106 protein-coding genes and 1 tRNA gene (2 of these 107 cut by a window edge) are annotated in these 115343 nt (G+C 73.4%); 53 read left to right on the top strand and 54 right to left on the bottom strand.

What is annotated here, in order from left to right; translation table 11 throughout:
- Positions 1-2492 carry the 3' portion of a 2-oxoacid:acceptor oxidoreductase family protein gene (locus QMF98_RS00995; protein ID WP_337974247.1) on the top strand. Its footprint begins 2557 nt before the window's first position, so only the last 2492 of its 5049 coding nucleotides appear in the window; its start codon lies off the left edge, out of view; the stop codon is at positions 2490-2492.
- Entirely contained in the window at positions 2489-5341 is a 2853-nt protein-coding gene (locus tag QMF98_RS01000) for a sulfide/dihydroorotate dehydrogenase-like FAD/NAD-binding protein (protein ID WP_337974248.1), read from the top strand. The genes QMF98_RS00995 and QMF98_RS01000 overlap by 4 nt, the downstream gene beginning before the upstream one ends.
- A 290-nt stretch (positions 5342-5631) precedes the next feature.
- On the opposite strand, the gene QMF98_RS01005 is transcribed toward QMF98_RS01000, so the two are convergent.
- Positions 5632-6366, bottom strand: coding sequence for a hypothetical protein (locus QMF98_RS01005; protein ID WP_337974249.1), 735 nt, complete (start codon positions 6364-6366; stop codon positions 5632-5634).
- A gap of 445 nt (positions 6367-6811) precedes the next feature.
- On the opposite strand from QMF98_RS01005, the gene QMF98_RS01010 reads away from it, so the two are divergent.
- Positions 6812-7444, top strand: coding sequence for a hypothetical protein (locus QMF98_RS01010; protein WP_337974250.1), 633 nt, complete (start codon positions 6812-6814; stop codon positions 7442-7444).
- Between the two features lie 81 nt (positions 7445-7525).
- Here the strand turns inward: QMF98_RS01010 and QMF98_RS01015 are convergent, their stop codons facing one another.
- Complete coding sequence (locus tag QMF98_RS01015; protein WP_263732032.1) at positions 7526-7906, bottom strand: NifB/NifX family molybdenum-iron cluster-binding protein; 381 nt, start codon at positions 7904-7906, stop codon at positions 7526-7528.
- A gap of 77 nt (positions 7907-7983) precedes the next feature.
- Here QMF98_RS01015 and QMF98_RS01020 point away from each other — a divergent pair, with 77 nt between their 5' ends.
- Positions 7984-8466, top strand: a complete 483-nt coding sequence (locus QMF98_RS01020) for an NUDIX hydrolase (protein WP_337974251.1) — start codon at positions 7984-7986, stop codon at positions 8464-8466.
- A 4-nt stretch (positions 8467-8470) separates the two neighbouring features.
- Here the strand turns inward: QMF98_RS01020 and QMF98_RS01025 are convergent, their stop codons facing one another.
- Positions 8471-8860, bottom strand: coding sequence for a DUF6191 domain-containing protein (locus QMF98_RS01025; RefSeq protein WP_337974252.1), 390 nt, complete (start codon positions 8858-8860; stop codon positions 8471-8473).
- 37 nt (positions 8861-8897) lie between these two features.
- Positions 8898-10139: an MFS transporter gene (locus QMF98_RS01030; RefSeq protein WP_337974253.1), complete on the bottom strand. Its 1242-nt coding sequence runs from the start codon at positions 10137-10139 to the stop codon at positions 8898-8900.
- Between the two features lie 69 nt (positions 10140-10208).
- Between QMF98_RS01030 and QMF98_RS01035 the strand changes: the two genes are divergently transcribed.
- Entirely contained in the window at positions 10209-10829 is a 621-nt protein-coding gene (locus tag QMF98_RS01035; RefSeq protein WP_337974254.1) for a TetR/AcrR family transcriptional regulator, read from the top strand.
- A gap of 99 nt (positions 10830-10928) precedes the next feature.
- Positions 10929-11372, top strand: coding sequence for a helix-turn-helix domain-containing protein (locus QMF98_RS01040; protein ID WP_337974255.1), 444 nt, complete (start codon positions 10929-10931; stop codon positions 11370-11372).
- Positions 11373-11433: 61 nt separating this feature from the next.
- On the opposite strand, the gene QMF98_RS01045 is transcribed toward QMF98_RS01040, so the two are convergent.
- Positions 11434-12039 carry a ClpP family protease gene (locus QMF98_RS01045; RefSeq protein ID WP_337974256.1) on the bottom strand — a complete coding sequence of 202 codons (606 nt, stop codon included), beginning with the start codon at positions 12037-12039 and terminating at the stop codon, positions 11434-11436.
- The gene (locus QMF98_RS01050) at positions 12036-12650 is read right to left on the bottom strand and encodes a ClpP family protease (RefSeq protein ID WP_337974257.1); all 615 of its coding nucleotides are present in this window, start codon (positions 12648-12650) and stop codon (positions 12036-12038) included. Before QMF98_RS01050 ends, QMF98_RS01045 begins: the two co-directional genes overlap by 4 nt.
- A 203-nt stretch (positions 12651-12853) precedes the next feature.
- Here QMF98_RS01050 and QMF98_RS01055 point away from each other — a divergent pair, with 203 nt between their 5' ends.
- From QMF98_RS01055 to QMF98_RS01065, 3 genes are read left to right on the top strand one after another with little or no spacing between them, the layout of a single operon-like run.
- A complete protein-coding gene (locus QMF98_RS01055; RefSeq protein WP_337974258.1) occupies positions 12854-13792 on the top strand; it encodes an LLM class flavin-dependent oxidoreductase in 939 nt (312 codons plus the stop codon).
- On the top strand, positions 13793-16270 hold the full coding sequence (locus tag QMF98_RS01060) for a lysylphosphatidylglycerol synthase transmembrane domain-containing protein (RefSeq protein ID WP_337974259.1): 2478 nt from the start codon (positions 13793-13795) through the stop codon (positions 16268-16270).
- A 59-nt stretch (positions 16271-16329) separates the two neighbouring features.
- The gene (locus QMF98_RS01065) at positions 16330-16965 is read left to right on the top strand and encodes an HAD-IA family hydrolase (protein ID WP_337974260.1); all 636 of its coding nucleotides are present in this window, start codon (positions 16330-16332) and stop codon (positions 16963-16965) included.
- 70 nt (positions 16966-17035) lie between these two features.
- Here QMF98_RS01065 and QMF98_RS01070 read toward each other — a convergent pair whose 3' ends face one another.
- Together QMF98_RS01070 and QMF98_RS01075 are read right to left on the bottom strand one after the other, a co-directional pair.
- Positions 17036-17752, bottom strand: a complete 717-nt coding sequence (locus QMF98_RS01070; protein WP_337974261.1) for an ABC transporter ATP-binding protein — start codon at positions 17750-17752, stop codon at positions 17036-17038.
- Positions 17749-18906, bottom strand: a complete 1158-nt coding sequence (locus QMF98_RS01075) for an ABC transporter permease (RefSeq protein ID WP_337974262.1) — start codon at positions 18904-18906, stop codon at positions 17749-17751. Before QMF98_RS01075 ends, QMF98_RS01070 begins: the two co-directional genes overlap by 4 nt.
- Before the next feature lie 113 nt (positions 18907-19019).
- Between QMF98_RS01075 and QMF98_RS16975 the strand changes: the two genes are divergently transcribed.
- The 12 genes from QMF98_RS16975 to nrdF all read left to right on the top strand — a co-directional run bounded on the left by QMF98_RS16975 (position 19020) and on the right by nrdF (position 32734).
- The gene (locus QMF98_RS16975; RefSeq protein ID WP_348773388.1) at positions 19020-20267 is read left to right on the top strand and encodes an AAA family ATPase; all 1248 of its coding nucleotides are present in this window, start codon (positions 19020-19022) and stop codon (positions 20265-20267) included.
- Between the two features lie 40 nt (positions 20268-20307).
- Positions 20308-21327 (top strand): zinc-dependent alcohol dehydrogenase family protein, encoded by a 1020-nt coding sequence (locus QMF98_RS01090; RefSeq protein ID WP_337974263.1) that lies wholly within the window; start codon positions 20308-20310, stop codon positions 21325-21327.
- Positions 21328-21371: 44 nt separating this feature from the next.
- Complete coding sequence (locus QMF98_RS01095) at positions 21372-21770, top strand: (R)-mandelonitrile lyase (RefSeq protein WP_337974264.1); 399 nt, start codon at positions 21372-21374, stop codon at positions 21768-21770.
- 185 nt (positions 21771-21955) lie between these two features.
- Positions 21956-23833 (top strand): molecular chaperone DnaK, encoded by a 1878-nt coding sequence (dnaK, locus tag QMF98_RS01100; RefSeq protein WP_337974265.1) that lies wholly within the window; start codon positions 21956-21958, stop codon positions 23831-23833.
- Positions 23833-24480: a nucleotide exchange factor GrpE gene (locus QMF98_RS01105; RefSeq protein WP_337974266.1), complete on the top strand. Its 648-nt coding sequence runs from the start codon at positions 23833-23835 to the stop codon at positions 24478-24480. The genes dnaK and QMF98_RS01105 overlap by 1 nt, the downstream gene beginning before the upstream one ends.
- Before the next feature lie 58 nt (positions 24481-24538).
- Positions 24539-25522, top strand: a complete 984-nt coding sequence (locus tag QMF98_RS01110) for a DnaJ C-terminal domain-containing protein (RefSeq protein WP_337974267.1) — start codon at positions 24539-24541, stop codon at positions 25520-25522.
- Positions 25523-25560: 38 nt separating this feature from the next.
- Positions 25561-25995, top strand: coding sequence for a heat shock protein transcriptional repressor HspR (locus QMF98_RS01115; RefSeq protein WP_337974268.1), 435 nt, complete (start codon positions 25561-25563; stop codon positions 25993-25995).
- 401 nt (positions 25996-26396) lie between these two features.
- Positions 26397-28298, top strand: a complete 1902-nt coding sequence (locus QMF98_RS01120; protein WP_337974269.1) for an AAA family ATPase — start codon at positions 26397-26399, stop codon at positions 28296-28298.
- Between the two features lie 443 nt (positions 28299-28741).
- Positions 28742-28987, top strand: coding sequence for a glutaredoxin-like protein NrdH (gene nrdH / locus QMF98_RS01125; protein WP_291760899.1), 246 nt, complete (start codon positions 28742-28744; stop codon positions 28985-28987).
- Positions 28988-29185: 198 nt separating this feature from the next.
- A complete protein-coding gene (gene nrdI, locus QMF98_RS01130; RefSeq protein WP_263732056.1) occupies positions 29186-29602 on the top strand; it encodes a class Ib ribonucleoside-diphosphate reductase assembly flavoprotein NrdI in 417 nt (138 codons plus the stop codon).
- On the top strand, positions 29572-31719 hold the full coding sequence (nrdE, locus tag QMF98_RS01135) for a class 1b ribonucleoside-diphosphate reductase subunit alpha (RefSeq protein WP_337974270.1): 2148 nt from the start codon (positions 29572-29574) through the stop codon (positions 31717-31719). Before nrdI ends, nrdE begins: the two co-directional genes overlap by 31 nt.
- 37 nt (positions 31720-31756) lie before the next feature.
- Positions 31757-32734 (top strand): class 1b ribonucleoside-diphosphate reductase subunit beta, encoded by a 978-nt coding sequence (nrdF, locus tag QMF98_RS01140; protein ID WP_291760907.1) that lies wholly within the window; start codon positions 31757-31759, stop codon positions 32732-32734.
- A 78-nt stretch (positions 32735-32812) separates the two neighbouring features.
- Here nrdF and QMF98_RS01145 read toward each other — a convergent pair whose 3' ends face one another.
- The 3 genes from QMF98_RS01145 to QMF98_RS01155 form a co-directional block, all read right to left on the bottom strand.
- Positions 32813-33976, bottom strand: a complete 1164-nt coding sequence (locus QMF98_RS01145; protein WP_348773389.1) for a methyl-accepting chemotaxis protein — start codon at positions 33974-33976, stop codon at positions 32813-32815.
- Between the two features lie 139 nt (positions 33977-34115).
- A complete protein-coding gene (locus tag QMF98_RS01150) occupies positions 34116-34946 on the bottom strand; it encodes a phosphotransferase (protein WP_337974271.1) in 831 nt (276 codons plus the stop codon).
- A 137-nt stretch (positions 34947-35083) separates the two neighbouring features.
- Complete coding sequence (locus QMF98_RS01155) at positions 35084-35902, bottom strand: hypothetical protein (RefSeq protein ID WP_337974272.1); 819 nt, start codon at positions 35900-35902, stop codon at positions 35084-35086.
- A gap of 123 nt (positions 35903-36025) precedes the next feature.
- On the opposite strand from QMF98_RS01155, the gene QMF98_RS01160 reads away from it, so the two are divergent.
- Positions 36026-38362, top strand: coding sequence for a sigma-70 family RNA polymerase sigma factor (locus QMF98_RS01160; protein ID WP_337974273.1), 2337 nt, complete (start codon positions 36026-36028; stop codon positions 38360-38362).
- A 57-nt stretch (positions 38363-38419) separates the two neighbouring features.
- Here the strand turns inward: QMF98_RS01160 and QMF98_RS01165 are convergent, their stop codons facing one another.
- Both QMF98_RS01165 and upp read right to left on the bottom strand, forming a co-directional pair.
- The gene (locus QMF98_RS01165) at positions 38420-38683 is read right to left on the bottom strand and encodes a hypothetical protein (RefSeq protein ID WP_263732285.1); all 264 of its coding nucleotides are present in this window, start codon (positions 38681-38683) and stop codon (positions 38420-38422) included.
- 295 nt (positions 38684-38978) lie between these two features.
- Complete coding sequence (gene upp / locus QMF98_RS01170) at positions 38979-39614, bottom strand: uracil phosphoribosyltransferase (RefSeq protein ID WP_263732284.1); 636 nt, start codon at positions 39612-39614, stop codon at positions 38979-38981.
- 31 nt (positions 39615-39645) lie between these two features.
- On the opposite strand from upp, the gene QMF98_RS01175 reads away from it, so the two are divergent.
- Positions 39646-40146, top strand: a complete 501-nt coding sequence (locus QMF98_RS01175; protein ID WP_490715632.1) for a nucleoside deaminase — start codon at positions 39646-39648, stop codon at positions 40144-40146.
- Positions 40147-40153: 7 nt separating this feature from the next.
- Here the strand turns inward: QMF98_RS01175 and QMF98_RS01180 are convergent, their stop codons facing one another.
- Entirely contained in the window at positions 40154-41008 is an 855-nt protein-coding gene (locus tag QMF98_RS01180) for a Sir2 family NAD-dependent protein deacetylase (protein ID WP_337974274.1), read from the bottom strand.
- A 100-nt stretch (positions 41009-41108) separates the two neighbouring features.
- On the opposite strand from QMF98_RS01180, the gene QMF98_RS01185 reads away from it, so the two are divergent.
- The 4 genes from QMF98_RS01185 (at position 41109) to QMF98_RS01200 (ending at position 43025) form a co-directional block, all read left to right on the top strand.
- A tRNA-Ser gene (locus tag QMF98_RS01185) sits at positions 41109-41198 on the top strand.
- Positions 41199-41607: 409 nt separating this feature from the next.
- Positions 41608-41973: a hypothetical protein gene (locus QMF98_RS01190; protein WP_337974275.1), complete on the top strand. Its 366-nt coding sequence runs from the start codon at positions 41608-41610 to the stop codon at positions 41971-41973.
- A gap of 148 nt (positions 41974-42121) precedes the next feature.
- Positions 42122-42571: a MarR family winged helix-turn-helix transcriptional regulator gene (locus QMF98_RS01195; RefSeq protein ID WP_337974276.1), complete on the top strand. Its 450-nt coding sequence runs from the start codon at positions 42122-42124 to the stop codon at positions 42569-42571.
- Positions 42572-42602: 31 nt separating this feature from the next.
- Positions 42603-43025, top strand: a complete 423-nt coding sequence (locus tag QMF98_RS01200; protein WP_337974277.1) for an organic hydroperoxide resistance protein — start codon at positions 42603-42605, stop codon at positions 43023-43025.
- Between the two features lie 46 nt (positions 43026-43071).
- Here QMF98_RS01200 and QMF98_RS01205 read toward each other — a convergent pair whose 3' ends face one another.
- From QMF98_RS01205 to QMF98_RS01220, 4 genes are read right to left on the bottom strand one after another with little or no spacing between them, the layout of a single operon-like run.
- Positions 43072-44094 carry a sensor histidine kinase gene (locus QMF98_RS01205; protein WP_337974278.1) on the bottom strand — a complete coding sequence of 341 codons (1023 nt, stop codon included), beginning with the start codon at positions 44092-44094 and terminating at the stop codon, positions 43072-43074.
- The gene (locus QMF98_RS01210; RefSeq protein WP_337974279.1) at positions 44091-44756 is read right to left on the bottom strand and encodes a response regulator transcription factor; all 666 of its coding nucleotides are present in this window, start codon (positions 44754-44756) and stop codon (positions 44091-44093) included. Before QMF98_RS01210 ends, QMF98_RS01205 begins: the two co-directional genes overlap by 4 nt.
- A gap of 3 nt (positions 44757-44759) precedes the next feature.
- Positions 44760-45449, bottom strand: coding sequence for a DedA family protein (locus tag QMF98_RS01215; protein ID WP_348773390.1), 690 nt, complete (start codon positions 45447-45449; stop codon positions 44760-44762).
- On the bottom strand, positions 45446-46150 hold the full coding sequence (locus QMF98_RS01220; protein WP_337974280.1) for a phosphatase PAP2 family protein: 705 nt from the start codon (positions 46148-46150) through the stop codon (positions 45446-45448). The genes QMF98_RS01215 and QMF98_RS01220 overlap by 4 nt, the downstream gene beginning before the upstream one ends.
- A gap of 138 nt (positions 46151-46288) precedes the next feature.
- Here QMF98_RS01220 and QMF98_RS01225 point away from each other — a divergent pair, with 138 nt between their 5' ends.
- Positions 46289-47482 (top strand): alkaline phosphatase family protein, encoded by a 1194-nt coding sequence (locus QMF98_RS01225; RefSeq protein WP_337974281.1) that lies wholly within the window; start codon positions 46289-46291, stop codon positions 47480-47482.
- A 24-nt stretch (positions 47483-47506) separates the two neighbouring features.
- Here the strand turns inward: QMF98_RS01225 and QMF98_RS01230 are convergent, their stop codons facing one another.
- The 5 genes from QMF98_RS01230 to QMF98_RS01250 form a co-directional block, all read right to left on the bottom strand.
- Positions 47507-47794 (bottom strand): HigA family addiction module antitoxin, encoded by a 288-nt coding sequence (locus QMF98_RS01230; RefSeq protein ID WP_337974282.1) that lies wholly within the window; start codon positions 47792-47794, stop codon positions 47507-47509.
- A 16-nt stretch (positions 47795-47810) separates the two neighbouring features.
- A complete protein-coding gene (locus QMF98_RS01235; RefSeq protein WP_337974283.1) occupies positions 47811-48089 on the bottom strand; it encodes a type II toxin-antitoxin system RelE/ParE family toxin in 279 nt (92 codons plus the stop codon).
- 317 nt (positions 48090-48406) lie between these two features.
- Positions 48407-49420, bottom strand: a complete 1014-nt coding sequence (locus QMF98_RS01240; RefSeq protein ID WP_337974284.1) for a zinc-dependent alcohol dehydrogenase family protein — start codon at positions 49418-49420, stop codon at positions 48407-48409.
- 37 nt (positions 49421-49457) lie between these two features.
- The gene (locus QMF98_RS01245; RefSeq protein ID WP_337974285.1) at positions 49458-50894 is read right to left on the bottom strand and encodes an MATE family efflux transporter; all 1437 of its coding nucleotides are present in this window, start codon (positions 50892-50894) and stop codon (positions 49458-49460) included.
- A gap of 179 nt (positions 50895-51073) precedes the next feature.
- Positions 51074-51520, bottom strand: coding sequence for a MarR family winged helix-turn-helix transcriptional regulator (locus QMF98_RS01250; protein ID WP_337974286.1), 447 nt, complete (start codon positions 51518-51520; stop codon positions 51074-51076).
- Here QMF98_RS01250 and QMF98_RS01255 point away from each other — a divergent pair.
- Positions 51519-52370 (top strand): potassium channel family protein, encoded by an 852-nt coding sequence (locus tag QMF98_RS01255; RefSeq protein WP_337974287.1) that lies wholly within the window; start codon positions 51519-51521, stop codon positions 52368-52370. The two genes, QMF98_RS01250 and QMF98_RS01255, sit on opposite strands and share 2 nt — an antisense overlap.
- A gap of 9 nt (positions 52371-52379) precedes the next feature.
- On the opposite strand, the gene QMF98_RS01260 is transcribed toward QMF98_RS01255, so the two are convergent.
- Both QMF98_RS01260 and QMF98_RS01265 read right to left on the bottom strand, forming a co-directional pair.
- A complete protein-coding gene (locus QMF98_RS01260) occupies positions 52380-53684 on the bottom strand; it encodes a DUF2254 domain-containing protein (RefSeq protein WP_337974288.1) in 1305 nt (434 codons plus the stop codon).
- Positions 53685-53752: 68 nt separating this feature from the next.
- Positions 53753-56452, bottom strand: a complete 2700-nt coding sequence (locus tag QMF98_RS01265) for a helix-turn-helix transcriptional regulator (protein ID WP_337974289.1) — start codon at positions 56450-56452, stop codon at positions 53753-53755.
- A 286-nt stretch (positions 56453-56738) separates the two neighbouring features.
- On the opposite strand from QMF98_RS01265, the gene QMF98_RS01270 reads away from it, so the two are divergent.
- The 12 genes from QMF98_RS01270 to QMF98_RS01325 all read left to right on the top strand — a co-directional run bounded on the left by QMF98_RS01270 (position 56739) and on the right by QMF98_RS01325 (position 69212).
- On the top strand, positions 56739-58307 hold the full coding sequence (locus tag QMF98_RS01270) for a phage tail sheath family protein (protein WP_263732264.1): 1569 nt from the start codon (positions 56739-56741) through the stop codon (positions 58305-58307).
- Positions 58308-58369: 62 nt separating this feature from the next.
- The gene (locus QMF98_RS01275; RefSeq protein WP_337974290.1) at positions 58370-58849 is read left to right on the top strand and encodes a phage tail protein; all 480 of its coding nucleotides are present in this window, start codon (positions 58370-58372) and stop codon (positions 58847-58849) included.
- Between the two features lie 2 nt (positions 58850-58851).
- A complete protein-coding gene (locus QMF98_RS01280; RefSeq protein WP_337974291.1) occupies positions 58852-59388 on the top strand; it encodes a hypothetical protein in 537 nt (178 codons plus the stop codon).
- 3 nt (positions 59389-59391) lie between these two features.
- Positions 59392-59571, top strand: coding sequence for a DUF6760 family protein (locus QMF98_RS01285; RefSeq protein WP_263732262.1), 180 nt, complete (start codon positions 59392-59394; stop codon positions 59569-59571).
- Positions 59558-60031, top strand: coding sequence for a phage tail protein (locus tag QMF98_RS01290; protein ID WP_263732261.1), 474 nt, complete (start codon positions 59558-59560; stop codon positions 60029-60031). Before QMF98_RS01285 ends, QMF98_RS01290 begins: the two co-directional genes overlap by 14 nt.
- Positions 60028-63273: a hypothetical protein gene (locus QMF98_RS01295; protein WP_337974292.1), complete on the top strand. Its 3246-nt coding sequence runs from the start codon at positions 60028-60030 to the stop codon at positions 63271-63273. The genes QMF98_RS01290 and QMF98_RS01295 overlap by 4 nt, the downstream gene beginning before the upstream one ends.
- Positions 63273-63929, top strand: a complete 657-nt coding sequence (locus QMF98_RS01300; RefSeq protein ID WP_337974293.1) for a CIS tube protein — start codon at positions 63273-63275, stop codon at positions 63927-63929. The genes QMF98_RS01295 and QMF98_RS01300 overlap by 1 nt, the downstream gene beginning before the upstream one ends.
- A 2-nt stretch (positions 63930-63931) precedes the next feature.
- Positions 63932-65716, top strand: coding sequence for a phage baseplate assembly protein V (locus tag QMF98_RS01305; protein WP_337974294.1), 1785 nt, complete (start codon positions 63932-63934; stop codon positions 65714-65716).
- On the top strand, positions 65716-66153 hold the full coding sequence (locus tag QMF98_RS01310) for a GPW/gp25 family protein (protein WP_263731318.1): 438 nt from the start codon (positions 65716-65718) through the stop codon (positions 66151-66153). Before QMF98_RS01305 ends, QMF98_RS01310 begins: the two co-directional genes overlap by 1 nt.
- Complete coding sequence (locus QMF98_RS01315; RefSeq protein ID WP_337974295.1) at positions 66153-68102, top strand: putative baseplate assembly protein; 1950 nt, start codon at positions 66153-66155, stop codon at positions 68100-68102. Before QMF98_RS01310 ends, QMF98_RS01315 begins: the two co-directional genes overlap by 1 nt.
- Positions 68099-68641 (top strand): phage tail protein, encoded by a 543-nt coding sequence (locus tag QMF98_RS01320; RefSeq protein ID WP_337974296.1) that lies wholly within the window; start codon positions 68099-68101, stop codon positions 68639-68641. The genes QMF98_RS01315 and QMF98_RS01320 overlap by 4 nt, the downstream gene beginning before the upstream one ends.
- Positions 68634-69212, top strand: coding sequence for a hypothetical protein (locus QMF98_RS01325; protein WP_337974297.1), 579 nt, complete (start codon positions 68634-68636; stop codon positions 69210-69212). Before QMF98_RS01320 ends, QMF98_RS01325 begins: the two co-directional genes overlap by 8 nt.
- Before the next feature lie 47 nt (positions 69213-69259).
- Here QMF98_RS01325 and QMF98_RS01330 read toward each other — a convergent pair whose 3' ends face one another.
- From QMF98_RS01330 to QMF98_RS01355, 7 genes are all read right to left on the bottom strand, one after another.
- The gene (locus tag QMF98_RS01330) at positions 69260-69406 is read right to left on the bottom strand and encodes a hypothetical protein (RefSeq protein ID WP_337974298.1); all 147 of its coding nucleotides are present in this window, start codon (positions 69404-69406) and stop codon (positions 69260-69262) included.
- A gap of 419 nt (positions 69407-69825) precedes the next feature.
- The gene (locus tag QMF98_RS16995) at positions 69826-70368 is read right to left on the bottom strand and encodes a MauE/DoxX family redox-associated membrane protein (RefSeq protein WP_490715633.1); all 543 of its coding nucleotides are present in this window, start codon (positions 70366-70368) and stop codon (positions 69826-69828) included.
- Entirely contained in the window at positions 70365-70724 is a 360-nt protein-coding gene (locus QMF98_RS01335) for a hypothetical protein (RefSeq protein ID WP_337974299.1), read from the bottom strand. The genes QMF98_RS16995 and QMF98_RS01335 overlap by 4 nt, the downstream gene beginning before the upstream one ends.
- Before the next feature lie 784 nt (positions 70725-71508).
- Positions 71509-77637, bottom strand: coding sequence for a beta strand repeat-containing protein (locus QMF98_RS01340; RefSeq protein WP_337974300.1), 6129 nt, complete (start codon positions 77635-77637; stop codon positions 71509-71511).
- 15 nt (positions 77638-77652) lie between these two features.
- Positions 77653-80244, bottom strand: a complete 2592-nt coding sequence (locus tag QMF98_RS01345) for a carboxypeptidase-like regulatory domain-containing protein (RefSeq protein WP_337974301.1) — start codon at positions 80242-80244, stop codon at positions 77653-77655.
- A gap of 1 nt (position 80245) precedes the next feature.
- Complete coding sequence (locus tag QMF98_RS01350) at positions 80246-82480, bottom strand: carboxypeptidase regulatory-like domain-containing protein (protein WP_337974302.1); 2235 nt, start codon at positions 82478-82480, stop codon at positions 80246-80248.
- Between the two features lie 7 nt (positions 82481-82487).
- The gene (locus tag QMF98_RS01355) at positions 82488-83114 is read right to left on the bottom strand and encodes a Pvc16 family protein (protein WP_337974303.1); all 627 of its coding nucleotides are present in this window, start codon (positions 83112-83114) and stop codon (positions 82488-82490) included.
- A gap of 298 nt (positions 83115-83412) precedes the next feature.
- On the opposite strand from QMF98_RS01355, the gene QMF98_RS01360 reads away from it, so the two are divergent.
- From QMF98_RS01360 to QMF98_RS01370, 3 genes are all read left to right on the top strand, one after another.
- Positions 83413-85347, top strand: a complete 1935-nt coding sequence (locus tag QMF98_RS01360; protein ID WP_337974304.1) for an ATP-binding protein — start codon at positions 83413-83415, stop codon at positions 85345-85347.
- A gap of 91 nt (positions 85348-85438) precedes the next feature.
- A complete protein-coding gene (locus QMF98_RS01365; RefSeq protein WP_337974305.1) occupies positions 85439-87412 on the top strand; it encodes an eCIS core domain-containing protein in 1974 nt (657 codons plus the stop codon).
- A 42-nt stretch (positions 87413-87454) separates the two neighbouring features.
- A complete protein-coding gene (locus tag QMF98_RS01370) occupies positions 87455-87808 on the top strand; it encodes a hypothetical protein (RefSeq protein WP_337974306.1) in 354 nt (117 codons plus the stop codon).
- A gap of 9 nt (positions 87809-87817) precedes the next feature.
- Here the strand turns inward: QMF98_RS01370 and QMF98_RS01375 are convergent, their stop codons facing one another.
- Genes QMF98_RS01375 through QMF98_RS01400 form a run of 6 tightly spaced genes read right to left on the bottom strand, consistent with a single transcriptional unit; the run spans position 87818 to position 93115 of the window.
- On the bottom strand, positions 87818-88207 hold the full coding sequence (locus tag QMF98_RS01375; RefSeq protein WP_291761034.1) for a DUF4280 domain-containing protein: 390 nt from the start codon (positions 88205-88207) through the stop codon (positions 87818-87820).
- 35 nt (positions 88208-88242) lie between these two features.
- Positions 88243-88758 (bottom strand): septum formation family protein, encoded by a 516-nt coding sequence (locus QMF98_RS01380; protein WP_337974307.1) that lies wholly within the window; start codon positions 88756-88758, stop codon positions 88243-88245.
- A 46-nt stretch (positions 88759-88804) separates the two neighbouring features.
- A complete protein-coding gene (locus QMF98_RS01385; RefSeq protein ID WP_337974308.1) occupies positions 88805-91423 on the bottom strand; it encodes a cation-translocating P-type ATPase in 2619 nt (872 codons plus the stop codon).
- Between the two features lie 11 nt (positions 91424-91434).
- Entirely contained in the window at positions 91435-91890 is a 456-nt protein-coding gene (locus QMF98_RS01390) for a GatB/YqeY domain-containing protein (protein WP_337974309.1), read from the bottom strand.
- A complete protein-coding gene (locus tag QMF98_RS01395; RefSeq protein WP_337974310.1) occupies positions 91887-92465 on the bottom strand; it encodes a GNAT family N-acetyltransferase in 579 nt (192 codons plus the stop codon). The genes QMF98_RS01390 and QMF98_RS01395 overlap by 4 nt, the downstream gene beginning before the upstream one ends.
- Entirely contained in the window at positions 92462-93115 is a 654-nt protein-coding gene (locus QMF98_RS01400) for a DedA family protein (RefSeq protein WP_337974311.1), read from the bottom strand. The genes QMF98_RS01395 and QMF98_RS01400 overlap by 4 nt, the downstream gene beginning before the upstream one ends.
- 199 nt (positions 93116-93314) lie before the next feature.
- On the opposite strand from QMF98_RS01400, the gene QMF98_RS01405 reads away from it, so the two are divergent.
- Both QMF98_RS01405 and QMF98_RS01410 read left to right on the top strand, forming a co-directional pair.
- Positions 93315-94292: an aldo/keto reductase gene (locus tag QMF98_RS01405; protein ID WP_337974312.1), complete on the top strand. Its 978-nt coding sequence runs from the start codon at positions 93315-93317 to the stop codon at positions 94290-94292.
- A 75-nt stretch (positions 94293-94367) separates the two neighbouring features.
- Positions 94368-95012 (top strand): NAD(P)-dependent oxidoreductase, encoded by a 645-nt coding sequence (locus QMF98_RS01410; protein ID WP_337974313.1) that lies wholly within the window; start codon positions 94368-94370, stop codon positions 95010-95012.
- 92 nt (positions 95013-95104) lie between these two features.
- Here the strand turns inward: QMF98_RS01410 and QMF98_RS01415 are convergent, their stop codons facing one another.
- Together QMF98_RS01415 and QMF98_RS01420 are read right to left on the bottom strand one after the other, a co-directional pair.
- Positions 95105-96514 (bottom strand): hypothetical protein, encoded by a 1410-nt coding sequence (locus QMF98_RS01415; RefSeq protein WP_337974314.1) that lies wholly within the window; start codon positions 96512-96514, stop codon positions 95105-95107.
- Positions 96515-96749: 235 nt separating this feature from the next.
- Positions 96750-96959, bottom strand: coding sequence for a hypothetical protein (locus QMF98_RS01420; protein WP_337974315.1), 210 nt, complete (start codon positions 96957-96959; stop codon positions 96750-96752).
- Positions 96960-97144: 185 nt separating this feature from the next.
- Here QMF98_RS01420 and QMF98_RS01425 point away from each other — a divergent pair, with 185 nt between their 5' ends.
- The gene (locus tag QMF98_RS01425; protein ID WP_337974316.1) at positions 97145-98530 is read left to right on the top strand and encodes a uracil-xanthine permease family protein; all 1386 of its coding nucleotides are present in this window, start codon (positions 97145-97147) and stop codon (positions 98528-98530) included.
- Positions 98531-98694: 164 nt separating this feature from the next.
- On the opposite strand, the gene QMF98_RS01430 is transcribed toward QMF98_RS01425, so the two are convergent.
- The 6 genes from QMF98_RS01430 to QMF98_RS01455 all read right to left on the bottom strand — a co-directional run bounded on the left by QMF98_RS01430 (position 98695) and on the right by QMF98_RS01455 (position 101673).
- Positions 98695-99342: a LytR C-terminal domain-containing protein gene (locus tag QMF98_RS01430; protein WP_337974317.1), complete on the bottom strand. Its 648-nt coding sequence runs from the start codon at positions 99340-99342 to the stop codon at positions 98695-98697.
- Positions 99339-99635, bottom strand: a complete 297-nt coding sequence (locus tag QMF98_RS01435; protein ID WP_337974318.1) for a type II toxin-antitoxin system VapB family antitoxin — start codon at positions 99633-99635, stop codon at positions 99339-99341. The genes QMF98_RS01430 and QMF98_RS01435 overlap by 4 nt, the downstream gene beginning before the upstream one ends.
- Positions 99636-99713: 78 nt before the next feature.
- Positions 99714-99965, bottom strand: coding sequence for a DUF2630 family protein (locus QMF98_RS01440; protein ID WP_337974319.1), 252 nt, complete (start codon positions 99963-99965; stop codon positions 99714-99716).
- A gap of 168 nt (positions 99966-100133) precedes the next feature.
- Positions 100134-100337, bottom strand: coding sequence for a cold-shock protein (locus QMF98_RS01445; protein WP_337974320.1), 204 nt, complete (start codon positions 100335-100337; stop codon positions 100134-100136).
- Between the two features lie 168 nt (positions 100338-100505).
- The gene (locus QMF98_RS01450) at positions 100506-101192 is read right to left on the bottom strand and encodes an SRPBCC family protein (RefSeq protein ID WP_337974321.1); all 687 of its coding nucleotides are present in this window, start codon (positions 101190-101192) and stop codon (positions 100506-100508) included.
- A gap of 55 nt (positions 101193-101247) precedes the next feature.
- Positions 101248-101673: a VOC family protein gene (locus QMF98_RS01455; protein ID WP_337974322.1), complete on the bottom strand. Its 426-nt coding sequence runs from the start codon at positions 101671-101673 to the stop codon at positions 101248-101250.
- Between the two features lie 126 nt (positions 101674-101799).
- Between QMF98_RS01455 and QMF98_RS01460 the strand changes: the two genes are divergently transcribed.
- The 4 genes from QMF98_RS01460 to QMF98_RS01475 all read left to right on the top strand — a co-directional run bounded on the left by QMF98_RS01460 (position 101800) and on the right by QMF98_RS01475 (position 106560).
- On the top strand, positions 101800-102687 hold the full coding sequence (locus QMF98_RS01460; RefSeq protein ID WP_337974323.1) for an ABC transporter ATP-binding protein: 888 nt from the start codon (positions 101800-101802) through the stop codon (positions 102685-102687).
- Entirely contained in the window at positions 102674-104437 is a 1764-nt protein-coding gene (locus QMF98_RS01465) for an efflux permease Rv1217c-related protein (protein ID WP_337974324.1), read from the top strand. The genes QMF98_RS01460 and QMF98_RS01465 overlap by 14 nt, the downstream gene beginning before the upstream one ends.
- Positions 104438-104536: 99 nt before the next feature.
- Positions 104537-106042 carry an MBL fold metallo-hydrolase RNA specificity domain-containing protein gene (locus tag QMF98_RS01470; protein WP_337974325.1) on the top strand — a complete coding sequence of 502 codons (1506 nt, stop codon included), beginning with the start codon at positions 104537-104539 and terminating at the stop codon, positions 106040-106042.
- 77 nt (positions 106043-106119) lie between these two features.
- Positions 106120-106560: a hypothetical protein gene (locus tag QMF98_RS01475; RefSeq protein ID WP_337974326.1), complete on the top strand. Its 441-nt coding sequence runs from the start codon at positions 106120-106122 to the stop codon at positions 106558-106560.
- Between the two features lie 103 nt (positions 106561-106663).
- Here the strand turns inward: QMF98_RS01475 and arcC are convergent, their stop codons facing one another.
- From arcC to QMF98_RS01505, 6 genes are all read right to left on the bottom strand, one after another.
- The gene (arcC, locus tag QMF98_RS01480) at positions 106664-107602 is read right to left on the bottom strand and encodes a carbamate kinase (RefSeq protein WP_337974327.1); all 939 of its coding nucleotides are present in this window, start codon (positions 107600-107602) and stop codon (positions 106664-106666) included.
- An 8-nt stretch (positions 107603-107610) separates the two neighbouring features.
- Entirely contained in the window at positions 107611-108621 is a 1011-nt protein-coding gene (gene ptcA / locus QMF98_RS01485) for a putrescine carbamoyltransferase (protein WP_337974328.1), read from the bottom strand.
- A gap of 195 nt (positions 108622-108816) precedes the next feature.
- Positions 108817-109914: an agmatine deiminase gene (aguA, locus tag QMF98_RS01490; RefSeq protein ID WP_337974329.1), complete on the bottom strand. Its 1098-nt coding sequence runs from the start codon at positions 109912-109914 to the stop codon at positions 108817-108819.
- A gap of 51 nt (positions 109915-109965) precedes the next feature.
- Positions 109966-111447, bottom strand: coding sequence for an APC family permease (locus QMF98_RS01495; RefSeq protein WP_337974330.1), 1482 nt, complete (start codon positions 111445-111447; stop codon positions 109966-109968).
- A gap of 180 nt (positions 111448-111627) precedes the next feature.
- A complete protein-coding gene (locus QMF98_RS01500) occupies positions 111628-112257 on the bottom strand; it encodes a TetR/AcrR family transcriptional regulator (RefSeq protein WP_337974331.1) in 630 nt (209 codons plus the stop codon).
- Between the two features lie 400 nt (positions 112258-112657).
- Positions 112658-113119 carry a MarR family winged helix-turn-helix transcriptional regulator gene (locus tag QMF98_RS01505; RefSeq protein WP_337974332.1) on the bottom strand — a complete coding sequence of 154 codons (462 nt, stop codon included), beginning with the start codon at positions 113117-113119 and terminating at the stop codon, positions 112658-112660.
- Positions 113120-113219: 100 nt separating this feature from the next.
- On the opposite strand from QMF98_RS01505, the gene QMF98_RS01510 reads away from it, so the two are divergent.
- A complete protein-coding gene (locus QMF98_RS01510) occupies positions 113220-114257 on the top strand; it encodes an SDR family oxidoreductase (protein WP_337974333.1) in 1038 nt (345 codons plus the stop codon).
- On the opposite strand, the gene QMF98_RS01515 is transcribed toward QMF98_RS01510, so the two are convergent.
- Both QMF98_RS01515 and QMF98_RS01520 read right to left on the bottom strand, forming a co-directional pair.
- Positions 114174-114650, bottom strand: a complete 477-nt coding sequence (locus QMF98_RS01515; RefSeq protein ID WP_337974334.1) for a YbaK/EbsC family protein — start codon at positions 114648-114650, stop codon at positions 114174-114176. The two genes, QMF98_RS01510 and QMF98_RS01515, sit on opposite strands and share 84 nt — an antisense overlap.
- A gap of 25 nt (positions 114651-114675) precedes the next feature.
- Positions 114676-115137, bottom strand: a complete 462-nt coding sequence (locus QMF98_RS01520; RefSeq protein WP_337974335.1) for a ScoMcrA-related endonuclease — start codon at positions 115135-115137, stop codon at positions 114676-114678.
- Between the two features lie 148 nt (positions 115138-115285).
- Here QMF98_RS01520 and QMF98_RS01525 point away from each other — a divergent pair, with 148 nt between their 5' ends.
- Positions 115286-115343 carry the start of an LLM class flavin-dependent oxidoreductase gene (locus QMF98_RS01525; RefSeq protein WP_337974336.1) on the top strand. 902 nt of this gene lie beyond the right edge of the window, so 58 of the gene's 960 nt are visible here — the first part of the coding sequence; the start codon lies at positions 115286-115288; the stop codon falls past the right edge of the window.

Below are 115343 nucleotides of genomic sequence, written 5' to 3' on the forward strand. Positions count from 1 at the left end.
TGGAGTGCTCGCTGGTCTGCCCCGACGCGGCCATCCCGACGCAGGTGCACGAGATCCACGACCTGCTGACCACGGCGATCGGCCAGATCGACGCCCCGGAGCCGCAGCGGGAGGCGCTGCGGGCCCAGGTGTACCCGTGGGCCGAGGCGATCCGGCGCAGCTACCGCGACGACTCGTCCGACCGGTCGTTCGCCGACGTCGCGGCGGCTGCGGCGAGCACGCTCGACCCGAACCAGCGCGCGGTGATCCGCAACCTCGACGCGGTGGTCGCGCAGCTGGCGACGTTCCCGGTGGCCCGCACGCGGCCGTTCTTCGACGCGATGGAGAAGGAACAGCCGGGCACCGGCGGCCTGTTCTCCGCCGTCGTCGACCCGTGGAAGTGCACGGGCTGCCTGCAGTGCGTCGACGTGTGCGGCCCCGGCGCGCTGACGTCCGTGGACCAGGACGCCGACGTGCTGGAGACGCTCCAGCAGCGGTTCGAGACGATGACGCGGCTGCCGAACACGCCGTCGCGCTTCACCGCCGGCGCCACATCTCCGGACGGCGACACCAAGCGGCTGATGCTCGACCACACCGCCTACTACTCGACCACCGGCGGTCACGGCGCGTGCCGCGGCTGCGGCGAGGTGACCGCGATCCGCCTGGTCACGGCCCTGAGCCACGCGGTGGGCGAGGACAAGCGGCGCTCGCACCTGCGCGAGCTGGACGAGGTGCTCGACGGCCTGCACTCCACCCTGGAGGCGCTGGACGCTCGCGCAGACGACGAGACGGACGAGGGGGCCGGCTCCGTTCTCAACCCCGCCACCCGCGCGCGGATCGACCGGATCACCGGTGCGATCGAGCAGCTGGAGCACCGCCAGTACCTGTACGAGGGCGGCCCGACCGGCAACGGCCCGGCGCCGGTCGTCATCGCCAACTCCACCGGCTGCTCCAGCGTGTACGCGTCCACCATGCCGTTCACGCCGTACCTCGACCCGTGGGTCAACAGCCTGTTCCAGGACGCCCAGCCGCTGGCCGTCGGCCTGTTCGAGGGCATCGTCGCGCAGGTGATCCCGCAGGTGCGGGCGCTGCGCGTCGCCAAGCTCGAGCTGGCGGGCGAGTACGACCCGGCGGTGCACGACGCGGCGCTGCGGACGTTCGGCTGGCGGGACTTCACCGACCAGGAGCTGGCGTTGCTGCCGACGTTCCTCACCATCGGCGGTGACGGCGCGAGCTACGACATCGGGTTCGGTGCGATGTCCCGCGTGCTGGCGGGCGGGACGCCGATCAAGGCCCTGGTGCTGGACACCGGCGCGTACTCCAACACCGGCGGGCAGGCGTCCACCGCCAGCTTCACCGGTCAGGACTCCGACCTGGCGCGGTACGGCAAGGCCCACCGCGGCAAGCGGGAGCACCGCAAGGAGCTGGGGCTGCTGGCGTCGTTCCACCCGAACGTCTTCGCCTGCACCACGTCGTCCGCGCTGCACGGGCACTTCCTGTCCACGGCGGCGGAGATGCTCGCCTACAGCGACGGCGCCGCCGTCATGGAGGTGTACGCCCCCTGCGGCACCGAGAACGGGATCGCGGAGAACCTCTCCAACGCCCGTTCGCGGCTCGCGGTGGAGTCCCGGATGAGCCCGCTGTTCGTGCACGACCCGCGGCGCGGGGACACCCTGCCGGAGCGGTTCAGCCTGGACGGCAACCCGGACGTCGATGGGCTGTGGACCAGCTCCACGGTCGAGTACGTCGACGAGAACGGTGCGCTGCAGCTGCTGAGCACCCCGCTGACCCCGGCCGAGTTCGCGCTCGGCGAGGTGCGGTTCTCCAAGCAGTTCCACCGGTTGCGTCCCGACGAGGAGGCGGCCGCGACGCCGATCGCCGAGTACGTCGAGCTGGCCCCGGAGGCCCGAGCCGGTCGCGTGCCGTTCGTGCAGGCGACCGACGCGGACCGGCACCTGATCAAGGTGGCGTGCTCCGCGGCGATCGTCGACCTGGTCGAGGACCGCAAGCACTACTGGCAGACGCTGCAGTTCCTGTCCGGACGGACCGGCGCGACGTTGTCGGCGGCGCACCGGGCCGAGATCGCCGAGCTGACCGCCCAGTACGAGCAGGCGGTGACCGCCCGGGAGTCGACGCTGGACGAGATCGCGGCGGCGATGGCCGAGCTGGCGGCGTCCAGCGCGGCACCGGCCGGCATGGGCCAGACGATCCAGCTGCGGCCCACCGGGTTCGCGGGTGCTGCTCCGGCGGCGGCTGCGGCGGGGACGGCGACGGCGGTCGCCGACCGGCCGATCTGGCTGGACCCGGCGGACGAGCACCTGTGCAACGACTGCGGCACCTGCTACCAGGAGCTCCCGCAGATCTTCGAGAAGGCGACGATCGTGGTCGACGGCGCCGCCCAGACGGTCGGTCGCATGAAGGCCGGCGCGCTGGACGGTCTGGAGATCACGCCGGAGCTGGCCAAGCGGATCGCCCGGGTCAAGGCCACGTGCGACGCGGAGATCATCCGATGAGCACGCCAACCGTTCCTCGTACCGAGGGGGCCGCCGGCTCGCCTGACGGCCGGGAGGACGTGCTGCGCTGGGCGGGCGCCCGCACGGCGCTCGAGCAGACGCAGGACGAGGTGTCGGCGCTCGGCGCCAGCCCGGCGGTCTCGTCGTTCCGCAACCAGCTCAGCCTGCTGGAGAAGCGCCTGGTCGCCGACCCACGCTCGTTCCGCGACATGTTCGTCGCGGACGGCATGGCGGCCGTCGCCTGGGAGTTCCAGCAGCCGGAGCTGTCCGCCGGGTTCGTCAACCGGCTGTGGGACATGCTGCTGCGCGGCGACGAGGTCAGCACCGTGCTGATGCGGTTCCTGTGGGACCTGCCGGTCGGCAAGAAGCGGGCGTTCATCCGCGGCATCGACAAGCACCTGTCCGACCGCTACCCGATGTTCGACGGCCTCTCGGTGGACTGGCCGGCGGGCAACACGATCCCGCCGTACGTCCGCTCGGCGGAGGACCGTGCGGTCGACTTCGGCCTGGTGAACAAGGGGTACCTCGGCTACATGGACCTGGGCTACACCGCCCGGGACGTGGACCTGTTCGTCTGGCTGGAGGCGCTGCGCGACAAGCAGTGCGCCGAGTCGCCGTGCGAGCTGGGCGTGCTGGTCGAGGGCCACAAGGAGCCGCAGGGCGGCTGCCCGGTGAAGATCCACATCCCGCAGATGATGGAGCTGATCGGCACCGGCCGGTTCCGCGAGGCGCTCGAGATGCTCGAGTCGTGCAACCCGCTGCCGGACGTCACCGGCCGGGTGTGCCCGCAGGAGCTGCAGTGCCAGGGCGTCTGCCTGCACAAGACGGCCATGTCGATCGGCCAGCTCGAGTGGTTCCTGCCCGAGCGCGAGAAGCTGGTGGACCCGGGGGCCGCGGCCCGGCGGTTCGCCGGGGTGCGCGACCCGTGGGTGGCGCAGGCCAAGCCTCCGGTGGCGATCGTGGGCTCTGGTCCGTCGGGGCTGATCAACGCCTACCTGCTGGCCGCCGAGGGCTTCCCGGTGACCGTGTTCGAGGCGTTCCACCAGCTCGGCGGCGTCCTGCGGTACGGCATCCCCGAGTTCCGGCTGCCCAACGAGCTGATCGACGACGTGGTCGCCAAGATCAAGCTCCTCGGCGGACGGTTCGTCACCAACTTCGTCGTCGGCAAGACGGCCACCCTGCAGGACCTGCGCGACGCGGGGTTCTGGAAGGTGTTCGTCGGCACCGGTGCCGGCCTGCCGCGGTTCATGAACGTGCCCGGCGAGCACCTGCTCGACGTGATGAGCGCCAACGAGTTCCTCACCCGCGTCAACCTGATGCAGGCGCTGCGCGAGGAGTACGAGACGCCCCTGCCGGCCACCGCCGGCAAGCAGGTGCTGGTGGTCGGGGGCGGCAACACCGCGATGGACGCGGCCCGCACCGCCCGCCGGCTCGGCGGCAACGTGACGATCGTCTACCGCCGCACCCAGGCGGAGATGCCGGCGCGCGTCGAGGAGCTGGAGCACGCGCTCGAGGAGGGCATCGGCTTGTCGGTGCTCGTCTCGCCGACGGAGTTCCTGGGCGACCCGCAGACGGGGTTCGTCAAGGGGGCCGTCCTGGAGGAGATGGAGCTCGGTGAGCCGGACGCCTCCGGACGTCGTCGTCCGATCGCCACCGGCCGCACCCGCACCGTGCCGGCCGACCTGGTGATCATGGCGCTCGGCAACGCCGCGAACCCCCTGATCAAGGACTCGGAACCGCGGCTGCAGGTGTCCAAGTGGGGCACCATCGACCTCGGCCACGAGGGGTCGCAGGAGACGACGCTGTCCGGCATCTACACCGGTGGCGACGCGGCTCGCGGCGGGTCGACGGCCATCCGGGCCGCCGGTGACGGCCAGGCCGCCGCGCGGGAGATCCTCGGCTCGATCGACGTGCCGGACGAGCAGGTGGCCGCGATGGTCGCCACCGCCCGCCGGTACACCGAGGAGGCCGCGTCCCGCCCGGTGATCCTGGCCAAGCGCACGCTCAGCCCCGGCATCGAGGAGCTGACCGTGCACGCCCCGGTGATCGCCCGTGCGGCGCAGGCCGGCCAGTTCGTCCGCGTGCTCCCCACGTCGGACGGCGAGCTGGTCCCGCTGACGCTGGCCGACTGGGACGCCACCGCCGGGACCGTGTGCCTGGTGGTGCAGCAGGTGGGTGTCAGCAGCGCCCTGCTCAACGCGATGGCCCCGGGCGACGCGCTCGCGGGCATCGCCGGCCCGCTGGGCCGCCCCAGCGAGCTGCACCGGTACGACGAGGGTTCGACGGTCGTCTTCACCGCCGGCGGCCTGGGCCTGCCGCCGGTGTACCCGATCGCCCGCGAGCACCTGCGTCTCGGCAACCACGTGACGCTGATAGCCGGGTTCCGCACCAAGGACCTGATGTTCTGGACGGCCGACGACGAGCGGGTCGGACGGCTGCAGGCCGAGTTCGGCGACCTGCTCGACGTGGTCTACGCGACCAACGACGGCTCGTACGGCGTGCACGGGTTCGTCACCACGCCGCTCGAGGAGATGCTGAAGGCGGGACGGTCCATCGCCGAGGTGGTCACCATCGGCCCGCCGCCGATGATGCGCGCGGTGTCCGACCTGACGGCCCCGTACGGCGTCCCGTGCGTGGCCAGCCTCAACTCGATCATGGTGGACGCGACCGGCATGTGCGGCGCCTGCATGGTGCCCGTGACGCTGGACGGCAAGCTGGTGCGCAAGCACGCGTGCATCGACGGGCCGGAGATCGACGCCCACACCATCGACTGGGACAAGTTCCTGCCGCGGTTCGGCCTCTTCCGCGCGCAGGAGCAGGCCAGCAGGGTTCGGCACGGGATGGGCTGAGCCCGGGTGGGGCGGGTCGACGTGACCCGCTCGAAGGACTGAAGGACCGACGGCGCCCCTGCGAACACCAGCGGGGGCGCCGTCCCACGTCCGCCGGCACGTCCTTCACCCACCCCTCCACCCACGCCTCCACCCACGCCTCCACCCACCCGGCCACCCGGCTGGCGTCCCGGCCCCGCACGCGGCCGCGAGACGAGCACTTTGCACCCGAGGGAGCACTTCTACGTGCTCATGTCGGGGTTGTTGTGCTCATCTCATGGGACCCGGAGCGACCACGGCCGCACCTGCAGTCAGCGGGCGCGCAGGTGGGGCCGGCGGACCAGTGGGACGTCCGCGGGGAGCAGCCGGCGCACGCGCGTGAGGAGCAACTGCGGAGTGCGGAGGTCTTCTTTGGTGACGCGGAGCACCCGCCAGCCGGCTTCGACGATCGCGTCGTGCCTCCTCTTCTCCAGGACCAGCGCCTCGGTGTCCGTGTACTTCGGTCGACCGTCGTACTCGAGCAGCACCCGCCAGAGCTCCCAGCCAAGGTCGGCCCAGAACGTGCCGAGCCGGGTGTCGACCGGCACCTGGGACGCCGGTTCGGGCAGCCCACCCGCCAGCACGAGGAACCGCAGCGCCGACTCCTGGACCGACTCGGCTCCCGGGTCGGCGAGGGCGATCACCTGCCGGGCACGGGCCATCCCTCGACCCCGCGGATCCTGCTCGGTGAGCACCCGAAGCTCGTCGCGATCGACGCCGCGGCGCAGCGCCCCGTCCACCGTGACGAGACCGGCGAGCGGTGCCATCGAGCGGGCGCAGTCGAGCGCTGTCCGGACGACGGTGGTGACCGGCAGACCGGCCAGCTCCGTGGTCGCCGTCCCGTCCAGGACCCCGAGGTGCCGATGGACGGTCGGGTCACGCCGGCTTCCCGGCCTGGCGCGCTGGTAGACGTGGACCTGCGAGGGGACCGACCAGAGAGGTAGGCCCCACAGCAGCGCCGCCGACGCGTGTCCGAAGACGTGGGGCGCGCGGAGCTGGTGATGCACACCGAGGACCTGAGCGAGAGCGACCGCGTGGAGATCGCCCGCGGTCCGGGCCCTCACGTAGGTACCTCGGCGCACACGACGCCACTCGTCGGCACGGAGACGGGCTTCGACGTCCTGCTGAAGGTGGTCCCGTGCGAGGTGCACGCAGGGCGGCGACGGCGGAGAGGTGGAGGCGGAGCCGGCTCGCGTTGGCATGCCCGACGGTCTCCCCGGTGCGGATGCCTCGGGTCACCACACGGCGAAGCAGTGACGCCTGCGCGCGGAGCGCGGGCTGTGGGGACGCGGTGCCGAGCGCCCGATGGTCGCAGTTTGCTGGGGTGTGCGAGGCCGTGGGTCAGACGTGAGCACATCGCACCCAGGTGGGCACTTGCATGTGCTCACCTCGGCGCGGATGTGCTCGTCTGGTGCGGACGCGGAGCGTGCACGTGGCCGATAGCGTGCGCGCATGGTGCTGTGGCAGGTGATCGGGTGGGTCGGGTCCGGGCTGGTCGTCCTGTCGTTGATGCAGGCGCGGGTGCTGCGGTTCCGGTGGATGAACCTGGCCGGGGCCGTGGTGGCGACCGTGTACAACGCCGTGTTCGCCATCTGGCCGTTCGCCGCGATGAACGGGGCGATCGCCGTGATCGACGTGTACTGGCTGTGGCGGCTGCTGCGGGAGCGGCACGACTCGGCGGTGTACGAGGTGGTGGAGGTGGCGCCGGACGACGCCTACCTGCAGCACGTGCTCGGCGTGCACGCCGCGGACATCGCGCAGTTCCGGGCGCCGGCGCCGGGGACACCCGTGGCGGAGCGGGGTGCCGACGGGCGCGTCGCGTTCCTCGTCGTGCGCGGCGACGAGACCGTGGGCGTGGTGCTGGTGCGGCGTCTCGACGAGGGCGTCGGGTACGTGGAGCTCGACTGGGTGACACCGCGGTTCCGCGACTTCACGCCGGGGGAGTTCGTGTACCGACGCAGCGGCGTGTTCGCCGAGCACGGGTTCCGCCGGCTCGTGGCACCGGCCGGCGAGTCGGACTACCTGACCCGCGTCGGCTTCCGCCGCGAGGCGGACGGCTGGGTGCGCGAGGTGGCGGCCGCCTGACGCGTGCGCGGCTGCCCTGTGGGCGAGCCGCCGGCATCAGGGCGCGCCGGCCCTGGGGCCGGCGTCAGGGGCGGGCCGGCCTCACGGGTTGGCCGCGTCGATCGCCGCGAGGCGCGGGTCGCCGATCACGCCCATCACCACCCGGATGCCGAGCTTGCCGAGCGTGTTCTGCATCGGCGGCCCCATGTGGCCGGTCACCACCACCTGCACGCCGTTGTCCCGCAGGAACCGCACCACACGGGCGTGGTGCGCACCCTCGCCGCCCTCGTCGTGCGCGACGTCCCACCGCACGTCGTGGACCTCCCAGCTGCGGATCGTCGCACCGTCGATGGTCGCCACCGCGACCTGCGGGGCGCGGCCCCAGCCGCCACCCACCTGGTCGCCGTGCAGCGCGACGGCGACGACGACGGGTCCGCCGAAGGTGGTGGTGGTCTCCTGCTCGATGTTGGGCGTCTCGCTCATGGCGCCATCCTGCCGCGGGCCCTCCCGCCCCGCCGCCCACCCGCCGTCCTGTCGGTGCCGCGTCGTACGGTCGACGCGTGCCACAGCTCAGCGCGGGACTGCTGCTCTACCGCCGCGCGGCCCCCGACGCCGCGCCGGAGGTGTTCGCCGGGCACATGGGCGGCCCGTTCTGGGCCCGCAAGCCGACGCACTCGTGGTCGATCCCCAAGGGGCTGATCGAACCCGGGGAGGAGCCGCTGGACACCGCCCGCCGCGAGTTCGCCGAGGAGGTCGGCGTGCCGGCGCCGGAGGTCGGGTACGCGGAGCTGGGGGAGTACCGGTACTCGTCAGGCAAGCGGCTGCTGGTGTTCACGGCCGAGGCGGACGCGCCGACGGGTCAGGTCGGGGCGGCCACCGTGGAGCTCGAGTGGCCGCCGCGGTCGGGACGGATCCAGTCGTTCCCGGAGATCGACCGGCTGGCGTGGATGCCGGTGAACCAGGCGCGGGAGCTGCTGGTGGCGGCGCAGGGGGCCATGCTGGACGACCTGCTTGCGCTGGTGGGGGCGGGCGGCGACGGCTGAGGGGCTACCGGGGGCCGTCGTCGCACGATGACGGCTCGCGTGGGGTGTCGTCGTCCAGGGGCGGCGTGGCCGGTGGGGTGGTCGCCATGGGTCGGCTCGCCGGGTCCGCTGGCAGGACGACCACGCCGGAGTCCAGGTCAGGCGGCCCCTCGACCGGTGCCTGACGGATGTCCAGCGCCTGTCGGTCCTGCTCGTCGGTCACGTGGTGGCGGGACGGCTGGAACACCTCGACCAGGTCGCCCAGCAGCCCGCTGGCGACGCCCGACCCTTCGCGCGGCGCCGGGCGGGGACGCGGCCGACGACGGTCGAACCAGCCGGCCGCCACGGCACGGTCGACGGCGATCAGCAGCACGACGAGGACCACGCCAACGGCGATCCAGGCCCCGGTGCTCATGTGTCCAGGCTCGCACGGCCGGGCTCGTGCACCGACCTCAGGCGTCCACGAGCTCCGCGTCGCGGCGTCTCGACGGGCTGCTCACGTGCGCACGAGCCAGCACCAGCGCCGCCGCGAGCATCATGGCGAGCCCCACGACGTACGGCGCCGAGTGGCTGACCGACGTGTAGAGGGCGCCGGCCAGCAGCGGCGCGACCACGCCGATGCCGGCGGTGGTCGACTGGATCGCGCCGGCCAGCCACCCCTGCTCGTCGGGACCGACGGTGTTCGACGCGACCCCGTCCATCGTCGCCTGCGCCGCACCCTGGCCGGCCGCGAGCAGCAGCGTGCCCAGGATGAACAGCCACGGCTGGGCCAGCACGGACGCGACCACCGCCAGGCCGGCCATGCCGACGGCCTGCGTGACCACGCCGCCCAGCAGCACGCCACGCTCGCCGAACCGCGGCAGCAGCAACCCCAGCAGCCCGCCCTGGATCACGATGTCCACGACCCCGACGACGGCGACGAGCAGGCCGATCCTGGTGGCCGTCCACGCGATCGAGTCGAGCGCCAGCACGCTGACGTTGTTGACGAAGAAGCTGAAGGGCACCGTCACCAGCACGATGCCGACCAGCAGGCCGCGCAGCTCCGGCCGGGTGAACGCGCCGGTCAGCACCCGGAGCGGGTGCAGGTCGCCCAGCCGGACCGCCCGGGTGCGCCGCTCGGCGGGGAGGCTCTCCGGCAGCAGGACCAGGCTGATCACCCCGATGGCGGCCGCGATCCCGGCGGTGACGAGCACGGGGAAGTCCACGTTCACCGCGGCCAGCAGCCCGCCGACCGCGGGTCCCACCATGGTGCCGATCCCGGACAGCGCACCGAGCAGCCCGAACCGGCGGGCCCGCTGCTCGGGCGGCGTGATGTCCGCGAGGTAGGCGAACAAGGCCGGGAGGTCCCCGGCGGTCGCACCCTGCACGATGCGACCGAGCACGAGCACCCACAGCGCCCCGCCGATGCCGAAGAGCAGGTAGCCCACCCCGGCACCGAAGGCCGCCACGACGATGATCGGCCGGCGGCCGACGCGGTCGGACAGCGCGCCGAGCAGCGGGGCGACGAGGAACGTGCACAGGCCGTTGACCGCCTCGAGGATGCCGACCCACAGCGCCAGCTGGCCGTGCGAGACGTAGCGGAGGACGACGAACGGCAGGACGGGCAGGACCACGGTCATGCCGGCGGTGGTCAGCATCGTCAGGAGGACGAGCATGACCCACGCGCGTCGACCCGGCTCCTTGGCTGATGTCATGCCGAAACTGTAGCGATACCAATAATGGTGTCAACACACTTCTGTCACCACAGCGCTACGGTGTGCGCCATGACGGAGCCGAGCACCACCGGCCGGCGGGAACGGAAGAAGGCCGCGACCCGCAAGGCGATCTCGGACGCGGCGACGCGGCTGTTCTTCGAGCGCGGCTTCGACGCCGTCACCATCCGTGAGATCGCGGACGAGGCGGACGTCTCACCGACCACCGTGCTGGCCCACTTCCCGCAGAAGGAGGCGCTGGTCTTCGACGAGGACGACCAGCAGCGTGCCGAGCTGGTCGCCGTGGTCACCGACCGGCCCGCCGGGGTGTCCCTGACGCAGGCGTTCCACGACCACCTGCGTGACGACCTCATCGCCAACCTCGTCGGCCACGCGGAGTTCGACCGCCGCGTGCGCCAGTTCTGGGAGCTGATCGAGTCGACCCCCGCGCTCGCCGAGTACGGGCAGCGCATGTGGCTGCGGCACGAGGACGCCATCGCCGCCGCCATCGCGCAGCAGCTCGGCCAGGAGGAGCCGGAGGACCAGGTGCGGGTGTTCGCGCGGTTCGTGCTCCAGCTCGCGACGCTCGCCGGCACCAGCAGCGACCGCCTCCGCATGCTCGACGCGGGGTTCGAGCTCCTCGAGCACGGGTGGTCCGGGTACGAGGCGGAGCACCCCCGCGTCGCCGGCTGAGCGGCGATCCGGCGTCGGCGTCGGCAGTGGACCGCCGGGAGCGATCTGCTGTCGGCGGAACGACGGGACGCGCGGCACCGCCGCGGTTAGCGTCGCGACATGGCGACGAGGTCCGGCGGTGCTCAGGAGCGGGACGGGGCCGACGACGTGGTGCGGATCGGCACCCGACGGCCGCCGTGGCGGCTCGCCGTCGGCAGCGTGCTGCGGGACTGGCGCACCGACCAGGGGCTGCGGCTGTCCGACGTGGCCGAGCGGGCCCGCGTGTCCGTGCAGTACCTGTCGGAGGTCGAGCGGGGCCGCAAGGAGCCGTCGTCGGAGGTGCTCGGTGCCGTGACGCAGGCTCTGGGCGGCTCGTTGACCGACCTCGCGCTGGGGGTGGCGCGTCACCTCGCTGCCGCCGACGGCCGCCGCCGGACGGTCGCCGCCGGCCCTGCTCGGATCGCGCAGGTCCGCGAGCTCCGGGCCGTCACCACGTCGACGACGGTGTCCCGCGTCGACGCACGGGACACCGTCGAACGAGACGTCCTGCTCCTCGCGGCCTGACGGGTCGCCCGGCCGGCCGGGCGATGCGGTCCGGCCAGGGTGTCCGTCGTCGTCCGTCGTCCTACCCCGCCCGTCGCAGGGCGACGTCCCGCCCGACGATCACCCGGTCCGCCAGCCCGTACGCGACCGCCTGCTCGGCGGTGAGCACCAGCTCGCGGTCGGTGTCGCGGCGCAGCGTGGCGACGTCCTTGCCGGTGTGCGCGGACAGCACCTCCTCCAGCTCGGCTCGCACGCGCACGATCTCGTCGGCCGCCAGGATCAGGTCCGGCACGTCGCCGCGGGCCTGCGTGCCCGGCTGGTGCAGCACCATCCGCGCGTGCCGCAGGATCGCCCGGCTGCCGGCCGCACCCCCCGCGACCAGGACCGCCGCATCGGCCGACGCCTGGCCGACGCACGTGGTGAACACGGGCGAGCGGACGTACTGCATGGCGTCGTAGATGGCGAGCATCGCCGACGGGGAGCCGCCGGGGGAGTTCACGTACAGATCGATCGGCATGTCCGGCTGGGCCGACTCCAGGTGCAGCAGCTGGGCGACGACCACGTTGGCCACGTCGTCGTCGATCGCGGAGCCGAGGTAGACGATCCGGTCCGCCAGCAGGCGGCTGTAGACGTCCAGCGCGCGCTCGCCGCCGCCGGCCAGGCGCTCCACCACGTAGGGGACGATCATCGCCGCACCCCGAATCCCACCGGCCCGGTCACGCCGGGCAGCAGCTGGTCGAGGCGCTCCACCACGCCGTCGACGAACCCGTACTCACGGGCCTCCTCGGCGGTGAACCAGCGGTCTCGCCGCGAGTCCTCCCGGATGCGGTCCAGGGGTTGGCCGGTGTCGGCGGCGACCAGTCCCAGCACGGTGTCGCGCATGTGCCGCAGGTCGTCGGCCTGCACCTCGATGTCCACCGCCGTGCCGCCGATGCCGGCCGAGCCCTGGTGCAGCAGGATCCGGCTGTGCCGCAGGGCGGACCGCTTGCCCTTGGTGCCCGACGACAGCAGGAACTGGCCGGCGCTGGCCGCCCAGCCGACGCCCACCGTCGCGACGTCGTTGGGGATCAGGTCCATCACGTCGCGGATCGCCAGCATCGCCGGCACCGAGCCGCCGGGGGAGCTGATCAGCAGGGTGATGTCCTTGTCGGGGTCGTCGGCCGCCAGCAGCAGCAGCGACGAGCAGAGTCGGTTGCCCAAGGTCTCGTCGAGCGCCGAGCCGAGCAGCAGGATCCGCCGGTGCAGCAGGCGGGTGGTCAGCTCGTCGTCGACGCCCGGTCGGTAGGTCGTCTCGTCCATGTGCCCACCGTGCGCCCCGCCGCTGACCGGGGGAGCCCGGTGCTGCCGGGGGCAGATCTGCCCTCGGCAGACCGAACCGTGCACGCCTGTCGGACGCCGTCCGTAGGCTCGGGGCGCCGGCCGGCGCTAGCGCCCGCAGGCCTGCTGGCCGCGCAGGCGGACCCGCACGACCGATCGCGTACACCGCTCGACGAGGAGCCCCGATGACCCGCCCCCTGCCCACCGGCGTCATGCTGCGCCGCGACCTGCGCGCCGCGGACGTCGTCCCGTTCGCGCGCCGCGCGGACGAGCTCGGGTTCGACGAGCTGTGGGTGGTCGAGGACCTCGGGTTCCGCGGCGGTGTCGCGCAGGCCGGTGCGGTGCTCGCCGCCACGGAACGGATCCACGTGGGTGTCGGCATCCTCCCGGCGGGTGCGCGCAACGCCGCCTTCGCCGCGATGGAGGCGGCGACGCTCGCCCAGCTGTTCCCGGGGCGCGTCTCCATCGGCATCGGGCACGGCATGCCGGCCTGGATGCGTGCGGTCGGCGCCTGGCCGTCGTCCCCGCTGACCCTGCTCGCCGAGCACGTCGGCGCCGTGCGCGCGCTGCTGCGCGGCGAGCAGGTGACCTCGGCCCCCGACGCGCGGTCGGTGCACCTGAGCGACATCGCGCTGGAGCCGGTCGCGGTCCCCGCCGTCGTCCCCGACGTGCTGCTCGGCGTGCGCGGCCCGCGCTCGCTGGCGGTGTCGGGCCGGGTGGCCGACGGGACGATCCTGGCCGAGCCGTCCACCCCCGAGTACGTCCGCACGGCCCTCGCCCAGATCGCCGCCCCGGGCCGGCACCGCCTGGTCACGTACAACGTCGCAGCCGTCGACGACGACGCCGACGGGGCGATCGCTGCGGTCCGCCCGGCGCTGCAGTGGGTCGGCGAGCCGGACGCCGCCCCCCACCTGGAGCCGTTGCCGTTCCGCGACGAGCTCGCCGCCCTGCGCACGTCCTGCGCCGACCGCACGCCTCGCGGCGCTCGCGGACGCCGGCGCAACCAGCGCCGTGCTGGTCCCGGTCGGCGACGACCCGCTGCAGGTCCTGACCTCACTGGCTCGCGTGCTGTGATGATGCGGGGGCCGTCGGCAGGCGGCGGGGGGACGACGCCGGGAGGGTGAGTGAGCGGCCGCGCGCAGCCGGAGCGTGAGTACCGCGACGTCACCGTCCGTGCGGCGCCGACCGACGTCCGGATGACCCTCAGCTTCGCGCTGGTGATCGTGGGGGCCGTGGTGGGTGCCCGGTTCGCCGACCGCACGGCCACGGCGGCGGCGACCGACCTGCGCGATGCGCTGGCCGGCGTGCCGTCGTCCCTGGTCACGGTGCTGCAGACGCTCGCACTCGGCGCTTACGGCGTGCTGGCCCTGGCCGGTCCCGTGTGGGCCCTGGTCAGCAGGCGGTTCGGGCTGCTGGTGCGCGTGCTGGTCGGCGGTGGGCTCGGCGTGGTGGCGTTCGCCGCCCTGGGGCGTGTGCCCGTGGTGGTCTCGTGGACCCAGCACCTGACGGCCGGCGTGGGCGGTGGCGTGCGGTCGTGGGACATCGTCGTGCTCGCCGCGGTGGTCACCGTGGCGCAGTCGGCGGTGGCGCCGCGGTGGGTGCGGGTGCTCCGCGTGCTGCTGGTGCTGCTCGCCCTGCTGCGGGCCGTCGGCACCGTCGACGTGGTCGATGTGCTGCTGGCGATCGGCGCGGGCGGCGGCATGGGCGCCCTGGTGCTGGTGGGGCTGGGGCGGTCGGCGCACCGGCTGACCGGCGAGGGGGTGCGGCTGGCGCTCGGGTCCGCGGGACTCCCCGTGCGCGACGTCCGGTCGGTCGCGGCCGCGGCGGGGCGGTACGCCGCCACGGCCGCGGCACCGGTCGCCGTCCGGCACCGACGCGGCAGCGACGCGGACACCGGGCCCGTCCCCGTGGTGGTCGCGGGCCGGACGGACGTCGTCGTCGCCGTCCCGGGGGCCGCCGCGGCAGTGGACGTCCCCGTGGACGTGCGGGTGGTGGACGAGCAGCTGTGGCGGCTGGACGCCGTGCGGCGGGGCCTGCGGCGGCTGCGGCTGCGGGGCGTCGGCGACGACTCGCCGTTCGGCTCGCCGGTGCGGGTGGTGGCCAACGAGGCGACCTCGGCCCTGGTCGCCGGCAGCCACGGCGTGCGGGTTCCGACGGTGCTGGCGCTCGCGGTGGGCCGCGAGGGCGAGGGGCTGCTGGCGACGGAGCACCTGGTGGGCACCCGGTTCGACGAGCTTCCAGCCGAGCGGCTGACCGACGACCTGCTCGATGCCGCGTGGCGACAGCTCGCCGCCCTGCAGGACTGCGCCGTCGCCGTCCGGGAGCTGACGCTCGACCACTTCCTGCTGACGGAGGACGGGGACGTGGCCGTCGTCGACCTCGGCCCCTCCGAGCCGGCGGCCACCCCCGGCGTCCTGGCAGGCGACGTCGCGGAGCTGCTGCTGACCACGTCGGTGGTGGTGGGCGCCGAGCGAGCCGTCGCCGCGGCGCACCGGGTGCTCGGCGCCGAACGTCTGGTGCCGGCGCTCGGCCGGATGGTGCCCGACGCCTGGTCGGCACCGGCCCGCGCGGCGCTCAAGGGCCACCCGGACGCGCGGTCGTCCCTGGTCAGCGCCCTGAGCGACGACCTGGGTGTGGAGCGGCCGGCGTTCGAGAACGTGCAACGGTTCCGGCCCCGGACGCTGCTGCTCGGCGCCACCCTGGCCGTGGCGGTGTACGCGCTGGCGCCGCAGCTGGCGGACCTTCCGCAGCTGGTGGAGACGGTGCGCACCGCCGACTGGCGCTGGCTGCCGGCCGTGCTGGCCGCCTCGGCGCTCACCTACCTCGGCGCCGCGCTCGGCCTCGCGGGTAGCACGCCGGGCCGGGTGCCGCTCGGCGAGTCCGTCGGCGTCGCACTGTCCGCGTCGTTCGTCGCGACGTTCGCCCCGCCCGGTATCGGCCAGGTGGGCCTCAACATCCGCTACCTGCAGAAGCGCGGCTTCCCGACGCCGGTCGCCGCCTCCGCCAGCGCCGCCAAGGAGGCCGCGGTGCTGGTCGCGCACCTGCTGCTGCTGGTGACCGCGGCGGTGTGGGCCGGTTCGGCGCGCGCACTGACCGGCGAGCTGTCCCGGCTGCCGTCCCCGCTGGTGATCGCCGCGGCCGTCGGCGGCACGCTTGCCGTGCTGGGCATCGCGGCCGCCGTGCCCAACGTCCGTCGGCTGCTGCGCGAGCGGGTGGCGCCGGCCGTCCGCGCGTCCGCCGACGCGATGCGGCCCCTGCTGACCGACCCCGGGAAGCTCGCCGCCCTCGTGGCCGGCGTCGCGTTGCTGCCCGCCGGCTTCGCGGTCTGCCTGTACCTGTCGGTGCGCGCGTTCGGGGTGCACACGCCGTTCGTCGCCGTGGCGCTGGTGTCGCTGACGGCCGGGGCGGTGGCCACCGCGGCGCCGACGCCCGGTGGTGTCGGCGCGGTCGAGGCAGTGCTGCTCGCGGCCCTGACCGGGGTGGGTGTTCCGTCCGGTTCGGCCCTGGCCGCCGTGGTGCTCTACCGGGTCGCCACGTTCTGGCTGCCGATCCTGCCGGGCTTCGCGGCGTTCCGGATCTTCACCGCCCGCGGTGTGCTGTGACCCGGCACCCGACTGCCCGGACCGCACCGAACCGGACCGCACCGAAGGAGCGCCCGCCCATGACCACAGTCCTGACCTGCACTGCCGTGCTGTTCGACTGCGACGGGGTGCTGGTCGACTCGGACCCGGTGGTGGTCCGCTCGTGGACGCGCTGGGCGCAGCGGCTGGGCCTGGACCCCGACGTGGTGCTCGCGACGGTGCACGGGAGGCGCGCAGCCGACACGGTGGCCGAGTTCGTCGAGCCGGCCGGCCGCGAGGCCGCGCTGGGCCTGATCGACGCCCTCGAGCTGGAGGACGCGGACGACGTCACGGTGATCCCCGGTGCCGCGGCGCTGCTGGCGTCGATCCCGGCCGACCGGTGGGCCACCGTCACCTCCGGCTCGCCCGTGCTGGCCCGCGCGCGCCTGGTCGCCGCGGGGCTTCCCGTCCCGGAGGTGCTGGTGACCAGCGCCGACGTCACCCACGGCAAGCCGCATCCCGAGGGCTACCTCGCGGCGGCGGCCCACCTCGGAGTGCCGGCGGCCGACTGCATCGTCCTCGAGGACTCACCGGCGGGGATCCGCGCCGCCAGGGCGGCGCGGGTGCGGCACGTGGTCCGGGTCGGCGACCGCGAGCTCGATGACCTGCGGGCCGACGCCGAGGTCGCCGACCTGCGCGGCATTCGCTGGACGGGCGACGGCCTCGAGGTGCGCTGACCCGCTCGCACCTGGCACGCGGCGTGCGCGGGCGCGCCAGGCTGCGCGAGCGCACCACGCCGCCCGGGTGTCACGCCGGCAGCAGCCGCCCGTCCTCCATGCTCAGCACCCGGTGGCAGTGGTGCAGCACGTCGTGGTCGTGGGTGACCATCACGGTCGCCACCGACGCGCCCTCGGTCCGCTCGCGCAGCAGCGCCACCACGTCCTGGCTCCGGGCCCGGTCCAGGGCTGAGGTCGGCTCGTCGACCAGCAGCAACGACGGGTGCGTGGCCAGCGCCCGGGCGATGCCGACGCGCTGACGCTCGCCGCCGGACAGCTCGTGCGGGCGGCGGTCCGCCTTGTGCGCCATGCCCACCTCGTCCAGGGCGGCGGTGACGTCGAAGGGGCCGTCTCCGCCGCGCAGCCGGTGCACCAGCCGCAGCTGGTCGGAGACCGTGAGCGCCGGCACCAGGTTGCCGGACTGGAACACGAACCCGATCTCCTCCAGGCGGAAGCGCGCTCGGCGTCGGGAGCTCAGCGAGGCGAGGTCGTGCCCGTGCACGGTCGCTGTGCCGGACGTCGGGCTGGTCAGCGCCCCGGCGACGGCCAGCAGGCTCGACTTGCCCGCGCCGGACGGGCCGACGACGGCGACCAGCTCGCCCGGCCGCACGACGAGGTCGACGGAGTCCAGCGCGCGCACGGTCCGGTCACCGTCGCCGAGCTCGAGGCTGACGCCGGACATGACCAGGCCGGTGCGGGACGCGTCGGTGGCGTCCGCCGGCGGGGTGGGGAGGGTGGACGTGGTCATCGCTGGCCTCCGAGCGCGGTGAGGGGGTCGATCCGGGCGATGCGGAGCACGGCCAGGCCCGCGCCGACCAGGCCCAGCGTGATCATCAGGGCGGCCGCGCCGGCGACGGGTGCCGCCTCGAGGGCGAAGGGCACGCCGTCCGGGATCAGGGCGCCGAGGCCCAGTCCCAGCCCGGCGCCGACGGCGGTGAACGTCACCAGCAGCACGGCGGCCTGGGTCAGCCCGTCCCGCAGCAGGAACCCGGTGGGGGCGCCGACGGCGCGCAGCACCGCCAGCTCGTGCTGCCGCTGCACCGTCCACACGGTGAAGAACGCCCCGATCACCAGGGCGGCGATCACGTAGAGGAAAGCGGTGATCATGCTGATCGTCGTCGTCTCCGCCGTGTAGCCGGGGGAGCTGGCGAAGGTGGCCTGCAGCGAGCGGGTGGTGGTGTCGGCCGCCTGGTCACCGGCTGCGACGTCGATGCCCGACGCGGCCAGCGTCGACCCGGCGTCGCTGCGCAGTGCGACGACGCTCGCGGTGTCCAGGGCGTCCGCGGCGATCGCGGCGGCCGTCGGGGCGCCGGGTGCGGACCGTCCCGAGGCGATGTACTGCCACGTGCGCAAGGGCAGATAACCGACGTCGACGTGACCGAAGGTGTCCTGCTGCGCGGTGAACCCGACCACTCGCAGCGTGGTGCCGACCCGGTCCAGGGTGAGCAGGTCGCCGACGCGGACGCCGGTCTTGCGGGCGGTGGCCGAGAGGACCACGTCACCCGGGTCGGTCAGCGCGGGGCGGCCGTCCACCTTCGGGGCCAGGAACGAGTCCGGCGCGACGCCGAACAGCGTCAGGTCCACCGGCGTGGCGTCGGCCTTGCGCGTGTTGACGATGGACACGCCCAGCAGCTGCGCATCGGCGACGTGCGGGCGGCCCGCCCACGCCGCACGCTGCTTCTCGTCGACCACCGACTGCGAGAACGCGTTGTCGGTCTTGGTGCCGGCCGAGAACGCCATCGCGGTCACCGGCAGGTTCTTCAGGCCGGACACGCCGTCGTTCACCAGGCCGCTGGACAGGCCGGACAGCATCACGGTGAGCAGCGCGAGGAGGCCGATCACCAGGCCGACCAGGAGGAAGCGGCTGCGTTGGAAGGCCAGTGCGCGCAGAGCGAGGAACATCAGGCTCCTTGACGACGGGATCTTGCCGACGACGTGTCGGCAACATGCCAACAGTACGTCGACAAGTTGGGGAGCATCAAACCCAGGATGGATCCACGACGTCAGGAGATGACATGACGCGCGCCGCAGTGCCGACGCCGGGCGGGCGTGCGCGCGTGGTGCTGACGTGCGGGCCGGCCGGCTCCGGCAAGACCACGCACGCCCGCAGGCTCGAGGAGTCGGGTTACGTGCGGCTCTCGTTCGACGAGGAGGCCTGGCGGCTGGGCCACCGGGATCACCCGTTGTCCGCGGCGGCCGCCGCCCAGGTCCACGCGGTGATCCAGGAGCGGCTGGTCCGCCTGGTCGGGCAGGGTCGAGACGTCGTCGTCGACACGTCGTTCTGGTCCCGCGCGTCCCGCGACGCCTACCGCGCGCTGGTCGCGCCCCTCGCCGTCACGCCCGTGACCCACTACCTGGCCACGCCGGAGACGGAGGTCCTGGCCCGGCTCACCGACCGCGCGGGCGCCGGTCCGCACGACGTCACGGTGCCGCCCGACCTGGCCCGCGCCTACCTCGACGGCTTCGAGGTGCCGACGGCGGCTGAGGGTCCGCTCGTCGTGGTCCGGCCGACTGACGGCGCGGCCGCATCCTCCGCTGCGGCGGCGCCGCGATCGGCCGACAATGGCCGGCGGCGCTCACCACGGAGCGCCGTGAAGGGGAGAACGATGTCCACGACCATCAGCAAGCACGGCCACGCCTGCATCCGCCTCGAGAAGGACGGGCACGTGCTGGTCCTCGACCCGGGCGCGTTCAGCGACCCCGCCGCGCTCGAGGGCGCCGGCGCGGTGCTGGTCACCCACGAGCACGTCGACCACGTGGTGCCGGACAGGCTGGCGGCGGCGCTCGCGGCCGCACCCGACCTGCAGGTGTGGGCCCCCGGCGTGGTGGTGGACCAGCTGGTCGCCGCCGGCGCACCGGCCGACCGCCTGCACGCCGTCACCGAGGGTGACACGTTCACCGCGGCGGGGTTCGCGGTCGAGGCCGTGGGCAACCGGCACGCGGTGATCCACCCGTCCATCCCCGTGGTCGCCAACGCGGCCTACCTGGTGGACGGCGTCGTGCTGCACCCAGGCGACTCGTTCACCCCGCCGCCCGCCGGGGTGCACGTCGAGGTGCTGCTGCTGCCGGTCAGCGCGCCCTGGATGAAGCTCAGCGAGGCCGCCGACTACCTGCAGTCCGTCGCGCCGCGCATCGCCGTGCCGATCCACGACGCGATCCTCAGCGACGCCGGCCTGGGACTCGTCGACCGCGTGATCCCGCAGGTCACCGCGGGTGTAGCGGAGTACCGCCGCCTCGGTGCCGGCGACACGCTCACGGTCTGACACCGCACCGAAGAGCACCCGAGAGAGAGGTTCCAGCAGCATGCGCGCTGTCGTCATGTACGCCCCCGGCGACGTCCGGGTCGACCAGACCGAGCGGCCGACGATCGTCGAGTCGACCGACGCGATCATCAAGCTCGCCGCCACCTGCATCTGCGGGTCGGACCTGTGGCCGTACCGCGGCATCGACAAGGTCGACCACCAGGCGATGGGTCACGAGTACGTCGGCACGGTGGAGGAGGTCGGGTCCGCCGTCACGAACGTCAAGGTCGGGGACTTCGTCGTCGGCTCGTTCTTCTCCTCGGACAACACGTGCGAGATCTGCCGGTCCGGCTACCAGACGCACTGCGTGCACCGCGGCCCCGGTGCCGTGCCGGGCGCGCAGGCCGACTACGCGCGGATCCCGAACGCGGACGGCACCCTGGTGGCCACCCCCGGCCAGCCGACGCCCGACCTGATCCCCTCCCTGCTCGCAGCGTCGGACGTGCTGGGCACCGGCTGGTTCGCCGCCGTCGCGGCCGAGGTCGGTCCGGGGAAGACCGTGGCGGTGGTCGGTGACGGGGCCGTCGGCCTGCTGGGCGTGCTGGCCGCCAAGCAGCTGGGCGCCGACCGGATCATCGCGATGTCCCAGCACGCCGACCGGCAGGAGCTGGCCCGGCGGTTCGGCGCCACCGACATCGTCGAGGAGCGCGGTGACGCCGGGGTGGCGCGCATCAAGGAGCTCACCGGTGGCCTCGGGGCGCACAGCACCATCGAGGCGGTCGGCACCCAGGAGTCGATGATGCAGGCGATCCGGTCCACCCGGGCCGGTGGGCACGTCGGCTACGTCGGCGTCTCGCACGACGTCTCGCTGCCCGGCCAGCAGCTGTTCATGTCCGGCGTGCACCTGCACGGCGGCCCGGCGCCCGTGCGCCGGTTCCTGCCCGAGCTCATCCGGCTCATCTGGGACCGCACCATCGACCCGGGGGCGGTGTTCGACGTGACCCTGCCGATCGAGCAGGCGGCCGAGGGCTACCGGGCGATGGACGAGCGGCGCGCCATCAAGGTGCTGCTCACGGTCTGAGCCGCCGACGACGGCCGCACCCACCAACCGAAAGGACGGGCAGCATGAGGTTCACCCGCAGCGGCGGCTCGACGGGCGCCGGTCCCGCGGACTGGTTCACCGGCACCGTCTTCATGGAGGCCATCCGCAACCCCGACGAGCAGTCGGCCGTCGGCGCGACGCACGTCCGGTTCGCGCCGGGGGCCCGGACCGCCTGGCACCGCCACCCCAAGGGTCAGACGCTCTACGTCACCGACGGGATCGGCTGGGTCGGCACCCGGGACGGCCAGGTCCAGGAGATCCGCCCGGGCGACGTCGTGTACATCGAGCCGGGCGAGGAGCACTGGCACGGGGCGACGGCCGAGCGGTTCATGGCGCACGTCGCCGTGCAGGAGGCGGACGACGACGGCCAGGTGGTCACGTGGCTCGAGCACGTGAGCGACGAGGAGTACCGCCGGGCGTGACCGGAGCCGCCGGGATCCGGGAACACCGAACGCCTCCCGAGAGTTGAGCCCATCAGACTCAAGTTGACCCGACCGGGCTTGCACGACGAGGACGGCCGCCGCAGACTTGAGCCGGTTCGACTCAAGACTTCGGCTCCATCACGGCATCCCGGCAGCATCCGGCAAGGCAAGGAAGGCACACAGACATGGCACGAGCAGTCGGCATCGACCTCGGCACCACCAACTCGGTGGTCGCGACGCTGGAAGGCGGCGAGCCCACGGTCATCGCCAACGCGGAGGGGTCGCGCACGACGCCGTCCGTCGTGGCGTTCTCCAAGACCGGTGAGGTCCTGGTGGGCGAGATCGCCAAGCGCCAGGCCGTCACCAACGTCGACCGCACCATCACCTCCGTCAAGCGCCACATGGGCACCGACTGGAGCGTGGCGATCGACGACAAGAAGTACACGCCGCAGGAGATCAGCGCCCGGATCCTGGGCAAGCTCAAGCGCGACGCCGAGGCCTACCTCGGCGAGACCATCACGGACGCGGTCATCACCGTCCCGGCATACTTCAACGACGCCCAGCGGCAGGCCACCAAGGACGCCGGCACCATCGCCGGCCTCAACGTGCTGCGCATCATCAACGAGCCCACCGCCGCCGCCCTGGCCTACGGCCTGGAGCGCGGCAAGGAGGACGAGCTGATCCTCGTCTTCGACCTGGGCGGTGGCACGTTCGACGTGTCCCTGCTGGAGGTCGGCAAGGACGACGACGGCTTCTCCACGATCGAGGTCCGCGCCACCTCCGGCGACAACCACCTGGGCGGTGACGACTGGGACAACCGGATCGTCGAGCACCTGGTCACCGAGGTGAAGAACACCACCGGTGTGGACCTCGGCAAGGACAAGATCGCGCTGCAGCGCCTCCGCGAGGCGTCCGAGCAGGCCAAGAAGGAGCTGTCGTCCGCGACCAGCACCAACATCTCGCTGCAGTACCTCTCGATGAGCGAGAACGGTCCGGTGCACCTGGACACCAAGCTCACCCGCGCGCAGTTCCAGCAGATGACGCAGGACCTGCTGGACCGCACCAAGAAGCCGTTCAACGACGTCATCCGCGACGCCGGCATCAAGGTCGGCGACATCGACCACGTGGTGCTCGTCGGCGGCTCCACCCGCATGCCCGCGGTCACCGAGGTGGTCACGCAGCTCACCGGCGGCAAGGAGCCCAACAAGGGCGTCAACCCGGACGAGGTCGTGGCCGTCGGCGCCGCGCTGCAGGCCGGTGTCATCAAGGGCGACCGTAAGGACGTCCTGCTCATCGACGTCACCCCGCTGAGCCTCGGCATCGAGACCAAGGGCGGCGTGATGACCAAGCTGATCGAGCGCAACACGGCCATCCCCACCAAGCGGTCCGAGATCTTCTCGACGGCGGAGGACAACCAGCCGTCGGTGCTGATCCAGGTGTTCCAGGGCGAGCGCGAGTTCGCCCGGGACAACAAGCCGCTCGGCACCTTCGAGCTGACCGGCATCGCGCCGGCCCCGCGCGGCATCCCGCAGATCGAGGTGACCTTCGACATCGACGCGAACGGCATCGTGCACGTGTCCGCCAAGGACCGCGGCACGGGCAAGGAGCAGTCGATGACGATCACCGGCGGCTCGGCCCTCCCCAAGGAGGACATCGACCGCATGGTCAAGGACGCCGAGGCGCACGCCGCGGAGGACAAGCGCCGCCGCGAGGAGGCCGAGACCCGCAACTCCGCCGAGCAGCTCGCCTACTCCACGGAGAAGCTGCTCAAGGACAACGCGGACAAGCTGTCCGACGACGTCAAGACGCAGGTGGAGACGGCCGTGGCCGACGTGCGCAAGGCGCTCGACGGCACCGACCTCGACGCGGTGAAGACCGCGCACTCCGCCCTGCTGGCCGCCGGCCAGAAGATCGGTGAGGCGGTGTACGCCAACCAGGGCGCCGCCGAGCAGGCTGCGGCCTCCGGTGCTGCCGGCGCCGGGGCGGGCTCGGCCGGCACGTCGTCCTCCGACGAGGACGTGGTGGACGCCGAGATCGTCGACGACGAGGACAGCACCAAGTGATGGCTGCCCACGACAGCACGGGCGAGGGCGCCCCTCGGTTCACCGACAAGCGTCGGATCGACCCCGAGACGTTCGAGGTGCGTCAGCCCGGCGCCTCGTCGGGCTCTGCCGGCCAGGGCCCGACGCCCGACGAGGCCGTGCTCGGTGCCGCCGAGCAGGCCGTCGCGGACGCGAGCCACCAGCTGGCCGCCGAGACCCTGGAGGAGGCGGAGCGACTGGCCGCCGAGCGGTTCGAGGAGCTGCAGCGCGCGCAGGCGGACTACTACAACCTCGACCAGCGCTACTCCGCCTACGTCAAGCGGTCCAAGGCCGAGGTCCTGGCCGCGCACGGGCAGGGCGTCGCGGCGCTCGCCGAGGCGCTGATCCCGGTGCTGGACGACGTGGAGCTGGCGCGCCAGCACGGCGACCTCACCGGCCCGTTCGCCTCGATCGCCGAGAAGCTGGAGTCGACCCTGCAGCGGTTCGGCATCGAGCGGTACGGCGAGGCCGGCGAGACGTTCGACCCGAACGTCCACGAGGCGCTGATGCATGCGCACTCGGCGGAGGTGTCCGCCCCGACCGTGCAGATGGTGCTCCAGCCGGGCTACCGCACGGCCGACCGGGTGCTGCGCGCGGCGCGCGTGGCCGTGGTGGAGCCGGAGGCCTGACAATCCTGCTGCGCACCGGCATGCACGCAGGCGCGACGACGACGAGGAGGGAGGCACCGTGACCGGCCAGGACTGGCTCGAGAAGGACTTCTACGCCGTGCTCGGTGTCCCCAAGGACGCCGACGCCGCGACCATCAAGAAGGCCTACCGCAAGCTTGCGCGGCAGCTGCACCCGGACCACAACCCGGGGGACGCCACCGCCGAGGCCAAGTTCAAGGACATCGGCGAGGCGTACGCCGTCCTCTCGGACACCGAGCAGCGTCAGCAGTACGACCAGCTGCGCGCGATGGCCGGCGGTGCCCGGTTCACCGCGCCCGGCGGTGCCCGTGGCGGCGCCGCCGGGTTCGAGGACCTGTTCGGCGGCATGTTCGGCGCCGGCGGCCAGGGCGGCACCCGCGTCCGCTACTCCACCGGTGGTGGCGGCGGCTTCGAGGACATCCTCGGTGGGCTCTTCGGCGGTGGCGGTGGTGGGTTCACCCAGCAGCGCGGGCCGCAGCCGGGCATCGACCTGACGGCCACCACCACGCTGCCGTTCCGTACGGCAGCCGAGGGCTCGACGGTGTCGCTGTCCGTCGAGGGCCGCACGGTCACAGCCCGCATCCCGGCAGGGGTGCGCGACGGCCAGAAGATCCGGCTGCGCGGCAAGGGCCGACCGGGTGAGCGCGGCGCCGAGCCGGGCGACCTGGTCATCACCGTCTCGGTGACGCCGCACCCGGTGTTCTCCGCGGAGGGCGACAACCTTCGCGTGACCGTGCCGGTCTCGTTCGACGAGGCGGCGCTGGGCGCGACGGTCGAGGTGCCGACGCTCGACGGCTCCACCGTCCGGGTCAAGGTGCCGGCCGGCACCCCGTCGGGCCGCACCCTGCGCGTCAAGGGCAAGGGCATCCACACCGCCAAGGCCACGGGCGACCTGCTGGTCACCGTTCAGGTCGCGGTGCCGCAGCGACTCTCGGGTGCTGCCAAGGAGGCCGTCGAGGCATTCGCCAAGGCGACGGCGGACCAGGACGTGCGGGCCGACCTGATGGCTCAGGCGCGAACGTAGGCCCGGACGCGGGGAGCGGACGTGAGGAGGTGAGGGGTGTGGACGACGACGCCAAGGTGTTCGTGATCTCCGTCGCGGCGCGATTGGCCGGCATGCACCCCCAGACCCTGCGCCAGTACGACCGCCTGGGCCTGGTCCAGCCGGGCCGCACCACCGGCCGCGGCCGCCGCTACTCCCGCCGGGACATCACGATGCTGCGCGAGGTGCAGCGGCTCTCGCACGACGAGGGCGTCAACCTGGCCGGCATCAAGCGCATCCTCGAGCTCGAGGAGGAGCTGGAGGCCTCGCGCCGGCAGGTCGAGTTCCTCCGCACCCTGCTGAACCCGGGCCGCCGTATCTTCACCGCCGACCCGACGGGCAACGTGGTCGCCGACCGCCGCCCGCCGTTCACCACCGAGACCGAGCCCCGCCGCACCCCCCGCTGGGTCCCGCGCCAGCTCCTCGCCGGCCCGAGCTCCTCTCGCCGCAGCTAGTTCCGAGCACCGCCGCCGGCAGCAGCAACTGCGGCTGCCCCCAGGCGCGCTGCGGCTGCCCTCGCGCGCCCTGCGGCTGGCCCACGTGCCCTGCTGGCTGCACCACGCCCGTCGTCCGTCCGCCCACTGCGCCCGCCGTCCAGCCGCTCAGGGCGTCAGCCCGCCGACCACTGGCCGGACCGATCGTGCTGGCTGCGTGACGCGCTCGCACCGCCCGGAGCGCGTTGTCCGACCTGCTCTTCTGCTCGCGTACGCCCGGTGCACGTACACCGGGCGTACAGCGGGAAACATGTAGGCCAATGTCCGAGTTGTCGGAATCCCGAGCCCGTTCGACCATGGTGGTTCGCCACCCCGTCGTCGTCGCACGCCCATCGAGGTGCGGCTCGAGGAAAGGGCCCACCGTGTCCGAGATCGCGCCCCAGACCGTGCTCGAGACCGCCTCCGAGGCCGTGCCCGCACCGGTACCCCGTCGGCCCGCGCTGCACGACGTCGCGCTCGACAGGGAGCGGATGCGGCGCCGGCGGCTGCTGCGGCTGACCGTCGCGCTGGCCGCCGTGGAGCTGTGGGTGGTGCTCCGGTCGCTGGCCGGCGCCCCGGTGCTGCCGCCGATGCCGCACCTCGACCCGCTGGTGATGGTGCCGGTGCTGTTCTTCGTCGTGCTGATCCTCATGGTGGTCGGCACGCAGGTGGGCGCCAGCCGGTCGCCGCACGTCGTCTACCGGCCGGAGCAGGTGGACGTGACGCTGGACGACGTGATCGGCATCGACCCGATCATCGAGGACGTGCGCCGGTCCATCGACCTGTTCTGGACGCACCGGCGGTTCGCCGACCAGATGGGCGGCACGCCGCGGCGCGGCCTGCTGTTCGAGGGCCCTCCGGGAACGGGCAAGACGATGACGGCCAAGGCGATGGCCGCCGAGGCAGGGGTGCCGTTCCTGTTCGTCTCGGCGACCAGCTTCCAGTCGATGTACTACGGCGCCACGGCGCGCAAGATCCGCTCGTACTTCCGGGCGCTGCGCAAGGCGGCCCGCACCGAGGGCGGTGCGATCGGGTTCATCGAGGAGATCGACGCGATCGCGATGCGCCGGGGTGGCCTGTTCGGGTCGGTGGCGACGGAGCAGTCCGGCACGCTGCCCGGCACGCTGCCAGGAGCAGGCGGCACCGTCCGCCACGCGATCATCAGCGAGGGCACCGGCGGCGTGGTCAACGAGCTGCTGGTGCAGATGCAGTCGTTCGACGAGCCGGTGGGCGGCGAGCGCCTGATGGGCCGGCTGCTCGACGCGGTGAACCTGCTGCTGCCGTCGGACCGGCGGCTGCGCCGTCGTCGGCCTCGTCGGGCGCCCATCCTGCTGATCGCCGCCACCAACCGCGCCGACTCGCTCGACCCGGCCCTGCTGCGCCCCGGTCGCTTCGACCGCCGGCTGACCTTCCCGACGCCCGACGCGCACGGCCGCCGGGCCCTCGTCGACCACTTCCTCGCCCGTCGGGCTCACGAGCCCGAGCTGGACGACCCGACGCTGCGGGACCGCGTCGCGGCCGCCACCAACGGGTGGACGCCGGTGATGGTGGAGCACCTGCTGGACGAGGCCCTGGTCAACGCCCTGCGCCGGGGTGCCGAGACGATGAGCTTCGCCGACGTGGAGCACGCCCGCATCACCGAGCTGGTGGGCATCGGCCACCCCGTGACGTACACGCCGGCCGAGCAGCAGCTGATCGCCACCCACGAGGCGGGGCACGCCGTCACCGCCTGGCTGGTGGCGCCCCGTCGCAACCTCGAGGTGCTGACCATCGTCAAGCGCGGCGCCGCGCTCGGCATGCTCGCGCACGACGACTGCGAGGAGGTCTACACGCAGTCGCACGACGACCTGTCCGCCCTGGTGCAGATCGCGATGGGCGGCTGGGTGGCGGAGGAGCTCTTCTTCGGCGGCACCACGACGGGGCCGGCCTCCGACCTGGCGGCCGCGACGCGCACCGCCGCCCAGATGGTCGGCGCCGCCGGCATGACGGGGTCGCTGGTGTCGCTGGCCGCCACCGGCAAGGACGTCGTCGAGGCGGTGCTGGCCGACTCGCGGGCCCGGGACCGGCTGGAGCAGGTGCTCGACGAAGCCCGCAGCACGGTCCGCCGCCTGCTGGCCGGCAACCGCGACCTGGTCGAGGCGCTGCGCGACGCGCTGCTGGAGCGGCACGAGCTGATCGGCGACCAGATCACGGACGTGCTCGAGGCGGCCCGCGCCGCCCGCGAGGGCCAGTCACCGGCCCCGCACGCCCAGCCGGCCGCTGCGGGGCACCTGCGCATCGCCTGACCCGCGGGACCGGCGGGTGAATCCGGCACCGTCCCGCGGGCGGCCCGGGGATGGTGCGCGCCGGTGTCGGTGTTGAGCCCTGTGGACGGAGTGTGGGCGGCTGCGCGGCCCCGCGGGGACTGCTGTGGACGGCGTGTGGACGACGCGCCGAGACCCTGGGGACGGCGCCTCGAGCGGGTCCCCCGTTCGCCGCGAACGCCCTGGCCAGCGGCCCGTGTCGGTGGTCGTCCGTAGGATTGCCTCACCATGCACAGGGTGAAAAACGACACGGCTGTAACACAAGCCCTTGTGGCTGGTGGCAAGCCGGACCACTAGGTGTAGTGTCGGCATCCGACGCACGGCGTACCGCTCCAGCGGGTCGCCCGCCGACGTCGGGGCGCTCGGCAGCACGTGCCGGGAGCGACGAGACGAAGCAGAGCAGCAGGATCACTGGGGAGCCACGGATGACGATCACGGTCTACAGCAAGCCGTCGTGCGTGCAGTGCAGCGCCACCTACCGCGCCCTGGACAAGCTCGGCTACGACTACACGGTGGTCGACATCAGCGAGGACGCGGACGCCCGCGACTACGTGATGTCCCTCGGTCACCTGCAGGCCCCGGTCGTCATGGCCGGCGGCGAGCACTGGTCGGGCTACCGCCCGGACCGCATCAAGGCGCTCGCAGAGCGCATGGCGACTGCCGTCGCCTGACGAGGCTCGGCGAGCGCCGGCCCCGAGCCGGAGCGCTCGTCCGACGGACGCCCCGGGCCGGCGCTGGACCACACCGTGCCGGCCCGGAGGGCACCGTCCCCGCTGATCCGGGGACGCGCTGATCACAACTGGACCGCCGGGCATCCGTGTCCCCGGCGGCGGCGCGACCGCAGGTCGGAACCGGGGAGGGGGTGCGCCATGGGCTCGTTGGTGTACTTCTCGTCGGTCTCCGAGAACACCCGTCGGTTCGTCGACAAGGTGGGCCTCGCGGCGGAGCGCATCCCGTTGCGGCCCACCGACGGGTTCCTGCACGTGCAGGAGCCCTATGTGCTCGTCGTCCCCACCTACGGGGGCGGCAACGAGGGCGGGGCGGTGCCCCGCCAGGTGGTCAAGTTCCTCAACGACGAGGGCAACCGTGCGCTGATCCGCGGCGTGATCGCGGCCGGCAACACGAACTTCGGCTCGGCCTACTGCAAGGCGGGGAAGGTCGTCGCCGCCAAGTGCGACGTCCCCTACCTGTACGGGTTCGAGCTCATGGGAACAGCAGAGGACGTGACTCGCGTCCGCGAAGGATTGGGGCGGTTTTGGCAGCGACGGCGACAGATTCCCGCGTGAGCGCGACGGGGCTGGACTACCACGCCCTGAACGCGATGCTCAACCTGTACGACGCGGACGGGAAGATCCAGTTCGACAAGGACCGTGAGGCGGCTCGGGAGTACTTCCTGCAGCACGTCAACCAGAACACGGTGTTCTTCCACGACCTGGACGAGAAGCTCGACTACCTCGTCGAGAACAAGTACTACGACCCGGCGGTGCTGGCGAAGTACGACCGCGCCTTCCTCAAGACGTTGTTCGAGTACGCCTACTCCAAGAAGTTCCGGTTCTCCACGTTCCTCGGCGCGTTCAAGTACTACACGTCGTACACGCTGAAGACGTTCGACGGGAAGCGCTACCTCGAGCGGTTCGAGGACCGCGTCTGCATGGTCGCCCTCGCCCTGGCCGACGGTGACACCGACTTCGCGGTGTCCCTGGTCGACGAGATGGTGTCGGGCCGGTTCCAGCCGGCGACGCCGACGTTCCTCAACCTCGGCAAGGCGCAGCGCGGCGAGCCCGTCAGCTGCTTCCTGCTGCGCATCGAGGACAACATGGAGTCCATCGCGCGCGGCATCAACTCCGCGCTGCAGCTGTCCAAGCGGGGCGGCGGCGTGGCGCTGCTGCTGAGCAACATCCGCGAGCACGGCGCGCCGATCAAGCACATCGAGAACCAGAGCTCCGGCGTCATCCCCGTGATGAAGCTGCTCGAGGACTCGTTCAGCTACGCCAACCAGCTCGGCGCCCGCCAGGGCGCCGGTGCGGTGTACCTGCACGCGCACCACCCGGACATCTACCGGTTCCTGGACACCAAGCGGGAGAACGCGGACGAGAAGGTCCGCATCAAGACCCTCTCCCTGGGTGTGGTCATCCCGGACATCACGTTCGAGCTGGCCCGCAAGAACGAGCCGATGTACCTGTTCTCCCCGTACGACGTGGAGCGCGTGTACGGCGTGCCGTTCGCGGACATCAATGTGACCGAGAAGTACCACGAGATGGTCGACGACGCGCGGATCCGCAAGTCCAAGATCAGCGCCCGTGAGTTCTTCCAGCGCCTCGCGGAGATCCAGTTCGAGTCGGGCTACCCGTACATCGTGTTCGAGGACACGGTGAACAAGGCGAACCCGATCAAGGGCAAGATCACCATGTCCAACCTCTGCTCGGAGATCCTGCAGGTCTCCACGCCCTCGGAGTACAACGAGGACCTCTCGTACAAGACGGTGGGCAAGGACATCTCCTGCAACCTGGGCTCGCTGAACATCGCGCTGACCATGGACTCGCCGGACCTCGGCAAGACCGTGGAGACGGCGATCCGGGCGCTGACCGCGGTGTCGGACCAGACCGACATCGAGTCCGTCCCGTCCGTGAAGAAGGGCAACGCCGGCGGCCACGCCATCGGCCTCGGGCAGATGAACCTGCACGGGTACCTGGCGCGCGAGCGGATCTTCTACGGGTCCCCAGAGGGTCTCGACTTCACCAACATCTACTTCTACACGGTCGCCTACCACGCGATCCGCGCGTCCAACCAGCTCGCGATCGAGCGGGGGAGCGCGTTCGAGGGGTTCGCCGACTCGAAGTACGCGTCCGGTGAGTACTTCACCAAGTACGTCGAGAAGGAGTGGGCGCCGCGGACCGAGCGGGTCGCCGCGCTGTTCGCCGACGCCGGCATCCACATCCCGACGCAGGACGACTGGCGGGCACTGGCCGCGTCGGTCGCCGAGCACGGGCTGTACAACCAGAACCTGCAGGCGGTGCCGCCGACCGGCTCGATCAGCTACATCAACCACTCGACCAGCTCGATCCACCCGATCGCCAGCAAGATCGAGATCCGCAAGGAAGGCAAGATCGGCCGCGTCTACTACCCGGCGCCGTTCATGACGAACGACAACCTGGAGTACTACCAGGATGCGTACGAGATCGGTCCCGAGAAGATCATCGACACCTACGCCGAGGCCACCCAGCACGTGGACCAGGGCCTGTCGCTGACCCTGTTCTTCAAGGACACGGCCACCACCCGCGACCTGAACAAGGCGCAGATCTACGCCTGGCGCAAGGGCATCAAGACGATCTACTACGTCCGTCTGCGCCAGCTGGCGCTGGAGGGCACCGAGGTGGACGGCTGCGTCAGCTGCATGCTGTGACGCGGACGCCCTTCACGACGAACGACGAGGAAGCACGATGACCCCCCCGAAGCTCAAGCTCATCGACCGCGTCCAGGCGATCAACTGGAACCGTCTCGAGGACGACAAGGACGCCGAGGTCTGGGACCGCCTCACCGGCAACTTCTGGCTGCCGGAGAAGGTCCCGGTGTCCAACGACATCCAGAGCTGGGCCACGCTGACCGAGGCCGAGAAGACGATGACCACCCGCGTGTTCACCGGCCTCACGCTGCTGGACACCATCCAGGGCACGGTCGGCGCCGTCAGCCTGATCCCGGATGCGCTGACCCCGCACGAGGAGGCCGTCTACACGAACATCGCGTTCATGGAGTCGGTGCACGCGAAGAGCTACTCGTCCATCTTCTCCACGCTGATCTCCACGCCGGAGATCGACGAGGCGTTCCGGTGGAGCGAGGAGAACGCGAACCTGCAGCGCAAGGCCGAGATCGTGCTGCAGTACTACCGGGGTGACGAGCCGCTCAAGCGCAAGGTCGCGAGCACCATGCTCGAGTCGTTCCTGTTCTACTCGGGGTTCTACGCCCCGATGTACTGGGCGTCGCGCGCCAAGCTGACCAACACGGCCGACCTGATCCGCCTGATCATCCGTGACGAGGCCGTGCACGGGTACTACATCGGCTACAAGTACCAGAAGGGCCTCGAGCAGGTCACCGAGGCCGAGCGGGCCGCGCTCAAGGAGTACACGTTCGAGCTGCTCTTCGAGCTGTACGAGAACGAGGTCGAGTACACGCAGGACCTGTACGACGAGCTCGGCCTGACCGAGGACGTGAAGAAGTTCCTCCGGTACAACGGCAACAAGGCGCTGATGAACCTCGGCTACGAGGCGCTGTTCCCGCGCGACGAGACCGACGTCAACCCGTCGATCCTCTCCGCCCTGTCCCCGAACGCCGACGAGAACCACGACTTCTTCTCCGGCTCCGGCTCGTCCTACGTCATCGGCAAGGCCGTGACCACGCAGGACGAGGACTGGGAGTTCTGACCTCGAGCTCCCTCTCTGCACCTCGCTGAGGCCGGCGCCCCCCTGCGGCGCCGGCCTCAGTGCTGTCGTCCGAGGCGGTCAGACGGTGAAGTGGCCGACGAGGTCCTTCAGCTCGACGGACATCCGGGCCAGCTCGGCGACGGACACCTGCGACTCGGCGACCCCCTGGGTGGTCACCGCGGCCGCGTCGGCCACCCCGGAGATGGTCGCCGCGATCTCGCCCGCGCCGGTGGCGGCCTTGGTGACGCCTCGGTTGATCTCGTTGGTGGTGGCGGTCTGCTCCTCGACGGCCGCCGCGATGGTGGTCTGGTAGTCGTTGATCGCGCCGATCACCGACGTGATCTGACCGATGGCGGCGACCGCACCGTCGGTGTCGCCCTGGATCGCCTCGACGCGGCGGGCGATGTCCTCGGTGGCCTTGGCCGTCTCCCGAGCGAGGTCCTTGACCTCCCCTGCGACCACCGCGAACCCCTTGCCGGCCTCACCGGCGCGGGCCGCCTCGATGGTGGCGTTCAGCGCCAGCAGGTTGGTCTGCTCCGCGATCGAGGTGATCAGTTTGACGACGTTGCCGATCTCCCGGCTCGACTCGCCGAGCCGCGACACCGTGGCCGTCGCCTCCGCAGCGGCCGACACCGCCTGGGCTGCGACCCGTGCCGCTTCGGTGGCGTTCTGCGCGATCTCGCGGATCGAGGCACCCATCTGCTCGGCGCCGGCGGCGACCGCCTGCACGTTCTGCGACACCTCGCCCGCCGAGCTCGACACCACCCCAGCCTGCGCGGCCGTCTCCTCGGCGGCCGACGCGATCTGCTGGCTCGAGGCGGCCATCTGCTCGGTGGCGCTGGCGAGCGACGCCGAGGAGGCGTCGATGGTGCCGAGCGTCGTCCGTAGCGTCCCCACCGCCTGGTCGAGCGCATGGCCCATCTGCCCCACCTCGTCGTGCGAGGTCAGAGCTGCGGTGACCGTCAGGTCGCCGTGCTCGAGCGCGGTGGACACCGCACGCACGCGCCCGATGCCCCGGACGATGCCGCGCGCCACCAGCAGGCCGAGCGCCACCGCGGCGGTCAGCCCGGCACCGAGCGCCACGACCATCAGCAGCCGGCTGTTCCGGTACTCCGTGGTGACCCCCGCCGCGGCCGCCTTCGCGGCCGCCTTCGACTGGTCCACCAGGCCGTGACGTCGCGCGGCCCATCGGCGGGAGGCAGCACCGTCTGAGTGGCTCGCGTGGGCCAGCTGGGTCGCCATGCATCCGATCGGGTGGCGAACTCGCCCGCCGCTCGCGCCACGCAGGACGATGGTCCCAGCGCCCAGCGCCCAGCGCCCAGCGCCCAGCGCCCAGCGCCCAGCGCCCAGCGCCCAGCGCCCAGCTCGGCGCCGCGCGGCGTCAGTCGCGGGTGACGTTCTCCATGGACCGGACCAGCCCGACGGCCTCGCCCAGCAGCTCCCGCTCGCCGGCCACCAGCGCCGGGTCGTTGGCACGCACGTGCGCGGCCTCGGCCAGCACGGGCCGCACGTCCAGGTGCGTACCGGCCAGGAATGCCGCGAGCAGCACCCGCGCGGCCTCGGAGTACTCGCCGCCGGCGTCGACGGCCACCTCGGCGAGGATCAGGGCGCTGAGCGCCACGTCGAGCTCCGCGGTGCCGGTCCGTGCGTTCGCCCAGTCGACCAGCATCGGACCGTGGGCCTCGGACAGCACGATGTTGCCCGGGTGCAGGTCGAGGTGGACCACCACGTCACCACCGGAGACGTGCGGCCAGTCGGTGGGCGACGACGGCGCCCAGGCGGGCGGCGCGGGGATCCGGTGCAGCTTGCTGTGCAGGTCGGTCATGATGTGCGCGCCCTCGTGCAGCGACGTCACCCCGGCGGCGAGCGCCTGCAGCAGCGTGGGTCCGTGCAGGCGCTCGAGCACCAGGTCGGGACCGCCGACGTGCACCGCCTTGGGTACCGGGAAGCCGTGCGCGAGCGCGTACCGCATCAGCTCGGCCTCCGGACCGGCGTCACGGCCGGAGCGGTATCGGCGCAGCACCTGGGTCTCGGAGATGGCGTACACGTCCGCCGAGAAGCCGGCAGTCAGCAGGGGTCCGGGTCCCTCCGCGGCGGCGTGCGGCGTTCCCGGGTCCTCGGCAGGAGCGGGGACGGCGGCGGCGGACGCACCCGGGTCCCGCGCGGCGTCCGGTGCCGCGGGGTCGCTCGGGGCGAGGCCGGCGGGGGTCATACGAAGAAGGTAGGCGCTGATCCCGAGATTGTCTCGTGATCGGGAAAACTCGCCCATGACCTGCGACGCGACCGGGCATGGACAGGACGTGGGCTGTTCTTGACCTGCGTTGACCCGAACGGGTCAACGCACCGGCGTCACCGGTCCCGCCGGGTCAGCCGCGTCAGCAGCGCCTCCGCGCCGGACCTGGTCGGCGGCAGCGCATGCGTCGTCACCCGCAGCGGCAACCGGGTGGCGACGCGCACGTCGACGTCGCAGCAGCGGCGGGCGATCTCGGCCCGCAGGGCGGTGATGCGGTCCGCCGGGTCCTCGTCGTGCAGGCCGACGACGACGAAGACGCCGCCGCCCAGGCTGGCCATCGGCCACCCGGGCCCGAACGCCGCGTCGAGGGAGGCGCCCATCGCCGCGGACCGTGCCGCCCGCAGGAAGCCGGACACCTCCCCGGCCGCCACGTCGATCACCGTCAGCGAGCCCGGGCTGCCCTCGGCACGGGCATACGCCTCGGTCAGCCGCAGGTGCAGGTACTGCTGCGTGGGCAGGCCCGTCTCGGCGTCCACGCTGGTGCTCGCCGCGAACGCGCCCGCCTGCTCGTCCGTCCACCCGTCGCACAACGCGCGGACCACGGCCATCGGCGGCTGGTGCGCGCCCATGCTGCTGTACAGGCAGCTCAGGTCGTCGAGCGCCTCGCCCAGGCCGATTCCGTCGTACGACCGCGCCCGGCCCAGCTCCTGCGCCGGGGTCGTCGGGTCACCGCCGGTCAGCACCGCCTCGGCCAGGGCGTCCACCGCGGGGTGGTACCAGTCGGAGGGCCGCAACCACACGGAGGCCAGGCTGCTGCGCCGCCACTGGTCACGCAGTCCGTCCGGCACAGGGTCGGAGCGGTGCCGCGGGTCGCGCGAGCCGTCTCCGGGAAGGCCGTCGGAGAGGAAGGCCTGTGGGCCCATGTCCGTCGTCACGCCGGAAGAGAGGGTTCAGCCGGTTCGTCGTGATGCCGATGGAGCGGGCGAAACGTGATTCACCCGGATGGCGGACCCTGTGGCACCCTAGGTGTGGCAGATACCGGACGAATCGGAGCGCTCGTGAGCGCCACGGTAGGGGTCGGGTCGGACCTGCGGTCCGATGCCGATCTGATCGCTGCCTCCCGTACGCGGGACGCGGCCGCCTTCGGCGCGCTCTACGAACGGCACGCGGGGGCCGCGCTGGTGGTCGCCCGCCAGCACACCGACTCCGCCGCGGACGCCGAGGACGTGGTGGCGGACGCGTTCACCGCTGTCTGGGGCGCCCTGCAGCGCGGGTCGGGACCCACCGAGGCGTTCCGCGCCTACCTGTTCACCGTCGTCCGCCGGGTCGCCGCGGTGCGTCGTGACGCGGGTCGCCGAACGCAGGCGACGGACGACGTCGCCGTGCTCGAGGCGGGTGCGCTGCCGGAGGCGGACGCCGCCGAACCGGCGCTGGCGGGGCTCGAGCGCGGGCTGGTCGCCCGGGCCTTCGCCTCGCTGCCTGAGCGGTGGCAGGCCGTGCTGTGGCACAGCGAGGTCGAAGGGCTGCAGCCGGCGCAGATCGCGCCGCTGCTGGGTCTGACGGCCAACAGCACCGCCGCGCTGGCGTACCGGGCCCGGGAGGGTCTGCGCCAGGCGTACCTGCAGCAGCACCTGAACGAGCCGCTCTCCGAGGCCTGCCGTGCGGTGTCCGGCAAGCTCGGCGGGTACGTGCGGGGCGGCCTCGGCGCGCGGGACACCAAGGCGGTGGAGGCGCACCTCGACGAGTGCGGCCGGTGCCGTGGCCTGGTGCTGGAGCTGGGCGACGTCAGCCACGGCATGCGCGGCGTCGTGGCTCCGCTGGTGCTGGGTCTTGCGGGGCTCGGGGCGCTGGGGCACGCGCTGCCGATCGGCGGCGGTCTGGCGGCCGGGGTGGCGAGCCTGACGGCGGGCCCGACGGGCGCGGCGGCCGGTGGTGGCGCCGGTGCCGGTGCTGCGGCGGGCGGTGCCGGGGGTGCCGGTGCGGGCGGTGCGGCGGGTGGAGCTGCCGCGGGCGAGCTGGCGGGTGCCGGCGGGGCCGGCGGGATGGGCGCGGCCGGTGCGGCGACAGCGGGTGCGCTGACGACGGGTGCCGCGGGCGTCGGCGGTGCGCTCGCCGGCGTGGGCGGTCTGCTGGCCGGCATCCCGACGGCGCTGGTCGCCGGGATCGCGGCGGTGGCGGTGGTGGCGGCCGGCGTGGTCGGCGCCGTCCAGCTGCTCTCGTCCGACTCGTCCGGCAAGGGCACGGCCGTCTCGACGACGGCGTCGCCGTCGACCGATCTGACGGGCAGCACCGGGTCGGGCGGCTCGGGGGCGTCGGACGGTTCGGCGGCGACGGGGAGCACTCCCGCGGCGTCCTCCGACCCGACCTCGACCGCCGCGGCCGGCACCGGGATCGCCGACCTGGTCGCGGGCTCGTCGGGCGGCTCGACCAGCTCCAGCGGCTCGACCACCTCGAGCACGACGACGTCCGACAGCTCGGGCACGTCCGGCACGACGGACCCCGGCACGGGTCCGACGCCGACCACCGGCCCGGCACCCACCACCAGCCCGGCACCCACCACCAGCCCTGCGCCCACCACCAACCCGGCACCGACGCCGGCGCTGCTCAGCGTCCAAGGTCCGGCCGGCTTCACGCTGACGGCCGGCACCACGGGGGCGCTGGCGGTCGACGTGGTGAACACCGGCGGCTCGACGGCGACCGGTCTCGTGGCGACCGTGGCTCTGCCGGCCGGTGTGTCGCTGGCGGGTGTGGACACCGGCGCCCTGTCGCCCGTCACCGGTCGGTTCGCACCCCTGGCCGCCGTGGGCTGGCTGTGCGGAACCGCCGGCGGTGCCGTCGAGTGCAACCTCCAGCAGCTTCCTGGTCAGACGCAGCTGCGGCTGACGCTCACCGTCCAGGTCGACGAGGGGTACGGCGCCGGCGACGGCTCTCTCGCGTGGTCGGTCAGCGGCGCCGGCCTGACGACGGCCTCTCGGAGCGTCCCGCTGCACGTCGCTCCGTCGCCTGCGCACCTGGTGGCCGCCGGCCCGGTCGCCGACCTGTGGCTGGTCACGGGCCGCACCGCCGAGGTAGCGGTGCCGCTGCGGAACGCGGGCGGGACGGCGACGACGGCGGCCGCGCCTGCGGTGGTGGACGTCCTGCTGCCGTCGGGCGTCGCCTACAGCTCGGTGGCCGCCCCGTGGACGTGCACCCGGACCCCGGCCGGCGGCGGCACCACCGCCGTGCACTGCACCGACCCGAGTCTCGGGGCGCGAGCCGGCACCACGCTGTGGCTCGCCCTCCAGGGCAACAAGCCGGGCATCGGCGCCGTCTCGATGCAGCTCGGCCCTAGTGCGGGACACCCGGTCGGCGTGCTGGGCTTCCGCTACGTCGTCGTGACCCCGTCGAACGCATAGCCCGCGCCGACCTCGCGGGCTCGCTTCGCTGACGCCGAGCCGCCCTGGTGCCCGGCCCTACCGGGTGCCGAGCGACAGGGTCGTGTAGGTCGCGGCCGCCGGCAGCAGCTCCTCGGCCATCTCCCGCAGCAGCTCGGCCACCTCGGCAAGCTCCGTCCCGCTGACGGCCGCCGACTCCTCGGACAGCAGCACGTGCAGCACCAGGCCGCGACGCGCCTCGGGGGCCGGCGGCTCTGTGGCGGGATCCGGCACGGCGCGCAGGGCGCGGAGCACCCGGGAGGTCGGCTGCTCGGGTGCGGACGGACGGGGGTGCGCGGACATGAGGGGTCTCCGGGGTGGGGTGAGGGTGGACGGGTGCGCGGTCAGCGCGAACACGTCTGCCAGCACGTCGATCGACGTACCGGAGCGGTACGTCGATAACGAGCCACCGGAGTCATGGGTCGATGCTCACACGGGCGCGCGGCCCCGACCAAGGGATATGCGCGGGAGTCTCAGGCAGCGGGCGTGACGGTGGTCACGTCAACGCGCACCTCAGCGCGGTGCAGACGCGGCGACGGCGACCGTTCGAGGGGTCGCAGCCAGGTGACGACGCTGCGGGAGCGCCGTCGCGGCGGCGTCAGACGATGCCGTACAGGCGGTCGCCGGCGTCGCCCAGACCCGGCACGATGTACGCCTTCTCGTTCAACCGCTCGTCGACGGCCGCGACCACCACCTGCACGTCGGCGCGGTCGCCGACGTACTTCTCCACGGTGGCGAGCCCCTCGGGGGCCGCGATCAGGCAGACGGCCGTCACGTCGAGCGCACCGCGGTCGAACACGTACTGCATCGAGGCGACCAGGGTGCCGCCGGTGGCGAGCATCGGGTCGAGCAGGAACACCTGCCGGCCCGAGAGGTCCTCCGGCAGCCGGTTGGCGTACGTGATCGCCTCGAGGGTCTGCTCGTCGCGGCGCAGGCCGAGGAACCCGACCTCGGCGGTGGGCAGCAGCCGCGTCATGCCCTCGAGCATGCCGAGTCCGGCGCGCAGGATCGGGATGACGATCGGCCGGGGGTCGGCCAGCTTGGTGGCCGTGGTGCGCGCGACCGGCGTGGTGATCTCCACCTGCTCGGTGTGCACGTCCCGTGTCGCCTCGTACGCCAGGAGGGTCACCAGCTCGTCCACCAGCAGGCGGAACGTGGGCGACGGGGTCGCCTGGTCCCGCAGGATCGACAGCTTGTGGGCGACGAGCGGGTGGTCGGCGACGTGCAGGCGCATAGCCCAAGCCTAGGGGCGTCGCTGGGGCAGGATGACGGGCATGACGTCCCCCGAGGCCGGGCGGCCGGTGCAGCCGGTGGATGCGTGGGCGATGGGGATCGCGCTCGACGAGGCACGGCGGGCGGTGCTGACCGGGGACGTGCCGGTGGGCGCCGTGGTGGTCGCACCGGGGGCGCACGTGGTCGGCTGGGGCCACAACCTCCGGGAGGACGAGCAGGACCCGACGGCGCACGCCGAGGTGGTGGCCCTGCGGGACGCCGCGGCGAACCTGGGGCGGTGGCGGCTGGACGACTGCACGCTCGTCGTCACCCTGGAGCCGTGCCTGATGTGCGCGGGGGCGGCGATCCTGGCGCGCGTGCAGCGCGTGGTGTTCGGCGCGTGGGACCCCAAGGCGGGGGCGGTCGGGTCGCAGTGGGACGTGCTGCGGGACCGGCGCGCGATGCACCACGTGGAGGTGGTGGGCGGCGTGCGGGCGGAGGAGTCGGCGGTGCTGCTGCAGCGGTTCTTCGAGGTGCAGCGCACGCCGGAGTGATCGGCCGTCAGCGCATCGGGAGCCGGCGGGCAAGCTCGGCCAGTGTCTCCGAGGTGCCCGCGTGCAGCGTGACGGCGGCGTAGCGGTCGCCGCGGGTCTCGCCGCGGTTGACGACGGCGATCGGCTTGGCCGCCGCGGCGGCGTGCCGCACGAACCGCAGGCCCGACTGCACGGCGAGCGACGAGCCGGCGACCAGCATCGCGTCCGCCTCGTCGACCAGGGCGAACGCCCGCTCCACCCGCTCGCGCGGCACCGTCTCGCCGAAGTAGACGATGTCCGGCTTGAGGATGCCGCCGCACGGGTCGGGGCCACCCTCGGGGTCCGGCGCCCAGCAGTCGGCGACGACGAAGTGCTCGGTCTGCTGCACCACCGCGTCGGCATCGGGCGCGATCTCGACGTCGGCCACCTCGGTGACGCTCTCGACGAAGCCGGGGTTGAGCTGGTCGAGCCGGTCCGCCACCTGCTGGCGCGTGTACCGGGTGCCGCAGCGCAGGCAGACGACGCGGTCGTAGCTGCCGTGCAGGTCGATCACCGTCTGCGAGCCGGCCTGGCGGTGCAGCAGGTCGACGTTCTGGGTAATGACGCCGGCGACGATCCCGCGCCGCTCGAGGTCCACGAGCGCGCGGTGACCGGCGTTCGGCTCGGTGCGGTGCACGTGCCGCCAGCCCACCTGGTTCCGCGCCCAGTAGTGCCGCCGGAACCGTGGGTCGCCGACGAACTGCTGGTACGTCATCGGGTTGCGCGGCGGGGAGTCGGGACCGCGGTAGTCGGGGATGCCCGAGTCGGTGGACACGCCCGCGCCGGTCAGCACCACCAGGCGGTGGCCGGCCAGCACGTCGATCAGCTCGGTGAGGGTGGCCATGGCGTCCACGGTAGGTCGGCTGCCGGGGTGCCGTGCGGGGCGTGCGGGCTGGTCGGGGGCCGATTCGGTGGCAGGCGGCGGCTCGGGTACCCTCGACCCCGGTAGCGTGTCCGAGCGGCCAAAGGAGCACGCCTCGAAAGCGTGTGTGGGTGAAAGTCCACCGTGGGTTCGAATCCCACCGCTACCGCCAGCCAGCCAGGCCAGCAGTTGAAGGGCCCCACCTGCAGTGATCTGCGGATGTGGGGCCCTTCGTCGTTCGTCTTCCCCACCGCCAAGTCGACTACCTCGGCGACGTGGCGACCGCGCGACCACCGCGGTGAAGGACATCAACCGCGACATCCGCCGTAGGACGTGTTCTGACACCTGTGGCGCTCGGCGCGCCGGGGGCGCTGGAGGCTTCGTTGCATGGACTGGATGCCACACTCGGCGCCGTGAACCGGCGCGGCTGGAGATGGGTCGCACCCGAGAACTGGCCTCTGCCACCGGATGGATGGGCTCCAGACGCCGGTTGGCAGCCCGATCCCTCGTGGCCGCCGCCGCCGCCGGGGCACGCATTCTGGAGACGATCTGGGCGGGTCCGGTTACGGGTCGCTCTGACCGTGCTCGCCTGCTTCGTCCCGGTGGCTGCACTCGGAACGTTGATCGGATTGACGAGCGTCCTTGGCGACTGCGGCTTCGATCCTCCTCCCGGCGATGTCGGGTCGGTGACTTTGACGAATGATCTGACCCGGGCGATCTCGTTCCAGACGTGCCTGAACGCGCAATGCACCCGACGCGATGACGTCGGCAGCAGTGGGCCGATCGCGCCGGGCGCGAGCCTTGAGCGGAACCATGAGCTGTGCAGTGAGGAGTCGGTAGGCGTCCTCGACCGGAACGGTCGCCTGCTCGGGTGTGTTGTGCTGCCGGCCGAGGACCCGGCGACGGTGACCCGCTTCTATGCCTCGGCGTCGAACCCCTGCCGCTAGCGTGCACGTGGGCGCTTCTCGCGGCGCACACCGGCTGGCGCACGACTCCAGCTAACCAAGACCACCCCGGCTTCTCACCGCTCTGGATGTGCATCTGCGCCAGCGCACATCAGTTGCGCACAACTAGATCGCGCGCAATGCTATGTCCATGACGGCGCTCGACCAGATGGTGTGCTTCTCGCTGTACTCGGCGAGCCGCGCCACGACGCAGGCCTACCGGCGCCTGCTGGAGCGGTGGGGGCTCACCTACCCGCAGTACCTGGTGCTGGTCGAACTGTGGACGCAGGGGCCGCGGTCCGTGCGGCAGCTCGGGGACGACCTGGCCCTCGACTCCGGCACCCTCTCGCCGCTGCTGCGCCGCATGGAGACGGCCGGCATCGTCACCCGCTCGCGGGACCAGGCCGACGGCCGCGTCGTCACCGTCGACCTCACCGACCGCGGGCACGAGCTGCGCACGGAGATGGCCGACGTGCCGGCGCAGGTGGCGCAGTGCATGAGCCTGACCGTCGAGTCCGCCCGCGAGCTGCTCGACTCCCTGCACCGGCTGACCGGCAGCGTGCAGGCCTCCAACGCGGATGCGGCCACGGTCGCGTCCTGAACCCCCAGAACCCCTACGGAAGGTGAACGTCATGGAGATCCTCTACACAGCCGAGGCACTGGCCACCGGCGACGGTCGCAACGGCCACGTCGCGACGATGGACGGGCTGCTCGACGCCGACGTGCGCGTGCCCAAGGACATGGGTGGTGAGGGTGGCGCCCTCAACCCCGAGCTGCTGTTCGCGTCCGGCTACGCCGCCTGCTTCCACAGCGCCCTGCTGTCCGTGGCGCGCACCCAGAGGGTCGCGCTGCACGACACCAGCGTCGGCGCCCGCGTCGGCATCGGCCGCAACGGGCAGGGCGGGTTCGGGCTGGCCGTCGAGCTCGAGGTGGTCGTCCCCGACCTCGACCGTGAGCAGGCGCAGGCGCTCGTCGAGGCCGCCCACCAGGTGTGCCCCTACTCCAACGCCACCCGCGGCAACGTCGAGGTCACGCTGACGGTCGTCGAGGACTGACCCCGTACGGTTCCCCGGCGCCGGTGGGCGGCGGCCCGGCGCGTGCTCAGACGGCGGGCAGGAGCAGCCGGATGGTGGTCCCGGCGTCGGGGCCGGCGGTCGGCGCCACAGCGGCCGTGCCGCCGTAGCGGCCGACCGTCTCGCGCACCAGGAACAGTCCCAGCGCGGGCGTGGCCCGTTGGGGGGCGCCCGGTGCGGGCGGCGTCGTCGTCGGGGGGCGGTGGGCGAAGCGGTCGAACAGCCGGTCCGCCTCGGCAGCACTCAGCGCGGGGCCGTCGTCGTGCACGTCGACGACGACGAAGCGGCCTGCCCGCGCCACCGTGATCCTGACCGTGCCGCTCGCGGGGGAGTGCCGGACGGCGTTGTCCAGGAGGGCACCGACGCACCGGCGGAGCGCTGTCGTCGGGATGCGGACCGCGAGAGGTTCCGCGCCGGCCTCCACCACCACGCCAAGGCCGGCCGGACCCGCAGCGGACCGGTAGGCGAGGACGGCGTCCTCGACCACGGCATGCACGTCCGGGCGGTCGTCGGACGCAGGGCCGGGCGTCGCGCCGGGCTCGTCGGACGCGGCCAGCAGGTCGTTGACGATGCGGATCAGGTCCTGCGCGTCGTCGGCCAGCTCGCGGACCAGGGGTGCCGCCTCCGAGTCCGGACCCACCCGGCGGGACAGCAGCTGGATGCGGGCGTGCAGCACGGTCAGCGGGGTGCGGAGCTCGTGGCTGGCGTCGGCGACGAACCGGCGCTGCCGGTCGAAGGCGTCCTCCAGCGGCCGGACGGCACGGCGGGCGATGAACAGCGTGGCCACCCCGGCGATCACCACGGCGGCGCCACCGACCAGCGCCAGGCCCAGCAGCACGTGGCCGGCGTCGATGGACAGCGTCAGGTCGCCCGGCTTGGGCGGCTCCCGGCGTTCCGCGGGGGTCGACTGCAGCCACAGGTACAGCGCGGTGACGGTGAGCACGCTCGCGACCAGGACCGCTGCGGTGACGGCGACCGCCACGCCGATGGACACCACGGAGGTGTGCATCGCCCGGCGGGCGTCGGGGGACAGGCGTGGGCGGTCGGTCACGGGTGACCCAGCCGGTAGCCGCGACCGCGCACGGTCTCGATGAGGTCGCGGTCCGTCTTGCGCCGCAGGTAGTGCACGTATGCGTCGACCGTGCCCTCGGCCTCGCCGTGCGGGAACACCGCCGTGAGGATCTGGGTGCGGCTGAACACCCGGTCCGGCTCGGCCGCGAGCATCGCGAGGAGGGCGTCCTCGCGGACGGTCAGCAGGATCCGGCCCTCGTAGGGGGAGTGGATCTCGCCGGAGCCCGGCCGGTAGGTCCACCCGCCGAGCTGCTGCTGCGGGCCGGTGTGGTCGCGGGTGAGCGCGCGGAGGCGGGCGAGCAGCTCGTCGAGCTCGAACGGCTTGACGACGTAGTCGTCGGCACCCGCGTCGAGGCCGGCGACCGTGTCCGCCGTCGTCCCCAGCGCCGTCAGCAGCAGCACCGGGGTGGCGACGTGCCGGGCGCGGAGCCGGCGCACCACCTCCAGGCCGTCGAGGGTGGGCACCCGACGGTCGAGCACCAGCAGGTCGAACTCACCGGTCAACGCGCGTTCCAGCGCAACGGCGCCGTCGGCGACGAGCGTCACGTCGTAGACCTCCGACAGCAGCTCGGCGACCACGGGTGCGAGGCGCGGGTCGTCCTCGAGGAGCAGCAAGGACAGGCGGCGGGTGGGCGCCGTCATGGCTCAGGCGTCCCGGTCGGTGTCCACCAGCTCACGGTCCTGATTCTGGCCGCGTCGGCGCAGACCCGTGGCCACCAGGGGCAGTACGGAGACGACCACCACGACGATCGCGAGCAGGTCGATGTTCTTGGCGACGAACGGGATGCCGCCCAGCAGCAGGGCGACGAGAGTCAGGCCGACCACCCAGAGGAGCGCGCCGGCGACGTTCCAGACGACGAACCGCCGGTACCGCAGCCGGGCGGTGCCCGCGACCAGTGGCACGTAGGTCCGCACGATCGGCACGAACCGCGCAAGCACCAGGGACACGGGTCCGTACCGGTCGAAGAACTGCTCGGCCTCCGCCAGCCGGGCGGTGGTCAGCACGCGGGCGTCGTCGCGGAAGAACCGGCGTCCGAACCGGTGGCCCAACCAGTAGCCGGTCTGGTCACCGGCCACCGCGGCGGCCAGCGCGACGCCGGCGATCGCCCACGGTGACAGCCCGAGCTGGGCGCGCAGCAGCACCGCGGTGAGGATCAGGGAGTCGCCCGGGAGGAAGGGGAACAGCACCCCGGACTCGATGAAGATCATCACCGCGATGCCGACCAGCGCCCACGGGCCGAGGGCGTGCAGCAAGGGCTCGGGGGAGATCGAGAGGCCCGTGGTGAGCCCGGTCGACACACCTCCGGACATGCCTGGGACCAGGGACGAGATCACGCGCGGTCTCCTTCACGGGCGTCGGCGAGGGAATCGAGGCGCACCACGGACAGCACGCGCTGGGCCGGCGTCGTCGTGACCAGGACGGACGCGAGGGTGAACGCGGACGCCGCGTAGACGACGGCCGCGACGACGTCGAGCGGGTAGTGCGCGCCCAGGTAGACCCGGGACGCGGCGACGACGACCACCAGCAGCACCCCGACCGGCGCCCAGAGGCGGCTGCGACGGGGGCCGAGCAGCGCGAGGGCCGTCAGCACCAGCACCGCCGCCACCGTCGTGTGCCCGCTCGGGTAGCCGAAGCTCGTGTCCACCGGGGGCGGCGAGGCGAGCAGGGCGACGTCTGGGCGCGGCCGGTGCACCAGGACCTTGAGCACGATCCCGCCTGCGAGGGTCAGGCCAGCGACGCCGAGCAGGACCACGGCCCGGCGCACCCCGACCCGGCGGGCGCCCACCGCGCAGAGCACGACGAGCAGCCCGAGCCCGACGGGCGGCGAGGCGAGCGTGCCGATCGCCGCCGTGACCGCGTCGAGCGCCGGTGCGTGGTGCTCGGAGAGCCACTGGACGACGCCGAGCTCGCTCGCGGTCCACCCGTGCAGCGGTGCGACCAGCAGCCCCACCAGCAGCACGACGACGAGTCCGGCGCCGGCCGCTGCGGCCTGCGCGGTGCTGGCGGACGGGGGGTTGCTGGTGCTGCCGCTCACGGGACTGCCTTCCTGCAGGGTCCTCGCCAGCGTCGCGGGCCGTCGCCAAGAAACCGCCAAGGCGACGGCGATCGTGGCGCCCGCAGGCGTGAGCGGGTTCGCGGTGCGAGGCGTCCCGCAGCGGGTCAGACTGCAGGCGTGCCCGACTCGACGCAGGCTGCATCCGGTCACCGTGTCGTCGTCTTCCTGCAGGAGAACAAGACGACGGACTTCTACTTCGCCTCGATGGCGGCCTGGGGTGCCGCCGTCGCGACCGGTCCGCTGCTCGCGGCGCCGCCCGACCACGACCAGCCGCACGACCGCAACGCGTGGGTGCACTACGCGATGGGCGACTACCCGGCGGTCGCCGCGCAGGTGGACACCGACACGGTGATCCCGTACTACGCGTGGCTGGCCAAGACGTTCGTGTTCTCCGACCACCACTTCGGCTCGGGGTCGAACTCGACGCCCGGGCACATGCTGGCGATCGGCGGGCAGATGCCGACGCTGAAGAACCCGCCGTTCGTCGGCCCGTCGCCGGTGTGGGACCTGCCGTCGATCTTCACCGTGGCGGACAAGGCCGGGGTGTCGTGGGGCGCGTTCCCCGACGAGCACGGGTACCCGGCGAAGTTCTACACGTCGCTGACCAGCGCACCCGGGCAGACGCACGTGCACCACCCCAACGAGTTCGTGCCGATGGCGACGGGTGGTGAGCTGCCCCAGGTCTGCTACGTCTGGAGCCCGGCGGGGTACGACGAGCACCCGCCGGCCACCCCGCAGCCCGACTACGTCACCCGCGGGCAGAACCTGATCTGGTCGCGGGTGCAGGCCGTGATCGACGGCGGCGGGTGGGACGACACGACGTTCATCCTGACCTGGGACGACTGGGGCGGGTACGCGGACCACGTGAAGACGCCCGCGATCGAGACGGTGCCGGACGCGCTGCACCCCGACGGATTCGCGGCGATCGGCGGGTCCCGCATCCCGCTGGTGATGTTCGGCGGGCGGGTGACGCAGGCGGTCGACACCGCCTGGCACTCCCACGCCAGCATCCCGAAGACGATCATCGACCTGCTCGGGCTGCCGGCCATGGGCGTGCCGCGCGTCGACTCGGCGCCGAGCCTCGCGGGGCTGGTGGACCTGGGCGCTGCGCCTCGGCCGGTGCCGCCGGCGCCGGGGACGACGATCCAGCAGCCGGTGCCGCCCGCCCATCCGTCGGTGCCGCCGACGGCGCCGTGGCCGGGACCGCTGGGCGTGCCGATGCCGCCGCTGGTGACGCTCGACGGGTCCACGGTCCCGGCGCCGACGGACGGAGTCGTCCGGCCCAAGCCGCCCAAGGCACCGGCCGCCTAGCGGATCGCGCGATCCCGGCCGACCTCAGGCGACGTCGCTCAGCCGACGCACCTTGGGCAAGCCGGCAGCCCGCTCCTCGGCGAGGTCGTGCGCGGACTGCATGGCCAACCATGCGCGAGCCGTTCCCACCCCAGCCTCCTCGAGGCGGACCGCGAGGTTGGGGCTGATCCGCGCATGCCCGTGCAGCACCCGGCTCAGCGCTACGCGGGAGATGCCGAGCCGGGATGCGGCTTCGCCGACACCCAGGCCCAGCTCGGCCAGCACGTCTTCGCGCAGCAGCTCACCCGGGTGCACCGGAGTCTTCATCGCCATCACGTCCACCTCCTGCTCAGTGGTAGTCCTGGTAGTCCACGAGTTCGACGTCGGTCTCAAGGAACCTGAAGGTCACCCTCCAGTTGCCGTTCACCCAGATCGACCACTGCCCGGCAAGGTCGCCCTTGAGCTGGTGCGTTCGGAACGACGGGATCGCCAGATCCGCCGGTGCCTGCGCCACGTCGAGCGCCGACAAGATGCGGAGCAGCTTCGGCACGTGGGCTGCCTGCACGCCTCGCTTGGAACCGTCGTGATAGAGGCGCTCCAGGCCTTTGTGCTCGAAGCTCACGATCACGACGGCACTGTATCGTGTAACGCAACACGTTACATCGCGCAGCCGGCCGTGCGTGGTCGCGACCGGAGGAACACGGGAGCTGTCTGTGCCGATCACCATCCGGAGAACGGGTGAGGCCTACACCGCTGAGGTGACGCCCCCACACGGCCGGGGTCAGACGTGGCGCACGCCGCGCCCGCTCGGCAGGCATGCCCTGGTCGCCGCCTTGATCGAGCTGGGTTGCCACCAGACGGACACAGGCGACGCCTTCTACGCGGCTGACCCCGAGTGGCTCGAGCGTCGGTGACCTGATCGCGTCGACTCGTCGCCCTGGCTCGTCAGGGCTGGAGCAGGGCCTTGATGGCGCGGCGCTCGTCCATCGCCTTGTAGGCCTCGGCCACCTCGGCGAGCGGCAGGGTCAGGTCGAACACCTTGCCCGGGTCGATGGTGCGGCTCAGCACCAGGTCGAGCAGGTGCGGGAGGTAGGCGCGGACCGGGGCCGGGCCGCCGCGGAAGCCCTTGTTGGACCAGAACAGCTGGTCGGTGGGGACGTCGCCGTGGGGGAGGCCGACCACGCCGATCATCGCGCCGGGGCGGGTGACGGCCACCGCCTGGAGGCGGGCGTCGGCGGTGCCGACGCACTCCAGCACCGCGTCGGCACCGATGCCGTCGGTCAGCTCCCGGACCCGGGCGGCGCCCTCGTCACCACGCTCGGCGACGATGTGCGTCGCGCCGAACTCCTTCGCGAGCTGCTGGCGGTCGGCGTGCCGGCTCATCGCGATGATCGTCGTCGCGCCGAGCTGCGCCGCCGCCAGCACACCGCACAGGCCCACCGCCCCGTCGCCGACCACCGCGACCGAGGACCCCGGCTTGACGTCGGCGCAGACCGCGGCGTGCCAGCCGGTGCCCATCACGTCGGAGAGCGCCAGCAGGCTGGGGATCAGGTCGGCGTCCGGCTGACCGGGGGTGGCCAGCAGGGTGCCGTCGGCGTTGGGGATGCGGATGCGCTCGGCCTGGCAGCCGTCGTACCCGCCGCCGTGCAGGCAGTTGGAGTGCATGCCCTTGCGGCAGACGGCGCACGTGTTGTCGCTGTGCAGGAAGCCGCCGACGACGAAGTCGCCCGGCTTGATCGTCGTGACCGCCGAACCCACCTCCTCGACCACGCCGACGTACTCGTGGCCGATCGGCTTGGGCTGCGGCACCGGCGCCAGCCCGCGGAACCGCCACAGGTCCGAGCCGCAGACGCACGCTGCGACCGTGCGGACCACCGCGTCGGTCGGCTCGACGATGACGGGATCGGGGCGCTCCTCGAAGCGCACGTCGCCGGCTCCATGGATGATCGCTCCGCGCATGGGTCCATCCGACACCATCGGCGACCCACCCGGCACGTCAGGCCTCGATGCCGACCGGTGCGGCGACGGTCAGCGGGTCCGGCGACGGGGCATCGGCCGGGGTCAGCGTGCGGGCGCGGTGGGCGGTGACCAGGGCGGCCGCGACGACGAAGCAGAGGATCTCGGTGACCGGCATCGCCCAGACGACGCCCGTCAGGCCGAGCACCGCTCGGGCGGCGAGCAGCACCGGGACGAACAGCACGCCCTGCGCCACCGACATCACGGTGGCCGGCACCGCCTGCCCGGTGGACTGGAACAGCGTGGTGGCCAGCCCGGTGAAGCCGTTGAACAGGGCGGCGACCAGCATGGCCGTCAGCACCGAGAGGCCGGTGGTCAGCACGGTCGGGTCGGCGCTGAACAGGGTGAGCACCCGCTCGCGCAGCACGAACACCGGCAGGGTGAACACCAGCACGCAGCCCGCCACCCAGGCGGCGGAGTGCAGCAGGGCCGACCGCAGCCGGGCGGTGTCCCGGGCGCCGAAAGCGGTGGCCAGCAGCGGCATCGCGCCGAGGGCGACCCCCATCGCCAGCATCTCCGGCAGCTGCACGATCCGCTGCGCCACCCCGAACGCCGCCAGCACCCCGTCCCCGTACCGGGCCGCGACGTTGTTGAACACCACGGCGCTGACCGTCAGGAACCCGCTCATCAGCAGCTCGGAGGCGCCGACGCTGAGCACCGTGCGCGTCGTCCGGCCGTCCGGCCGGAACCAGCGCAGGCCGATGCGCAGCTCGGGGGAGCGGCGGTGCAGGTGCAAGGCGAACCAGGCGACGGTGACGAAGTTGGAGCCGACGATCGCCAACGCGGCACCGGTCACGCCCCACCGCAGCACCAGGATCAGGAGCACGTCGAGCACCAGGTTGACCAGGGTGGAGGCGACGATGCCGGCCATCGACACCCGGGTGGCGCCCTCGGCGCGGACCAGCTGCTCGATCGCGAACGCCACCGCGAGCACCGGCGTGCCGGCGAGCAGGACGGCGACGTAGTCGGCGGTCGGCGCGAACGCATCGCCGGTGGCGCCGAGCAGGTGGGTCAGCGGGTGCAGCGCCAGCAGGCCGGCGATCCCGACGACGAGGCCGGCCAGAGCCGCGCCCCAGACGGTGAAGGCCGACAGACGTCGGATGCGGGTGCGCAGCTCCGCCGCCGTGGCGCCGGTGCCGTCGTCGAGCGCCTGCAGCTCGCCGAGGAGCCGGGCGACCGCGGTGCTGCCTCCGGTGCCGAACACCCCGCCGACGGCCATGACCACCGCGGTCAGCGGGAGGCCGAACGTGACGGCGGCGAGCAGGGCGGTGGAGTGCAGCGAGCCGATGAAGCCGGCGTTCACCGCGCCGTAGACGACGCCGACGGTGGTGGCGGCCATCATCGGCAGCGCGAGGTGTGCGAGCGCCCGGCTCATGGGCGCGCGGCGCAGGTAGTAGGTGTCGTCGTGCGTGGTCATGGGTCCTCCTGGGGTGCGGGTGGGTATGGGTCGGAGCGGCGGGGCGCACGAGGGCGTGCGGCAGCGCGGCGGGGCGGTGGTCGGGTGGCGGGGCGCGGGTCGGGACGCCCGGTTCAGGGCGTGCGGGACCAGACGGCCGGCGGGTGCCGGTCGGTCAGGTGGCTGCGATCAGGTGGCGGTCAGCCGGCCAGGTGCCGGTCGAGCTTGGTCAGCAGGGCGACGAGAGTGCGTCTCTCGTCGGGATCGAGCACGTCGAGCTGGCGCTCGCTGCTCGCCCAGACGTTCGCCTCGAAGCGTTTGACCAGGTCACGGGCCTTCGGGGTGACGTGCAGGGTCTTGCGGCGGGCGTCCGACGGGTCGGTGCGGCGCTCGATCCAGCCGTCGCGCTCCAGCGTGCCGAGCAGGGCGGACACCGTCGCCGGGCGGGTCCCGGTGACGTCGGCGATGTCCTTCTGGATGAGCCCGCGGCCCTCGCTCGCCTCGATGAAGCCCACGGTGCGGGCCTGCAGCGGGGTGAGACCGCCGAGGTCGGCGGAGTCGAAGGCGTCGCCCATCGCCTGACGCATCCGGCTGGAGATCCGGCCGATCAGCTCGGCGACGGACGGCTCGGGACGGCTGCTGCTCATGTCGAGAACACTAGATGGTGAGAAAGCGAACAGTCAAGAACCGAACTGTTTTCGCGGCGCGCCCTGCGGGAGCCCGGTGGGCAACGGTGCCAGCATCGTCAACGTGAACCGGCGGGAACGGTGGGAACGAGCCGCCGAATGGCCCCTGACCGCTGCAGCGCTTGCGTTCCTCGTCGCCTACGCGGTGCCGATCGTCCGGCCGTCGCTACCGATCGGCGCCGTGACGGCGTGCGGCTGGGTCCTGACCGGCACCTGGATCGCCTTCGGCGTCGACTACGCCGTGCGGCTGGGGCTTGCGGAGCGCCGATGGCAGTTCGTCCGGAGCAACGTGCTCGACCTCGTCGTGATCGGCCTGCCCGTGCTGCGGCCGCTGCGGCTGCTGCGACTCGTGGCTCTGCTGTCGGTGCTGAACCGCGCGGGCGCTCGGTCGCTGCGCGGCCGGGTGGTGACGTACGTCTGCGGTGCCACGGTGCTGCTGATCGGCACCGCCGCGCTCGCGGTGACCGAGGCGGAGCGAGGCGTCCCGGGCGCCACGATCACGAGCGCAGGGGATGGCCTCTGGTGGGCCGTCACCACCATCACGACGGTCGGCTACGGGGACCGTTATCCCGTCAGCGCCACAGGCCGGGTCATCGCCGTCGCGCTGATGGTCGGCGGCATCGCGCTCCTGGGCGTCGTGACGGCCACCATCGCGTCCTGGCTCGTCGACCGCGTGCAGCAGGAGAACGAGCAGGAGCAGGCGGCCACCCGGGCACAGGTTCGGGCGCTCGCAGAGGAAGTGGCAGCCCTACGCGAGCTGCTGATCGCCCAGCGCGAGACCGACGAGGCGCCTGACCGATCGGTCTCCTGACAGGTCGGCCTACTCCGCCATGGCCCGGTAGGTCTCGATGCGGCGCAGCAGGGCCTGCTCCGCGAGGCGGACGGGCTCGGCGTCGGCCGGCTGGTGCACGGCCCGCTCGGCGTCGTCGGCGATCAGCCGCGCCTGGTCCGCGATGTCGTGCAGGCGGGTCCAGTCGGTGCGGGCCACCGTCGCGCACGTGTCGAGCAGGCGCAGCAGGGCCAGCGACACCGTGGGCTCGGCAGCGCCGTACCGGCGCACCAGCCCGCACATCGTCGCGAGGTACTCGCCGAAGCGGCGGCTGGGCACCACCACCACCGAGTCGCCAGCGCGGGCCACCCGCGGGCCGAGGGGGCGTGCGGCCATCGCGGCGAAGATCACGGCCATGTGGTCGACCGCCTGGATGGCGGTGTAGGGGTCGTTCACCGCGGGGGACAGCGCCTTGCAGGCGACGTCGACCAGCTGGCGGATGCCGATGGCCGCGTCCTGCTGGCGGGTCCGTTCGAAGCCGATGCCGACGGCGTCGTCGAGCGCGTGCTCGAACGGGTGCCGGTCCGGGACGGCGTCGTCGGGCGTCGGGCCCCAGACCAGCGCGAGCGGGGTGCCCGGCACCACGTGCTCACCCACGCGCCTGACCAGGGCGATGCTGACGCCGTGCTCGCGGGCGAGGGGGAGCAGCTGCTCCGGGTGGGCGGTCACCACGTAGCCGCTGCTGCGGGCGGCCACCGGTACGGCCCACGGCGGCGCCTGGGGCGGCACCAGCTCGACGTCGCGCGGCAGCCGCGAGACGAGATCCAGGGCGTCCCGCTCGACGCGCCGCATGATCGCGTCCACCTGGATCGAGTGCGAGAGGTGGTCGGCGAAGTAGGCCACCGAGGCGATGCTGGCGAACAGCAGCGCGAGGGCGCCGGTGACCGCCAGGCGGGGGAACGTCTCCGGGTCCCTCCCGACGCCGACCGTCAGCAGGCCGGCGGCGCTGTAGGCGAAGGTCGCCATGAACACCGACAGGACGATCTGGTTGGGCCGGTCCCGCAGGAAGTTGCGCAGCAGCCGGGGGCTGAACTGGGTGGACGAGAGCTGCAGCGCGACGATCGACAGGCCCAGCACCAGGGCGATCACCGTGACGACCGTGCCGGTGATGGTGATCAGCAGCGTCCGGGCGTCGGCCGACGAGCCGCGGAACGCCACGGTGGCGAGGAACGAGCCCGGCGCCGGGACGACGCGGGACAGGGCGAAGCCGGCGAGCAGCGCTGCGTTACCGGCGACGAACGGCAGCACCCACAGGGCGGCGTTGACGTACTCCCACGCGGCTTCGCGTCGCCTCACGGCGCCAGCCTGCTCCTGCACAGACCGCCGCGCACCGGTCGGCGCGGGTGGTTCGGTGCGGACCTCCGTCAGTCCCGCAGGTCGCGCAGCTGCGCGCGGCTGGTGACGCCCAGCTTGGCGAACACGCGGGACAGGTGGCTGTCGACCGTGCGCACCGAGAGGGTCAGCCGGTCGGCGATCGCCCGGCTGCTCAGGCCGGCGGCGGCCAGTCCGGCGATCTCGCGCTCGCGGGCGGTCAGCCGGGCCGACGGGCGCACCGACGGCAGCCACAGCCCCCGCGCGTTGAGGTCGCGCGAGGCGACGGCCACCAGCTCGCCGTCCCCGGCGACGACCGCGACGGCGTGGGCCACGAGCGCCGCGGCGCGGGAGCCGGAGACGAGGCCGCCCACCTGCTGCAGCCGGACCAGCACCGCCGCGTCCGTGGGGTCCGGGGTGCCCTGGAGGTGGCCGGCGAGGAGCACCCGGTGCAGGGCCTCCAGCTCCGTGCGGCGCAGCCCGCGCTCGGCGCACCAGCGGGCGAGTGCCAGGGCCTCCGCCCGGGCGGTCGGCTGCTGCAGCCACAGGCCGGCGTCGACCAGCATCAGCCGCAGGTCCGACTCGACCATCGCCGATGCCCGGTGGGGCGCACGACGGGCGAGCTCCATCAGCTGCAGGGCGGTGGACCGGTCGCCGAGGGCAGCTGCGGAGACGGCGCCGGCGGCCGCGGCGAACTCCGTCAGGCCGTAGGGGTCGAGCACGCCGAGCGTGGCGGCGGCCGCCCGGTGCTCGGCCATCGCGTCGCTCCACAGGCCGCGCGCCGCGGCGATCAGGCCGCGGCCTGTGCCGTCCGTCGAGTACTTGGTGGCGTACCCCCAGTCACCGCCCGGCGGGACGGCGGCGATCCGCTCGGCGGCGGCCACGTCACCCGCCCACAGGTGCACCAGGAACTGCGCGGCGAGGATGTTCGAGCCGAGCCAGGGGTGCTCCCGCTCGTGCACCTCCGCCGCGCGCAGGCTGCGCGAGCCGAGCGCGATCGCCTCGCTGATCCGGCCGGTCTGCGCGAGACCGAAGACGGCCGGCGCCGCCAGGGCCAGCACGCTCGGCGACCGGTAGCCGGCCGCCTTGAGGGCGGCCAGCGACGGCTCGATGCTCTCCGTGAAGCGACCACCGGTGCCGAGACGCACCAGCCGGCGCACGGCGAGCGCGGAGCGCAGCGCGACGTCGTCGTCCTCGCCGAGCTCGTCGAGGAACTGGTCGATCAGGTCCAGCGACTCGTCGGAGTCGTCGTCGTGGAACTGGTGCAGGTCGGCCGTCTGCTCCGCGAGGCGGATCTGCCGCAGGCGGTGGTCGGTGCCGGTGTCGTCCTTCGCCAGCCGCTCGGAGGCCTCGAGCAGGTCTGCTGCGGACCGCTCGGGCGCCCCGACCAGCCGCCACGCCTCCGCCCGCAGCAGCAGCACGTCGACCCGCGGTCCCGGGCCGCCCACCGTCTGGCGCAGCGCGGCGCTGCCCACCTGGACGGCCGCCTCGGGACGGCTGAGCAGGATCGCCGCCCGCATCGCCCGCAGCAGCCGCTCACCGCTCTGGTGCACGTCGCACTCCAGGGCCCAGAGCACCGACCGGAGCAGGGCCGCGGGCGACTCGTGGTCGGACCGGAAGCCGGACCGCGCGGTGCGGACCAGCGCGAACAGCTGCCGACGGCGGTCGTGCGGCACCAGCGCCCGGACCGCGTCGGCGAAGGCGGGCGGGGTCAGCCGCACCGTCGGCGACAGCGGCTGGTCGAGGGCACCCGGGCCCGGGTGCGCCGGGTCGGTGCCCCGCACGACGAGACCGCGGTGCACCAGGTCGTCGAGCACCGTGCCGTCCACCAGTCCGTCGAGGGCCGTCACCGGCACCGGTTCGGCCAGGGCCACCAGCTCCAGCGCGTCCCGCGTCGGGCCGTCCAGGCGCTCCAGGTCCCGGGCGACCGTGTCGAGCACCCGCTGCCCCGGCTCGGCGCCGATGAGCCCGACCCACACGCCGTGCCGCTCCACCAGGGCGCCGCAGACCACCTCGTGCCGCACCAGCTCGCGCACGTAGAACGGGTTGCCCAGGGTGTGCAGCCAGATGCGTCGGCCGGTCTCCCCGGTGACCGGCCCCCCGAGCGCCGTCTCCACCAGCGCCTGCGTCTGTGCGGGGTCGAGCGTGCCCAGGTCGACCCGCTCCGCGATGCCGTCCTTCCACAGCTCCGACCAGGGGGAGGACGGCGTGCCGCGCAGCGTGGCGAGCACGCGCACCTCACCGTCGCGCACCAGCGACGCGAGCGCCTCGGCCGCCGCCGGGTCGAGCAGGTGGGCGTCCTCGACGCGCAGCAGCACCGGTTCCGTCACGTCGTGGTGGACGCGCACCACGTGACCGGCCTGCTGCACGGGACGCTCCACCAGGCGGCCGGACGACCCGTGCCACAGCGTCGTCAGGGCACCGAAGTCGTCATGACCGCCGACGGTGACGACGGCCGGCTCGGGGTGCGCCGCCTGGGCCGGGACCAGCGCCACGGCGGCCGCCTCGTCCGCCGCAGCACGCCGCGCCGCGCTCCACTCGCCGAGGGCCGCGTCGAGGAGGTGCGTCTTGCCGACGCCTGCGCTGCCGACCACCAGCACGCTGCGCGACTCGGCGAGCGCCGCCAGCACGGCCCGCCGAGGTCCGACGCGGTCGACGGAGGGCCAGGGGCGCACCGCCGCGGGGACGGACGCCGGCGAGGACGCCGTTGCGAGGCGGATGCCCGAGGTCGCTCTCTCCGCGAGCTCGCTCATGGGCGTTCCTCGTCTCCGCACGGGGCGGCCATGATCGCGGGGTCCACTTCCCGGACCGTTGGTCCGACCAGGTCTTCGGCCGGATTCGCGGAGGACTTTAGTCCTGACATAGTGCCGATATAGGGCGGTCCAGGAGGTGAAAAGCGTGGGTTCTCCGGGGTGTTGGGCCCAAGATCGGTAGCGATTACGGATGTTGCCCAGTAGGGCCTCTCCCTACGTTCGCGGTTGTCAGCGCCACCGGCACCGCCCTCCTGCCCGAGGATGCGGCGCAGAACAGGGAGACACAGTGCCCACGTACACCGCGCCCGGCGTCTACGTCGAGGAAGTCCCGTCGTCTCAGAAGGTCCTGGCGTCCGCGCCGACGGCCGTCGCGGCCTTCGTCGGGTTCACCGAGCGGGCCCCGCTCGACGACCCGAACGACCCCGAGGGCCTGGCCCCTCGGCTGGTCACCAGCTGGAACCAGTTCGAGCAGCTGTTCGGCGGGTTCGTCGCGGGTGCCGTGCTGCCGCTGTCCGTGTTCGGGTACTTCCAGAACGGCGGCTCGCTGGCCTACATCGTCCGCATCCCGCACTCCACCCCCGCCGGTGAGCCCGCGCAGCTGGCGCTGCCCGCCGCCGACCGCTCGCTGGGCCGCCCGCTGGAGATCACCAGCGTGGAGCCGGACGCGAACGTCTCCGTGGTGGTCGAGACGCAGGACACCGACCCCGACGCCGAGGGCCCCGCGCCGTTCACGCTGACCGTGGTGATCGGCGGCGAGGCCGTGGAGCAGTACCCCGACCTGACGTTCGGCGGCCCGCGCGACGCCGCGACGGTGATCAACAAGACGTCCACGCAGATCAAGGTGGAGCTCAAGCTCGACACCGACGCCGACGTGGCCAGCCAGCTGGAGCTGCTGAAGCCGGGCGTCTACCAGCTGGAGAAGGCCGCGCCCGTGCCGGCCCCCGTCAACGGCCGCAAGTTCGCCGGCTCGGAGGCCGCGCGCAGCGGCATCAACGGCCTGGCGATCGCCGAGGACGTCACCATGGTGATCGTCCCCGACCTGGTCACGGCCGCGACCAAGGCCGACGGCACCCTCGACCTCAACCTGTGGAAGGCCGTGCAGACGGCGCTGATCGCGCACTGCGAGCTGCACCCCAACCGCATGGCGATCCTCGACGCCCCTCCCGGGATGGGCCCGCAGCAGATCAAGGAGTGGCGCAGCGACGTCGCCATGTACGACTCGGCGTTCGCCTCGCTGTACTACCCCTGGATCAAGGTGGACAACCCGATCGGCAGCAACGGCGACGCCGAGGTGCTGATCCCGCCGTCCGGCCACGTCGCCGGCGTCTGGGCCCGCACCGACGACACCCGCGGGGTGTGGAAGGCGCCGGCCAACGACACGATCCGTGGCGTGCTGGACGTCGAGCGGTCGATCACCCAGAACGAGCAGTCGCTGCTCAACCCGATCGGCATCAACTGCATCCGGCCGTTCGGCACCCGCGGCATCCGCATCTGGGGCGCGCGCACGCTGACGTCGGACACCGACTGGCAGTACATCAACGTCCGTCGCCTGTTCAACATGGTCGAGTCCACGATCATGTCCGGCACCCAGTGGGCCGTCTTCGAGCCGAACGACGTCACCCTGTGGGAGGGCGTCACCCGCACGCTCACCGGCTACCTGCACGGGCTGTGGCAGTCCGGCGCCCTGTTCGGCGCCTCGGCCGACCAGGCGTACTTCGTCAAGTGCGACGCGACCACCAACCCGCCCGAGTCGATCGACGCCGGCAAGCTCGTCGTCGAGGTCGGCCTCGCCCCGGTGAAGCCCGCGGAGTTCGTCATCTTCCGCATCAGCCAGAACAAGCAGTCCGCCAACTGACCTGATCCGGTGGGCGGCGGGCGCCCCCACCGGGAAACCGCACCCTGAGCCGAGGAGCCACCATGCCTGACGGGCTGTTCAAGACCGACCCGATCATCTCCCAGAACTTCTTCCTCGAGATCGACGGCGAGGTGGTCACGGCTCTGATGACCGTCGGCGGCCTCGACGTCGAGGTCTCCGTCGCCACCATCCAGCAGGCCGGCAAGGACGGGAAGCAGCAGCTGATCAAGACGCTCGGTGCGACCACCGCAGCGCCCGACCTCACGCTGACCCGGGTCGCCCCCGCCAAGATGGACGGCGACAAGCTCTGGGAGTGGTTCAACAACATCCGTGAGAAGGGCATCCTCAACAGCGACCGGAGCAACAACCGCAAGAACGGCTCCGTGGTGATGTACGACCACACGCACGAGGAGCTCGCGCGGTTCAACTTCTTCAACGGCTGGCCCAGCAAGATCTCCACGGACCAGCTCAGCGTGGACAGCTCGGACGCCGTGAAGGAGACGATCACCCTCACGATCGAGCGGCTCGCACGGGTCAAGTGACCATGCAGACCCGCTACGACTTCACGCTGCCGCGCGGCTACGTCGACGACAAGGGCGAGGTGCACCGCACCGGCACCATGCGGCTGGCGACGGCGCGCGACGAGCTGGAGCCGCTGCGGGACCCGACGATCGACGGTCCGGACGACCCGCGCCTGACGATCGTGGTGCTGGCGCGGGTGGTCGAGCGGCTCGGCACGCTCGAGCTGGTCACCCGGCACGAGATCGAGGGGCTGTTCGCCGCCGACCTCGCGTTCCTCCAGGACTTCTACGGGGTGATCAACTTCGGCAGCCAGGAGGAGTACGAGGAGCTGCTGGCGGCGCAGCGCGACGCCGAGGCGCCGGTGACCATGCCGGTGGTGCTGCCCGAGCAGGCGGCGGCGCCGGTGGTGGCCGCGGGTGCCGGGGCCGTGGGTGCCGGGGTTGCCGCAGGGGGCGACGGCGGCGCGGCCGCGGGGCTGCCCGTCGGGGTGGGGACGTCGGCGACGGTCACCTACGGGCGGCGGTCGGCGATCGAGGAGATCCCGTCCGACGGCCGGTGACCGATGCTGCGCTACCCGGCTGAGGCGCTCTGGCAGGAGATCGCCTACCTCGCCTACCACTTGCACTGGTCGATGGAGGACCTGCTCGACCTCGAGCACCTCGACCGCGTCCGGATGGTCCGGGCGGTCTCTGCCCTGAACGAACGAGCGTGGGAGGCGGTGCGGGACGGTGGCGGGATCTGACCGGACACCGCTCGGCGGTGACCCGTCGACCACCGGGTACTTCATCTTCGAGGTGGACGGCGTCGAGATCGGCACGTTCCGCGAGGTGCGCGGGCTGGAGCTGACGGTCGACGTGGAGACCTACGTCGAGGGCGGCCAGAACCAGTACGTGCACAAGCTTCCCGGCACGCTGCACTGGCCCAACCTGGTGTTCAGCCGCGGGATGGTGGAGAGCGACGCCCTGTTCACGTGGGTCGCCAACTCGTCGGGCGAGAACTTCGCCGCCAACGGCAACAAGGTGAAGCGCAGCACGGGCGCCGTGACGGCGATCAGCTACACCGGCGAGCGGCTGCGCGCCTGGGAGTTCGCCGACGTGTTCGCCGTGCGGTGGACCGGGCCGGAGTTCAACGTGGACAGCACCGGGCAGCTGGTGGAGCAGCTCGAGGTGGCGCACAACGGGTTCCGGGCGAAGACGTCGTGAGCGGTGCCGACGTCCTGAGCGGCGCGGCCGCTGCCGGTGCGGGCTCAGGGGGAGCGAGCGCCGGCTCGGCTGCGGGCCCGGCTGCGGCCGACGAGGTGAGCGCGCCGCTGTCGCCGTGGGCGCGGTACGGGCCTCCGGGGTCGCCGGGCCGGCAGCTGCGGCACGGGGCGATCGGCCAGGTCGCCGCGCGCTCGCTGCGGTTCGGCGCGGCGACCGGGCGGCCGCTGGCCGTGCGGCGCGCGATCGGCGTGCCGGCCAGCGTGCAGGCGAACGGCGCGGGGTTGGCGACCGTGCGGGCACCCCGCTGGTGGCGGCGGTCCGCGCGCGCGGTCGAGGCGACCGGTGTCGACGGCGGCACGGTCGCGGGGACGACGACGAGCCCGGTAGCCCCGACGACCGGGGCGGCTGCCGCGGTGAGCACCGCCGCCGAGCTGCCGGCGCGCGGGCTGCGCCGGGTGGTGCGCAGCGTGCCGACCGAGGACTCGCACAGCCCCGGCAGCCTGTCCGTCACCGCGGCGCCGCGCACGCTGCCGATGCGGCTGCCCGCCGAGGTGACCGCCGCCGGCGCGATGATCACCTCGCTCGACCGACGGCGTCGGACGGCGCCACCTCCACCCAGGGACGCCGGCGGGGCGCAGGTCGGTTCGCCGGGGAAGACCTCGGGGGCCGGCAGCGCGCCCGACCTGCCGCGTCGCGGCACGTCGGCCGGTTCCCCGCAGGCGGCCGTGCGGCGGGATGCCGAGCAGCGTGGGCCGGCGCGGCCGAGGCCGAGGCCGACGGAGAGCGCGGCTGCGGTGACCCGTGACGGTGCCGGTGCGGCGCGCCCTGCGGGGGCGTCGACGCCCGGGACGCCGGGACGGGCCACGCCGGTGAGCCGCTTCGTCCGACGACGGCTGGCTGCCAGCGAAGCGGCACGGGCGGCGGGTGACGCGCGGGCGGCCGGTGATGCGCGAGCCGCGGGCGGTGCCCGGGAGAGCCGCCGCGGCGCGGCCACGCTCGGCACGTCCTCGTCCACGCCCACGTCCACGCCGAAGCCCACGTCCACCTCCATGCCCGCGGCGCGCACGGCCGTGAGCGGCGAGGCCTCGGGGACGAGCCGTGCGTCGAACCTGACGGTTCGGCGGGTACCGCTGTCGCTCGCACCGCTCGGCGTGTCGCCGGACGGGTCCACGGCAGCGGCGGACGGTGTCCTCGGCGGACCGTTGCGGCGCGCGTTGGGCGCGCCGGTGCGGCTGCGACCCGCGGGTGCCGGGACGGTCGGAGCGCCGGTCGGCGGCGGACGCGTGCGGTCCGGTGCTGGTGCCCGTTCCGCCGGTCCGCGTCCGGACGCGCGTCCGACCAGCGGTGATACCTCTGGCGCGATGCGGGCTGCGGCGCCTCTGGCCTCGTCGGCCGTGACCCGCAGCGCTGGCGCTCCGGCACCGTTGGCTCAGCCCGCCGCCGTCAGGCCGACGAGTGCGCAGGCGACCGCAGCGCAGCCAGTGCCTGTGGCGCCGACCACCGTTCAGCGCACCGCAGACGTGCCGAGCCCTGCTCGGCCGACCACAGCCCCGCCGACCGCTGCCCAGCCGACCGCTGCCCCGCCGACCTCAGCCCAACCGGCCGCAGCTGTCGCCGCGCCGGCGCAGCCGAGCAGTGCTCCAACGGGTGCTGCGCAGTCGACCACCGCTCAACCCACCGCTCCGGTCGATGCCGATGCCCGGCCGTCCACCGCCCCGCCGGCGACCGGCCGGCAGACGGCTCCGCCGACCGCCACCGCCCCGTCGGCGGCCGACTCGAAGGCAAACGCGGCGGTCGACGCAGCCGGCGTCGCGGCCGGTGCCGGCGCGGACTCGGCGGGCCGCAGCGCGACGTCCGTCCCGGCACAGCGACTCGCCGCTCCGGATGCCGTCGTGCACCGGACGTCGCGGCGTGCACGACGGGCCGCGAGCGTGCGTCGGTACAGCGGGCTGCCGGTGGCGATCGACCGGCTGGCCGTCGGGCACGGCGCCGACGACGGGTTGCTCGGCGGCGCGGCCAGTGCCGGGCGCGCGGTGCGCAGCTGGGGAGCATCGGCCGTCGCTACCGCCCGCCACGCAGGAGCCCTGACCGCCGCGGGCGAGCGTGGCGTCGCGGCCGATGCGGGTCGCGGTGCTGCTGCCCTGACCGGTGGGACGTCGATCGCTGGTGAGATGTCGCTGCAGCGGGTCGCGCCGCGCGGCGTGCTGCCGGTGCCGACCGGGGCCGCGGCGCGGGCCGGCGAGCGGACGGACGGACGCCGCCTGGCACCGGTGCGGCGGGTCCAGGCCGCACCTGGGGGCCGCTCGTGGTCGCTCGGCATCGTCGGTCCGGACGGACTCGGCTCGCCCGCCTCGCCGGGCCGACCGGGCGGACCTCGTGCCCCGATGCGCCGACGAGCGGACCCCGCGGCAACGACCGTCCGCGCGCTCGTGGCCGCCGGAGGGCGACCGACGCCCGTGTCCGCACCTGCGCCGGGTGACGTCCGACGCAGCGCACGCGCGGCGCTGGGCGCAGCGGTGGCGGGCGCAGCGGGGCCCGTCGACCTCGCCGGATCGACAGCCGTCTCCCGCGGCTCCACGACGCTCACACCGCGCCGCAGCCCCGCCGCGGTGCTGAGCCTGCACCGCAGCGCCGCCGCGCCGGTGGAGCTGTCCCGGGTCGCCTCCGGCTTCGTCGTGCTGCCGCCGCGCACCACGGGCCTCGGTGGTCGACCGGGAGGGCCGCCGGAGCCGTCGTCGGCCCGCGCCGGCCGACGGCCGTCGGACCGCCCTGCGCCGTCCGGTCCTGCCGACGCTCTGCGTCGCTCGGTCTCCACCCCCGCACCGTCCACCGCGGGGATGCCAGCGGGGTCCGTCCCGGCGAGGCTCGCCGCCCTGGTCGCCGCCGAGGCCGCGGGTGCGTTCGAGAGCACCTCCGCCGGCCGCACCGGCTGGTCAGCCTCCGGAACGGCGTTCGCCACCGGCTCGGGCGGCCGCGCAGGCAGCCCCGGCGGCGGCACTGCTGGTCTCGCCGGCGTCCCGGGCGCCGCCACCGTCCTGCGCACCACCGAGGGAGCCGTCATGAGCCCGAGCGCCGCGGACCGGGTCAGCCGGTCCTGGTCCCCGCCCGAGGACCCGTCGCAGCCTGCGCTCTCGCCCGAGGTGATGGACGAGCTGGTCGACCGGGTGGTGGAGCGGCTGGAGGACCGCGTGGTCGAGGAGCTCGAGCGGCGCGGACGCCGCCGGATGCCGGGGGTGTTCTGATGGCCGCGACCGAGAAGGCGTTCCTGGAGATCGAGAGCGGCGAACGGCTGCCGTGCCTGTTCAACCCGGCGCAGCTGGCGATCACGCGCAGCAACAGCTGGGCGGGGGAGTCGATGCCGGGCCGGGGCGTGCCGCGGCTGCGCTACGCCGGTGCGCGGCCGGCGACGATGACCGTCGAGCTGTTCTTCGACACCACCAACGACGGCACGGCCGTCACGCGGTACACCGGCAAGATCCTCGGGCTGATGGAGGTGGACCCGTCGTTGCCGGGCGCCAACGACGCCACCCACAACGCCCGGCCGCCGTACGTGACGTTCCACTGGGGCGACCTGCACTCGTTCAAGGCCGTCATCGCCCACCTCGACCTGACGTTCACCTACTTCTCGTCGACCGGCGTCCCGCTGCGCGCCACGCTCGCGCTGGTGCTGCGCCAGTACGAGGAGTCGCACGCGTTCGGCCCCCAGAACCCGACCTCCGGCACGCCGCGCCCGCACCGCGTCCACCAGGTGCAGCCGGGCGAGACGCTGGACCGCATCGCCGCCCGGTACTACGGCGACGCGACCCGCTGGCGGACGCTCGCCGTGGCCAACGGCATCGAGGACCCGCTGTCGCTGCGTCCCGGCTCGAGGCTGTCCATCCCGCGGCTGGAGGTGTGAGCGTGTCCGTCGCCCCCCTCGCCTCCGACGGCATGGCGCTCGCCCCGGTGGTCGCCGCCGACGGCACCGACCTACCCGCCGCCTGGAGCAACGCCCTGGTCGAGCTGCGCGTGCGGCGTGCCGTCCGCACCATCGGGCGCTGCACGATGCGGTTCGTCGACCCCGGCTACACCCTCGCGCAGGCGAGCAAGCTCAAGGTCGGCACGCCGGTGCGAGTCACCGCGAAGGGCGTCGAGCAGGGTGCCACGGCGACGGTGGTGTTCCAGGGCAAGGTGACGTCCACCGGGGTGGAGCACCACGACGGGGGCCAGCCGGAGCTGCACGTCGTGGCGGAGGACCTGGCCTTCGAGATCAGCCGGTCGGCGCGGGCGGCGACGTTCCTCAACCTCACCGCCTCGCAGATCGTCGAGAAGGTGGTGCGCGCCGCCGGCGCGCGCCCGTCGGTGACGGCCACCTCCGCGGTGCTGGAGTACACGCTGCAGACCGACACCGACCTGGCCTTCGTCGACGAGCTGTGCCGGCGCAACGGGCTGGACTGGGAGATGGACGGCTCCACGTTCCGGGCGTGGGCCCTGCCGGACGGGACCGGGTCGGCAGCCGTGCGGCTCGCGGTGGGCGACAGCCTGCGGGACTTCTCCGCACGGGTGTACGCCGATGCGCCGAGCTCGGTGCGGGTGCGCGGCTGGGACCACCTGAAGAAGACCGCGGTGGTGGGCGACGCGCAGACCAGCCGGTCGGCGGTGCCGGACGGGCTGGGATCCCTGGCGCCGGCCTCCGGGCTGGCGACGGCGACCGTGCTGGACGCGCAGGCCGGGCCGGTGGACCAGTCGGACGCCGAGGTGCTGGCCAAGGCCGTCGGCCGGCTGAACGGCGCGGTGCTGGCCCGGGGACGCTGCGAGATCACGCCGACGCTGCGACCGGGGGTGCTGGTGCAGGTCCGCGACGGCGGTCCGTCCTCCGGCACGTACTACGTGCGCGAGGTGGAGCACACCTACCGGCCGGCCGGGTTCCACACCAGCTTCGTCGCGGGGGACCGGGAGCCGGGCACGCTCGTCGCACCCGCCGTCGCGACGGGGACCGGGTCGAGCTTCACGCACGACGGGCTGGTGGTGGGACTGGTCTCCGCCATCGACCAGGACCCGCAGGCGGCCGGCCGGGTCAAGGTGTCGCTGCCCGGCCTCGACAGCACCATCGAGTCGCAGTGGGCCCGGCTGGCGGTGCTCGGCGGCGGTGCCGACCGGGGGATGGTGTTCCTGCCCGAGGTCGGCGACGAGGTGCTGGTCGGCTTCGAGGGCGGCGACGTCCGCCGGCCCGTGGTGCTCGGCGGCCTGTTCGGCACCAAGGACAAGATCCCGGCCAGCCTGGTCGCCGACGGCGCGGTGGCGCACCGCACGCTGACGTCCCGGCTGGGTCACGTCGTCGAGCTGGCCGACGGGAGGGGCCCCGACACCCAGCACATCCGGCTCGCGCTCGCGGGCGGCGAGGCGCGGCTCCGGATCGGCAAGGACAAGGCCGACCTGACGCTGCCCGACGGGGTGCCGCTGACCATCGCCTCGGGCTCGTCGTCCATCAAGCTCGACGGCAACGGTGCCATCACGCTGTCCGGCACGACCATCTCCATCAAGGCGACCCAGGACCTCACGCTCGAGGGCGTCCAGGTGACGGCCAAGGGCACCGCGAAGGTGGCCGCCTCCGCCCCCGAGGTGGACCTCAAGGCCGACGGGACCGCCACGCTGCAGTCCTCGGGCATCACCGCCGTCAAGGGATCGATGGTGCAGATCAACTGATGAGCCTCTCGATCCCCGACCCCACGCAGGCCGTCCCCGACGCGTCGTTCATCGGGCGCGGGTTCAGCTGGCCCCTCGAGGTGGACCACCGCGGTGCGATCCGGCTGACCCAGGGCCCGGAGGACCTCGACCGGTCCATCCGCGTCGTGCTGCTGACCGCCCCCGGCGAGCGCGTCATGCGACCCCAGTTCGGCTGCCGCATCTGGGACCTGCTGTTCGAGCCGGTGAACGCCAACCTGCTCGGCCTGATCGCCGAGGCGGTGCGGGACGCCCTCGCCCAGTGGGAGCCGCGCGTCGAGGTGGAGGACGTCGAGCCGGTGCAGGACGAGGACGACGGCGGCCTGGTCCGCATCGCCATCCGCTACCGGGTCCGCGCGACGAACGACCGCCGCAACCTCGTCTACCCCTTCTACGTGATCCCGCGTGAGGACTCCTGATGCCGCCGATCCCCCCTCCGAACCTCGACGACCGGTCCTTCCAGGACATCGTCGACGAGACCAAGCGGCTGATCCCGCGGTTCACCCCCGAGTGGACCAACCACAACGTGTCCGACCCGGGCGTCGCGCTGATCGAGCTGTTCGCGTGGATGAGCGAGATGGTGCTGTTCCGGGTGAACCAGGTGCCCGAGCGGCTGTACGTGCACTTCCTCAACCTGGCCGGCATCGAGCCGTTCCCGCCGTCGGTGGCCCGCACGGACGTGACGTTCTGGCTCTCGGCACCGTCCGAGCGGCCGCTGACCATCCCGGCCGGCACCGAGGTGACCACGTCCACCAGCGCGCCCGACGCGATCGTGTTCTCCACCGAGCACGAGGCGGTGGTCAGCCCGCCGCGGATGATCGCGGCGCACTCGGCACGGGCGCGTGGCGAGCAGACGGTGGACGCCTGGGAGGACCTGACCTACCCCGGCAGCGCCGTGACGTGCTTCGTCTCCGACCCGCTCGAGCCTGGTGACGCGACCCTGTTCGGCTTTGCCGAGTCGCTCGCGGGCGCGGCGCTGCGGCTGACCGTCCAGGCGTCCGCGCAGGGGATCGGCGTCGACCCGACCAACCCGCCACTGGCGTGGGACGTGTGGACGGGTGAGGCGTGGACGCCGGTGCGCGTGCAGCAGGACACCACGGGCGGGCTGAACCGCGACGGGCAGATCGTGCTGCTGGTTCCGCAGGCGCACGCCTCGCTGATGCTTGCGGGCACGACGGCGTACTGGCTGCGCGTGCGGCTGGTGCGCCCGGCGCCCGGGCAGCCGACGTACCAGGCGTCACCGCGGCTGGAGTCGGTGCGGGCCGAGGTGGTGGGGCTGACGGTTCCGGCCGAGCACGCGATGACCGTCGGGCCGGAGAACCTCGGCCGGTCGGTCGGCGTGCCGGCGCAGCAGTTCCGCGTCGCCTCGGTGCCGGTGGCGGCGCGGCGCGACGGTGAGCACGTGCGCGTGGTGACGACGGCGGGCGCCGAGGACTGGACCGAGGTGCCCGACTTCTCCGAGTCCGGGCCGGCGGACCGGCACGTGGTGTGGGAGTCGTCCACCGGCGTGGTGCGGTTCGGGCCGCGCGTGCGGTACCCCGACGGGTCGGTGCGCCAGCACGGCGCCGTCCCGCCGGACGGTGCGCTGGTGCAGGTGACGGGCTACCGGCACGGCGGCGGCGCGGCCGGCAACGTCGGCGCCCGCACGCTGACCGAGCTGCGCTCCACCCTGCCCTTCGTCGCCAGCGTGGTGAACCTGGTGCCCGCGGCCGGCGGCGTCGACGCGGAGACGGTGGACGAGGCGAAGGTGCGCGGCCCGCTGTCGCTGCGCACCGGGCAGCGGGCCGTCACCGCGGGGGACTATGAGCGGCTGACCCGGGAGACGTCCGTCGAGGTGGCGCGTGCCCGCTGCCTGCCGGGTACGGCGACGGAGAACGGTGCCGTCCGGGTGCTCGTCGTGCCGCAGGTGCGCACCGACCCGCGCACCCACAAGATCGACGACTTCGCGCTGTCCGAGCCGCTGCTGCACGCGATCGCCGACGTGCTCGAGGAGCGCCGCTGCGTGGGCGTCGCCGTCGAGATCGGCACGCCCTTCTACCAGGGCGTCAGTGTGGCGGCCCTGGTCAGGGCGCTGCCGGGCCGACCGGTGGCCCTGGTGCGCCAGCGCGTGCTCGCCGTGGTGGACCGCTACGTCAACCCGCTGACCGGTGGGCCGTCCGGCAACGGGTGGCCGTTCGACCAGGACGTCACCGCAGCCGAGATCGCCCAGCTGCTCGAGGCGGTCGAGGGGGTGGAGCGGGTCGAGGAGGTGCAGCTGTTCGAGTACGACCTGCGCACCGGCCGGCGCCTGGGCAGCGGTCGCGACGTGCTGCACCCGGAGCCGCACACGCTGTTCCTGTCCGCCGAGCACCGGGTGGTGGTCCGATGAGCCGCGACACGTGGCTGCTGGACCAGCTGCCGGTCGGCATGGTCAGCGACGAGTTCTTCGCGCGGTTCGTCTCGATCTTCCAGGCCGAGGCCGGCACGCTGCTGGCGCACGGCGACAACCTGCCGCACCTGGCCGACCCCACGGTCGCGCCGGCGGCGATGGTGCGCTGGATGGCCGACTGGATCGGCCTGGACGGCATCGACCCGGACCTGCCGGAGCTGACCCAGCGGCGCCTGGTCACCACGGCCGCGCGCACCATGCGGCGGCGCGGGACGCCCGGCGCCCTGCAGAGCTTCCTCGAGCTGTTCAGCGGCGGCCCGGCGCTGGTGGAGGACGGCGGCGGTGTGTGGCGGGAGGGCGACGCGCCGGCCGACCACGCGTGGGTGGTGATGCACGTGCAGTCCGCCGGCGGGCTGGACGACGCCGACTTCGTCGCGCTGATCGCCGACCACGTGCCCGCGCACGTGCGCGCGCAGCTGTGGGTGGGCGACCGGGAGATCTGGTCCCAGGCGCGTGGCGAGGGAGGTCGACGTGGCTGAGCCCGTCCGCGTGCCCGCGTTCCAGGCGCCGACCGGGCCGCTGCGGCCGGAGACGGCGCCGACGGCCGTCGTCCGGACGTCTGCGCGTGCCGCGGCTGTCCCGGCGCCGGTGGCGGCTCCCGCGCCGGCCGAGGTGACCATCGTCTGCCCCGAGTGCGGCACGCCGTCCCCCGTCGCGCTCGCCCGGCGCGACGCCGACGACTTCTGCCCGACGTGCGACTACCCGCTGTTCTGGGCGCGCCCGCAGGACCGCACGGTGCCGCCGCAGGAGGGCCCCGACGACGCCCGACGGCGCTCGCCCGGCGCGTCCGGCGCGCTGCTGCTGGCCACCGTGCCGTGCCCGGTGTGCGAGGAGCTGAACCTGCCGTCCGCGGTGGTGTGCGTGCGGTGCGGGGCCGACATGGTGCCGCCGCCGCCGCCCGTTCCCGTGCCGCTGCCGGTGCCCGAGCCCGTGGTGGTGGTGCCCGTGGTGGTGCCGCGCGAGCAGCCGAAGGTGCGGTTCCCGTGGTGGTGGTACCTGGCGATGGCCGCGATCGGCGGCATCGCGTGGTGGGTCAGCACGCACTACTGATCCCGACCGCCCTCACGGTGGTCATGGATCCTTGATCCCTGCACTGTCTAGATCTCTGCCAAGGGCTCGATCTCCAGCTGGAAGCCGCGGGCAAGTCGGTTGCTGAGACATGCTCTGTGGGCGCCAAAGAACTGACGCGCCGGCGACTCGTCGACATGCAGCTCGAGCTCGACGTAGTTGATCCGCTCGGGCACGAGATCACAGAAGCAGCACGTGAGCAATCCACCTGAGCTGAGTGTCATGGCTCGATCCCCCAACGATCGTGTGAGAAGCGGGAGTCGTCCGGCCCATCGTGAACGTCCTCGATCTTCGGAGCGATCCCTTGTGCTCGCGCCGGCCCGTTCCGATGGCGCTGGCTGTGCCGGCGGGACGACCGTACGGCCATGAAGCTGCAGGGCGGTGTCCCGCACTTCCATCACGTCTGTGATGCCGCCCTTGCGGCCGGCGAAAGGGACCCCGTCACGGCGTGATCGTCAGCGTCACTCCCGCGCTGGTCGAGGCGGTCAGCGTCAGGGTTGGTAACCCACCCTTGGGAGAGTCGGTCGCCGGGTAGGCGCTGACTGCTCCTCGCTGGCACCCTGGGCGCGAGATGTCGAACACCGGGTCGTACCGATCAGTGAAGTCCTGCCACGGCGTCGCCGAGCATGACGCTGGATCGTCGAATAGCCCAGACCGTCAGCGGCAGGGCCCAGATTCCGAGCAAGACCAATTTGAACCAGCCCGGTATCGTCGCTGCGCCGACGCCCCAGACGAGGGCCGCCATGGCCATGACGAGGTTGGCCGTCGACCGTGCGTACGCAGAACCTTCCGGGGCGGCACTCCCGGCGCCTGCGCAAAGGCAAGGTTCGTTCGAGCGGGGACTACGTCTCGCGGCCGCGGCGTTGTACACCGCAAACGCGGTGAATAGCCCGGCCGACGCCCAGGCGATCAACCTTCCGGTGGGCACCAGGGCTGCGGCCCCCGCGAGCGCAACCTCGCCTACGCCTAGACATAGTGCTGCGAACACAACAGTCCGGTGAGGAAGGCGTGGCCAGAGCCTCGCAAGACCGTGTGCCGTACCCCGTAAGGTCGCGAGCTTAACCCAGCCCGTAGAAGAAAGTGTGAAGACAACATAGGCCGCGCAAGCTGAAGCCAGGCCGGTCGTCAACAACATCATGGAAGCTGCAGATTCGCGCGGGCGGCCGTCGCGGCGCGCGCCTCATCGGCGGTGGCGTACGTAATCTCGAATCGAACCCTTACTCTGGTAGTCGCCGGATCTCTCGCGCTCAAGTGCTCCAGCGAGACGGGGATCGTCGCAGATCGGGCAACGTCGGCAAGGTTCGAGTCGCCTATGGCGACAGAAGTTCGTCGCCAGTTCTCGCGCAGGTGCTGCGGTGGTTCGACGTGCCAGATGTACTTCCCACCCGTGCGCTCCAGGATGCTCGACAACGGGATGCCTGAGGAAGTTGGGTCGGCTTGAGGTCCGTCCGTAGGCGGTTCGACCTCTTCAACGACGATTTCGAACCGCGCCATGACTCCACCCTTCTAGCACCAGTCGTGATTCTAGCAGCAGCCGTCGATCTCGCTCCACTCACCACACTCCATTAAGCAAATGCTGCAGAACTTCCGATAGTAGCACCAGTAGTCGGGAGAATTGCACCAACAATTTATCAGCCTGATGTACGTGACATTACGATTGCAGTGGTAAGGCTCCGCTGCTGAGGCGGGCGCGGCGCCGATCGTGACGATCGCGAATGCGCCTAGGCCGAGCCCAGCGGCAACGCTCTTGACGAACTCGCGGCGCCCGATCGTGCGTTGTGGTGGCGCGTCTAACCTCGAAACGTCACCGGTTGGACCGATGTTGCGTTGCGACACGCGCATGCTGCCCCCTAATTGGCTGTAGCACCAGGCCGCGCGTCAAGTTACCGCCCTGCGGCAATGGGGGTCAATACGTCTCGCAGGTGCACGCTCGCCCTCCGGGCAAGGTCCAGTACTTGGACGACTGTGTGATACGCGCGACCAATTCCGACGACAATTCCACGAGTGGGGATTACCGTGCGCGGGTCCATGCCGGTCGCGGGATCGGGTCTAGTCGACTCCCGGGGTCTTCCTGAGTTGCCCGCGGGGCCCAACGCCGGGTTCCGCTTGCTCGCCCGGGTCTTCGCCAGCCCTACCGGCCTCTGGACGCTCAAGGGCGGCGCCGTGCTCGGACTCCGGTGGACCGCCTCAGAGATGAGCTGGCGGGCCGCTACGCGATGAGGCCCTCGCCCTCGCCCCTGGACGTGCGCGCCAAAGGGCGGGGCGCCGCGCACCGCCGTCACGGCGTGATCGTCAGCGTCACCCCCGCGCTGGTCGAGGCGGTTAGCGTCGCCGTCTGCGCGTAGGTCGCCGTCAGCGTCGACGTGCCGGCGGTCCACGTCGACGTCGTCGTGCCCGGCACCGTCAGCGTCGCGGTCCCGTTGCTCACCGTCGCGGTGCCCAGGCTGGTGCCGTCCCGGCTGAACGTCACCGTCCCCGCGCCCACCGTCCCCGTGCCGCCGGTCACCGTGGCGGTCAGCACGATCGGCTGGGCGGTGCCCGCCTTGAACGTGCTGGTGTCGGAGGCGAGCGTCGTCGTGCTCGCGTACCGCACGGTCACGGCGACGCCGGTGGAGGTCGACGACGCGAAGGTCGCCGTCCCGTTGAACTGCGCGGTGAACGTGGTGCTGCCGCCGGCCCAGCCGGTGGTGCTGGGCGTCAGGACGGCCGTCCGGGTGCCGCCGCTGCTCGACACGGTGACGTCACCGAGCGAGACGCCGTCCCGGAAGAACGTGACCGTGCCGCCGGTGAGCCCGGAGGCGCTGCCCGAGGCCGGGCTGACCGTCGCCGTCAGGGTCAGGGTGTCGCCGGGGGAGATGGTGGTGGGCGACACGGCGAGCGTGGTGGTGCTCGCGGACTTGGAGAGCGTGAAGGCTGTGGTCACCTCGGACACGCTGGGGTCGGTGGTGCTCACTGACGCGGTGCTCGGCGACACCTGCCAGCCCGTCACGCTGGGCGTCACGGTGTAGTTGGACGTCCGGTCGACGTAGATCACCTCGGCACCCGTGTCGATGCCGGCGGTGCCGGAGTAGACGGTGGTCCCGGAGGCGGTGCCGTTGCTGCGCGTGATGACGAAGGGCATGGACGGCGCGCCCGACGTGGCGGAGGTCGCCGTCACCCGGACCCGCAGCTCGTCGACCGTCACCGTCACGGCCGTGTCCGTGGCCGCCACCGCGGCGGTGTACGTGCCGACGTGGCCCGCGGGGCCCGACACCGTCGCGGTCCAGGCGCCGGGTGGCACCTGGTTGAACGTCGTCGCGAACGTGGTGGTCCCGGTGCGTACCGCCGGCTGCGCCGCGAGCGCGAGGCCGCCGGACGGCGGGTTCGGCACCAACGACACCAGTGCGCCGGTCAGGTCGAAGCCCTCCGGCGACGTCACCGTCACCGTCACCTGCCGGGACACCGTGTACAGCACGATGTCCGCCGAGTAGAGCTGCCCGCCGCTCAGCGTGACCGACCTGGTGGTGGACCCGTACCCGGCCGCCGCGAACGCCAGCGAGTACGAGCCGTCCGCGATGCCGGTCAGGGTGAACGCACCGGACGCCGTGGTGGTCTGCTTCAGCACCGTCCCGCCGGAGTCCTTCAGCTGCACCGTCGCGCCGTCCAGCGCCACGGGCGCGGCCGCCCCCGCCTGCCCGGAGACGGTCCCCGTCACGGTGTTGCTGCGCACCGCGATCGGCAGGCTGAGGATGGTCGGCTCACCCGCGGCCAGCGTGATGTTGACGGTCAGCGGGGCGAACCCGCCGCCGTTGATCGCCACGGTGTACGTGCCGGGGTCGTTGCCGGTGAACACGTACAGGCCGCCGGTCGGGGCCGGCACCGGGCACGTGGTCGACGTGGACGTGGTGCAGTCCTGCGTCTTGGTGCCGTCCACCCCGATCAGCGCCACGTCCAGGGCGTTCACGGCGGTGGACGTCGGGTCGGAGGGGTCGTAGATCGTCAGCCGCAGGTCCACCGGGTTGGCCTTGAGGAGCAGGTCCTGGGTGACGTCCGCACCGGCGCCGACCGTCACGGTCACCGACGTGGCGCCGCTGGCGAAGCTGTAGCCGGCCGCGAGCACCGTGATGTTCCACGTGCCGGCGGACAGGCCCTGCGTGGTGGTGGTGCCGGTGACCCGGTAGACGCCCGCGGCGTCGCTGGTGGCCGTGAACGTCTGCCCGCCGGCCTGCGCGGCGCGCACCAGCACGCCGGCCAGCGTCGCGGTGACGCCGCTGGACCGTTGCACGGACACCGTGCCGCCGATCGAGCCGAGCTTGGTCACGGTCACCGGGATCGGGTCCACCTGCCCGGCGGCGACCGTCACCGAGAACGTGTCGAACTGGAAGCCCGCGGCCTGCACCAGCACCTGGTACGTCCCGCTCGGCAGCTGCCCGAACGACACCGAATTGGTACCGGGGATCGCCGTCAGCGTCACGTTGGCCGATCCGGGGCGGATCAGCGTGACCACCGGGTCCTGGACGGGGGTGCCGGGTGCGGCGCCGGTCACCACGGCCACCGTGAGGTTCCCGTAGCGCGGCAGGTCGAAGGCGACGGTCGGGTACGCGGTGGGCAGCACCGGGACGGTGAACGTCAGCGTCCGGGAGTCGAAGCCGGGCAGCGAGGCCGTCACGCGGTAGGTGCCCGGCCGCACCAGGGTGCCGCCGGCGGGGTCGGTGGGCTGCGACGGGTCCGACCAGACGAGCGTGCCGGACCCCGCGGTGCCGGAGGCGACCGCCTGCAGCCCGGCGTTGCTCGCCCCGGGCGGACCCTGCACCACCGTGAACGTGGTGCTGGCCAGCTCCGCGTCGGTCGGCGCGGGCGCGCCGGTGAACGTGATGGTGCCGTCGAAGTGCCGGCCCGTCGGCTCCAGCACCAGCGGGGACGTCAGGTCGGCGATGGTGATGTTCGACCTGATCAGCGTGCGGTACGGCGCCGGCGTGCCGGTGTACGACACCGTCACGTCGAGCTGGTCGGTCACCACGGGGAAGTACACCTGGGACGACGACGTCACGTCCGCCGGGCTGGCCACCACCTGGAACGTGCCGTCCGCGGCGGTGGTCACCTGCACCGAGGTGGTGACGGGCACCAGCCCCGAGTACCCGGTCACGCCGGTCAGCTGCACGGTGGCACCGCCCACCGGGCTGAACGCCGACGAGGTCAGCTGCGTGACCACCGTGCCGCCGAACGCGTTGCGCGGGCGCGTCAGCACCACCTGCGTGGCGATCTCCTGGTTGGTGCCCACCGTCAGCACGGGCGACGAGGCCTTGAGCTGCACGGCCGACGTCGCACCCGGCGGGACGGTGGTCCACGTGACGTCGAAGCGGTAGGAGCCCGCAGGCAGGTGCGTCACGGTCACCTGGCCGTCCGCGCCCGTGGTCCACGGCGTGGTCGGCGGCGTGTAGGTGCCCGACGAGACGCGGACGGCGGTGACGACGGCGCCGGGCGCCGGCACCAGCGACGACGTGCCGCTGTCGGACAGGACGCTCACGGCGACGCGGGCGAGCCGGTCCAGCGTCGCGTCGTACCGGCGCACGTCGCCGGGGCTCAGCACGATCGACACCGGGGCGACCGGCAGGTACTCGCTGTCGCCCGGCTGCACCGACACGTCGAACTGGCCGCTGCCCAGGCGCTCGAGCGCGTACGAGCCGTCGGGCTTGGTGCCCGCGCACTTGGCGCCGCCGGTGATGGTGCAGGTGATCGAGCCGTCGGGTGCGGTGGAGACGGCACACGGACCGAGCGGCGTGGTGGAGCCGGTGGGCCGGGCGATCACGCACGTGCCGGCGGGCACGGCGCCGACCCGCGTGAGGATGGTGCCGACGACGGACGGCGACGGGTACAGCGCCACCTGGGCCGCCTCGACGGTCTGCCCCATCGGCACCTTGACCTTGACCGTGCCGGGCTCGTAGCCGGGGACGGACACGGTCAGCGTGTACAGGCCGGGGAGCAGGCCCGTGTCGCCCGGTGCCGGGATCACGTACTCGAGGTCCGGTGCCGAGGTGACGGTGATGGTGCGGGTGGACCCGTCGGCCGCCGGCGCCGTCATCGTCACCGTGATCTGGCAGACCTCGGGCTTGCCGCTCGGGTCGAGGCCCAGGTTGGTGCAGGTGATCTGGCCGTTGGTGCGGGCGTCGGACACCCGTCCCTTGATCACGGAGGTGGACAGCAGCCCGGAGCCGGGGATCGGCGTCATCTCCAGGTCGGCCGTGGCGGCCGAGCCGGCGACGACGGTGACGGGGGCGAACGCCGCGAGGTGGCCGAACAGGTCCGCCGAGAGGACGTAGGTGCCGGGTGCGATGCCGTTGAACCGGAAGGTGCCGTCGGCGTCCGACGTGCTCATCGTCTTGTAGGTGTTCACGCCGTCGGTCAGCTTCAGCCCGACGCCGCCCAGCCCCGTCCCGCTCGGCTCGCGCACCGTGCCCTGCACCACGCCGGTGGACAGGTCGAGTCGCACGTCCAGCCGTGCCGCCGACGAGCCCGTGCCGAGCGTCAGCTGCGTGGTCTGCGAGGCGTAGCCAGGACCGCTGACCGTCACCGTGTAGGTGGACGGCACCGGCAGGTCGGCCAGCACGAAGGTGCCGACCTGGCCGGAGGTGACCGTCGACGCCGTGCGGGTGGTGGTGCCGTCCGTCGCCGTGACGGTCAGGCCGCCGACGCCGCCGATCGCGCCCAGCGCGTCCGGACCGGTCACCGTCCCGGCCAGCGAGGCGACTCCGTGCGACAGCGTCAGGTCGACCACCGAGCTGCCGCCCGGGCCCAGCGAGACCAGGCTCGACTGGGCGCCGTACCGGGTGGCCGCGGCCGTGACCAGGTAGGTGCTGGGCGTCGACAGGCCGGTGACCGACCAGGAGCCGACGTTCCCCTGCGTCGCGCTGCTGGTGGTCACCACGTTGGTGCCGTCGGTGATGGTGACGGCCACACCGCCCAGGGGACCGTCGGGGCCGGTGATGTGCCCGGAGAGCTGACCGGCACCGGCGACCATCGTCACCTTGAGGGGGTTGGCCGCCGCCTGCGCACCGGTCAGCTCGAAGCGCTGGGTCTGGAAGCCCGGCTTGGAGATGGTGACCAGGTAGTTCGACTGCGCCGCCATGCCGGCGAACGCCCACGTGCCGTCGTTGAGGGACGAGGTGGTGCGGGCGCCGTCGGCGGGGCCGACAGCCTGCAGCGCGAGCGCGCCGGCGGCGACCTTGCCGAGGTCGGAGCGGTCGACGGGGGCGGACGCAAGGACGGGCGCGGCGACGACGTTGGAGACGGTGCGGGAGACGGCGTCGCTGGCGGTCTGCGCGCTGCCCTCGGCTGTGGTGGAGGAGCTGCCGGAAGAGGAGCCGCCGGACGCCGTGCCCGACGAGGCTCCGCCCGCCGGTGCCGTGGCACCGGCCGCAGCCGGCCCGCTGTCGCCGATCAGCAGGCTGGCCGGCACCACCTCGACGCGGAAGCCGGACGGGTCCGCCGCCGTGACGATCCCGCCGATGCGGACCCCCGTCGTCGCAGCGCCGCCGCCCGACCCGCCGGCCGCACCCCCACCGGCCTTCCCGGGTGCCGCCGTGCCGCCCGTCCCGCCGGTGCCCGCCGGTGCCGGCGCCACCGCGGCCTGCCCGGCCGTCGTCGCCGACTGGCTGGCCCGGTGCGACAGCCACGGCAGCCCGACGGCCACACCGGCCACCCACAGCGCCAGCACGGCGACCATCCCCACGCCGCGCAGCACCCCGGAGGACAGCAGCGGCCGCGCCGTCAGCACCGCCTGGGTGTGCGCGGGTGCCTGGTCGCCGTGCGCGGTGACCGAGTACGCGGTGCGGGTGCGGGGCCCGACCAACCGGGGCCGGTGCACCGCCACGCGAGCCGGCAGGCGCACGGTCGCGTGCGCCGGCACGCTGACCACCTGGCTCTGCAGCTGCACGCGCAGCTGGTCCGACGCGGCGGCGTCCACCAGCACGTCCGCCGGCCGGTCACCGGTGTTGCTCAGCACCACCGCGACCCGGCGCGCCCGGACGGCGGTCGCCTCGGCCGGCTCGACGGCCAGCACCACGGTGCTCGGCGCGTCCACCACCAGGGCGGTGTCCACCATCGTGACGCCGTCACCGGCGCCGGTCGGCACCTGCGACTGCACCGCGAGCGCGTACGGGTACGTGCCGGGCAGGGCACCGCGGGCGATGCCGATGGCGACGTCCGTCGACGCGGTGGCGTCTGCCGGGACACCGACCAGGCGTGCAGCCCGGGGACGCCAGGCGCCGTCCAGCCCGATGGCGGACACGGTGATGTCACGCGGACCGTCGGCCAGGTTGCGCACGTGCACGCGGACGGTGGCCTCACGGCCCGCGGGCGCGTGCGCGCCCGGCTCGACCGCCACGCTGACGGTCGGCCTGCTCGGGTTCTGTGCGCTCTGTGCACTCATGGGGCGGGTGGTCCCTCAGGGGATCGGGATGTCGAGCACCAGCTGCTGGCTGGGGTTCAACGTGGTCGGTGGGGACGTGGCGGCAGCGGCCGCATTGGCGGACAGCTGCACCTCGAGCAGGTAGAACTGCGGCGCGTCGACGTCGGTGAACGAGTAGTGGCCGTTGCCGTCGGTGGTGGCCGTCGCCACGGGCGGCGCCGCGGTGCCGTACTGCGAGGCCAGGTACAGCGACACGATCGCGCCGACGGTGGGCGTGCCGCGCTGGCTGACCACGCCGCTGATCGCGGCGGGGGAGACCAGCACGGGGGAGAGCCGCTGCACCTGACCGGCGGCGAGGGTGACGATGGTCGAGGTGGGCTGCGTGCCCTTGCGGCTGAACGTCACGGTGTACGTGCCCGGCGGCAGGCCCTGCATGGCGAACGTGCCGACGCTGCCGGCGGGGGTGGACGCCGACGTGACGGTGAACTGGGCCTGCCCGGAGCTGGCGCTGATCTGCACGTTGCCCGCGGGTGTCGCCGTGCCGCCGCCGGCCGGGCTCTGCGTGACGGTGCCGACGATCTGCGCCGTGGCCGGCCGCATCGTCACGTCCACCGCGGTCGCGCTCGCGGCCCCGGCCGTCACCGTGCCGAACCCGTCCACGCTGACCGACAGCACCTGCGACTCCAGGTCGGAGCGGGAGAACGTCACCGTGTAGGTGCTGGGGATGTGCAGCCCGGAGATCGCCCACGAGCCGACCGGTGCACCGCTCTGCGTCACCGTCTGGCGGGTGTCGCCGCCGTCGGTGACCGTCACCGTGACCCCGCCGGTTCCGTCGGGCGTCGTGGCGGTGCCGGACAGGGTGCCCGCAGCGGCGCCCAGCGTGACGGCCACGCCGGTGAGCGTCTGGGCGGCGCCGAGGTTGAGGTTGAGGGTGGCGGGTGCGAAGCCGGGCGCGCTGACGACCACGGTGAACGTGCCCGGCGTCGGCAGGCCGCGCAGCGTGAACCCGCCGGGGGTGTCCTGCGTCAGCGTGACGGTGCGGACGGTCACCTGCCCGAACGTGGCGACCACGGTCGCCCCCGGCACCGGCCCGCCGGCGCCGGACACCACGCCGCTGATCGCCCCGTCGCCGTCCAGCAGCTGCACCTGGATGCCCGTCCGGTCCTCGCCGGCGGCGACGTCGAGGCGCTGCACCTGGGTGCTGTAGCCCGTCTTCGTCGTCACCAGGTCGTACACCGCCGGGGACGGCACCTGGTCCAGCACGAAGGTGCCGTCCGCCCCCACCGGGACGCTGCGCACCACCGCGCCGGACGTCGCACCCGCCGGCGCCTCCCCGGGTGGCGGCGTCACCTTGCCGGCCAGCGGCGCGGTGTCCAGCGGCAGCTCCAGCCGCACCACGGCACCGGCCAGGTCGGTGCCGGTCACCGTCCCGGACACCGTCGCCGGCACGCCGCCCACCACCGCGACCAGGTCGGTCACGTCCTGCCCGGCCGCCAGCGGCACCAGCTGCGCCTTCGCCTGCGCCGAGGCCGCCGGGTACCAGACCTCGCTGAACCCGGCGGCGCGGAACCGCAGCAGGTACGAGCCGGCGGGCAGCGAGCCGATGTGGAACGCCCCGGCCGAGTCGGTCGCCGTGCTGGCCACCGGCGTGGTGGCGTCCGCCTGGTCGAACGCGTCCACGGACACCGCCGCGACCCCGTCGCCGGTCGACAGCAGCCGCACCTGACCGCCGAGGGCGGACGTGCCGGTGGTCGTCTTCTGGTCCCGGGCCTGCGCCACCTGCAGCGCGACGTCCCGGTCGGCCGCCGACCGCTGCACCACGCCGCCCAGCGCGGTGGTGATCACGGCCGCGAACAGGGAGATCGCCACCACCAGGCCGACCATCGCCAGCAGCCCGCGGCCCAGCAGCGGCTTCTGCACGAAGACGCCGACGGCCGCCGGCGGGGAGGCGGGGCGCCGGCCGAGCGGGTCGGCACCGTCCCGGGCGGCCCGCTCGACGGCCGCCGCCACGTCCCACGTGCCGAGCTGCGCCGGCAGCGGCGGGCGCTCGGCCAGCCGCAGCTCGAACGACCGCGGCTCCGGCGAGCCGACCAGCGGCCGCTTCGCCGTCGTCCGCAGCTGCGTCACCAGCCGCTCGCCGGGGCTGAGGTGGAACTCGGGTGGGTCGAAGGTGAACCGGACGGCCTTCTCCGGGTCGCTGCCGACGACCGCGCCGTCCACCGCGGTGTTGCCGTTGTTCTCCACGGCCACCGCGAACGCCGCCGACCGTCCGCCGGTCGCCACCGTCGGCTCCAGGCTGACGTCCACCCGCGGCGCGCCCGCGACGTCGATCACCAGCTCCTCGACGCCGGTGCGCCCCGGGCCGGTCAGCTCGCGCACCTGCACGGCCATCCGCCGCTCACCGGCCGGCAGCTCTGCGGGGAGGTCGAGCGTCAGCGTCAGCGTGGTGCTCTCGCCGGGGAACAGCGTCGGCTCGGCGGTGTCCGTGCGGACCCAGGCCGGGTCGACGCCGAGGCAGCGCAAGGAGTACCCGCTGATCACGTCGTCCGTGTTGGTGATGGTCACCAGCACGGTGCTCGGGGCGCCGGCGACGGCGCTGAGGCGGCGCGGGGCCAGGTCGACGCGCATGTCAGCCCGCCCCGGGCAGGCTCAGGTCCTGCGACACGGTGCCGCCGGCGGTCACGCCGACCACGGCCGTGCTGACCACGACACCGCCCTGGGACACGCTGACCGAGTAGGACCCGGGCGGCAGCTGGACGAACGAGTAGTACCCGGCCGGAGTGCCGGCGGCGGCCGTCGACGTCGTGGTCCAGCTGTGCTGCCCGTCTGTCGCCACCACGCTGACGCCGGCCGTGCCGACGGTCCCGGTGCGGACCACGCCCTGCACCGTCCCCCAGGACGGGCGCAGCGTGACGCTGACGGGCGCGGCGACGCCTGTGGACAGGTCCACCGCGACGCTCTGCGACGTGTACCCGGCGAGCGTGACGGTCAGCGTGTACAGGCCCGGCTTGAGCCCGGCCAGCGTGAACGAGCCGACGGTGCCGGTGGTCAGCGAGGTGGCGCTCACGGCGGTGGGACCGCCGGTCGCCGTGACGGTCGCCCGGCCCAGACCGCTGCCGTCCGGCGCCAGCACCCGGCCGGTGACGGTGCCCGCGCCTCCCGTCAGCGCGACCGCGAGGCCCGTCTTGGACTGGCCGGCGGTCAGGTCGACCACGACGGTCGAGGGCGTGTAGCCCGGTGCGGTGAACGTGACCACGTAGGTGCCGGGGGTCGGCAGGTTGGGGATGACGAACGTGCCGACGGCCCCGACGGTCGGGGTGCCGACGACGATCGGGTTGCTGCCGTCCGCCGTGGTGACCGTGACACCGCCGAGCGGAGCCTTGCCGTCCGTCACCGTCCCGGAGATCTGGCCCGTGCCGGCGCGCAGCGTGACGTTCGGCGCGAACCGCTGCTGCCCGCCGGTGACCGTCTCGGTGATGGTGGTCGGCTGGTAGCCGGGGGCCGTGAAGCTCAGCTCGTAGGTGCCGGGTGCCACCACGTTCGGCAGCGCGTACGTGCCGTCGGGGGCCGCGGTCACGGTGCGGGTGAGGGTCGCGTCGTCGCGCGCCCAGGTCGCCCGGGCGACGACGGTGGTGACGACGGGTGCGGTGACCACCCCGACGTCCACCTTGCCGCTGATCTGCGCGGGCGCGCCGGTGACCGTGAGGTTGACGCCGCTGGTCACCGTCTGGGCCACGGCGTTCACCGAGGTGGCCCCGGACGCGTCGCCCGCCGCCGGGTACCAGACGGTGGTGTACCCGTCCGCCCGCACGCTGACCAGGTACGCCCCGGGGAACAGGCCCGCGATCGCGTAGCTGCCGTCCTGCTGGGTGGCCGCCGAGCCGACCAGCACCGGGCCGTTGGCGGTGGACCGCCACGCCTCGACGGTCAGCCGTCCCACGCCCTGCTGGTCGCTGGCCGCGGTCACCGTGCCGGCCACCGTGCCGCCGACGCCCGCCGGCAGCACCCCGTCACGCGGCACCGCACCGGCCGGTGCGCCGCCGTCGCCCGCACCCGCGGCCGCCGCACCGGTGCCGCCGGCCGCCGTCACGGCCGTGGCGGCGAAGAACGACGCCGGCGCCACCTTGGTGAACGGGTCCGCGCCCAGCACAGCACCCACGCCGAGCAGGAACATCGTCGCCCAGGCCGCGAGGATCGCCGCCAGCACCAGCAGGGTCAGCACGCCGGCGCTGAACCGGGAACGCTGCCGCAGCACCAGGGGCAGCACCTGGTGCTGGTCGAGCGCGGTGCCCTCCACCTGCAGCGCCCGCTCGCGGTCGGGGCCGAGCAGCTGCCGCGGACCCTGCACCCGCACCGCGCACGTGGCGGTCGCCCCCGGCGCGAGGCTGAGCGTGGACGGCGTCAGCGTCGCCGCCAGGCTCCGGTCGCTGTCCGTCGCACGCAGCGCGACGTCGAGCGGCACGTTGCCGCGGTTGGCCACCTGCACCTCGAACGTCGCCCGGCGGCGCGCCCGGATGGTCGTCGGCGCCGCGCTCAGGGCCAGCTCGGGCCGCGTGGCCACCACCACGTCGACGTCGTGGTGCGCCGCGCCCGCCGTGCCCGCCTCGCCGGTCACCTGCACCGTGATCGGGTGCGTGCCGGCCGGGAAGCTGCTCGGCAGGTCCAGCCGCACCACCAGCTGCCCGGTGGCGTCCGGGAACAGGGCCAGCACCGACGGCCGGGACGACGTGTGCTCGGCCGGCAGGCCCAGCACCTGGGCGCTGACGCCGTCGATCACCGTGCCGGTGTTCACCACGTCGATCGGGATCTCGCCGGACCCGCCCGGGGGGACCTCGAGGACGTCGACACCGCTGAGGACGCGCACGGTCAGGTCACGCCCTGCGGTCGAGGACGGCCGGGCGCAGCGGGGTCGTGGTCGCCTCGACCGACGTGACGGCCGGGGCGGCGAGCTGCCACGGGTAGGCGTCGGCGGCGACCGTGGCCAGCAGCGTGAACGACGCCTTGAGGGTGCCGCCCAACCCCGACCACAGCTCCCGCGGCCGGTTCAGCTCGTCCACCGCGAGGCTCAGCTGCACGCTGGACTCCAGGGGCACGGCGAGGTGCTCGACGGGCAGCACCTGCTGCGCCACCAGCCGCGTCAGCACGTCCCCGAGCAGCTGGTGCTCGTCCCGCGTGCTCCCCGCCCACGCGCTGACCAGGTACGACAGCTGCACCATCGGCAGCGGCGCCCGGTGCTCGGCGCGCCCGTCGGGTCCCGGCCGCGAGGCGGCGGGCCGCGGCGGCACCGGGCTGCGGGCGACGTTGTAGAGGAACAGGCTCACGGTGATCCGGTTGACCTGCGCGGCCCAGGTGGACGACGGCGCCTCGAAGGAGATGTCGCCCGTCTCCGGGGTGAGCGGGAGGGCGGAGCGCAGGTAGCTCTCGAGCCCGTCCTCGACTGCGGGGATGAGGATGGCGGGCTCCCTTCTGCTCGACGTGCCGCCCGTGGGCCCGGTCACCGGCCCAGCAGCCGTCGCACGCCAGCAGCCGTCGCATGCCAGCAGCCATCGCACGCCGGAGAGGCGTTGCCGATGCTAGGAACCGGGCGGAACGGCCAACATCGGTAATCGCTACCGAAGTTGCCTCCCAGCCCTCGACCGTGCGCACGCGCCGCGGTCAGACTCGGAGCGGTCCGGCCGGTCGACCCGCACCGGCGGTGCCGGCAGCCCACCGGCAGCCCCGGCGCCGTGGGTCGCCGTGCCGGGTCGAGGGCGGCCCGGTGCCGCGCGCCGTCCGTCGTCGTGAAGGAGGCCCGTCGTGCGCGAACGCCTGGCGCGCCTGCTCAAGCCGGTCGAGCTCGCGGCGGACCGGCGGCACGTCGCGGACCCGGTGCTGGTGGCGCGGCTCGAGGCGGCGCTCGAGGTGCTGCGCGACGAGTACGCCGGCCCGCTGCCGCAGCAGGAGGACCGGCTGGCGGGCGTCGCGGACGTGTTCGGGCTGGACCCGGAGGACGTCGACGTGCTGACGGTCGCGGCCGCTCCGGACCTCGACGCGAACCTCGCGCTGGTGTACGGGCTGCTGCGGGGGCAGCGGTCACCTGCCCGCGCGTCGACCGGCCTGGTGCTGGAGCTGACCGGGCAGCCGTCCCTGTCGAGCGAGGCGCACGCCCGGCTCGGTGCCGGCGCTCCGCTGCGCCGGTACGGGCTGCTCGAGCAGCAGCAGGACCAGCCGTGGCTGCTGCGCGACGTGTGGCTGCCGGACCGGGTGCTGGCCCACCTGACGGGCGTCGACCAGCTCGACGGCCCGCTCGCCGCGCTGCTGGTCGACCCGGTGCCGCTGCCGGACCTGGACGCCGACGGCGTGCTGACCGCGGCCGTCGAGGCCGGTGCGCCGCTGGTGTGGGTGCGCTCACCGCTCGGCTCGGGCGGCCTGTCGCTGGCCGCCGGGGCGCTGGCCGCCGCCGGCGTCGGCTGCCTGGCGGTGGACCTCGCCCGCGTGCCCCCGTCTGCCGACCTGTCCGCCCTGGTCAGGGCACTGGTGCGGGAGGCGGCGCTGCGCGGCGCCGGCCTGGTGCTGGCCAACGCCGACCAGCTGGCCGCCACCGAGCGGGCGGCCGACCCGGCGTCGGGCTTCCTCGCACTGGCGCAGTCCGTGGTGCCGGTGCTCGCGGTCAGCGACCGGCCGTGGCAGCCGCTGTGGCTGGCCCGGCACCCGCTGGTGGTCGAGGCGCCGCCGGTGACCACGCAGCACCGCACCGTGGTGTGGGACCAGCACCTGGGCGCCGGCGTCGCGGACCCGGCGCTGACGGCGCTGCGGCTGGCGCCCGAGTCGATCGCGGACGCCGCCCGTTACGCCACCGACCTCGCGGCGCTGACCGGTGCGCAGCTGTCCGCCGGTTCGGCGCGGGCCGCCGCGCGCCGGGTGGCCGGCTCGATGACCACCGGCCCCGCCGCGGCACCGCGCCGTGCGCCGTCGTTCGACGACCTGGTGCTGCCCGGCCACGCCGCCGCGACGCTGCGCCGGCTGGTGTCCTGGGCGCAGCACCGTGACGAGGTGCTCGCCGACGGCCGGCTGGTCGACGTCGGAGGCAAGGGGACCGGCATCGCGGCCCTGTTCAGCGGCAGCCCCGGCACCGGCAAGACGCTGGCGGCCCACGTGATCGCCGCCGAGCTGGGACTGGACCTGTTCCGGGTGGACATCACGTCGATCGTCGACAAGTACATCGGGGAGACGGAGAAGAACCTCGAGCGCGTGTTCCACGAGGCGGAGAGCCTGGACGTGCTGCTGTTCTTCGACGAGGCGGACGCGCTGTTCGGCAAGCGGTCGGACGTCAAGGACGCCCACGACCGGTACGCCAACCAGGAGGTCGCCTACCTGCTGCAGCGGATGGAGAGCTTCGACGGCATCACCGTCCTGGCGACCAACCTGCACGGCAACCTCGACCCGGCGTTCAGCCGCCGGATGAGCTTCATCGTGCACTTCCCGGACCCTGACGAGCCGACGCGGCGGCTGCTGTGGCGCTCGCACCTGGACCGGGTCACCACGGACCCCGCCGACCCGGTGGACGTGCCGCACCTCGCCAAGCAGATCGAGCTGGCCGGCGGCGACATCCGCAACATCGTGCTGGCGGCGGCCTACGACGCGATCGCCGCCGGACAGCCGGTGGGCATGCGGCACGTGCTCGCGGCCACGGTCGCCGAGTACCACAAGCTCGGCAGGCGGGTGCCTGCCGACGGGTTCGCGCCGGGCTGACCACCGGTGGCTGCGAGGCGCAGGGCCCTGGCGAGCGGTCGGCCGGGTGGGCGGGTCCGAACGACACTTCCGATCGAGAGCGAGGGCGACCATGCCGGCTGAGAACGAGCGCACGACGCTCGAGAAGCGACGCCTGACCGCGGCGCCGCCCGCCGTCCCCGTCACGGCGACGGAGCCGGCGCAGGAGGACGCCGTGGACGCGGTCGCCGTCCCGGGGCTCGCGGTGGACGTCCGCCGCCGCGCCGCCACCCAGGACCCGCTCGGCGGGACCGCCGCCGCACCCGAGGTCGCCGACGTGCTGCGCCGGCGGCAGGGCCAGGGCCGCCCGCTCGAGCCGGCCGTCGCGCAGCGGATGGGTGCCGCGATGGACGCGGACCTCGGCGGCGTGCGCATCCACGACGACGCGGAGGCGGACACGATCGCCCGGTCGGTGCAGTCCGTGGCGTTCACGGCGGGCAGCGACGTGTACTTCAGCAGCGGCACCTACGCGCCGGGCACCCCGGGCGGCGACCGGCTGCTGGGCCACGAGCTGGCCCACGTCGTGCAGCAGCAGAGCGGCCGGGTCGCACCGGCGGGGGACGGTCCCGTGATCGGGCGGGCCGACGACCCGGCGGAGGCGGCCGCCGACGCGGTGGCCGAGCGGACGGTGCAGCGGCTGCAGCGGCAGGCGGCGCGGGTCGCCACGGCGGGCACGGCGGATGCCGAGCACGCGGGCACCGCCGAGGGCGTGGGTGCGGGTGCTGCCGAGGCGCTGCACCGGCAGCAGGCCCGCGTCGAGGGCACCACCGTTCGCCGCTGGAACCCCTTCAAGAAGCTGTTCGGCGGCAAGAAGAAGAAGGCGCCGACGCTGCCGCAGTCACCGATGCCGGAGGCGCTGACGCCGCAGGCACCCACGCCCGAGCAGCCGGTCCCGCTGCCCGTGCCGCAGGGCGAGGTGCCGGTACCCACGCCGGAGTCCGTCACGCCGCAGGCACCGCCCCAGCCGGAGGCGCCGACGCCGGTCCCCGAGCAGACCGCGACCCAGACCACACCCCAGACACCGTCCCAGGACCAGGCGCCCACCACCCAGACCCCGACCACCCAGACGCCCACCACCGAGGCCGTCACCCCGGTCCCGCCCACGCCGAAGTCGGCGAAGGAGCGCTTCGAGGAGGCCTGCGACCCGCAGACCGCCCCGGCCGGCAAGGCGGAGGCCAAGGTGCGGATGGACGCGCTCCGGCAGCTGATCAACACCTTCAGCACGGCGGAGAAGAAGTCGATCGCCGACGACCCCGCGGTGATGGCCAAGGGCCGCGCCCACCTCGGTGACCTGTACTACATGTCGTTGCTCGCCGCCGTGAACATGGCGAAGCAGAAGACCAAGAAGGACGGCACCAAGGTCAAGCACCACCTGACCGGTGCCGAGGCGGACGAGTTCATCACGACCAACATCGAGGACTACCCGCACATCAAACCGTTCATCGAGACGGCCGTCGCCGCGGGCAAGAAGGGCGAGGGCTACGTGGCCAGCGTCTCGCCGGAGGACTGGGCCATCGTCTACGGCGTGGAGTTCCCCACCGACTCGGTGGAGGAGGAGCAGAGCACCAACGCCTACGCCTCGACCAAGAACGCCGACGAGCCGGCCATCCTGCACGCCGACCGCGGCACGCCGAGCACCGCGATCCACGAGTCGATGCACCGCTACGCCCCGAACGACGTGCTGGACACCTACGGCTTCGACCTGAACGAGGGCATCACCGAGTTCTTCACCCGGATGCTCGCGGCCAAGGACGCGACCCCCGCCAAGGACGGCGGTCCGGAGCGGGACAACTACCAGAAGCAGGTCACCTTCGTCCGCGGCATGCTGCGCATCCTCGCGTCGAGCAAGGTGGACCAGGAGACCGTGCTGGCCGAGATCTACTTCGGGGGCAGCATCGCCAAGCTGGAGGAGAAGTTCCGCGCCGCCTGGAAGGCCAAGAAGGCCAAGATCAGCGCGACGACGCTCGACTCCAAGTGGGCGAAGTTCAAGGAAGCGATCAGCGACGGCAAGTGGTCCGACGCCAACAAGGCGATGCCGCCGGCCTGATCGGCTCGCGAGCATCCAGCCACCCGTCGACAAGGAGAACCGATGAGCAGCCTCACCGACCAGCGCAGCCGCGTGCTGGCCCTGCTGGGCCTGACCCAGGACCCCGACGTGCAGCAGACCGACCCCGTGCCGACGGCCGAGGACGTCGACGCCCTCGACGCGATCGCCTTCGACTGGCCCGGGGAGCAGGCCCACGTCACGGTGCTCGAGTTCGACGACTACGACGAGGCCGAGGCGGCCCAGCAGCAGCTGCGCGGGCTTGCCGGGCAGACCGACCTGGTGGTCGAGACGACGGTGAACGGCGACCTGCTGCTGTGGGCGACGGCACCGGCGGACGACACTCAGGCACGCGCCCGGATCGACGGCCTCGCGCAGTCCTTCGCCGGCCGCGAGTGACCCCTGCGCTCAGGACTCGAGCGTCCGCACCGCGCCGGGGTTGACGATCTGGATCACGCCGCCGAACCCGCACGTGCAGGTGGCGCCCAGGGTCAGCGCGGGCTTCCCGCCGATCGTCGTCTGCACGGCACCGCCCACCCACGCGCCCGTGACGGGGATGCACGGCATCGGCGTCAGCACGCCGAGCGCGGCCGTCGTCGCGGCCAGCACCTGCGGGTTCGCCAGCGAGGTGCACATGCCGAACGGCGGGATGTTGACCATCGGGATCGCGTCGGTGATCGCCGCGGCCGGCTTGCCCTCGATCATCACGCGTGCGATCGGCAGCACGTTGAGCGTGCTGGGGGCCAGGCCGAAGCTGCACTGCAGCATCGCGGTCGCGGTGGCGGCGGGCTTGCCCATGGTCGTCCTCCCGTCGGCGCGGTGTCGCGCCGCTGCTAGAGCTTCGATCCCTTGACCGACGAGGTGCGCTTGGCCCCCGTGGTGGTGATGACGCAGGTGACGTCCCGGTCGTCGCCCGCCTGCCAGCCCCGCGCGGACGGCAGCAGGTAGGTGAAGAACAGCGACGAGTCGCGGTAGTCGGAGCCGACGTAGCCGGCGAACGCGGACAGGCAGGCGCCGTCGGCGAACGCCTTGAGCACCGCGGCGCCGGGGTAGGCCGCCGACTTCTCGGTACCGGCGGGCAGCGGGTAGGCGGCCAGCGCATACACCTCCTGCTGGTGCGGCTGCGAGCAGGGCACCACGGTGACGTCCTTGATCTCGGCCGAGATGGCGGTCGGCGCGATCACGCAGTCGCCGGGCTTGGCAGCCAGCGCGGAGACCGCGTGGCCCTTCTTGTCCTGGCCGAACAGGGAGCAGCCGCTCAGCGTGCCGAGCACCACGGCTCCGGCGGTCAGCACGACGAGCGCCCGCCGCACCGTGCCCGCGCGGTGGATGCCTGGTGCTGCCCTCATGTGCCCTCCGGACGGTGTGCCGCAACGGTCGTGCGCCGCCTCGACGCTAGCCGCGGGCCGCCGGCGTGACCTCCGTAGTCATTGCGGAACTTGCCCGGCCGGCCGGCTGCCGCCGCCGGGCGTGCACCGCCTTGTCCAGCGCATCGGCCACCAGCACGGCCACCGGCGACCCGAGCGCCACCGCCCACCCCACGGGGCTCGGCGGCGCCTGTCCCAGCTGCCGCGCCAGCGCCGGCACGTAGATGGTGACCAGGCAGAACGCGATGCCGATCGCCACCGCCGGCGCCAGCAGCAGGTTCTTCGCGCGGCCGGGCGCCGCCCGGCCCTCGCTGCGGCAGGCGAACGCGTTCGCGGCCTGTCCCAGCACGACGGCCAGGAACGTGGCACCCGAGGCGGTCGCCAGCACCGCGCCACCCGGTGCCGGGTCGCCGAACCGCCACCCGGCCGCCAGCAGCGACACCGTGAACGCGGTCAGCGACACCACCGCCTCGACCGGCCCCAGCAGCCCGAACGCCCGCCGCAGCACCGTGCGGTCCAGCAGCCGCCCGGCCGCCGGCGGCTCGGCCAGCACGCCGCGGGCGGGCGGCTCGGCACCGAGGGCCGTCGCCGACAGCGTGTCCGTGCCGATGTCCAGGGCCAGCACCTGCAGCACGCCCAGCGCCAGGGGGAACGCCCCGCCGGTGACGCCCCACAGGACGAACGGCGCCAGCTCGGCCACGTTGTCGGTCAGGTGGTAGGTGAGGAACCGGCGGACGTTGGCGTACGTCGCCCGGCCCAGCTCGATCCCGGCGACGACGGAGGAGAACCGGTCGTCCAGCAGCACCAGGTCGGCCGCCTCGCGGGCCACGTCCGTGCCGGAGGCGCCCATCGCCACGCCGATGTCCGCCTCGCGCAGCGCCGGCCCGTCGTTCACGCCGTCGCCCGTCATCGCCACCACGTGCTCGCGGGCGCGCAGCGCCCGCGCGATCCGCAGCTTGTCCTCCGGTGCGACGCGGGCCACCACCACCCCGTCGTGGTCCAGCAGCGCGCCGAGCGCCTCGTCGTCGGCCGGCAGGTCGGCACCGAGATGGACGGGACCGTCCGGGGTCCGCAGCCCCACCTCCAGTGCGATCGCCGCCGCCGTCACCGGGTGGTCGCCGGTGATCATCGCGACGTGCACGCCCGCGCTGCGGCACGCGGCGATCGCGGCGGCCGACTCGGGCCGCGGCGGGTCCTCGAGCCCGACCAGGCCCACCAGGTGCAGCCCCGTCTCGGCCGCGGCAGTGGTCGTCGGCGCCGTCGTCCCGGTCGGCCGGCTCGCCACGGCCAGCACGCGGAGCCCCTGCCCGGACAGTCGCGCGAGGGCGGCGGCCGCTCCCGATGCATCATCGGCCGGGCACAGCGGCAGCAGCGCGTCCGGAGCGCCCTTGGTCAGCACCTGGTCGCCGGCCACCACGCTCATCCGCCGCCGGTGCGGGTCGAAGGCGAACGCGACGTCGGCCCACGACTCGACGCGCACCGTCGGGGTGTCCACGCCCAGCCGCCGGGCGAAGGCGTCCAGCGCCGCCTCCATCGGGTCGCCGTGCGCCACCCACCGCTCGTCCACCTGCTCCACGTACCCGCGCGAGCAGCGGGCGGCCGCCCGGCCCAGCTCCACCATCGCCTCGCGCGCCCCGGGGTCGACGTCGACGGCCGCCGTCGGCTCGTACCCGGCGGTGCCGACCCGCGCCGACCCGGCGGGCGTCCAGGCGGCCACCACCGTCATCTGGTTGAGGGTCAGCGTGCCGGTCTTGTCGGTGCAGACGAAGGTCGTGGACCCCAGCGTCTCGACGGCCTCGAGCGAGCGGACCAGCACCTGCCGCTTCGCCATCCGCTCGGCGCCCCACGCCAGCGCGAGGGTGACGGTCGGCAGCAGCGCCTCCGGCACCAGCGCGACGGTGACGCCGATCGCCAGCACGAAGGCGTCCGGCAGCGGCCGGCCGATCAGCAGGGTGAGCAGCAGGAACGCGAGGCCGGCGACGACGGCGATCGCCCCGATGCCGCGCACCACGCGGGTCAGCTCGCGGGTCAGCGGCGTCGGGTGCAGGCCGGCCGCCGAGGTGGCGCTGGCGATGCCCGCCAGCCGGGTGCGGGGTCCGGTCGCCAGGACGACGGCCTCGGCCAGCCCCTCCACCAGGAACGTCCCGGCGTACACCCGCTCGGCGACGTCCAGCGTGCTCGGCTCGCTCTCACCGGTCAGCGTCGACGTGTCCAGCAGCGCCGCGTCGGCCAGCAGCACGTCGCCGTCGGCCGGCACGCGGTCGCCAGCCTCGAGCAGCAGCACGTCGCCCGCGACGACGTCGGCGGCCTCCACCTGCCGGGGCTGCCCGTCCCGCCGCACGCTGACCGTGCCGGGCAGCAGCGACCGCAGCCGCTCCGCGGCCCGGTCGGCACGCGCCTCCTGCAGGAACGAGAACGCGGCGTTGACCAGCACCACCACGGCGATCGCGACGGTCAGCTGCGGCAGCCCGGCCAGTGCCGCCAGCCCGGCGGCCACCCACAGCAGCAGCGCGAACGCGTGCACCAGCTGCGCGGCGAACGTCGCCAGTGGCGACCGCCGGTGCGGTGCGGGCAGCGCGTTCGGGCCGTCCGACCGCAACCGGGCGGCCGCCTGCGCGGAGGTCAGTCCGCGGCGCGCTGAGTCCACGTCAGCCCACGTCAGCCCAGCGCCGCACGCACCTTGCCGGACAGGGCCTTGCCGTCCACGCGACCACGGCCCGCCGCCGCGGCCTGCGCCGCCTTCATCACGGTGCCCATGTCCTTCATCGACGTGGCGCCCGTCGCGGCGACCGCCTCGGCCACGAGCGCGTCCAGGTCGGCGTCGCTCGGCGCCGCGGGCAGGTAGCCCTCAATGAAGTCCGCTTCGGCGGACTCGTTGGCGGCCCGGTCGGTGGCGCCCGCGCCGGTGTAGATCTCGGCGCTCTCGCGGCGTTTCTTCACCTCGGCGGTCAGCACGGCGACGATCTCGTCGTCGCCGAGCTCGCGCGCGACGGGACCGGACTTGGCGGCGCCGCGGACGGCGGCGATCGCCTGCCGCAACGTCCCGGTGGCGAACGTGTCGCGTGCCTTCATCGCGGTGTGCAGGTCGGTGTCCAGGCGGTCGAGGAGGGTCACGCCCCCCATCGTCCCGCGCGAGGGAGGCCGTCGCGACGGTCTTCCCGCCCGAGGGTCAGCGCGAACGTCCGCGTCGGGCTGCCGTCCTTGGCCGGTGGACCGGGCACCCCCAGCTCGGTGAACCCCATCCGTCCGAGCAGCCGCACGGAGGCGTCGTTCCCGTCCACCACCACGGCCCGCACGTCCGTCACCCCCAGCGTCGCCGCCCCGTCGAGCAGGGCGCGTACGGCCTCGGACGCCAGTCCGCGCCCCCAGCGGTCGGTGCGGATCGCGTAGCCCAGCTCGGCGGTGCTGTCCGACCTGCGCATCAGCAGCACCTCGCCGATCACCGCGCCGCTCGCCCGCTCCACCACGGCCAGGCTGATCGCCTGGCCCGGCTCGGCGGCGCGCGTCAGCGTCAGGCGCTTGTCGAGGGCCACAGCGGTCTGCTCGCGGTCCCGCACCGGCCACGGCGTGTACCGGGTGACCTGCGGGTCGCCGTGGAACACCAGCAGGTCCTCCAGGTCACCGGCCCGGTGCTCGCGCAGCTCCAACCGTTCCGTGCGCAGCGGCACGTCCAGCACCCAGTCGCTCACCCGTGGACGGTAGCCCGGTCCCGCTCGGAGGTGCCGGTCGCGGCGCGCCGCCGCAGGGCGGTGACGACGATCGGGATCACCGAGACCACCACCACGACGACCGCCAGCAGGTCGATGTTGTGCGCCACGAACGGCACACGGCCCAGCGCCAGGGCGACCACGGTCAGCCCCACCACCCACAGGAGCGCCCCGGTGACGTTCCACACCACGAAGCGCCGGTACCGCAGCCGCGCCGTCCCGGCCACCAGCGGCACGAACGTCCGCACGATGGGCACGAACCGCGCCAGCACCAGCGACACCGGCCCGTACCGGTCGAAGAACCGCTCGGCCTCCGCCAGCCGCGCGGTGGTCAGCACCTTCGCGTCGTCCGTGAAGAACCGCCGCCCGAACCGGTGGCCGAGCCAGAACCCCGTCTGGTCCCCGGCGACCGCCGCGAGGAATGCCACCACCGCGATCCACACCGGCGACAGCCCCAGCTGACCGCGCAGCAGCACCGCCGTGAGGATCAGGGAGTCGCCGGGCAGGAACGGGAACAGCACCCCGGACTCGATGAAGATCATCACCGCGATCCCCGCCAGCGCCCACGGTCCGAAGGCGTGCAGCAGGGACGCGGGCGACACGGACACGCTGGTGGCGAGCTCGGTGATCACGTGGTCCTCCTCGTGGCGGGTCGTTCCACGGTCGCACCCGTTCTCGCGGGGCGCCTCCGGGGACGGCGGGCTAGCCTCGAGCAGGACGCGCCCCCGCCGGCGTGGAGACCCTTCCGACCTGCGCCGGGACCCGTTCGCGCGGTCGCACAGCCGTTTTCCCGCCGGGGGTCGACCCCCTCGGTCCGACGTGAGGACACCCATGGACCACCACCGTCTCGGCAACAGCGGCCTGCAGGTCAGCTCGATCGTGCTGGGCTGCATGAGCTACGGCGACCCGGCTCGCGGCAACCACGAGTGGAGCCTCCCGGAGGAGGAGAGCCGCGAGTTCGTCCGACGAGCCCTCGAGCTGGGCATCGACACCTTCGACACCGCCGACGTCTACTCCGACGGGTCCAGCGAGGAGATCGTCGGCCGTGCGCTGCGTGACTTCGCGTCCCGCGACGAGGTCGTCCTGGCGACCAAGGTGCACGGCCGCATGCACGCCGGCCCGCACGGCGGCGGCCTGTCCCGCAAGCACATCCTTTCCGCGATCGACGCGAGCCTGACCCGCCTCGGCACCGACTACGTGGACCTGTACCAGATCCACCGCTGGGACCCGATGGTGCCGATCGAGGAGACCATGGAGGCGCTGCACGACGTGGTGCGCGCCGGCAAGGCCCGGTACATCGGCGCCTCGTCGATGTACGCGTGGCAGCTCGCCAAGGCCCAGTACACCGCCGACCTGGGCGGCTGGACCCGGTTCGTCTCCATGCAGGACCAGTACAACCTCCTGTCCCGTGAGGAGGAGCGGGAGATGTACCCGTTCTGCCTGGACCAGGGCATCGGCGTGCTGCCGTGGTCCCCGCTGGCCCGCGGCCTGCTGACGCGGGAGTGGGGCACGACGACGACGCGCTCGCAGACCGACCGCTTCGGCCAGACCCTCTACCGGCAGAGCGAGGACGCCGACCGGGCGATCGTCGACGCCGTCGGCCGCATCGCCGCCGAGCGCGGGGTGTCCCGGGCGCAGGTGGCGCTCGCGTGGGTGCGCCAGCAGGAGGCGGTGACGGCTCCGATCGTGGGCGCCACCAAGCCGCACCACCTCGACGACGCCGTCGCCTCGCTCGCCCTCAGGCTCGACCCGGAGGAGCTGGCGCAGCTCGAGCAGCCGTACGTCCCGCAGGCCCCGGAAGGGTTCTGACCTCGGCGGTGTTCGTCAGGTCGACGGCGGCAGGTGAGCGGCCGGATGCGGACGACGACCTCGAGGAGAGCACACATGGCACGGATCACGGTTCTGGGCGGCACGGGCTACGCAGGCGGGCACATCGTCCAGGAGGCCGCAGCCCGCGGCCACCAGGTGACCTCGGTCAGCCGCTCGCTGCCGGACCAGCCGGTCGAGGGCGTCACCTACCGCCAGGCCGACGCGCTCGACCCCGCCTACGCGACCGCGGCCGTCGCCGACGCGGACGTGGTGATCGAGGCCCTGTCCCCCCGCGGCGCACTGACCGGTCGCATCGGTGAGGTGATCGGTGAGCTCGCCGTCGCCGCGCAGGCCGCCGGGGTGCGGCTCGGCGTGATCGGCGGCGCCGGGTCGCTGCACGTCGCCCCTGGCGGTCCGCGCCTGTTCGACACCCCGGAGTTCCCCGCCGAGTACAAGCCCGAGTCGCTCGAGCTGGGCGCCGTGCTCGACGAGCTGCGCGAGAGCCCCGAGGCGCTCGACTGGTTCTACATCAGCCCGGCGGCGGGCTTCGGCGCCTACGCGCCCGGTGAGCGCACGGGCACGTTCCGGCTGGGGGGCGACGTGCTCCTGACGGACGACGAGGGTCGCTCCGACCTGTCCGGCGCGGACCTGGCCATCGCGATCCTCGACGAGGTGGAGAACCCCACCCACCGGCGCGCCCGCTTCACGGCCGCCTACTGACCGAGCCGGCGCGCCCGCTCAGCGCGGACAGGGGGCTGCGCTCAGCGCGGCGCGCAGGCTTCGCCGCACCGCTCGCCTCCGTGGCAGTCGCGTCAGGGTGTGGCCGGCGACGCGAGACCGCCGTCCGGCAGCGCGCCACGTCGCGGCAACGGGTCGACCGGCTCACGCGCGGGGCTCGGCGTCGTCTCCGCCGCCGGCGCCTCGTCGACCAGCAGGGCGTCCGCCAGTTTGGGGCTCGACACGGGCTCCGGGGTCCGGTGCCGGTCAGCGGGCGCGCTCGGCGCCGCCGGGTCGTCCACCTGAACGCGGAACAGCTCGCGGGCGGTGTGCACCAGCAGGCCGATCAGTGCGACGTTGCGGGCGGCGAGCACCAGGGTCACGCCCAGGCCGCCGCCGGTGATCTCCGTGTACTCCCAGGGGAACACCAGCTGGGTGGCGGCGCCGACGCCGAGCACCCACTTGGCGGTGGTGCCCCAGCCGGGCAGGCCCAGCACCAGCGCCACGGCGACAGGTGCCGCGAGCCACGTCATGTACTGCGGCGACCCGACCTTGTTGAACACCAGCAGCACCAGGGTCATCAGCATCGCGCCGCGCACCACCAGCTCACCGCGCTTGCTCCGGTGCGCCCACAGCGCCAGGCCGACGCGCTCCCGCTTCCACCACAGCAACCCGATCGCGGCGGCGGCGGCGATCGGCAGCAGCAGGCCGAGCAGGTCCGCCATCTTCTGCGTCCCGGGCCCGAGCAGCTCCCACGTGACGATCTGCGCGTTCAGCACCCGCTTGATCGACGTGGTGAACAGGGCGGCCAGCACCCAGGGGGTCGCGCCGGGCGCCTCGATCTGCAGGCCGCGCTGCCCCTGCTCGAGCAGGAACGACAGCACGTGCCCCTGCCCGCCGAAGCCGATCGCGGTGCCCATGACGATCGCGGAGACGCCCGCCGCCGGTGCGACCACGTCACGCCACGGCCTGTGGGCGCCCCAGAACAGCGGGACCAGCAGAGCACCGGGCGCCACCTTGATCCACGCGCCGATGGTCAGCAGGGCGGACGCGACGGCCGGTCGGTCCATGCTCCACAGCAGGGCGGCGATCACCAGGGGGACGACGATGGCGTCGAGCCGGCCCATCGCGATGGGGCCGAGCAGCAGCAGGAAGCCGGTCCACCACCAGCCGCCCACCTGGCCGCGGTCGCGGCGCAGCAGCATCGCCATGGCGAGCACGTCGAGGATCGTCACCATGATCGACCAGGCCAGCGCGTACCCGTGGCCGATCGCCAGCCCGCCGAACCCGGCGGCGAGCATCGGGACCGTCGCCCCGATCGGGTACACCCAGCTGGTGTCGATCGCCGGCCACCCGAACCCGTGCACGCCCAGCCACATCCAGTAGCGGTACAGGTCCAGGTCCCAGAACGCCTTCTGCGGGATCAGCCACACGCCGAGCACCGCCAGCCACAGGTGGACCAGCAGGAAGGCGGTCCACACCGCGGGGCGGCTGTGCAGCAGCATGCGCTTCAGGATGACCTCCGGGGCCGGGCGGGATGTCCTGCCAGGGTAGGTGGAGGTGCTGTGCGAGACGTCGGACGACCACCGGTCACACAGGACCTCCCCAGGTTACGGGCAGATCGTGGCCTGCCCGTGACCTGATCGCAGCCGCGCCGAGACCTTGTGCGGACGCCGGTCCGGGCGGTTGTGACGACGACCACGTCGCCACGCGCCGAGCGCTACGGCTCGCCGCCTCGGCTCAGTGGCCGCTTCCGACGTCGGGCACCGGCGGCACGGGTGGCATCGGCGTCGTCGTGGCGCCGCCGAGGCCCGGTCCGGCGACCACGGGCCCGGTCGTCTCCTCGCGCTCGTCGGGTGCGGGTTCGGCCTTGGGCTCCGTCGCCTTGACCGGGTCGGGGACCTCGTCGAGGCCGGGCCGGGCGTCCTCAGGGGTCTGCGGGACGGTCATCGCGCACCTCCGGGGGGTTCGCGGCGGGCGGTCCGCTCCCGTGCGGCCCGGCACCGCCTTCTCGTCCGTCCGAGCGTCGCACGACCGCCGTGTCCACGCCCGCCGAGCCGCCCACGCGGGCTGTGCCCGGATCACTACTCTTCGTCCCGACGCCCGGGCTGGGCGCGCAGACGATGGAGGAACCGATGGCGTCCTTGTCCTCGAACGGGTCCCAGCGCTGGAGCTGGAAGCTGCACGGCGACGGGCGCACGATCGCCCCCGGCGCCGTGGTGTCCCCGGGTGAACGGCTCAGCTGGCCGCGGACCACCGGGATCGGCCTGCAGCATGTGGTGGCGATGTTCGGCGCCACCTTCCTGGTGCCGCTGCTGACCGGCTTCTCGCCGCAGACCACCCTGTTCTTCTCCGCGATCGGCACCATCGGCTTCCTGCTGATCACCGGCAACCGCCTGCCCAGCTACCTGGGCTCCAGCTTCGCGTTCATCGCGCCGATCGGTGCGGCGACGGCGAGCGGCGGCCAGTCCGTGGCGGTGGGCGGGATCCTGGTCACCGGCCTGCTGCTGGCGATCGTCGGCCTGCTGGTGCACGTCGGCGGGTCGCGCTGGATCGACGCCGTGATGCCCCCGGCGGTCACCGGCACGATCGTCGCGCTGATCGGTCTCAACCTCGCACCGGCGGCCTGGGGCTCCTGCTCGGCGTCCGGCTGCTCCGGCTTCCGTGCGTCCCCGGTGACGGCCATCGCGACGCTCGGCACCGTGATCCTGGTGACCGTGCTGTTCCGCGGGGTGCTCGGCCGCCTCGCGATCCTCGTCGGCGTCGTCGTCGGCTACCTGGTGGCCACCCTCCGCGGCGAGGTGAACTTCACCGCCGTGCGCCAGGCGTCGCTGGTCGGCCTGCCGCACTTCGTGGCGCCCAAGCTGGACGTGTCCGTCCTCGGCCTGTTCATCCCGGTGGTGCTGGTGCTGATCGCGGAGAACGTCGGCCACGTGAAGTCCGTCGCCGCGATGACGGGCCAGAACCTCGACCCGATCATGGGCCGCGCGCTGCTCGCCGACGGTGTCGCCACCACCCTGGCAGGTCTGGGCGGCGGCTCCGGCACCACCACCTACGCCGAGAACATCGGCGTGATGGCTGCCTCCCGCGTGTACTCCACCGCCGCCTACTGGGTCGCCGCCGCGACGGCGCTGATCCTGTCCATGTCGCCCACGTTCGGCGCCGCGATCGCCACGGTGCCGGCCGGTGTGCTCGGCGGTGCCGCGACGGTGCTGTACGGGATGATCGGCCTGCTCGGCGCCCGGATCTGGGTGCAGAACCGCGTCGACTTCTCCAACCCGGTGAACCTGTTCCCGGCGGCGATCGCCCTGGTGATCGGCATCGCCAACTTCAGCTGGACCGCCGGCAAGCTGCAGTTCCAGGGCATCGCGCTCGGCACCGCCGCCGCGATCGGCCTCTACCACCTGATGCGGGTGCTGGCGAAGTGGCGCGGCACGTCGCAGGAGCCGGCCACGCCGGCCTCTGTGCCCGGTGGCGCGGAGCTGTCCGAGGAGCCCTCGGTCGCCGCCGATCGGGTCTGACGGCCCGTCCGACGAAGGAGCGCCCCGCGGTCGTCACGACGCGGCCCGTCCGACGAAGGAGCGCCCCGCGGTCGTCACGACGCGGGGCGCTCCTTCGTGTCAGGGCGTGCGCGTCGGGACGCGGTGCCCGCACGGCGTGGCGCGCCGTCCGGGGGCTGTGCCCGTCAGGACTTGGTCGGCGTCGGCGTCGCCGCCGGCTTGGCGCTCGCCTGCGCCGCCAGCTGTTCGACCGGCACGCAGCCGGGCTGCCCGACGAGCGGCGTGCTCGGGTCGAGCCCGACCTGGTCGTTGGGGACCAGGGTGTCGAAGTCGCTGCCCAGCGTGACGTCCACCGTCGCGTCCTTGGGGTCGGCTCGGGCGATCAGCAGCAGCACGGGGTTCTTGAAGTGCGCGGCGACCGTGTACGCCTGCGCGACACCGGCCACGCCGAACGAGATCTGCTCGGAGCCGATGAACTGCGTGGTGGCGTTGGCGGTGGTGCCGATGGTGAACCCCGCCTGACCGAGCGCCACCGCCGCGGAGGCCGCCAGCCCCGCCCGGTTGGCGCCGTTGTAGACGTTCACCTTGATGGTGTTGGCCGCCACGGGCAGCGCGCCCTGCGGCGGGCACGGCGCCGGCTGACGCGTGACGCTCGGCGTCGGCTTGCTGGAGAAGCCGCGGGCGAAGAACGGCACGTTGAGGTTGCCGGTGTAGATCGCCGCTGCCGAGACGCCGGCCACCGCCAGGATCGCGAGCAGGATGCCGAAGATCACCGCCTGCCGCTCGTGCACGTGCCGGCGGCGCAGCGCGCGGGCGCGGTCCGGGTCGGTCATTCGATCACCAGCACGCGCGCGTGCAGCACCGGACGCTGCTGGAGCGCGGCACGGACGGCCCGGTGCAGCCCGTCCTCGAGGTACAGCACGCCCTTGTACTGCACCACGTGGGCGAACAGGTCGCCGTAGAAGGTGGAGTCCTCGGCCAGCAGCGCGTCGAGGTCCAGCGTGCGCTTGGTGGTGACCAGCTCGTCCAGGCGCACCTGGCGGGGGGCCACGGCAGCCCACTGCTTGGCCGTCGTCAGCCCGTGGTCGGGGTACGGACGGCTGTCCCCCACAGCCTTGAAGATCACGGACGCGAGTCTAGGGGGCCACGACCAGGCACGACGGGTCGACGCGTGAGGCACACCGTCCCCTCACCTCGACCACCCTCAGTCGAGGTACCCCTCGACCTCCGCGGCAGGCCGCTCGTGCGCGCCGTCGGGATCGGCGCCCGCCTCCCGCAGCGCGCGGCGCTGGCGCAGCAGGTCCCACGCCTGGTCGAGCTCCACCTCGAGCTGCGCGATCCGCTCGGCCGTCTGCACGTGGCCGTCCCCGGCCCGGCCCTGCTCGACGGCCTCTCGCAGCGCGTGCTCCTGAAGCATCAGCTGGTGGATGCGGTCCAGGATCTGCTGGTCGTCCACGGTGCCTCCCGGTGGCTGCGACGGCGTCGTCACCTGGGGCGCAGCATGGCACGGGGCGATCGGCCGTGGCATCCGGACGGTGCCCGACGCCCCCCGGACGCGCGAAGGGCGCCCCACCGCTGAGGTGGAGCGCCCTTCGTGTGCCGGCGCACGCCGGCGAGGCCGTGATCAGGCAGGCGTGACGTTCGAGGCCTGCGGGCCCTTCGGGCCCTGCTGCACGTCGAACGAGACGCGCTGGTTCTCCTCGAGCGAGCGGTAGCCGGACGAGGCGATGGCCGAGTAGTGGACGAAGACGTCCGGGCCGCCGTCCTCGGGGGCGATGAAGCCGAAGCCCTTCTCGGCGTTGAACCACTTCACGACGCCAGTAGGCATGTGCGTTCTCCTTGCGGTTGGTGTTCGACCCCGACGACCGGGACCGGTGAATCACGGTGGTCGTCGTCCGCTCCGGAGAACCGGGGGGAAGATCTCTGCACTGCGACTACGTCGGCCACCCTAACCGGAGGGTGTCCGACGCGGCAACGGTGTTCCGCTGCCGGCTGATCAGACGGCGACCCGCTCGGCGCGGTCGCGCAGGCCGCGCAGCATCTTCTGGGTCATGACGAAGCTGACCACGCTGACCGGCTCGACCAGCAGGGCGGCACCTCGGCGCGTGTAGCCGTACCGCTCGCGAACCACCAGCCGGGTGCCGCCGCCGCGGCCGCGGCGCAGCACGAACGCCCAGGTGAAGTCGTACGGCGGGGCGCCGGCGGACGACGTCGTGGACCCGGTGACGCCGACGGCTCCGCGGACCACCAGCGCCCGTCCGGGCTCCACGGCGACCACCTCGAGGGCCACCTCGGGGTGGAGCCGGAACGGGTCGCCCACCCGCACGTCCTGCCACCGGGCCTCCACCCGGTCGGCGGAACGCACGTCGCAGCCGACCAGGTTCTCCAAGCAGTCGTAGGAGTAGAAGCCGCCGCGACCCTGACCGAGCTGGGCCACCCACGGCCACACCTGGTCCGGCGCGGCCGCGATGCCGACGACGCGGGTGGCCACCAGGTCGGGGGAGGCGATCAGGTCGTCACCCGGCAGGTGGGCGTCGAGCTCCGCCTCGGTGGCGCCGAACTGCAGCATCCAGGTGCGGATCACGGGGAGCGCGGCACCGACCGCCATGGCCGCCGCGATGGCGAGCACACGGGCCGGCGGCCGCGGTGGCGGCGGGGGCAGCAGGGGCGTCCGCGTCGTCATGCGTCGAGCAGACCACCGGCCTCGCGCCCTGCGCCAGAGGCGAACGTCCCGCGGATCAGACGGTTGCCGGCAGGCCCGTCGTCTGGTCGGCGTGCTCCAGCGCGGACCGCAGGACGCCCGCCCAGCGGCCCGACTCGTCGACCACGAAGCAGAACTCGTTGCCCTCCGGGTCCTGCAGCACCACGTAGCCGTCACCGTTCTCCCGCAGCTCCTGGTGACCGGTGCGGTGCGCACCGAGCGCCTCGGCACGGGCCACCGCGGCAGCGGCGTCCGGCACGCGGACGTCCAGGTGCACCCGGTTCTTCGGGGCGGACCTCGGCTCGGGCACCTGCTGGAACGCCACGACCAGCGGCGTCGCGTCGACCACCGCCCAGCCCGGGTCGACCAGCGCCCACCGCGCCTCGAGCACCTGCGCCCAGAACCGCGCCAGCGCGGCCGGCTCCGCGCAGTCGACGACGACCTCCTGCACCACTGCTGCCATGGCCCGGACCGTAGCGGCCCCCGCCGACAGGCCGCCCTGACCCCGGGATTCGGTCTCCCGCAACCCCGTGGAGCGGGCCATGCTGGACGCAGGGGCTCCCTGCGAGGAGGTCCGAGGAGGTCGACGATGACCGCGGGCGGCTGGGCGATCGAGACGGCGGGCCTGACCAAGCGGTTCGGCTCGGTGCTGGCGCTGGACCGGCTGGACCTGACGGTGACGCCGGGGGAGACGTTCGGCTTCCTGGGGCCCAACGGTGCCGGGAAGTCCACCACCATCCGCCTGCTGCTCAACCTGATCCGGCCGGACGCCGGCACGGCGCGGGTGCACGGCATCCCCGTGACGGACGTGCGGCGGGCGCACCGGCACATCGGGTACATGCCCGGCGACGTGGCGCTGTGGCCGCAGCTGACCGGCACCGAGACCCTCGAGCTGTTCGCCAACCTCGCCGGCGGGGTCGACCCGGCGTACCGCGCGGAGCTGCTCGAGCGCCTGCAGCTGGACCCGTCCCGCCGCGTGGCCACCTACTCGCGCGGCACCCGGCAGAAGCTGGCGCTGGTGGTCGCGCTGATGACCAGGGCTGACGTGCTGCTGCTGGACGAGCCGACGGCCGGTCTGGACCCGCTGATGGAGGAGGTGTTCCAGGCGCTGGTCCGCGAGGCGGCCGCGCGCGGCCAGACCGTCTTCCTCAGCTCGCACATCCTCGACGAGGTGCAGGACCTGTGCGACCGCGTCGCGATGCTGCGCGCCGGCCGGCTGGTGGAGGTGGCGACCCTCGACGAGCTGCGCCGGATGGGCGCGACCGTGGTGGAGCTGGTGGTCGACGGGCCCGTGCCGGCGCTGGCCGGTGTGCCCGGCGTCGCGGGCGTGGAGCCGATGCCCGGCGTGCTGGGTGGGCTGCGCGTGACCCTCGACGGGCCGCCGGCCGCCCTGCTGCGCGTGCTGGCCGACGTGCAGGTGGTGCGGCTGCGCACGCCGGAGCGCTCGCTGGAGGAGGCGTTCCTTGCGTACTACTGACGAGCGTCCGACCGCAGGGGGCGGTGCGGTGGCGCAGCGCTCGACGACCGCTGCGCTGACGGCGTCGGCCGGTGCGGGGACGCGGCAGACGGCGCCGACGGTTCGTCGCCACCACGTGCACCGGGCCGGTCCCGCGACCGGCGCTGCGGTCGTGCGGCGACCCGGTGGTGCGGGCACGGCCGCGACCCTGACCGTGCGGCTGCTGCGGCGTGGGACGGCGGCGATCGCGCTGGCCGCGGCGGCCTACGTGGCGATCGAGGGGATCACGTTCCGGGTGGCGTACCCCGAGGCGTCGGATCGCGCGACGCTGCTCGAGTGGTCGCGGAACCAGTCCATCCGGCTGATCTCCGGGCCCGGTGCCGGCGTGGACACTGTCGGCGGGTTCACGGTGTGGGACGCCGGCTGGATGATCGAGCTGGTGGTCGCGGCGTGGGCGATCACGACGACCGCGCGCGTGCTGCGCGCCGACGAGCGGACCGGCCGGCACGACCCGGTGCTGGCGCAGCCCCTGCGGCCGGTGCAGCTGCTCGGCGCCCAGCTCGGGGTGCTGCTCGGCGCCTGCGTGCTGATCGGGCTCGCTGCGACGGCCGCCTTCGTGGCGGTCGGTGGTCAGCTGACCGGGTCGGTGCTGATGGGCGGCCTGCTGGCGGGGTTCGCCGGCACCGCGGTGCTGCTGACCGCGGTGACCAGCCAGCTGTTCGGCTCCCGCGGCGGGGCCGCGGGCGTGGCGGCCGCGGTGATCGGCATCGCGCTGCCGCTGCGGGTCGCCTCGAACAGTGCGCCGTCGCGGGCCTGGCTCGGCTGGCTCACACCGTTCGGCTGGACCGACCACCTCGCACCGTTCGGTGCGAACCGGGTGGCGGTGCTGGCGGTGCCGCTCGGGGTCGTCGTCGTGCTCGGCGCCCTGGCCGTGCGGCTGCGGCTGCGCCGCGACACCGGCGCCGGGCTGCTGGTGCGGCGCCGGGCCGACCGGTCGCGGCACTGGGGACTGAGCAGCCCGGTGGCGCTCGCGACGCGGACGGGGCTGGGGTCGCTGCTCGCGTGGGCCGGTGCCCTGGTGGTGTGGCTCGGGATGTTCGGCTCGCTGGTGCCGACGGTGACGGGGTTCCTCGACCAGGACCCGTCGTACCAGCAGCTGCTGTCCGCGATGGGCATGGCGCCCGGCGACTACGTGCGGGGGTTCGTCGGCATGGTGGGCACCATCGCCGGTGTCGCGGTCGCGGTGCAGGTCGCGTTCCGGGTCGGTGCCGCCCGGGCGGAGGAGGCCGCCGGACGGCTCGACCTGCTGCTGGCCGGTCCGCTGCCGCGGTGGCGGTGGCTGGCGGGCCACGTGGTGGTCCTGGTGGTCGGTGCGGTGGGGCTGGTCGCCGTGGCGGGTGCCGCGTTCTGGGTGGGCGCCACGTCCGCCGGTGCCGACGTCACGGTGCCGGACGCGGTGGTGTCGGCGCTGAACCCGCTGCCGGTGGTGCTGCTGTTCGCCGGGATCGACGTGCTGCTGCTCGGCCTGGCACCTCGCCTGGTGGTACCCGTCGGCACCGGCGTCGCGGTCGCGGCGTACCTGCTGCAGACCCTCGGCCCGCTGCTGAAGTGGCCCGACTGGGTGCTGAACCTCTCGCCGTTCCACCACCTCGCCACGGTGCCGATCGCCGACGTGGCGTGGCCCGCGGCCTGGGTGATGACGGGGATCGCCGTGGCACTGGCGGCGGCCGGCGCGGCGGCGCTGTGGCGGCGCGACCTGGTGGGCGCCTGAGGATCTCGCCTGGTCAGCGTCCTGCAAGGCCCTCCCACCGGACCGCGGCGAGGTGGAGACTGACAGCGAGGACATCGTCGTCCGAAGGATGTGAGCACCATGTCCGCCCAGTCGCCGTCCGCCTCCACGCCCCGCGACCCCACGCCGGCTGCGTCGTCACCCGCCTCGTCGTCGGCCGGCTGGTCGACCCCGCGCCGGCCGCAGCGTCGGCCCACCCTCACCTTCCTCGGCGCGGCCGGGACCGTGACCGGCAGCAAGTTCCTGGTGGAGACGCCAGACGCGCGCGTCCTCGTCGACTGCGGGCTGTTCCAGGGGCCGCAGGAGTGGCGGCGACGCAACTGGGACCGGCTGCCGGTGGAGCCGTCCAGCATCGACGCCGTCGTGCTGACCCACGCGCACCTCGACCACTGCGGGTACCTGCCGCTGCTGACGCGGCACGGCTTCAGCGGCCCGGTGGTGTGCAGCCGCGACACCGCACGGCTGGCGAGCATCGTGCTGCGGGACGCCGCGCACCTCGAGGAGGAGCAGGCCGAGTACGCCCGCGACGCCGGGTTCAGCAAGCACTCGCCGGCCCTGCCGCTGTTCGACAGCTCGGACGCCGAGCAGGCGATCTCCCTGTTCCGGCCGCACGACGGCCCCGAGCCGGCGGCCCTGCCCGGCGGCATGCAGGTGTCCCTGCACCCGTCGGCGCACATCCTCGGCTCGAGGTTCGCGGTGCTCGACGTCGACGGCGTCCGCGTGCTGTTCACGGGGGACATGGGACGGCCGGTGCACCCGCTGCTGCAGCCGCCCGCTCCCGCGGTGGACGCCGACGTGGTGGTCACCGAGTCGACGTACGGCAGCCGCCTGCACGAGCGCGGCGGCCGGGAGGCGCTCGCGGCCGCCGTGACGCGGACGGTCGGTCGCGGTGGCGTGTGCCTGCTGCCGGCGTTCGCCATCGACCGCACGGCGGTGCTGCTGGTGACGCTGGCGGAGCTGCGGGAGCAGGGGGCGATCCCGGACGTGCCGATCTACGTCGACAGCCCGATGGCCCTGCGTGCCCTCGAGGTGTATCGGCAGGCCTTCACGGCGCACGAGCCGGCCCTGCGGCCGGAGGTGCTGGCCGCCCATGCGGTGCTCGCGGCCCCGGGCGTCCACCTGGCCAGCACCCGTGAGCAGTCCGAGCGGCTGAACCACCCCGACCACCCGTGCGTGATCATCTCGGCCTCCGGCATGGCCACCGGCGGGCGGGTGCTGCACCACCTCGCCTCCCAGCTGCCGGTGCGCGACAACGCCGTGATCCTCACCGGCTACCAGGTGGCCGGCACGCGCGGCGCTGCGCTCGCGGAGGGCGCCCGGCAGGTGAAGATCCACGGCGAGTACGTGCCGGTCCGTGCGGAGGTGGTGGTGATCGACGGCTTCTCGGCGCACGCCGACGCCGACGAGCTGATCGCCTGGTTCTCGACCGTCGCCCCGCCGCGCACCGCCTACGTGGTGCACGGCGAGCCGGACTCCGCCGAGACGTTCGCCGAGCGGCTCGACGACGAGCTCGGCTGGAACGCCGTCGTACCGCGCTACCTCGAGCGCGTGGTGCTGCGCGCCCGGGTGGACCCGGCGCCGCGATGAAGTCCGCCGCGCACGTCGGGGCTCCGAGGGGCGGCGGCCGAACCACCGTGTGGCGGTCGCGCGCGCTCGTCGTAGCGATGCTGCTGGGCACCGCCGGCCTGGTCGGTCTGTGGGCGCCGGACCGCGCGGCGGCGAGCTGTGCAGCGCCGCAGGTCTGGGTCGGCGTCGGGACGGTGCCACCGACGCCGGTGGCGCAGTCCGACCAGGCGCTGGTCGTCCGACGCGGCGACCGGCTGGTGGTGCGCGGCGAGCTGTTCCACACGGGGTGCGAGGACACCAGCAGCACGGGGCCGGGCTGCAGCGGACCGCCGCCGTCTGACCGGGAGCGGCCGATCGCGGACGTCCTGCTGTCCCTGCAGCAGGGTGCGAGCGCCTGGCCGCTGGGCTCGGCGGCAGCCGGACCCCGTTCGGAGCACTACCCGGTCGCGTTCGACGTGGTGGTGCCCGACTCCGTCTCGCCGGGCGCAGCGACCCTCCGGGTGGGATCGGTCGACGTCCCGCTGGCGGTGCAGGTGTAGGCGGTGCACCGAGGGCGGGGAAGGTTCTCGCGCCGTACGCCCGGTGTACGTACACGGGGCGTACAGCGTGAGAGAGCGGTCCGCTGTCCCGCGGACGCAGCCGTCAGGAGTGGATGACCGTGCCCGTCGCGCCGCTCATCGCCAGCGGCGCCTTCTCGAGGGCGCAGATCACCGCGCGTCGGCCGGGGCCGCTGGCGACGAAGCCCATCGCCGCCTGCACCTTCGGCAGCATCGACCCGGCGCCGAACTGACCCTCGTCCACGTACCGCTGCGCGGTCGCCAGGTCGAGGTCGTCCAGGTCCTGCTGGTCCGGGGTCCCGAACCCGATCGCCACCTTCTCCACCGCCGTGAGGATGAACAGGTAGTCGGCGCCGACCACCTCGGCCAGCTTCGCCGAGGCGAAGTCCTTGTCGATCACCGCCCGCACGCCGTGGTGGTCCCCGTCGGTGTCCCGGACCACGGGGATCCCGCCGCCGCCGCACGCCACCACGATGAACTCGTGGTCCAGCAGGTTGAGGATCGAGTCCCGCTCGACGATGTCCACCGGCCGGGGCGACGCCACGAGGGTGCGCCAGCCCCGTCCGGCGTCCTCGGCCATCACCAGACCAGGCGTGGCGGCCATCATCCGGCGCGCGGTGAGCTCGTCGTAGAAGCCGCCGATCGGCTTGGTCGGCCCGGCGAACGCGGGGTCGTCCGGGTCGACCTCCACCCGGGTGACCACCGAGGCGACGTGCCACGGCATGCCGACTCGCCGCAGCTCGCGGGCGATGCCCTGCTGCAGGTGGTAGCCGATGTACCCCTGGCTCATGGCCGTGCACTCGGGCAGGTCCAGCGCGGCGACCCGGTCGTTGTGCCGGGAGGCGATCCCGAACGCCAGCTCGATGGCGCCGACCTGGGGCCCGTTGCCGTGGGACACGATGATCTCGTGCCCCTGGGCGATCAGGCCGACCAGCGCAGGGGCTGCGGCGTCGATCCGCTCCTGCTGCTCGGCGGTGCAGGTACCCAGGGCGTTGCCGCCGAGGGCGATGACGATGCGTGACATCCCGGCGCTCAGAGGATGCCGGCGAGCACGGACTCGAGCTCGGCCTTCGCTGCGGCGACCCTGATCGGGTTCGGCACCTCGGGCCGCAGGAAGTACACGAGCAGGGCCCGCTGTGCGGTCAGCCGGTTGCCGGCCTGGTCGAACGCGATGGAGAAGTCCGCGTCGAGCACGTCGTCGGTGACCTCCTCGCCACGGGTGGCGGGCAGGCAGTGCATGAACTTCGCGTCCGGGCCCGCCAGCGACATCAGCTCGCGGTTCACCTGGTAGGTGGGCATGAAGGCGGCCAGCCGCTCGGCCTCCCCGAGCTCGGCCTCGTAGTCGCCGTACCAGACGTCGGTGTAGACGAAGTCCGCGCCGGCCAGCGCCTTCGCGGCGTCGTCGGTCACCAGCACGCTGCCGTGCGACGTCTCGCAGTTGGCCCGCCCGATGGCCTGCAGCTCCGGCTTCAGCTGGAACCTCTCGGGACCGAACTGCACGAACTCCATGCCCATCTTGGTGGTGATCATCATCAGCGAGGCGCACACCTGGGTGGCGTCGCCGACGAACACCACCTTGCAGTCCTCCAGCCGCTTCCCCGCCGGCAGGTGCTCGACCATGGTGATCAGGTCGCCGATCTCCTGGGTCGGGTGGTTGTAGTCCGACATGCCGTTGAGCACCGGGATGGTGGCGTACCGGGCCAGGTCCGCCACGGTGTGGTGCCGCGCGACGCGGGCCATCACCACGTCGACCAGGCGGGACAGCACGCGGGCGGTGTCCTCCATCGACTCGTGGCCGCCGAGCTGGATCTGCCCGGGGGCCAGGTACTGCGCGTGTCCGCCGAGCTGAGACATCGCCGTCTCGAAGGACACGCGGGTGCGGGTGGACGACTGCTCGAAGATCATGCCGAGCGTGCGGCCTGCCAGCAGCGGCGGGAAGTACCCGGCGCGCACGCAGCGCTTGAGGCTGAGGCCGAGGTGGACCAGGTCGAGCACCTCGTCCTTGGTGAGGTCCTGGGTGTCGATGAAGTGGCGGGGGGACATGGCTCTCTCCTGCTGGTTCGGGGCTGGATCTGGGTGTGCGGGGTCGGCCGAGCGCGGTCGGGTCGCCGCGGGTGCGGGAGCAGGACCGGTCGGATGCCGGGGGATCGATGACGGCGTCGTCGCGGCGCCGGTCGGGCTGGCCCCTTCGGGGCCGGATGGAGGCCCTGGTCAGGGCCGGAGGTGCGGGACCTGAGGTCAGCGCCCCGAGGGCTGCTGCTGGGTGATGCAGTGCACGTTGCCGCCGCCGAGCAGGATCTCCCGGCCGGGGACGGTGACGACGCGCCGCGGGGCGAACAGCTGCGTGTACGCCGCGACGGCTGCGTCGTCGTGTGGGTCGTCGAACACCGGCAGCACCACCAGGTCGTTGCCGATGTAGGAGTTCACGTAGCTGCCAGCGAGCCGGTCGCCGACCTCGCGGGGGAGCGTGCCCTCGATCGAGTCGACCCCGCGCGACTCCTCCTCGGTGATGAAGATCGGCCCGGGCTGGTGGATCTTCACCACCTCGAACGACCGACCGCGCGCGTCCGTCGTGGACTCCAGCACCTTCAGCGCCGCGGCCGACCGCTCGAACTGCGGGTCGGTCTCGTCGTCCGTCCACGTCAGCATCACCACGCCCGGCCGCACGAACCGGCAGAAGTTGTCCACGTGACCGTTCGTCTCGTCGAGGTACACGCCGTACGGCAGCCAGACGACGACCTCGACCCCGAGGTGGTCGCGCAGCTGCTGCTCGATGTCCGCCCTGGTCAGGTCGGGGTTCCGGCCGGCCGACAGCAGGCACTCCTCGGTGACCAGCACCGTGCCCTCGCCGTCGACGTCGATCGAGCCGCCCTCGAGCACCAGCGGTGCGCGGTACCGGTCGACCCCCTCGATCTCGAGCACCTTGCGGGCCACGGCGTCGTCGGCCGCCCACGGGAAGTACAGCCCGTCGACCAGGCCGCCCCACGCGTTGAAGACCCAGTCCACGCCGCGTACGTCGCCCTCGTCGTTCACCACGAACGTGGGGCCGGTGTCGCGCATCCAGGAGTCGTCGTTGGACATCTCGACCACCCGGACGTGCTCGGGGAGCTGGCTGCGGGCGTTGTCGTACTGCCGCGCGGACACCGCGACGGTGACGGCCTCGGTCTGCGCGATGGCGGTGGCCACCGCGGTGAACGCGGCCTGCGCGGGCTTGCCGCCGAGCCGCCAGTTGTCCGGGCGCTCCGGCCAGACGAGCCAGCAGCCGGTGTGGTGGGCCCACTCGGCCGGCATGCGGTAGCCGTCGGCGGCGGGGGTGGAGCTGTGCGTGCGTGCCATGGGAGGCGACCTTCCTGAGGCGTCGGTGGTCGTGGGATCAGGTGGGTGCGGTCAGTCGACGACCGCGAGCTCGGGCTCCGCGTCGGGGTCCTCACCGCGCTCCAGCGCGCGGTCCCGGGTCCAGCGCGGTGCGCGGGCGCAGAAGGACTCCTGGATGCCGACGGTGATGGCGAGCCCGACGAGGATCGAGCCGGTCACGGCCCACGAGAAGTCGTACGGGTTCCAGACGAAGAACACCGCCGCAGCCGTCAGCAGGGCCGTCGGCACCCACGTGACCAGCCACGTCATGGTCCGACCACCGGGTACCTGGTAGGGCCGCACCCGGTCCGGGTCGATGCGACGCAGCTTGCCGAACGCCAGCATCATCACGATGTAGGGCAGCAGGAAGATCACCGACGAGAACGCGAACAGGTTCCAGAACACCTCGTCGATCGACCCGCCGGTCACCGAGAACAGCACGGCGTACGCCAGCGTGAACACCGTGCCGACCAGCGAGCAGAGCATCGCGGCGCCGACGGGCGTGCCGCGGTCCGGGTGCGTACGGGCGAACACCTTGGGCAGGTCACCCTGCTGGGCGGACTCCGCGGCGGCGATGTTCGCGCCGATGGTCCACGGCACCAGGCTGGCGAAGAAGCAGAACAGGGCGCCGATGCCGAGGATGGTCACCACGGTGCTCGCGACGCCGGAGTCGCCGAAGCCACGGCGCAGCGCGTCGACGAGGCCGGTCGTCTTCGAGATCTCGTCGGCCGGCACGATGAGCTGCATGCCGACCGTCGCCACCAGGTAGAACGCACCGATCAGAGCACCGGCGATCGCGATGGTCCGCGGGACGTCCCGGCGTGGGTTCTCCATCTGGGTGGACGCGGACGACATCAGCTCGAAGCCGAGGAAGTTGTAGATGACGATCGGCAGCGCCGCGATGAACGCCGGCAGCGTGTGGGTGGGGATCACGGAGCCGAGCGACCAGGTGGTGGCCGAGCCGTGGTGGGCGGTGTAGATGCCGCCGGCGACGGCCAGCGCGACGATCACCGCGATGGTGATGCCCGCGCCGAGGTTGGACACCCACGTGCCGGTCTTCAGGCTGCGGGCGTTCACCCAGTAGTTGATCCAGATCAGCGTGACGGTCACCGCCACCTGCACCCAGAAGTTCAGGTGCCCGTCGAAGAACATCGACGAGATGGCCCCGGAGAACATCAGGTACACGCTGGGGACCCACAGGCCGACGTTGAGCCAGTACCACCACGACACCCGCGTGCCCCAGCGGTTGCCGAACGCCCGGACCACCCAGGCGTAGATGCCGCCGGCGTCGGGGTAGGCGCTGCCGAGCTCGCTGGTGACCAGGCCGTAGGGGACGAAGAAGACGACGATGATCGCGACCGTCCAGAAGATGGCGGTCGGGCCGACGGCGGCCGTCACGGTCAGCTGCGACAGCAGCAGCATCGCCGCCACCGAGAACAGCACCATGTCGAACATCCGGAACGTCTTGCGGGTCCCTGTGTCGGCCGTCGGGGGACGGTCCGTCTGCGCGGTCATTGCAGCTCCTTTGCGTGGCGTGCCGCTGTGCCGAGTCGCGCACGTCGCACCGGGGGAGCCGCTCGCGGTCGCGAGGTCTGGTCCGAACATGTACAAACGTACAACTTCTCGTGTTGTACAAACGTACATGTGACGAGATTGAGGCCTAGGGACCTTCGTCCTGCGGTGCGGTCGAGCTGGCTACGGCTGCACGCAGAGCCGTTCGACCACCACGCGCAGCCGGATGGTCAGGTCCGGCACGCTGAGCTCGGCGTTCGAGACGGCCTCGAGCATCAGGCCGTCCACCAGGCACGCGACGATCTGCACCGCCTGCTCGCGCGGCACCGCCGGGTCGGTCGGCGGCAGCACCCGGTCGACCAGCTCGCCGATCATCCGCGACCAGGCGCGCGCCTCGTGGCGGACCACGCCGTTGCGCGTCGCCTCCATGAACATCTCGAACAGGGCCAGGTCGTACAGCGGGTCGGCCACCGTCTTGTCGAAGAACATCTCGGTCAGCACCTCGAGCGCCCGGTCGACGTCCGGCACCTCGTGCAGCGCGTCGACGATGGACGCCAGCCGCACCGCCTCCGCCTCACGGGCGTGCGCCATCGTCTGGAGCAGCAGGTCGTCCCGGTCGGTGAAGTAGTACGTCGTCGACCCGAGGGGAACCTGCGCCACCTTGGCGACCGCGCGGTGCGTCACCGCGGAGGCGCCCCCGGTTCCGAACACCCGGACCGAGGCGTCGAGGATCTGTTCGCGCTTGCGCTCACCGGTGGTGGTCTTGGCCCGCGACCCGTTGCTGCCGGTCCCCGTCGAGTGCCCCTCTGCCACCGAATCCGCTCCCGTCGTCGACCCTGACCACCTCGGGGTGCAGGCTAGCGCCGGGACCGGGCCCGCCCCTCGGGACCGAGGCCGGCCAGCGGCCGAGACGCGGGCCGTGGCGCGGCGGTGCGGCACCGGCGACTTGTCGCTCGTCACGTCCGCCCTCCCTCCCCGGAGTGCGATCCGGGCGGGGTGTTCCTTTCGGGCGTGTACGCCTGCCGTACGTACACCAGGCGTACACGCGGAAAAGGCCCGGTCGGGTGGGTGCGACACGCTCCGCATCGCACCAGCCGGCCTGGCGCGCACCGACCGGCGTGGCGCGCACCGACCGTCGTGGCGCGCGGACGGCGCGCACCGGACGTCGCTGCCTCGAGGCGCGGGGCGTCCCGGGATGGTGCGGGGTGCCTGGTCAGGCGCGCGCGCGACGGCGCTCGATCGCGGCGCCGGCGGGACCGTCCGCGACGAGGGCGCGCAGCACCCGGACGGTCCGCTCCGTGGCCCCGTCGTCCGGGAGTGCGGCCGCGAGCTGCCCGTGGAAGACCTTCTCGACCTCGGCGACGCGTGCCGCGAGGTCGGCGCCGGAGGGGGTCAGGCGCAGCCGGGTCAGGCGGCCGTCGGCCTCGTCGGGAACCTGCTCCGCCCAGCCTGCGGCGACCACCGTGCGGGTGAGGCGGCTCGGGCTGCCCGTCTCGCACACCAGCAGGGCGCCGAGCTCCTTGACCGACAACGGTTCGTCGCTGCCGGCGAGCACGGTGAGCACCTCGGCCTGCGCCGGGGTGACGCCGAGGGGACGCAAGGCCTCGGTGAGCCGCCGGTTGCCCTCGCGCTGCGCGGCCAGCACCAGGTAGCGCAGCTCCTCGATGCGATCCACGAGGTCACCATACCGGTGACACAACATGCGTGACATGCCTTGCATCGGTCAGGCCAGCGGAGCAGACTCGGTGACACGTCATCGAACTGGAGGAGGACCCATGATCGCCGTCATCGGAGCAACCGGGTTCGTCGGAGCGGCCCTGACCCGTCGGCTGCTCGCAGCCGGCCCTGCGGGGGGCGGTCGTCCCGAGCCGGTCCGCGTGCTGGTCCGCGACGAGGCGCGGGCCCGCGCCCGGCTCGGCGGTGCCGGGGCCGAGCGGTTGGACGTCGTCGTCGGCGGCATGCACGACGAAGCCGCGCTCGACGCCCTGCTCGCCGGGGCCCGCGCCGTCTACGTGCTGGTGCAGACCGTCACCGCCCGGCAGCCCGACGGCGCCGGGGACTTCGCCGACGCGGAACGACGAGCCACCGAGCTGCTGGTCGCGGCCGCCCGCCGCGCCGGCACCCGCCGGCTGCTCACCGTCGGGCTGATCGGCGCCCGGGCGCAGGCGACCAACCCGTGGGTGCGCTCGCGGGTGGCCGTCGAGCGGCAGCTGCTCGGCAGCGGGCTCGACGTGACGGTGCTGCGGCCCGGGCTCGTCGCCGGCAAGGGCGGGGCCGGGTTCGACGACCTGCTGAGGGCCGCCCGCCGCCCGGTCGCAGCGATCCGCGGTGCGGGACGGCAGCACTGGTCGTGGATCGCGCTCGACGACCTGGTCGGCTACCTGGTGGACGCGCTCGACGAGCCGGAGACGTACGGCCGGGTGCTCGACGTCGGCACCGTCGACGCCCCGACCTACCGCGAGCTGGTCGCCGCGACGGCGGCTGCGCTGGGCCGGCCGACGCCGCCCGTCATCGGGCTGCCGCGGGGCGTGCTGCACCTGGTGGCACCGCTGCTTGAGCGCGTCGGCGGACACCCGCGTGGCGGTCTGCGGGCTGCCCTGGACCACCTGGCCGACGACCTCGTGGGCGACCCCGTGCCGATCCGCGGGCTGCTGCCGCGGGACCTGCTCGACTGGGACGCCTGCGTGCACGCAGCGATCGAGCAGGCGCCGGCGGTGGTGACTGGGGGGTCAGTCGGGCAGTCGGGAGACGGTCACCCACCCCGCCGGCCGGGCGACCGTCTCCAGCTCGTCGCACGTCAGCTCGATGGCTGAGGCGGCGTCGCCGCACGCCGGGAAGACCGAGTCGAACCGCTGCAAAGACGTGTCCAGCCACACCGTGGCGGACTCGGGGTTGCCGAACGGGCACACCCCGCCGGGCTCGTGGCCCGTCAGCCGCTCGACCTCGTCCCCACCCAGCATCCGCGCCTTCAGCCCGAATGCCTGCTTGAAGCCGGCGTTGTCCAGCCGGGCGTCGCCGGCCAGCACGACGAGGATCGCCGTGTCCGGGTCGGCCCCGCGGAAGCTGAGCGTCTTGGCGATCCGCTGCGGGGCGACCCCCAGCGCCTGCGCCGCGAGCTCGACGGTGGCGCTGGAGTGCTCGGTGACGATCACGTCGTCGGCGCGCCCGTACCGGGCGAGGTGGCTGCGGGCGCGGTCCAGGGACATCGGGGGTCGCTCCTCGTCGGGCGGCTCAGCCGCAGCTGTCGCAGATGCCGGTGGCGGGCAGCGCCATGAAGCACGTCGGGCAGATCGCCGGCGCCTCGTCGGCCACGGCCGACCGCGACGGCGTGGTCCGCGGGGTGGACGTCCTGGTGGAGGCGGCGCGCGGCGCGCGCGCTGCGGGGCGGGCGGCGGCGGCCCGCGCGGCGGAGGCCGAGAACGGCTCGTGCACCTCGAAGCCGCGCTTGCGCAGCAGCGCGACGGCGGCGTCCATGCCGTGGAACTCGTCGGCCGGTGCGAGGCGGCCGGTGGCCAGCCGGTGCGCGACGCCGAGCACCGCACGCGCGTCGTAGCTCAGGCCCTCGTGGACCACCGTGTACTCCGGCTGCGCGGTGAACCCGTACAGGCGGAGGAACTCCTCACCGCCGCGGGTGTCGTACTCGGCGAGTGTCTGGATCACGTGCTGTCGCAGGACGGAGGAGAAGGTGGCCACGGCCAGCCAGGGTACGTCGCGCGGCTGGACGTCCTGCGCGGGCGGCGGTGGCGGTCGCCGACCTCTCGGCAGCACAGGTGACTCTCGGACGGCGTCACCCGCGACACCCCGCAGCGGCGGCGTCGGACCCGTCGGCTAGCGTCGACACATGGCTGACCAGCGCCGTCACCCCCGTCGCTCCACCGCCGCCGCGGGCCGACCGCTCC

This window comes from Cellulomonas sp. NTE-D12 (assembly GCF_027923705.1).
GTDB lineage: Bacteria > Actinomycetota > Actinomycetes > Actinomycetales > Cellulomonadaceae > Cellulomonas.

Coding starts and splice junctions, on each gene's coding strand:
- QMF98_RS01000 (WP_337974248.1), top strand. CDS start 2,489: ATGAGCACGCCAACCGTTCCTCGTACCGAGGGGGCCGCCGGCTCGCCT.
- QMF98_RS01010 (WP_337974250.1), top strand. CDS start 6,812: ATGGTGCTGTGGCAGGTGATCGGGTGGGTCGGGTCCGGGCTGGTCGTC.
- QMF98_RS01015 (WP_263732032.1), bottom strand. CDS start 7,906: ATGAGCGAGACGCCCAACATCGAGCAGGAGACCACCACCACCTTCGGC.
- QMF98_RS01025 (WP_337974252.1), bottom strand. CDS start 8,860: ATGAGCACCGGGGCCTGGATCGCCGTTGGCGTGGTCCTCGTCGTGCTG.
- QMF98_RS01030 (WP_337974253.1), bottom strand. CDS start 10,139: ATGACATCAGCCAAGGAGCCGGGTCGACGCGCGTGGGTCATGCTCGTC.
- QMF98_RS01035 (WP_337974254.1), top strand. CDS start 10,209: ATGACGGAGCCGAGCACCACCGGCCGGCGGGAACGGAAGAAGGCCGCG.
- QMF98_RS01040 (WP_337974255.1), top strand. CDS start 10,929: ATGGCGACGAGGTCCGGCGGTGCTCAGGAGCGGGACGGGGCCGACGAC.
- QMF98_RS01045 (WP_337974256.1), bottom strand. CDS start 12,039: ATGATCGTCCCCTACGTGGTGGAGCGCCTGGCCGGCGGCGGCGAGCGC.
- QMF98_RS01050 (WP_337974257.1), bottom strand. CDS start 12,650: ATGGACGAGACGACCTACCGACCGGGCGTCGACGACGAGCTGACCACC.
- QMF98_RS01055 (WP_337974258.1), top strand. CDS start 12,854: ATGACCCGCCCCCTGCCCACCGGCGTCATGCTGCGCCGCGACCTGCGC.
- QMF98_RS01065 (WP_337974260.1), top strand. CDS start 16,330: ATGACCACAGTCCTGACCTGCACTGCCGTGCTGTTCGACTGCGACGGG.
- QMF98_RS01070 (WP_337974261.1), bottom strand. CDS start 17,752: ATGACCACGTCCACCCTCCCCACCCCGCCGGCGGACGCCACCGACGCG.
- QMF98_RS01075 (WP_337974262.1), bottom strand. CDS start 18,906: ATGTTCCTCGCTCTGCGCGCACTGGCCTTCCAACGCAGCCGCTTCCTC.
- QMF98_RS16975 (WP_348773388.1), top strand. CDS start 19,020: ATGACGCGCGCCGCAGTGCCGACGCCGGGCGGGCGTGCGCGCGTGGTG.
- QMF98_RS01090 (WP_337974263.1), top strand. CDS start 20,308: ATGCGCGCTGTCGTCATGTACGCCCCCGGCGACGTCCGGGTCGACCAG.
- QMF98_RS01095 (WP_337974264.1), top strand. CDS start 21,372: ATGAGGTTCACCCGCAGCGGCGGCTCGACGGGCGCCGGTCCCGCGGAC.
- dnaK (WP_337974265.1), top strand. CDS start 21,956: ATGGCACGAGCAGTCGGCATCGACCTCGGCACCACCAACTCGGTGGTC.
- QMF98_RS01105 (WP_337974266.1), top strand. CDS start 23,833: ATGGCTGCCCACGACAGCACGGGCGAGGGCGCCCCTCGGTTCACCGAC.
- nrdH (WP_291760899.1), top strand. CDS start 28,742: ATGACGATCACGGTCTACAGCAAGCCGTCGTGCGTGCAGTGCAGCGCC.
- nrdI (WP_263732056.1), top strand. CDS start 29,186: ATGGGCTCGTTGGTGTACTTCTCGTCGGTCTCCGAGAACACCCGTCGG.
- nrdF (WP_291760907.1), top strand. CDS start 31,757: ATGACCCCCCCGAAGCTCAAGCTCATCGACCGCGTCCAGGCGATCAAC.
- QMF98_RS01145 (WP_348773389.1), bottom strand. CDS start 33,976: ATGGCGACCCAGCTGGCCCACGCGAGCCACTCAGACGGTGCTGCCTCC.
- QMF98_RS01150 (WP_337974271.1), bottom strand. CDS start 34,946: ATGACCCCCGCCGGCCTCGCCCCGAGCGACCCCGCGGCACCGGACGCC.
- QMF98_RS01165 (WP_263732285.1), bottom strand. CDS start 38,683: ATGTCCGCGCACCCCCGTCCGTCCGCACCCGAGCAGCCGACCTCCCGG.
- upp (WP_263732284.1), bottom strand. CDS start 39,614: ATGCGCCTGCACGTCGCCGACCACCCGCTCGTCGCCCACAAGCTGTCG.
- QMF98_RS01175 (WP_490715632.1), top strand. CDS start 39,646: ATGACGGGCATGACGTCCCCCGAGGCCGGGCGGCCGGTGCAGCCGGTG.
- QMF98_RS01180 (WP_337974274.1), bottom strand. CDS start 41,008: ATGGCCACCCTCACCGAGCTGATCGACGTGCTGGCCGGCCACCGCCTG.
- QMF98_RS01195 (WP_337974276.1), top strand. CDS start 42,122: ATGACGGCGCTCGACCAGATGGTGTGCTTCTCGCTGTACTCGGCGAGC.
- QMF98_RS01200 (WP_337974277.1), top strand. CDS start 42,603: ATGGAGATCCTCTACACAGCCGAGGCACTGGCCACCGGCGACGGTCGC.
- QMF98_RS01210 (WP_337974279.1), bottom strand. CDS start 44,756: ATGACGGCGCCCACCCGCCGCCTGTCCTTGCTGCTCCTCGAGGACGAC.
- QMF98_RS01230 (WP_337974282.1), bottom strand. CDS start 47,794: ATGGCGATGAAGACTCCGGTGCACCCGGGTGAGCTGCTGCGCGAAGAC.
- QMF98_RS01240 (WP_337974284.1), bottom strand. CDS start 49,420: ATGCGCGGAGCGATCATCCATGGAGCCGGCGACGTGCGCTTCGAGGAG.
- QMF98_RS01245 (WP_337974285.1), bottom strand. CDS start 50,894: ATGACCACGCACGACGACACCTACTACCTGCGCCGCGCGCCCATGAGC.
- QMF98_RS01255 (WP_337974287.1), top strand. CDS start 51,519: ATGTCGAGAACACTAGATGGTGAGAAAGCGAACAGTCAAGAACCGAAC.
- QMF98_RS01250 (WP_337974286.1), bottom strand. CDS start 51,520: ATGAGCAGCAGCCGTCCCGAGCCGTCCGTCGCCGAGCTGATCGGCCGG.
- QMF98_RS01265 (WP_337974289.1), bottom strand. CDS start 56,452: ATGAGCGAGCTCGCGGAGAGAGCGACCTCGGGCATCCGCCTCGCAACG.
- QMF98_RS01275 (WP_337974290.1), top strand. CDS start 58,370: ATGCCTGACGGGCTGTTCAAGACCGACCCGATCATCTCCCAGAACTTC.
- QMF98_RS01280 (WP_337974291.1), top strand. CDS start 58,852: ATGCAGACCCGCTACGACTTCACGCTGCCGCGCGGCTACGTCGACGAC.
- QMF98_RS01285 (WP_263732262.1), top strand. CDS start 59,392: ATGCTGCGCTACCCGGCTGAGGCGCTCTGGCAGGAGATCGCCTACCTC.
- QMF98_RS01300 (WP_337974293.1), top strand. CDS start 63,273: ATGGCCGCGACCGAGAAGGCGTTCCTGGAGATCGAGAGCGGCGAACGG.
- QMF98_RS01310 (WP_263731318.1), top strand. CDS start 65,716: ATGAGCCTCTCGATCCCCGACCCCACGCAGGCCGTCCCCGACGCGTCG.
- QMF98_RS01315 (WP_337974295.1), top strand. CDS start 66,153: ATGCCGCCGATCCCCCCTCCGAACCTCGACGACCGGTCCTTCCAGGAC.
- QMF98_RS01320 (WP_337974296.1), top strand. CDS start 68,099: ATGAGCCGCGACACGTGGCTGCTGGACCAGCTGCCGGTCGGCATGGTC.
- QMF98_RS16995 (WP_490715633.1), bottom strand. CDS start 70,368: ATGATGTTGTTGACGACCGGCCTGGCTTCAGCTTGCGCGGCCTATGTT.
- QMF98_RS01335 (WP_337974299.1), bottom strand. CDS start 70,724: ATGGCGCGGTTCGAAATCGTCGTTGAAGAGGTCGAACCGCCTACGGAC.
- QMF98_RS01340 (WP_337974300.1), bottom strand. CDS start 77,637: ATGAGTGCACAGAGCGCACAGAACCCGAGCAGGCCGACCGTCAGCGTG.
- QMF98_RS01345 (WP_337974301.1), bottom strand. CDS start 80,244: ATGCGCGTCGACCTGGCCCCGCGCCGCCTCAGCGCCGTCGCCGGCGCC.
- QMF98_RS01365 (WP_337974305.1), top strand. CDS start 85,439: ATGCCGGCTGAGAACGAGCGCACGACGCTCGAGAAGCGACGCCTGACC.
- QMF98_RS01370 (WP_337974306.1), top strand. CDS start 87,455: ATGAGCAGCCTCACCGACCAGCGCAGCCGCGTGCTGGCCCTGCTGGGC.
- QMF98_RS01375 (WP_291761034.1), bottom strand. CDS start 88,207: ATGGGCAAGCCCGCCGCCACCGCGACCGCGATGCTGCAGTGCAGCTTC.
- QMF98_RS01380 (WP_337974307.1), bottom strand. CDS start 88,758: ATGAGGGCAGCACCAGGCATCCACCGCGCGGGCACGGTGCGGCGGGCG.
- QMF98_RS01405 (WP_337974312.1), top strand. CDS start 93,315: ATGGACCACCACCGTCTCGGCAACAGCGGCCTGCAGGTCAGCTCGATC.
- QMF98_RS01410 (WP_337974313.1), top strand. CDS start 94,368: ATGGCACGGATCACGGTTCTGGGCGGCACGGGCTACGCAGGCGGGCAC.
- QMF98_RS01415 (WP_337974314.1), bottom strand. CDS start 96,514: ATGCTGCTGCACAGCCGCCCCGCGGTGTGGACCGCCTTCCTGCTGGTC.
- QMF98_RS01420 (WP_337974315.1), bottom strand. CDS start 96,959: ATGACCGTCCCGCAGACCCCTGAGGACGCCCGGCCCGGCCTCGACGAG.
- QMF98_RS01425 (WP_337974316.1), top strand. CDS start 97,145: ATGGCGTCCTTGTCCTCGAACGGGTCCCAGCGCTGGAGCTGGAAGCTG.
- QMF98_RS01430 (WP_337974317.1), bottom strand. CDS start 99,342: ATGACCGACCCGGACCGCGCCCGCGCGCTGCGCCGCCGGCACGTGCAC.
- QMF98_RS01445 (WP_337974320.1), bottom strand. CDS start 100,337: ATGCCTACTGGCGTCGTGAAGTGGTTCAACGCCGAGAAGGGCTTCGGC.
- QMF98_RS01450 (WP_337974321.1), bottom strand. CDS start 101,192: ATGACGACGCGGACGCCCCTGCTGCCCCCGCCGCCACCGCGGCCGCCG.
- QMF98_RS01455 (WP_337974322.1), bottom strand. CDS start 101,673: ATGGCAGCAGTGGTGCAGGAGGTCGTCGTCGACTGCGCGGAGCCGGCC.
- QMF98_RS01460 (WP_337974323.1), top strand. CDS start 101,800: ATGACCGCGGGCGGCTGGGCGATCGAGACGGCGGGCCTGACCAAGCGG.
- QMF98_RS01470 (WP_337974325.1), top strand. CDS start 104,537: ATGTCCGCCCAGTCGCCGTCCGCCTCCACGCCCCGCGACCCCACGCCG.
- QMF98_RS01475 (WP_337974326.1), top strand. CDS start 106,120: ATGCTGCTGGGCACCGCCGGCCTGGTCGGTCTGTGGGCGCCGGACCGC.
- arcC (WP_337974327.1), bottom strand. CDS start 107,602: ATGTCACGCATCGTCATCGCCCTCGGCGGCAACGCCCTGGGTACCTGC.
- ptcA (WP_337974328.1), bottom strand. CDS start 108,621: ATGTCCCCCCGCCACTTCATCGACACCCAGGACCTCACCAAGGACGAG.
- aguA (WP_337974329.1), bottom strand. CDS start 109,914: ATGGCACGCACGCACAGCTCCACCCCCGCCGCCGACGGCTACCGCATG.
- QMF98_RS01495 (WP_337974330.1), bottom strand. CDS start 111,447: ATGACCGCGCAGACGGACCGTCCCCCGACGGCCGACACAGGGACCCGC.
- QMF98_RS01510 (WP_337974333.1), top strand. CDS start 113,220: ATGATCGCCGTCATCGGAGCAACCGGGTTCGTCGGAGCGGCCCTGACC.
- QMF98_RS01515 (WP_337974334.1), bottom strand. CDS start 114,650: ATGTCCCTGGACCGCGCCCGCAGCCACCTCGCCCGGTACGGGCGCGCC.